109 protein-coding genes (1 of these 109 running past the window's edge) are annotated in these 115343 nt (G+C 39.1%); 41 read left to right on the forward strand and 68 right to left on the reverse strand.

From position 1 onward, the window contains the following. Nucleotides 1-516: 516 nt before the first annotated feature. Complete coding sequence (gene pssA, locus IE199_RS17320) at nucleotides 517-1371, reverse strand: CDP-diacylglycerol--serine O-phosphatidyltransferase (RefSeq protein WP_189773575.1); 855 nt, start codon at nucleotides 1369-1371, stop codon at nucleotides 517-519. A gap of 178 nt (nucleotides 1372-1549) precedes the next feature. Between pssA and IE199_RS17325 the strand changes: the two genes are divergently transcribed. Then, on the forward strand, nucleotides 1550-1987 hold the full coding sequence (locus IE199_RS17325; protein WP_189773124.1) for a DUF4124 domain-containing protein: 438 nt from the start codon (nucleotides 1550-1552) through the stop codon (nucleotides 1985-1987). Nucleotides 1988-2229: 242 nt separating this feature from the next. On the opposite strand, the gene IE199_RS17330 is transcribed toward IE199_RS17325, so the two are convergent. The 6 genes from IE199_RS17330 to rluD all read right to left on the reverse strand — a co-directional run bounded on the left by IE199_RS17330 (nucleotide 2230) and on the right by rluD (nucleotide 8877). Continuing rightward, nucleotides 2230-2925, reverse strand: coding sequence for an energy transducer TonB (locus IE199_RS17330; protein WP_189773126.1), 696 nt, complete (start codon nucleotides 2923-2925; stop codon nucleotides 2230-2232). Continuing rightward, nucleotides 2918-3487: an RNA polymerase sigma factor gene (locus IE199_RS17335; RefSeq protein ID WP_189773127.1), complete on the reverse strand. Its 570-nt coding sequence runs from the start codon at nucleotides 3485-3487 to the stop codon at nucleotides 2918-2920. Before IE199_RS17335 ends, IE199_RS17330 begins: the two co-directional genes overlap by 8 nt. A gap of 9 nt (nucleotides 3488-3496) precedes the next feature. Continuing rightward, nucleotides 3497-4105: an energy transducer TonB gene (locus IE199_RS17340; RefSeq protein ID WP_189773129.1), complete on the reverse strand. Its 609-nt coding sequence runs from the start codon at nucleotides 4103-4105 to the stop codon at nucleotides 3497-3499. Between the two features lie 324 nt (nucleotides 4106-4429). After that, entirely contained in the window at nucleotides 4430-7006 is a 2577-nt protein-coding gene (gene clpB / locus IE199_RS17345; RefSeq protein WP_189773131.1) for an ATP-dependent chaperone ClpB, read from the reverse strand. Nucleotides 7007-7160: 154 nt separating this feature from the next. Further along, nucleotides 7161-7922: a peptidoglycan editing factor PgeF gene (pgeF, locus tag IE199_RS17350; protein ID WP_189773139.1), complete on the reverse strand. Its 762-nt coding sequence runs from the start codon at nucleotides 7920-7922 to the stop codon at nucleotides 7161-7163. Next, a complete protein-coding gene (gene rluD, locus IE199_RS17355; RefSeq protein WP_189773141.1) occupies nucleotides 7903-8877 on the reverse strand; it encodes a 23S rRNA pseudouridine(1911/1915/1917) synthase RluD in 975 nt (324 codons plus the stop codon). The genes pgeF and rluD overlap by 20 nt, the downstream gene beginning before the upstream one ends. A 155-nt stretch (nucleotides 8878-9032) precedes the next feature. Here rluD and IE199_RS17360 point away from each other — a divergent pair, with 155 nt between their 5' ends. Further along, nucleotides 9033-9794 (forward strand): outer membrane protein assembly factor BamD, encoded by a 762-nt coding sequence (locus IE199_RS17360; RefSeq protein ID WP_189773577.1) that lies wholly within the window; start codon nucleotides 9033-9035, stop codon nucleotides 9792-9794. 49 nt (nucleotides 9795-9843) lie between these two features. On the opposite strand, the gene glnB is transcribed toward IE199_RS17360, so the two are convergent. After that, on the reverse strand, nucleotides 9844-10182 hold the full coding sequence (glnB, locus tag IE199_RS17365; RefSeq protein WP_189773149.1) for a nitrogen regulatory protein P-II: 339 nt from the start codon (nucleotides 10180-10182) through the stop codon (nucleotides 9844-9846). Nucleotides 10183-10330: 148 nt separating this feature from the next. On the opposite strand from glnB, the gene nadE reads away from it, so the two are divergent. From nadE to IE199_RS17380, 3 genes are all read left to right on the forward strand, one after another. Continuing rightward, nucleotides 10331-11164: an NAD(+) synthase gene (nadE, locus tag IE199_RS17370; RefSeq protein ID WP_189773157.1), complete on the forward strand. Its 834-nt coding sequence runs from the start codon at nucleotides 10331-10333 to the stop codon at nucleotides 11162-11164. A gap of 69 nt (nucleotides 11165-11233) precedes the next feature. Next, complete coding sequence (locus IE199_RS17375) at nucleotides 11234-11794, forward strand: GspH/FimT family pseudopilin (RefSeq protein WP_189773160.1); 561 nt, start codon at nucleotides 11234-11236, stop codon at nucleotides 11792-11794. 194 nt (nucleotides 11795-11988) lie between these two features. Beyond that, nucleotides 11989-12570, forward strand: coding sequence for a GspH/FimT family protein (locus IE199_RS17380; protein ID WP_189773162.1), 582 nt, complete (start codon nucleotides 11989-11991; stop codon nucleotides 12568-12570). A 195-nt stretch (nucleotides 12571-12765) separates the two neighbouring features. Here IE199_RS17380 and IE199_RS17385 read toward each other — a convergent pair whose 3' ends face one another. From IE199_RS17385 to murJ, 12 genes are all read right to left on the reverse strand, one after another. Next, entirely contained in the window at nucleotides 12766-13092 is a 327-nt protein-coding gene (locus IE199_RS17385; RefSeq protein WP_189773164.1) for a hypothetical protein, read from the reverse strand. A gap of 12 nt (nucleotides 13093-13104) precedes the next feature. Next, the gene (locus IE199_RS22100; protein WP_189773166.1) at nucleotides 13105-13509 is read right to left on the reverse strand and encodes a type IV pilin protein; all 405 of its coding nucleotides are present in this window, start codon (nucleotides 13507-13509) and stop codon (nucleotides 13105-13107) included. Further along, a complete protein-coding gene (locus IE199_RS17395; RefSeq protein ID WP_189773168.1) occupies nucleotides 13510-17046 on the reverse strand; it encodes a pilus assembly protein in 3537 nt (1178 codons plus the stop codon). Between the two features lie 19 nt (nucleotides 17047-17065). Beyond that, entirely contained in the window at nucleotides 17066-17551 is a 486-nt protein-coding gene (locus tag IE199_RS17400; RefSeq protein ID WP_229854805.1) for a pilus assembly PilX family protein, read from the reverse strand. 5 nt (nucleotides 17552-17556) lie between these two features. After that, complete coding sequence (locus IE199_RS17405; protein ID WP_189773172.1) at nucleotides 17557-18555, reverse strand: PilW family protein; 999 nt, start codon at nucleotides 18553-18555, stop codon at nucleotides 17557-17559. After that, nucleotides 18555-19100, reverse strand: coding sequence for a type IV pilus modification protein PilV (gene pilV / locus IE199_RS17410; RefSeq protein ID WP_189773174.1), 546 nt, complete (start codon nucleotides 19098-19100; stop codon nucleotides 18555-18557). The genes IE199_RS17405 and pilV overlap by 1 nt, the downstream gene beginning before the upstream one ends. 284 nt (nucleotides 19101-19384) lie before the next feature. Next, nucleotides 19385-20314 (reverse strand): 4-hydroxy-3-methylbut-2-enyl diphosphate reductase, encoded by a 930-nt coding sequence (ispH, locus tag IE199_RS17415; protein ID WP_189773580.1) that lies wholly within the window; start codon nucleotides 20312-20314, stop codon nucleotides 19385-19387. 2 nt (nucleotides 20315-20316) lie between these two features. Next, nucleotides 20317-20760: an FKBP-type peptidyl-prolyl cis-trans isomerase gene (fkpB, locus tag IE199_RS17420; RefSeq protein WP_189773176.1), complete on the reverse strand. Its 444-nt coding sequence runs from the start codon at nucleotides 20758-20760 to the stop codon at nucleotides 20317-20319. A 1-nt stretch (nucleotide 20761) separates the two neighbouring features. Then, complete coding sequence (gene lspA, locus IE199_RS17425; protein ID WP_189773178.1) at nucleotides 20762-21268, reverse strand: signal peptidase II; 507 nt, start codon at nucleotides 21266-21268, stop codon at nucleotides 20762-20764. 77 nt (nucleotides 21269-21345) lie between these two features. Beyond that, a complete protein-coding gene (gene ileS, locus IE199_RS17430; RefSeq protein WP_189773187.1) occupies nucleotides 21346-24183 on the reverse strand; it encodes an isoleucine--tRNA ligase in 2838 nt (945 codons plus the stop codon). A gap of 39 nt (nucleotides 24184-24222) precedes the next feature. Then, the gene (ribF, locus tag IE199_RS17435) at nucleotides 24223-25170 is read right to left on the reverse strand and encodes a bifunctional riboflavin kinase/FAD synthetase (RefSeq protein WP_189773194.1); all 948 of its coding nucleotides are present in this window, start codon (nucleotides 25168-25170) and stop codon (nucleotides 24223-24225) included. Between the two features lie 104 nt (nucleotides 25171-25274). Beyond that, nucleotides 25275-26864 carry a murein biosynthesis integral membrane protein MurJ gene (gene murJ, locus IE199_RS17440; protein WP_189773196.1) on the reverse strand — a complete coding sequence of 530 codons (1590 nt, stop codon included), beginning with the start codon at nucleotides 26862-26864 and terminating at the stop codon, nucleotides 25275-25277. A gap of 253 nt (nucleotides 26865-27117) precedes the next feature. Here murJ and rpsT point away from each other — a divergent pair, with 253 nt between their 5' ends. Together rpsT and IE199_RS17450 are read left to right on the forward strand one after the other, a co-directional pair. Beyond that, entirely contained in the window at nucleotides 27118-27378 is a 261-nt protein-coding gene (gene rpsT / locus IE199_RS17445; RefSeq protein ID WP_189773198.1) for a 30S ribosomal protein S20, read from the forward strand. Between the two features lie 184 nt (nucleotides 27379-27562). Beyond that, nucleotides 27563-29221 carry a dipeptidyl-peptidase 3 family protein gene (locus tag IE199_RS17450; protein ID WP_189773200.1) on the forward strand — a complete coding sequence of 553 codons (1659 nt, stop codon included), beginning with the start codon at nucleotides 27563-27565 and terminating at the stop codon, nucleotides 29219-29221. A gap of 22 nt (nucleotides 29222-29243) precedes the next feature. Here the strand turns inward: IE199_RS17450 and prsT are convergent, their stop codons facing one another. Next, on the reverse strand, nucleotides 29244-32036 hold the full coding sequence (gene prsT, locus IE199_RS17455) for an XrtA/PEP-CTERM system TPR-repeat protein PrsT (protein ID WP_189773202.1): 2793 nt from the start codon (nucleotides 32034-32036) through the stop codon (nucleotides 29244-29246). A gap of 248 nt (nucleotides 32037-32284) precedes the next feature. On the opposite strand from prsT, the gene IE199_RS17460 reads away from it, so the two are divergent. Beyond that, nucleotides 32285-33103, forward strand: coding sequence for a PEP-CTERM sorting domain-containing protein (locus tag IE199_RS17460; protein ID WP_189773210.1), 819 nt, complete (start codon nucleotides 32285-32287; stop codon nucleotides 33101-33103). A gap of 51 nt (nucleotides 33104-33154) precedes the next feature. Here the strand turns inward: IE199_RS17460 and IE199_RS17465 are convergent, their stop codons facing one another. Both IE199_RS17465 and IE199_RS17470 read right to left on the reverse strand, forming a co-directional pair. After that, nucleotides 33155-33901: a tRNA-uridine aminocarboxypropyltransferase gene (locus tag IE199_RS17465; RefSeq protein WP_189773212.1), complete on the reverse strand. Its 747-nt coding sequence runs from the start codon at nucleotides 33899-33901 to the stop codon at nucleotides 33155-33157. A gap of 104 nt (nucleotides 33902-34005) precedes the next feature. After that, nucleotides 34006-34797 carry a DUF2884 family protein gene (locus tag IE199_RS17470; RefSeq protein WP_189773215.1) on the reverse strand — a complete coding sequence of 264 codons (792 nt, stop codon included), beginning with the start codon at nucleotides 34795-34797 and terminating at the stop codon, nucleotides 34006-34008. A 284-nt stretch (nucleotides 34798-35081) separates the two neighbouring features. Between IE199_RS17470 and lepB the strand changes: the two genes are divergently transcribed. Then, on the forward strand, nucleotides 35082-35732 hold the full coding sequence (gene lepB, locus IE199_RS17475) for a signal peptidase I (protein ID WP_189773217.1): 651 nt from the start codon (nucleotides 35082-35084) through the stop codon (nucleotides 35730-35732). A 54-nt stretch (nucleotides 35733-35786) separates the two neighbouring features. Here the strand turns inward: lepB and hpf are convergent, their stop codons facing one another. Then, a complete protein-coding gene (hpf, locus tag IE199_RS17480; protein WP_189773219.1) occupies nucleotides 35787-36143 on the reverse strand; it encodes a ribosome hibernation-promoting factor, HPF/YfiA family in 357 nt (118 codons plus the stop codon). A 325-nt stretch (nucleotides 36144-36468) separates the two neighbouring features. Here hpf and IE199_RS17485 point away from each other — a divergent pair, with 325 nt between their 5' ends. Then, nucleotides 36469-37572 carry a 1-acyl-sn-glycerol-3-phosphate acyltransferase gene (locus IE199_RS17485; protein WP_189773221.1) on the forward strand — a complete coding sequence of 368 codons (1104 nt, stop codon included), beginning with the start codon at nucleotides 36469-36471 and terminating at the stop codon, nucleotides 37570-37572. Between the two features lie 17 nt (nucleotides 37573-37589). Here the strand turns inward: IE199_RS17485 and IE199_RS17490 are convergent, their stop codons facing one another. From IE199_RS17490 to IE199_RS17500, 3 genes are read right to left on the reverse strand one after another with little or no spacing between them, the layout of a single operon-like run. Next, nucleotides 37590-37910 (reverse strand): AzlD domain-containing protein, encoded by a 321-nt coding sequence (locus tag IE199_RS17490; RefSeq protein ID WP_373304824.1) that lies wholly within the window; start codon nucleotides 37908-37910, stop codon nucleotides 37590-37592. Further along, nucleotides 37907-38623 carry an AzlC family ABC transporter permease gene (locus IE199_RS17495; protein ID WP_189773223.1) on the reverse strand — a complete coding sequence of 239 codons (717 nt, stop codon included), beginning with the start codon at nucleotides 38621-38623 and terminating at the stop codon, nucleotides 37907-37909. The genes IE199_RS17490 and IE199_RS17495 overlap by 4 nt, the downstream gene beginning before the upstream one ends. 24 nt (nucleotides 38624-38647) lie before the next feature. Beyond that, nucleotides 38648-39472 carry an AraC family transcriptional regulator gene (locus IE199_RS17500; RefSeq protein ID WP_189773225.1) on the reverse strand — a complete coding sequence of 275 codons (825 nt, stop codon included), beginning with the start codon at nucleotides 39470-39472 and terminating at the stop codon, nucleotides 38648-38650. Nucleotides 39473-39605: 133 nt separating this feature from the next. Here IE199_RS17500 and IE199_RS17505 point away from each other — a divergent pair, with 133 nt between their 5' ends. Both IE199_RS17505 and IE199_RS17510 read left to right on the forward strand, forming a co-directional pair. Continuing rightward, complete coding sequence (locus IE199_RS17505; protein WP_189773227.1) at nucleotides 39606-40355, forward strand: SDR family oxidoreductase; 750 nt, start codon at nucleotides 39606-39608, stop codon at nucleotides 40353-40355. 101 nt (nucleotides 40356-40456) lie between these two features. Next, nucleotides 40457-40825 carry a ribosome recycling factor family protein gene (locus IE199_RS17510; RefSeq protein ID WP_189773229.1) on the forward strand — a complete coding sequence of 123 codons (369 nt, stop codon included), beginning with the start codon at nucleotides 40457-40459 and terminating at the stop codon, nucleotides 40823-40825. 77 nt (nucleotides 40826-40902) lie between these two features. Here IE199_RS17510 and topA read toward each other — a convergent pair whose 3' ends face one another. Continuing rightward, nucleotides 40903-43554: a type I DNA topoisomerase gene (gene topA / locus IE199_RS17515; RefSeq protein ID WP_189773231.1), complete on the reverse strand. Its 2652-nt coding sequence runs from the start codon at nucleotides 43552-43554 to the stop codon at nucleotides 40903-40905. Between the two features lie 368 nt (nucleotides 43555-43922). On the opposite strand from topA, the gene IE199_RS17520 reads away from it, so the two are divergent. Then, entirely contained in the window at nucleotides 43923-45026 is a 1104-nt protein-coding gene (locus IE199_RS17520; RefSeq protein WP_189773233.1) for an arginase family protein, read from the forward strand. Nucleotides 45027-45138: 112 nt separating this feature from the next. Continuing rightward, nucleotides 45139-46343 (forward strand): IS3 family transposase gene (locus IE199_RS17525; RefSeq protein WP_189773235.1). Its coding sequence is split into 2 segments (ribosomal slippage): nucleotides 45139-45490 and nucleotides 45490-46343, totalling 1206 coding nucleotides; the frame shifts between segments, so codons are not numbered across the junction. A gap of 41 nt (nucleotides 46344-46384) precedes the next feature. Here IE199_RS17525 and IE199_RS17530 read toward each other — a convergent pair. Beyond that, entirely contained in the window at nucleotides 46385-48727 is a 2343-nt protein-coding gene (locus IE199_RS17530) for an Ig-like domain-containing protein (RefSeq protein WP_189773237.1), read from the reverse strand. Nucleotides 48728-48899: 172 nt separating this feature from the next. On the opposite strand from IE199_RS17530, the gene IE199_RS17535 reads away from it, so the two are divergent. Further along, nucleotides 48900-50252: a dicarboxylate/amino acid:cation symporter gene (locus IE199_RS17535; RefSeq protein ID WP_189773239.1), complete on the forward strand. Its 1353-nt coding sequence runs from the start codon at nucleotides 48900-48902 to the stop codon at nucleotides 50250-50252. A gap of 77 nt (nucleotides 50253-50329) precedes the next feature. Here the strand turns inward: IE199_RS17535 and IE199_RS17540 are convergent, their stop codons facing one another. The 3 genes from IE199_RS17540 to IE199_RS17550 all read right to left on the reverse strand — a co-directional run bounded on the left by IE199_RS17540 (nucleotide 50330) and on the right by IE199_RS17550 (nucleotide 54529). Then, complete coding sequence (locus IE199_RS17540; RefSeq protein WP_189773241.1) at nucleotides 50330-50977, reverse strand: class I SAM-dependent methyltransferase; 648 nt, start codon at nucleotides 50975-50977, stop codon at nucleotides 50330-50332. A gap of 3 nt (nucleotides 50978-50980) precedes the next feature. Next, on the reverse strand, nucleotides 50981-52018 hold the full coding sequence (sohB, locus tag IE199_RS17545; protein WP_189773243.1) for a protease SohB: 1038 nt from the start codon (nucleotides 52016-52018) through the stop codon (nucleotides 50981-50983). Between the two features lie 114 nt (nucleotides 52019-52132). Continuing rightward, nucleotides 52133-54529: a VolA/Pla-1 family phospholipase gene (locus IE199_RS17550; RefSeq protein WP_189773245.1), complete on the reverse strand. Its 2397-nt coding sequence runs from the start codon at nucleotides 54527-54529 to the stop codon at nucleotides 52133-52135. 359 nt (nucleotides 54530-54888) lie between these two features. Here IE199_RS17550 and IE199_RS17555 point away from each other — a divergent pair, with 359 nt between their 5' ends. Next, nucleotides 54889-55629: a YciK family oxidoreductase gene (locus IE199_RS17555; RefSeq protein ID WP_189773247.1), complete on the forward strand. Its 741-nt coding sequence runs from the start codon at nucleotides 54889-54891 to the stop codon at nucleotides 55627-55629. A gap of 83 nt (nucleotides 55630-55712) precedes the next feature. Here IE199_RS17555 and fadD read toward each other — a convergent pair whose 3' ends face one another. The 9 genes from fadD to IE199_RS17600 all read right to left on the reverse strand — a co-directional run bounded on the left by fadD (nucleotide 55713) and on the right by IE199_RS17600 (nucleotide 64277). After that, nucleotides 55713-57368, reverse strand: coding sequence for a long-chain-fatty-acid--CoA ligase FadD (fadD, locus tag IE199_RS17560; RefSeq protein ID WP_189773249.1), 1656 nt, complete (start codon nucleotides 57366-57368; stop codon nucleotides 55713-55715). A gap of 231 nt (nucleotides 57369-57599) precedes the next feature. After that, nucleotides 57600-58460 carry an alpha/beta fold hydrolase gene (locus IE199_RS17565; RefSeq protein ID WP_189773251.1) on the reverse strand — a complete coding sequence of 287 codons (861 nt, stop codon included), beginning with the start codon at nucleotides 58458-58460 and terminating at the stop codon, nucleotides 57600-57602. Beyond that, on the reverse strand, nucleotides 58460-59035 hold the full coding sequence (locus IE199_RS17570) for a Slp family lipoprotein (protein ID WP_189773253.1): 576 nt from the start codon (nucleotides 59033-59035) through the stop codon (nucleotides 58460-58462). The genes IE199_RS17565 and IE199_RS17570 overlap by 1 nt, the downstream gene beginning before the upstream one ends. Beyond that, on the reverse strand, nucleotides 59028-59720 hold the full coding sequence (locus IE199_RS17575; RefSeq protein ID WP_268245331.1) for a M50 family metallopeptidase: 693 nt from the start codon (nucleotides 59718-59720) through the stop codon (nucleotides 59028-59030). Before IE199_RS17575 ends, IE199_RS17570 begins: the two co-directional genes overlap by 8 nt. Before the next feature lie 19 nt (nucleotides 59721-59739). Next, nucleotides 59740-60117, reverse strand: a complete 378-nt coding sequence (locus IE199_RS17580; RefSeq protein WP_189773257.1) for a hypothetical protein — start codon at nucleotides 60115-60117, stop codon at nucleotides 59740-59742. A gap of 39 nt (nucleotides 60118-60156) precedes the next feature. Further along, the gene (gene tsaB / locus IE199_RS17585; RefSeq protein ID WP_189773267.1) at nucleotides 60157-60852 is read right to left on the reverse strand and encodes a tRNA (adenosine(37)-N6)-threonylcarbamoyltransferase complex dimerization subunit type 1 TsaB; all 696 of its coding nucleotides are present in this window, start codon (nucleotides 60850-60852) and stop codon (nucleotides 60157-60159) included. A 17-nt stretch (nucleotides 60853-60869) separates the two neighbouring features. Next, the gene (gene yoaA / locus IE199_RS17590; RefSeq protein WP_189773269.1) at nucleotides 60870-62789 is read right to left on the reverse strand and encodes a DNA repair helicase YoaA; all 1920 of its coding nucleotides are present in this window, start codon (nucleotides 62787-62789) and stop codon (nucleotides 60870-60872) included. A 112-nt stretch (nucleotides 62790-62901) separates the two neighbouring features. Beyond that, entirely contained in the window at nucleotides 62902-63822 is a 921-nt protein-coding gene (locus IE199_RS17595; protein ID WP_189773271.1) for a tetratricopeptide repeat protein, read from the reverse strand. Between the two features lie 110 nt (nucleotides 63823-63932). Next, a complete protein-coding gene (locus IE199_RS17600) occupies nucleotides 63933-64277 on the reverse strand; it encodes a hypothetical protein (RefSeq protein ID WP_189773273.1) in 345 nt (114 codons plus the stop codon). A gap of 436 nt (nucleotides 64278-64713) precedes the next feature. Here IE199_RS17600 and hisG point away from each other — a divergent pair, with 436 nt between their 5' ends. The 10 genes from hisG (at nucleotide 64714) to IE199_RS17650 (ending at nucleotide 72977) form a co-directional block, all read left to right on the forward strand. Next, entirely contained in the window at nucleotides 64714-65613 is a 900-nt protein-coding gene (gene hisG, locus IE199_RS17605) for an ATP phosphoribosyltransferase (protein ID WP_189773275.1), read from the forward strand. Nucleotides 65614-65616: 3 nt separating this feature from the next. After that, nucleotides 65617-66918, forward strand: a complete 1302-nt coding sequence (gene hisD, locus IE199_RS17610; protein ID WP_373304825.1) for a histidinol dehydrogenase — start codon at nucleotides 65617-65619, stop codon at nucleotides 66916-66918. 2 nt (nucleotides 66919-66920) lie between these two features. Beyond that, nucleotides 66921-68036: a histidinol-phosphate transaminase gene (gene hisC / locus IE199_RS17615; RefSeq protein ID WP_189773277.1), complete on the forward strand. Its 1116-nt coding sequence runs from the start codon at nucleotides 66921-66923 to the stop codon at nucleotides 68034-68036. A gap of 3 nt (nucleotides 68037-68039) precedes the next feature. Beyond that, on the forward strand, nucleotides 68040-69110 hold the full coding sequence (hisB, locus tag IE199_RS17620; protein WP_189773279.1) for a bifunctional histidinol-phosphatase/imidazoleglycerol-phosphate dehydratase HisB: 1071 nt from the start codon (nucleotides 68040-68042) through the stop codon (nucleotides 69108-69110). Between the two features lie 10 nt (nucleotides 69111-69120). After that, entirely contained in the window at nucleotides 69121-69735 is a 615-nt protein-coding gene (gene hisH / locus IE199_RS17625) for an imidazole glycerol phosphate synthase subunit HisH (protein ID WP_189773281.1), read from the forward strand. Between the two features lie 4 nt (nucleotides 69736-69739). After that, nucleotides 69740-70477 (forward strand): 1-(5-phosphoribosyl)-5-[(5-phosphoribosylamino)methylideneamino]imidazole-4-carboxamide isomerase, encoded by a 738-nt coding sequence (hisA, locus tag IE199_RS17630; protein WP_189773283.1) that lies wholly within the window; start codon nucleotides 69740-69742, stop codon nucleotides 70475-70477. Beyond that, on the forward strand, nucleotides 70459-71232 hold the full coding sequence (hisF, locus tag IE199_RS17635) for an imidazole glycerol phosphate synthase subunit HisF (protein ID WP_189773286.1): 774 nt from the start codon (nucleotides 70459-70461) through the stop codon (nucleotides 71230-71232). Before hisA ends, hisF begins: the two co-directional genes overlap by 19 nt. Further along, on the forward strand, nucleotides 71229-71849 hold the full coding sequence (gene hisIE / locus IE199_RS17640; protein WP_189773288.1) for a bifunctional phosphoribosyl-AMP cyclohydrolase/phosphoribosyl-ATP diphosphatase HisIE: 621 nt from the start codon (nucleotides 71229-71231) through the stop codon (nucleotides 71847-71849). Before hisF ends, hisIE begins: the two co-directional genes overlap by 4 nt. A 284-nt stretch (nucleotides 71850-72133) precedes the next feature. Next, a complete protein-coding gene (locus IE199_RS17645; protein ID WP_189773290.1) occupies nucleotides 72134-72427 on the forward strand; it encodes a DUF6559 family protein in 294 nt (97 codons plus the stop codon). Nucleotides 72428-72518: 91 nt separating this feature from the next. Continuing rightward, on the forward strand, nucleotides 72519-72977 hold the full coding sequence (locus IE199_RS17650) for a GNAT family N-acetyltransferase (RefSeq protein ID WP_373304826.1): 459 nt from the start codon (nucleotides 72519-72521) through the stop codon (nucleotides 72975-72977). A gap of 24 nt (nucleotides 72978-73001) precedes the next feature. Here IE199_RS17650 and IE199_RS17655 read toward each other — a convergent pair whose 3' ends face one another. The 9 genes from IE199_RS17655 to recR form a co-directional block, all read right to left on the reverse strand. Continuing rightward, complete coding sequence (locus IE199_RS17655) at nucleotides 73002-73394, reverse strand: MAPEG family protein (RefSeq protein WP_189773294.1); 393 nt, start codon at nucleotides 73392-73394, stop codon at nucleotides 73002-73004. A 176-nt stretch (nucleotides 73395-73570) separates the two neighbouring features. Continuing rightward, nucleotides 73571-73810, reverse strand: coding sequence for a hypothetical protein (locus IE199_RS17660; protein WP_189773296.1), 240 nt, complete (start codon nucleotides 73808-73810; stop codon nucleotides 73571-73573). Between the two features lie 271 nt (nucleotides 73811-74081). Beyond that, nucleotides 74082-75014: an SPFH domain-containing protein gene (locus IE199_RS17665; protein WP_189773298.1), complete on the reverse strand. Its 933-nt coding sequence runs from the start codon at nucleotides 75012-75014 to the stop codon at nucleotides 74082-74084. A gap of 255 nt (nucleotides 75015-75269) precedes the next feature. Beyond that, on the reverse strand, nucleotides 75270-75914 hold the full coding sequence (adk, locus tag IE199_RS17670; protein ID WP_189773300.1) for an adenylate kinase: 645 nt from the start codon (nucleotides 75912-75914) through the stop codon (nucleotides 75270-75272). A gap of 242 nt (nucleotides 75915-76156) precedes the next feature. Further along, the gene (locus IE199_RS17675) at nucleotides 76157-77347 is read right to left on the reverse strand and encodes a putative manganese transporter (RefSeq protein WP_189773302.1); all 1191 of its coding nucleotides are present in this window, start codon (nucleotides 77345-77347) and stop codon (nucleotides 76157-76159) included. 90 nt (nucleotides 77348-77437) lie between these two features. Beyond that, nucleotides 77438-77872, reverse strand: a complete 435-nt coding sequence (locus tag IE199_RS17680) for a DUF2753 family protein (protein ID WP_189773304.1) — start codon at nucleotides 77870-77872, stop codon at nucleotides 77438-77440. A gap of 9 nt (nucleotides 77873-77881) precedes the next feature. Further along, a complete protein-coding gene (locus IE199_RS17685; RefSeq protein ID WP_189773306.1) occupies nucleotides 77882-78325 on the reverse strand; it encodes a pseudoazurin in 444 nt (147 codons plus the stop codon). Between the two features lie 168 nt (nucleotides 78326-78493). Beyond that, complete coding sequence (gene htpG / locus IE199_RS17690; RefSeq protein WP_189773308.1) at nucleotides 78494-80455, reverse strand: molecular chaperone HtpG; 1962 nt, start codon at nucleotides 80453-80455, stop codon at nucleotides 78494-78496. Nucleotides 80456-80580: 125 nt separating this feature from the next. Continuing rightward, nucleotides 80581-81183, reverse strand: coding sequence for a recombination mediator RecR (gene recR, locus IE199_RS17695; protein ID WP_189773310.1), 603 nt, complete (start codon nucleotides 81181-81183; stop codon nucleotides 80581-80583). Nucleotides 81184-81296: 113 nt separating this feature from the next. Here recR and IE199_RS17700 point away from each other — a divergent pair, with 113 nt between their 5' ends. Then, on the forward strand, nucleotides 81297-82532 hold the full coding sequence (locus IE199_RS17700; RefSeq protein WP_189773312.1) for an MFS transporter: 1236 nt from the start codon (nucleotides 81297-81299) through the stop codon (nucleotides 82530-82532). A 21-nt stretch (nucleotides 82533-82553) separates the two neighbouring features. Here IE199_RS17700 and IE199_RS17705 read toward each other — a convergent pair whose 3' ends face one another. After that, nucleotides 82554-84815: an ABC transporter substrate-binding protein gene (locus tag IE199_RS17705; protein ID WP_189773314.1), complete on the reverse strand. Its 2262-nt coding sequence runs from the start codon at nucleotides 84813-84815 to the stop codon at nucleotides 82554-82556. 101 nt (nucleotides 84816-84916) lie between these two features. Between IE199_RS17705 and def the strand changes: the two genes are divergently transcribed. The 3 genes from def (at nucleotide 84917) to malQ (ending at nucleotide 90070) form a co-directional block, all read left to right on the forward strand. Further along, nucleotides 84917-85438, forward strand: a complete 522-nt coding sequence (gene def / locus IE199_RS17710; RefSeq protein WP_189773316.1) for a peptide deformylase — start codon at nucleotides 84917-84919, stop codon at nucleotides 85436-85438. A 277-nt stretch (nucleotides 85439-85715) separates the two neighbouring features. Next, on the forward strand, nucleotides 85716-87902 hold the full coding sequence (gene glgX, locus IE199_RS17715) for a glycogen debranching protein GlgX (RefSeq protein ID WP_189773318.1): 2187 nt from the start codon (nucleotides 85716-85718) through the stop codon (nucleotides 87900-87902). After that, nucleotides 87899-90070: a 4-alpha-glucanotransferase gene (gene malQ / locus IE199_RS17720; protein ID WP_189773319.1), complete on the forward strand. Its 2172-nt coding sequence runs from the start codon at nucleotides 87899-87901 to the stop codon at nucleotides 90068-90070. Before glgX ends, malQ begins: the two co-directional genes overlap by 4 nt. Before the next feature lie 385 nt (nucleotides 90071-90455). Here malQ and IE199_RS17725 read toward each other — a convergent pair whose 3' ends face one another. From IE199_RS17725 to IE199_RS17750, 7 genes are all read right to left on the reverse strand, one after another. Next, nucleotides 90456-91094: a glutathione S-transferase family protein gene (locus IE199_RS17725; protein WP_189773321.1), complete on the reverse strand. Its 639-nt coding sequence runs from the start codon at nucleotides 91092-91094 to the stop codon at nucleotides 90456-90458. A gap of 97 nt (nucleotides 91095-91191) precedes the next feature. Further along, nucleotides 91192-91320, reverse strand: a complete 129-nt coding sequence (locus IE199_RS22105) for a hypothetical protein (RefSeq protein ID WP_268245332.1) — start codon at nucleotides 91318-91320, stop codon at nucleotides 91192-91194. Between the two features lie 65 nt (nucleotides 91321-91385). Beyond that, on the reverse strand, nucleotides 91386-91856 hold the full coding sequence (locus IE199_RS17730; protein ID WP_189773323.1) for a DoxX family protein: 471 nt from the start codon (nucleotides 91854-91856) through the stop codon (nucleotides 91386-91388). A gap of 28 nt (nucleotides 91857-91884) precedes the next feature. Beyond that, nucleotides 91885-92385, reverse strand: a complete 501-nt coding sequence (locus IE199_RS17735; RefSeq protein ID WP_229854809.1) for a DinB family protein — start codon at nucleotides 92383-92385, stop codon at nucleotides 91885-91887. Nucleotides 92386-92522: 137 nt separating this feature from the next. Beyond that, entirely contained in the window at nucleotides 92523-93140 is a 618-nt protein-coding gene (locus IE199_RS17740) for a glutathione S-transferase family protein (protein WP_189773327.1), read from the reverse strand. 1 nt (nucleotide 93141) lies between these two features. Next, the gene (locus IE199_RS17745) at nucleotides 93142-93363 is read right to left on the reverse strand and encodes a tautomerase family protein (RefSeq protein ID WP_189773329.1); all 222 of its coding nucleotides are present in this window, start codon (nucleotides 93361-93363) and stop codon (nucleotides 93142-93144) included. 9 nt (nucleotides 93364-93372) lie between these two features. Beyond that, nucleotides 93373-93747 (reverse strand): nuclear transport factor 2 family protein, encoded by a 375-nt coding sequence (locus IE199_RS17750; protein ID WP_189773331.1) that lies wholly within the window; start codon nucleotides 93745-93747, stop codon nucleotides 93373-93375. A gap of 52 nt (nucleotides 93748-93799) precedes the next feature. Here IE199_RS17750 and IE199_RS17755 point away from each other — a divergent pair, with 52 nt between their 5' ends. Next, the gene (locus IE199_RS17755; RefSeq protein WP_229854810.1) at nucleotides 93800-94723 is read left to right on the forward strand and encodes a LysR family transcriptional regulator; all 924 of its coding nucleotides are present in this window, start codon (nucleotides 93800-93802) and stop codon (nucleotides 94721-94723) included. A 175-nt stretch (nucleotides 94724-94898) separates the two neighbouring features. Further along, nucleotides 94899-96488: an EAL domain-containing protein gene (locus IE199_RS17760; RefSeq protein ID WP_189773333.1), complete on the forward strand. Its 1590-nt coding sequence runs from the start codon at nucleotides 94899-94901 to the stop codon at nucleotides 96486-96488. On the opposite strand, the gene IE199_RS17765 is transcribed toward IE199_RS17760, so the two are convergent. Then, the gene (locus tag IE199_RS17765) at nucleotides 96485-96949 is read right to left on the reverse strand and encodes a MarR family winged helix-turn-helix transcriptional regulator (protein ID WP_229854813.1); all 465 of its coding nucleotides are present in this window, start codon (nucleotides 96947-96949) and stop codon (nucleotides 96485-96487) included. The two genes, IE199_RS17760 and IE199_RS17765, sit on opposite strands and share 4 nt — an antisense overlap. Nucleotides 96950-97207: 258 nt before the next feature. Here IE199_RS17765 and IE199_RS17770 point away from each other — a divergent pair, with 258 nt between their 5' ends. From IE199_RS17770 to cspE, 3 genes are all read left to right on the forward strand, one after another. Further along, nucleotides 97208-97798 (forward strand): carboxymuconolactone decarboxylase family protein, encoded by a 591-nt coding sequence (locus IE199_RS17770; RefSeq protein WP_189773335.1) that lies wholly within the window; start codon nucleotides 97208-97210, stop codon nucleotides 97796-97798. Between the two features lie 252 nt (nucleotides 97799-98050). Then, a complete protein-coding gene (locus IE199_RS17775; RefSeq protein ID WP_189773337.1) occupies nucleotides 98051-99259 on the forward strand; it encodes an aromatic amino acid transport family protein in 1209 nt (402 codons plus the stop codon). Nucleotides 99260-99567: 308 nt separating this feature from the next. Continuing rightward, nucleotides 99568-99780, forward strand: coding sequence for a transcription antiterminator/RNA stability regulator CspE (gene cspE / locus IE199_RS17780; RefSeq protein WP_189773339.1), 213 nt, complete (start codon nucleotides 99568-99570; stop codon nucleotides 99778-99780). Nucleotides 99781-100127: 347 nt separating this feature from the next. On the opposite strand, the gene IE199_RS17785 is transcribed toward cspE, so the two are convergent. Beyond that, a complete protein-coding gene (locus IE199_RS17785) occupies nucleotides 100128-101030 on the reverse strand; it encodes a LysR family transcriptional regulator (protein ID WP_189773341.1) in 903 nt (300 codons plus the stop codon). A gap of 104 nt (nucleotides 101031-101134) precedes the next feature. Between IE199_RS17785 and IE199_RS17790 the strand changes: the two genes are divergently transcribed. After that, nucleotides 101135-102268 (forward strand): FAD-dependent oxidoreductase, encoded by a 1134-nt coding sequence (locus tag IE199_RS17790; RefSeq protein WP_189773343.1) that lies wholly within the window; start codon nucleotides 101135-101137, stop codon nucleotides 102266-102268. Between the two features lie 119 nt (nucleotides 102269-102387). Here IE199_RS17790 and IE199_RS17795 read toward each other — a convergent pair whose 3' ends face one another. The 3 genes from IE199_RS17795 to IE199_RS17805 form a co-directional block, all read right to left on the reverse strand. Further along, on the reverse strand, nucleotides 102388-102942 hold the full coding sequence (locus tag IE199_RS17795; protein ID WP_189773345.1) for a hypothetical protein: 555 nt from the start codon (nucleotides 102940-102942) through the stop codon (nucleotides 102388-102390). 153 nt (nucleotides 102943-103095) lie between these two features. After that, a complete protein-coding gene (locus IE199_RS17800) occupies nucleotides 103096-103449 on the reverse strand; it encodes a DUF5329 family protein (RefSeq protein WP_229854815.1) in 354 nt (117 codons plus the stop codon). Between the two features lie 314 nt (nucleotides 103450-103763). Next, nucleotides 103764-104678, reverse strand: a complete 915-nt coding sequence (locus tag IE199_RS17805) for an aldo/keto reductase (RefSeq protein WP_189773348.1) — start codon at nucleotides 104676-104678, stop codon at nucleotides 103764-103766. Nucleotides 104679-104896: 218 nt separating this feature from the next. Here IE199_RS17805 and IE199_RS17810 point away from each other — a divergent pair, with 218 nt between their 5' ends. From IE199_RS17810 to IE199_RS17825, 4 genes are all read left to right on the forward strand, one after another. After that, complete coding sequence (locus tag IE199_RS17810) at nucleotides 104897-105787, forward strand: prenyltransferase (protein WP_189773350.1); 891 nt, start codon at nucleotides 104897-104899, stop codon at nucleotides 105785-105787. Between the two features lie 138 nt (nucleotides 105788-105925). Continuing rightward, complete coding sequence (gene lgt, locus IE199_RS17815; RefSeq protein WP_189773353.1) at nucleotides 105926-106699, forward strand: prolipoprotein diacylglyceryl transferase; 774 nt, start codon at nucleotides 105926-105928, stop codon at nucleotides 106697-106699. Between the two features lie 199 nt (nucleotides 106700-106898). After that, nucleotides 106899-107660, forward strand: a complete 762-nt coding sequence (locus tag IE199_RS17820; protein ID WP_189773354.1) for a ribonuclease H family protein — start codon at nucleotides 106899-106901, stop codon at nucleotides 107658-107660. Nucleotides 107661-107891: 231 nt separating this feature from the next. Further along, the gene (locus IE199_RS17825) at nucleotides 107892-108869 is read left to right on the forward strand and encodes a GGDEF domain-containing protein (RefSeq protein WP_189773356.1); all 978 of its coding nucleotides are present in this window, start codon (nucleotides 107892-107894) and stop codon (nucleotides 108867-108869) included. An 88-nt stretch (nucleotides 108870-108957) separates the two neighbouring features. Here IE199_RS17825 and kdsB read toward each other — a convergent pair whose 3' ends face one another. The 5 genes from kdsB to IE199_RS17850 form a co-directional block, all read right to left on the reverse strand. Then, nucleotides 108958-109725 (reverse strand): 3-deoxy-manno-octulosonate cytidylyltransferase, encoded by a 768-nt coding sequence (gene kdsB / locus IE199_RS17830; protein WP_189773358.1) that lies wholly within the window; start codon nucleotides 109723-109725, stop codon nucleotides 108958-108960. Between the two features lie 12 nt (nucleotides 109726-109737). Further along, on the reverse strand, nucleotides 109738-109923 hold the full coding sequence (locus IE199_RS17835; protein ID WP_189773360.1) for a Trm112 family protein: 186 nt from the start codon (nucleotides 109921-109923) through the stop codon (nucleotides 109738-109740). A gap of 22 nt (nucleotides 109924-109945) precedes the next feature. Continuing rightward, nucleotides 109946-110953, reverse strand: coding sequence for a tetraacyldisaccharide 4'-kinase (gene lpxK / locus IE199_RS17840; RefSeq protein ID WP_189773362.1), 1008 nt, complete (start codon nucleotides 110951-110953; stop codon nucleotides 109946-109948). A gap of 9 nt (nucleotides 110954-110962) precedes the next feature. After that, the gene (msbA, locus tag IE199_RS17845) at nucleotides 110963-112666 is read right to left on the reverse strand and encodes a lipid A export permease/ATP-binding protein MsbA (protein WP_229854827.1); all 1704 of its coding nucleotides are present in this window, start codon (nucleotides 112664-112666) and stop codon (nucleotides 110963-110965) included. A 155-nt stretch (nucleotides 112667-112821) separates the two neighbouring features. Further along, a complete protein-coding gene (locus tag IE199_RS17850; RefSeq protein ID WP_189773365.1) occupies nucleotides 112822-115158 on the reverse strand; it encodes a DNA internalization-related competence protein ComEC/Rec2 in 2337 nt (778 codons plus the stop codon). Between the two features lie 29 nt (nucleotides 115159-115187). On the opposite strand from IE199_RS17850, the gene IE199_RS17855 reads away from it, so the two are divergent. Then, a protein-coding gene (locus IE199_RS17855) for a DUF2062 domain-containing protein (protein ID WP_189773367.1) crosses the window boundary here: on the forward strand, nucleotides 115188-115343 show its 5' end (the start). The gene runs 354 nt beyond the window's last position; 156 of the gene's 510 nt are visible here — the first part of the coding sequence; it begins with the start codon at nucleotides 115188-115190; its stop codon lies off the right edge, out of view.

Here is a 115343-nt window from a genome sequence, read left to right on the forward strand (position 1 = left end):
AAAACTTATAAAAGTAGTTTTTGCATGAACCTCACTGAGTTAGTTTTTTATAGCCTAAGCTACTGGTAAAACATCATCACTGTGAGTGCCCACACAAATTGCATGATAACTAATTGTTAAAGAACTTGAATCTTGCGATTCGACCAAACATCACATTCGTGTTTGGCGTGCGCTCTACCGTTGAGAGCGGATGCGCATTTTACGCATCTCAGTTTTGATGTCAACACTTTTCTTAAAAAACTTTATTTTATTTTTTCAAGTTTGGTTGATTGTTTTGTTAAGTATTTACTTAACTAAACTTATCAAAACTGCTTCTTGGCTTGTCCCCGAGAAGTGGATGCGCATTTTAGGGATTTTTATCTCGCCGTCAACACCTTTTTGTCACTTTTTATCAAAAGCTCAACTGGGTGTTTAAATTTAGTACAAAACAACCAATTCTTCCAAGAAAAACTCAAATAAAAACGAAAAAAGCGTGGCAAGCACGCTTTTTCTTCATAGTAACAACTCAGTTACCCATTAATCTTTATCTTTTACATCGGAGTCGACATTTTCATTAGCTTTTTTAGCATTTTCTGAGTTTGATGTTTTAAATGCTTCTTGTTTAAACTCAGCATCTTGATCATCACCAACGACATGTTCTAATTTTAACTTTTTGACACTACGGATAGTTGTTATTGGTCCAGACGCTGCATACAACACGAAAATAACGGTAAGTAATTCAGCAGGACTCGAAGCAACAATAACAAATACCAACACAATCAATAATACGACAATAAAATTGACCTTTCCTTTCCAGTCTACTTCTTTGAAGCTGTTGTATCTAAAGTTACTTACCATCAACAAACCAGTGATAATAGTAATAAGTCCCATAACAAAACCAAAATCTTGGCCAGTTATTTCATACTCAGTGCCTGCCCAGACAAGACTAGCAATCACACCTGCCGCCGCAGGACTTGCTAATCCCTGGAAATATCTTTTATCAGCCACACCTACTTGTGTATTAAAACGGGCTAAACGCAATGCTGCCCCTGCGACAAATACAAACGCAGCTAACCAACCAAACTTCCCCATTCCTGATAATGCCCAGTTATAGGCAACAAGACCTGGAGCAATACCAAAGGACACCATGTCGGCCATACTGTCATATTCAGCGCCAAACTCACTTTGAGTATTAGTCATTCTTGCTACCCGTCCATCTAAGCCATCAAATATCATAGCGATGAAGATGGCAACAGCTGCACTTTCAAAGTGACCATTCATAGAAGAAACAACAGCGAAAAAACCGGAAAAGAGCCCAGCTGTTGTTAACAAGTTAGGGAGTAAATAGATACCACGCGATGGTGTTGGTGAAGGTGATTGATTGCTTGACATACGCCTAATATAGAGATCGTCTTCTTGATTAGCTATGTAATTTATCACACATAACTTAAATTCACCTATAATTAATTAAATTTCACTTAATTCGTTTACATCAAGTATTTGTAAACGCCAAAAGCTATTGTTATAACATGGACTGCCTGTACATTTTTAAAAACAGTTTGGAAGACATATGCAAAAAACTATTGCCAGCTTGTTAACCATTTACTTTGTTACAAGTGCCGTTGCACAGAATGTTACCGTTTATCGATGGGTAGATAAAAATAACGTCGTTCATTTTAGCCAACATCAACCCAACCACAATGACTATACAGAATTATCGTTATCTGTATTTAACAAAACTAATACTAAACTTCCCAAAGACGACAAATCTCCCGCGGCTAGTGGCAATTCAAAAGGCACACAAGGTAATGTAAACACGAATTCAACCAAAGTGGATGCAACAAAATCAAAGTGTGATGAAGCAAAAGCAAATGTCGCCACATTAAAAAATCATGACAACATACAGTACACCGATGAAAACGGACAGGTGCAGGTATTAACAGAGCTTGAAAAGAAACAGCAACTTGCAATTAATGAAAAACAAGTAGAAGTGTATTGCGATATTTAGGTAGATCTCTACTTTAATATTTAACAAACCTCTGAACTGTATCAGAATTAAAGCTGAGTCACATAGATACTCAGCTTTTTTGTGTTAAGTGCCCACCCAACAAGCATTCCAACAATTTCACCAAAATGAACTACTGCTGTGATTAATTGTATGTTTTATCTAAACGCTATTTTTCAACATTTCAATACGGTTTTAATGACTAAGCTATTAAATAACTCAATGATAATATGGAGCACCTTTTATTATGGTATCTTGAATTCGAATACCACTTCATAAACGCGTTCGATATCAGCTTGCGGCGGATACACCCATTTAGCTAATGCACTTTGAGAGGCACGTCTAAACCGTTTGTCACCTTGATTTTCAACAACTGAAATATTTTTAACCCTGCCGTTTTCATCAATTTCATAACGTAACGTTACTTGACCTGTTTTATGCATTTTTATTAAGGCTTCAGGGTAATCAGGTAATATCTTATAGGTAGGCTCTACGTGATATTCGGGTTTTGTCATACTGGGCAACAGAACGGGATTCTCTAATTTCAAATTAAGTTGTGTCTCTGCTCTAGGCTTAGGTATGACTTCTGGCCTAGTCAACGGCCGGTCCATGTCAGGGTTGTTTACTTCTGGTTCTTTTGGCAACGACGACTTAACTATAGTTGGCTCATCTAACGCTTCAGCTGCAATTTCAGGTATTATCACCACTTGATGTTTAAACGCTGCTTCTACAATTTTATGATTTGGTGATTTTGCTAAATGCGTGATGATGGCGAAAATAGCGAAAGACGCCACACCTCCCATAAGTAAAATACTCAACGATTTTACCAATGAGTATTTACGCACGATTCGAGTTTCTTTAAACATTATTTTAGGTGCATCGATATTATCTTGACGTTGCTGATAAAGCTCGGCTATGTCTTTATCAAATTTACTATTCATGATTGTTTCCTAAAGCTTGTTTAAGGTGTTTACGTGCATACCTAAGTCGGCTTTTCACCGTTTCAAAAGATTCATTAGTAATTTGAGCAATCTCAGATACAGAAAATCCGTCTTGTTGGAAAATAAAGGCTTCACGCTGAAAAAACGGCAATTGTTCGAGTGCTTGATTAAATTGAACCAACCTCTCTGCGTTTTTATTTATCAATGGATTCCATTCCATCACTTCAGTTATCTCATCAAGTGACTGCCACTGCCAACGTTTCATTCGTTTCAATTCATCAAATAGTGTATTTCTCGCAATTGTATACAGCCAGCCTTTTACATTCTGATGGGTTAAAGGTAAATGCTGAAGTTTGAGCACTTTTAGCCAAGTTGTTTGCACAACATCTTCAGCCAAGGATCGATCAGACATGGAAAGTAAATAATGAAATAGAGGCTTATTAAATTGCTCAACAAGCAAACTTAAGCAAGTTTTATCACCTGTTTCAATATACTTATTGAGCAATTTTTCGGGACTAGATGATGTATTAATCCACCCTTTTATCATTGAAGGTAACTTCAAATGGTATCCTTATATTTGCTGTTGCATGTTGAAGTCTAATTGCACTGTAATCCCAGATTGTATCACAGGTTTACCATCAACAATCTTCGCTTTGTATTTCCATTTTTTTAATGCGCTTTTGGCCGCTTTATCAAACAAACGTTTGGGCTGAGAATCGATCACGCTAATATTGATAACCTCTCCTAATTCATTAATATCGAATCCCAATTTGACCCACCCTTCTATTCCGTGTTGTGACGCTTCGATAGGATATCTAGGATTTGACCTAACAATAGGGCGAGCATCATTATTTTTCATCCCAGTTCCAAGAGAAAACTCGGCTTTACCCGCTGGTATATCCATACCTATAGCGGTAAATTGAATTTCATTTTGTATTTCACTTGTTTCAACTTGCGAACGAGCCATTTTCATTTTAGGTGGCGGCTCAGGTGCCTGTATTGGCTTCCTATTTATGGTGTTTGGCTTTGATTCCTTTGGTAGTTGATATAATTCAACAACTACCGGGTCCTCATAATCAAGCCCTCGCGGTTCTTCATTTTCGATTAAGTACGCCATAAAGGCAAATAAGCCAATAGTCGTTGCACTAGCAAAGGGTAAGATCATTATGTATCTATTCATCGTGTTTCCTCAATTAAAGCTAATAAAGAGGTGTGGCCACACGGCAAACAAGTCGTTATTTATTACTTGTTTACAGATATAACGATTAGGGTTTTAAAAAGGGGTTAAATAAAATGAATATTTTTAAACTTTTTGCAAAGTAGAGGTATTTGAAGCCACACTAAAAAAAAGCTACTCAATATTATTGAGTAGCTTTTTAATTCACAATTGCAAACTAGTGACAGTTAGATAAGAATTGCCAAAAGTTATTTGACGCGCCATGTCTAACACATGTTAGCCACTAGATGGCTTTGTACTTTCTGCTATTGTTAGCAATAGTAACGTTTAAGTATTAGTAAAGACAAAGCAATTATCTTTTACATCTGCTTTAATCGACTGTCCCCTCATCGACTCACTAGCAAGTATCTTATGAGCTAAAGGATTTTCAATTGATTGTTGTATCGCTCTTTTTAACGGTCGAGCACCAAATAACGGATCAAACCCAGCTTGCGCAATTAGTGATACGGCTTCTTCGGTAACTAATAATTCAATTTCTTGATTAGCTAGTCGCTCTACTAAAGCCTTCAATTGTATATTCGCGATTTCTTTAATTTCATCGGACTTCAACGGATGAAAGACCACAGATTCGTCAATCCGGTTTATAAACTCTGGCTTAAAATATTGACCAACTTCATTCATAACTTTGGCTTTCATTTCTTCATACTGATTATCATTAGCATAAAGTTGAATAATATCTGAGCCGATATTTGAGGTCATAATTACAACGGTATTTCTAAAGTCGACCGTTCGACCTTGACCATCAGTTAAGCGGCCGTCATCTAATACCTGAAGAAGAATATTAAACACATCAGGATGCGCTTTTTCTATTTCGTCCAGCAATATAACTGAGTATGGCTTTCGGCGAACTGCCTCTGTTAAATAACCGCCTTCTTCGTAACCGACATATCCAGGAGGAGCACCCACTAATCTAGCAACAGAATGCTTCTCCATGAATTCAGACATATCAACACGAATTAAGGCGTCTTCACTATCAAATAGAAAGTTAGCAACCGCCTTGGTCAACTCGGTTTTACCGACACCTGTTGGTCCTAAAAACAAAAACGAACCGATAGGTTGATTAGGATCTGCCAACCCAGCACGAGATCGTCTAATAGCATTGGCTACAGAGCCAACAGCCTCATGTTGACCAATTACACGCTTGTGTAATTCATCTTCCATTTTTATTAACTTGTCGCGTTCTTCTTCTAACATTTTTGATACAGGAATACCTGTCGAGCGGCTCAATACATCAGCAATTTCAACATCTGTTACTTTGTTTCTTAACAAACTCATTTCCTGCATCTCTGCTTGAGACGCTAAATCAAGTTGCTTTTCCAACGATGGGATCCTGCTATATTGCAGCTCTGCCATTTTGTTTAAGTCACTGCTACGTCGAGCCTGTTCTAGTTCAATTCGAGCCTGCTCTAGTTCACCTTTGATGGTTTGAGTGCCGTGTATTGCCGCTTTTTCAGATGTCCAAATCTCATCTAGTTCATGATAATTTGCTTCAAGTTCAGATAATTGTTCGTTTATTAAGTTTAAACGCTTAACCGAGCTATCATCAGTTTCGTCTTCTAATGCTTTTTGCTCCAGTTTAAGTTGGATTATCTTCCTATCTAAACGATCTAGCTCTTCAGGTTTTGAATCCATTTGCAGCCTGATACTGGAAGCCGACTCGTCAATCAAATCAATTGCTTTGTCTGGCAACTGACGATCACTAATATAACGATGTGATAAACTTGCTGCGGCAACAATAGCAGGATCCGTAATTTCAACATTGTGATGCAACTCATAACGTTCTTTCAAACCACGTAAAATAGCAATTGTGTCTTCAACACTAGGCTCTTCTACTAAAACCTTCTGAAATCTTCGCTCTAGCGCTGCATCTTTTTCGATATATTGACGGTATTCATCTAGAGTTGTAGCACCTACACAATGTAAATCACCCCGAGCTAAGGCTGGTTTTAACATGTTACCGGCATCCATTGCGCCGTCTGTTTTACCTGCGCCAACCATTGTGTGTAATTCGTCGATAAACAAAATAACTTGGCCTTCCTCTTTAGCCAATTCATTTAATACCGCCTTTAAGCGCTCTTCAAACTCGCCTCGGTATTTTGCACCAGCGACAAGTGCGCCCATATCCAACGACAATACACGCTTGTTTTTTAAACCTTCTGGTACTTCATGATCCACAATGCGCTGTGCCAGCCCTTCTACTATCGCTGTTTTACCAACACCAGGCTGCCCAATAAGTACAGGGTTATTTTTCGTCCGTCGTTGAAGTACCTGAATGGTACGCCTAATTTCGTCATCCCTGCCAATAACAGGATCTAACTTACCTTCTGAAGCCCTTGCAGTAACATCGACAGTAAATTTATCCAGTGCTTGACGAACATCTTCAGCATTTTGGTCGTTAACTTTTTGACCACCTCGAATATGTTCAATGGCATCTTTAATACGCTGCTCAGACGCTCCTAAAGATTTTAAAATCTGCCCCAACTTGCCCTTATCTTCAATTGCTGCAAGTAAAAATACTTCTGAAGATATATATTGGTCTCCAAGCTTTTGTGCATATTTGTCACACAAATTTAGTAAGCTGCCCATTGCATTTGATAATTGAACATCGCCCCCTGTACCCGAAACCTTTGGTAACTCTGATACAGCAGCCTCTACTTGAGTCCGTATAGTATATACATCAATACCTGCACTTTTTAATAATGGAATTGTGCTGCCATTATTTTGGTTTAGCAGCGCCAGCATTAAATGCACGGGCTCAATGAACTGATTATCTTTTCCTAATGCAATAGATTGCGCATCAGAAATTGCCACTTGAAATGATTGAGTAAAGCGATCTAATCGCATAGTTAGTCTCCTATTGCCATATTACTGGTCTTACAATAACTCTAACTAAAAGTTATGGGCTTTTTGCTGAAATTCAAGCAACTAGCAAAGGAAGATTTGATTTTGATCAAAACAACTCACACATTGATAAGTTGTTTATATAAATAGAATGGAGTTAGTTGATTACTATAATGGTTGCCATACGGCCGGTGACTTTGTCTCGTCGATACGAATAATAACGTAGTTTGTTTTCAACGGTACAAGGGCTACTAATGGCAATTTTTTTAACACCTGCACGCTGCAACAGGTATGTCGCAATACCTGGCAAATCAGCTAAAAACTTATTTGAGTCTGTTTCTCGAAAAAAAGTGGCTAGTTCACCATCGACGTCTTGAAATGCTAATTTAACTTCTTCACCAACTTCAAAGCTAGTCGCACCGATACATGGACCCAACCAAGCTTCAATTTCGCTAGGTTGAGACGCCATTTTATTTAACGTATTTTCAATGATGTTCAAGCGAAGTGGACGCCATCCACCATGAATCGCTGCGATTTCATTTTCGGATGAACTTTTTAACAATATAGGTAAACAGTCTGCGGTCATAACTGCCAGCGCTAAATTTCTAGTTGAAGTTACTAGTGCATCAGCCGTTACCACTTGCTCATTGTGTTCATTGATAACGGCGACTTCATTACCGTGGACCTGATCTAACCACTGAATTTTTGTATCAGATGGAAGAAATTTAAGTAATTGACGTCGATTATTTAATACCTGCGACTCTTCATCATCAACATGTAAACCTAAATTAAAGTTTCCATAAGGCAAGATTGAAGCATTACTATCTAAAGGATTTAACCTTGTCGTTTGAAAAGCTGAAATTGCTTTACTCGACAAGGTTACAAGATCAAATGCTGAATTAGTATTCGTCTTTAGCATTTTGTTTAGTATCAGCTCTTAAAATATTGGTTAAATTAACCATATCTTCTGGTACATCGGCTGTCCAAGTCATTTGTTCACCTGTAATTGGGTGAAACAATGAAAGCATGGCTGCATGTAATGCTTGACGTCTAAAACCTCTCAGTATTGCTGCCAGCTCAGGTGTTGCATTACGAGGTGGTCTTGGTCTGCCGCCATAAACAGGGTCGCCAACCAAAGGATGAGTTATATGAGCCATGTGAACACGTATTTGATGCGTACGACCAGTTTCTAGTCTTAACCTTAATCGTGTATGTGCTCTAAATTTTTCCATCACTCGATAATGAGTTACCGAGGGGCGTCCGCCCATTGTTACCGCCATATGTGTTCGTTTACTTGGATGACGACCAATAGGCTCATCAACGATACCACCAGCTGTCATTTGTCCGTTTGCAATGGCTTCATATTCTCGGGTTATTTCTCTTGCTTGCAAAGCTTCTACTAGGTTAGTTTGCGCGGCTATTGTTTTTGCAACAACCATTAGACCCGTTGTATCTTTATCTAATCGATGAACAATACCTGCACGTGGCACGAGATCGATATTTGGACAATGATGCAACAAAGCATTTAATACAGTACCATCAGGATTTCCTGCTCCGGGGTGTACAACAAGGTCTGCTGGTTTATTGATCACCAAGATATCGTCATCTTCATAAACAATATTAAGTGGAATGTTTTGTGGTTCAAATCTTTCATCTGCTTCAATTTCTGCAGATATAGATATATTTTCGCCGCCATACATTTTTTCACGAGCTTTAGTCAGAACAACGCCATTAACGGTAACGCTGCCAGCTAATATCCACTCTTTTAGTCTTGAGCGAGAATATTCAGGGAACATTTCAGCTAATGTTTGGTCGAACCGCTTGCCTAAACAGCTTTCTGGAACAAGGTCTTGGTGTAGAATTTTTTCTGCCATGTATCTCTCTATGAATTTAGCACTGTGCAAGGATAGAATGCTAGGTTAGAATGCCTGTGTTTATTTTACCCGTTTGACATTTTAATTACATTAAGTAATTACCGCGGTTAAGTACATTTTGAATTTGAAATAATAAAGTAGTGAAATCAAAGTCTATGGACAATATGACAATTAAAACATTTTTATTTTTAACCTTATTAACACTCGTTGGTTGTTCTTCCTCTAACGAAACAGACGTGGATAAAGTTCCGGATAAATCAGCACAAGCACTGTTTGTTGATGCAAGAGAAGCTTTAGATAACGGCCTATACAAAAGAGCAATTCAAATTTTGTCGGCAATTGATTCAAGGTTTCCTTTTGGCCCAATTTCTCATCAAGTACAACTTGATTTAATTTATGCCTACTACAAAAGTAATGATGCCGAACAAGGTTTAGCATTAGCGGATCGATTTTTAAAGTTAAACCCAAATCATGCTGATGTTGATTATGTTTACTACATGCGAGCACTGATTAATTTGGCAACAGAAGCTAACCTGTTCCAAGATTTAGCAGGAATTGATCGTTCAGATCGTGATCCAAGTGCTTCTAGAAGTGCCTTTAATGACTTAAAAACTATATTGACTGATTTTCCACAAAGTAAATATGCTGCCGACTCAAGAAAACGTATGATTGAAATAAAATCTCGTTTGGCAAAATATGAGTTGGCTGTTGCCAGATTTTATATTGAACGTGAAGCTTATGCTTCCGCTGCAAACCGTGGCCGTTATATCGTACAGTATTACTCACCGAGTGAAGAAGTTGAGCAAGCATTAGAAATAATGATTGAATGCTACGATAAAATGGGGCTTGATGATTTAAAGAGTAATGCCCTGCAAGTATTGGCTGCTAACTACCCTAAAAACAGTTTAGTAAAATAAACTAACCTCCATAAAAAAGGGCATATTAATGCCCTTTTTTAATATTGTCTTAAATCGCGTCGTTGTCTTCTTCCCCAGTTCGAATCCTAATAACCCTTTCGACGTCAGTAATAAATATCTTTCCATCGCCAATTTTACCTGTTTGTGCGGTATCCATTATAGTCTGTACACAACGCTCTACATCTTCGTTTGCAACAACGATTTCCAATTTTGCTTTAGGTAAAAAGTCGACCATATACTCAGCACCACGGTATAATTCTGTATGCCCTTTTTGTCGGCCAAACCCTTTAACCTCAGACACTGTCATACCATTTACACCAATTTCACCTAACGCTTCTCTTACGTCGTCAAGTTTAAATGGTTTGATAATCGCTTCTATTTTTTTCATTGCTGTTTCCATGATTATTTTTTCACTACCCAATATTTTTACACAATTGCTTAGACTTAACAAAAACTAAGCAATTAACAGCACAATATAATTATTTTATTTGTTACACTTACCACCATTGAAACAACACCCTAATGTAGGAATATTGATGGATCCGCAAGCGATTATCGAAGAAATGAAAGTATTGCCTGAAATTGACACTGATTTTGAAATTAAACGTCGTGTTAATTTTATAAAAAATAAGTTGGTGGAATCAGGACTAAAAACCTTAGTTTTAGGTATTAGTGGTGGTGTTGACTCATCAACTTGTGGCAAATTAGCTCAACTTGCTGTTGAACAACTAAACGCTCAGCACAAAGATGAATACAAATTTATAGCTGTAAGGCTTCCTTATGGTGAACAGGCCGATGAATCTGATGCTCAATTAGCCATAGACTTTATCAATCCTTCGTTTTGCCTAATGCCAAATGTTCAACCCGGGGCTGACGGTATTCATTCAGAAATATTAACGTCTTTAAAAGGTTTTAATTTGTTAACGGCATCAGCAGAACAAATTGACTTTTCTAAGGGTAACGTCAAGGCTAGAACACGTATGGTGCTGCAATACCATATTGCGGGAATTCTTGGTGGTCTTGTACTTGGCACAGACCACTCGGCTGAAAATATTACGGGGTTCTTTACTAAATGGGGAGATGGTGCATGTGATCTAGCCCCTTTATTTGGTTTATCTAAACGTCAAGTCAGACAACTTGCGAAAGCTTTAGGTGCTCCAGATTTGCTGGTAAACAAAGTACCAACAGCAGATTTAGAAGAGTTATCACCAGGGAAAAAGGACGAAGATGCTTTAGGCATTACCTACGATGAGTTAGATGACTTTTTGGAAGGCAGGCAAGTACCAGAGCACATTCAACAGACAATTATCTCAATTTACCAAAAAACAGTTCACAAACGAAAACCAATTCCAACAATTTACGACTCATAATTTGTAGAACTTGCTTTATCGCTAAGTGTTTTCTATACCTTTAGGTTTTAGGTAATAGATATAAACAATATGAAAAAGGAAAAAGGACTTTCCTTGATTGAACTGCTAGTAACATTAGCTATTGTTGTGTGTTTAATCTCGGTTGGGATACCAAGCTTCATCGACTTTTTAGTCAGAACGAAAGTTGATAATGAAATTTATCGAGTGTCGAAACTTTTACAAGTCGCCAGAAACACCTCGATACATAGCAACTCTTATGTCACCGTCTGCCCAGTCGATACAAATACGCTGTGCCAACTGGATTGGTCTAAAACCATCATTGTATTTACTGACGCAAACAACAATAAAGTATTCGAACCTCATTTAGGCGAACAACAGCTGTCTCATAAAGACGCAACTTCACAGGGTGACAAGCTTTTGTATGCAAGGACTAGGACAGGAATAACATACGCTCCAACTGGCCACTTATCAGGCTGGGGACAAAATGGTACCTTCAAGTATTGTCCTAAAGACCATTATGACAAAGCTAGAGGCATTGTCGTCGCAACTTCTGGTCGCATTTATCAGAGTTTTCAAAATCTTTCGGGTAGAAATATCACACGCTCTAGACGAACGATATCGTGTACTTAATATGAAAAAGAAGTGTCGAGAACATGCTTAAATGTGGCTGATAACACAGTTTCAGCCACATTTATCGTCGATTAATATTATCTACTCACAATAACGCCATTGATCTTTATATGTTTCTGTTTGTATTACTCGCTTAAAAGGTAAATCATTAGTAGACTTATATTAAGTATATTTGAAGCATGGGTGCTGTAGTTATGACGCGTTGTAAGCAATTGAAACTTCAAAGGCAGTTGGTTAAAGGGATGACACTGATAGAAATCCTTATTACCTTAACTATTATTGGTTTGGCATCATTGATAGCGCTGCCGGCGTTATCAGAATTTACAGTTAAAACACGAGTTGACGCCGAAGTAATAGAATTACAACGGTTTTTAATCACCGCAAGAAATGCTGCAATTAATTCAGGAAAACAAGTTACTGTATGTCCACTTTCGAATGGCGCCTGTACCAATGGATGGAAAAACCAACTGACTATTTTTGTTAATGAAAATGACAACAATAACTACAATGCAGCTAACGAGCAGATCGTAAAAATTAAAGCTGATATATCAAGTGACGATATCATCAAATTTACAGGAGGGGCAACGCTTGTATATTCACCAACTGGCAGGCTTATAGGTGGAAATAATGTTGCATTTACCTATTGCCCCAAAAACTACAATGCACTTGCTAGAGGTGTCAATATAGCTTTATCAGGTAGAGCTTACCTTACTCAAGACACCGATAACGATGGTAAAGATGAAGATAGAAACGGCAACGAGTTAAACTGTACTTAGTCCTATCTGCTGTGAAAAGTAGCAGTAACCAATATTGTTCATACATGTAATATGATTGAAGAGAAAAGTTAAAAGCATTAAAGAACACGGTATCTATTGTTAAACGGCTCTCAATTTTTCGTAAATCATAGTCGAACTCTTGTATTATTTTATTTCAGTTAACACAAAAGGTTCGACTATTAAGTAGAGATTTGTTTACCTGATTTGTTTTTCTTCCAGCACATTTGCACGCCCATGCTTAAATGCTACGTCGTTTTTTACGCACTGAAAAACCTTATAAACCTTAGCCTTTCCTGTTACGCCAGGTGCTCTAATTTCAGTATTTGGTAATCGATTTTCTAAGGTGAGTATGAGCTCTTCACTTTTTACAGTTGATTTATAAATCACGCGTTTACCACCCATTAACTCCACATAGCATTTTGCCAACGTCTTTTCACTGACTAGTTGTTCAGATGTTTGAGCAAAAGCAAAGCTAGGGAGCAATAGCAAAGTCATTAAATACGTTAATTTAAATTTATTCATCTTTAACCCCTGTTATTTATCCCAGCAACCTGAAGATGGCGTTGTTTCACCGGCTTCATTGATCGTTAACGATGTGCAGCCAGTATCTTTTACTTGTCCATTTTTTGCTGTAGCCGTTAAAACAAATGTATCACCATTAACCGTTGCATCTATGCTGTAAAAGCCACTTTCTGTGATGTACGGATCGGCAGGTGCTCCAAGTTGTCTCATATCCGTCGTATACGCTTTGGTATCAACATAAACTTGCTCTTGCATATTAGCTAAGCGCAATAATTCCCTTTGCCCTTCCGTCCTATTGCCAGTTAAAACAAAACTTTGATAAGAGGGATAGGCAACTGCTGCAATGATGCCAATAATAGACACCACGAGCATTAACTCAATCAAGGTAAAGCCCAGATATACCTTTCTACAATACATTTATTGCACCTCTTTAACAGACAAGTTTGTACGAATAGTTTGTAAATTAAAACCGACAGGTACTATTCGACGCCCTACGATAATATTACCTTCGGGTTCATCAACCGTGTTGGCATCTCCGTCATCTTTTGGAACAACGATTAGGGTTGGCGATCCTAAAAACTGTTCAGAGATATAAACTTTGCGTTTGTCACCATCGGTTATGCCGTCTGGATTCTCAGAATCTACCCAGTTGTATTTATGAATACCCAATGCGAGATCTACCGCATAAAGCCACCCTTGACCGCCAGGTATTTCACACACTAACGTATTAGTATTTAATGAAGGTGGAATATAAGACGTTAAATAAGCAACGCCATTGATAACTGTAGCTTCCGATGTACTTTTTTCGCCTTGAGCTTTGTCAAACTCGATAAACCATCCAGATTTTTTACTCACCGCTATCTCCAACGTTTCGCGCTGTGCAGTTGATAAAGACTGAGCAAAAGGATTATCGGTAAAATCATATAAATCTGACAAAGTCAGTGTAGTTGGTGTCGCGGGTACGGATGTGGAACTAAAAGACTGTGTACGAATATAACTATCTTTAATCATAAAGAATGTATCTTGAGAGTCCTTGCCAAGCGGGTTAGATCTATCACCAGAACCCAGTAAAATAGCCTCATAGGGTTTTTCTTGGCGAGTAGCTATTGTTTCTGTATTGCCATTTACATCAGTTATCGTTGTTTCCAATGTTTCTGAAATAAATGTTCTTACAACTGTAGGCTCGCTAAAAAATCTTCTATCATCATCATTACTAGTTGCTCCACCTAATGCAGCAAGTTTAAATACAGTCCATGGTTCATCGGCGTCTTGTGGATTTGCAGCTGGCATATCAACTCGCCACAGATCCCCTCCAGTATCACCAAAATAAAGCCGATCTGCCAATCCATTGCCGTCGCTATCCAATGTTGCTATCGAAGAAGCGATACTATGTTGTCCTGAAAAACTTGTTGTTCCACCCGACGGTGACAAGCTCCACTTTAACGAACCTGATTTCGCGTCAACCAAATATACCGCTCGACCAACACCGTCAGGCTGAGCGGGGCCAGCATTATCTTTCGATGTATCATAACCACCGCCAAAGATTACAACTGGCGCTGCAGTAGATCCAGTAGTATTAATGGCAGAGTATGTCACTTTAGGTTGAGACCATGACTGCCCTAGCTCTCCAAATCCTGTGGTTGAATTATCAATATGCCAAAGCATCGTTGGCGCATCGGGTGAAGTAACATCCATCGCATAATATGAACTGCCACCTCGCCTCAAACCAAAAAAGATGTAGACCTTATCAGTACCGTTAACAATACCGTCACCATTATCATCTTTGATATAAGAAGTGATTTTTCCATCAATACCGTAGATTTTTGAAGCGCCAGAAAAGTTATCTCTAAGGCCTTTAACATTGCCAAAAAACTCTTTTGGCATAAATGCCCAAGATTCAGTTACCGTATCATTGCTTGTATTATCTTCGAACATATGTAAAACACCCGCATTAGTTCCAATGACAATACGAATACTATTACCATAATTAAGCACTAACGGTTTGGAGTGTAATGGATCTGCAAACACATCAAATCGCATGTCGGTCTTTGAGGTGTCTTTGTCCTCATCATCGACGTCTATGCCTCGATGCCAATCTATGTATTCTTTAACCTCTGCTTCTGGAACACCAAAAACAGCAGCAATCCCAGCATCGTCAGTATAAGTTGTTTTTAGCTGATCATAATCAAATGTAGTTAAAGCGCCGTTGACACCAATATCGCTTATTAGGTTTCTAGAACTTACATTACGCAGCATAGATGCTACGCCACCTTCGGCCACTTTATCACCATCTTGAGAATTTGCTGCTGACCAGAAGCTTGTTACTGACTCAGAAAAATGCCCTGTATCTTCATTTAATGCAGGCACATTACTTTGACCATACTGTTTGTCATTTTTAACCTTATATTTTTTAAGGTTACCTTGCCATCGTGGCGAATTTTGAGGTTCAAACATTGCATAGTAAACCGCGTCTAACGTTTCGGTACGGTCAAAGTTATTTGCCGCAACCGATGCCGATGTCAAACTTTCATTACTTGGCTCTAAGCGCTCAAATATCGAGGTTAAAGCGCTAGTTAATTGTGTATGATTATCCGCGTAAAAATATTGCCCGCCTCCCAATGAAGCCGTTTCTTTTAATAAATCTTCGGCTGCGGCTGCACCATCACTAAACCCGATAGTAAATGTTGTTATTTTTTGTACGCCATCAAGTGTTAAATTGATATCGTTGTTTTGCATCCAGCCAGCTAGCGCAGCAAGATAATTTCCATCGAATTTATTCCCTGAAAAGCTTACCGTGTTGCCATCAGCATCAATAGATGTAAAACCTTCAATACTGGAATCTGCACCATTATCGTAAGTTGGTACACCATCGGTAATAATAATGACATAAGCATTACTGTTACACGTTTTCATCGGGGTTTGATATTTTGAATTCGAGACTACGGACGAATCCATTGGCGGCTGGTTTCGCGTATAACCCGGTCGATTAGAATCATCATTTCCAAAATCAACATTTTTGCCTGAAAAATACAAAGATGCTTCATACAAGGTTTCACATAGAGGCGTCCACGTTTGAGGACTTAATTGATTTTGAATGATATCCAATAAAGCATTTTTATTAGCGACGTTCGATTCTTTAATACCAAACACAACTCGGCCGCCATTAGAATCGTTGGTACCATCACCATCGTTATAATTAAAGACCTGCAAGCCAAAATCTACGGACGGTGCTGATAAGATTACGCTGCTAATACTGTTTATCGCTTGATCTAATCGGCTAATTAACGTTTGATTTAACGTTTCATTGTGGTGCCATCTTAAATAGTTATCGGTATACAGAGTTACCAGTTGACCATCCCAAGTGACATTTGAATCCCCTACATTGGGTGTATGATAAATAGGGTTTCGTTTATTTCCTGCGCTATCAATAGGGTAACCTTCTGGCAAAGAAGAAATGTTTTTAGGGTTAGAGGAGGTGACATCGTCTTCACAATCAATGATTTCTATATTGGCACCATTGTTATCTGGAATTTCAATCCAAGTGCCGTTGTTCCCCTTTATTTGATATTCGCGAATTCGACCTGTATAAAAACCGTTAATCGCTAGTATATCAGCGGCAGTCTGACAACTGTTAATAGCGTCTAAGAAGCGTCGTGCCTCACTAGGGCTATCAGGAACGGGCAGAGAAGTTCCATCAACGCCACCTTTGGTGAAATATATAAACCGGTCTGATAATGAGTTCAGCCCGCCCACGGCTGGATATTCAATCGAGGGATCGTAAGGAGCAGCCACTTCATCTGTTGTACTCATGCTTCCAGAGTTATCAAGAATAATGAGTACTTGAGGCCTGCTCGAGAGTGCTTTGACAGCCTCACTTATATAGAGCTCGATATCTTCACTAAAAACTAGCGTAGATACCGTTAGAGTCATTAACAATCCTACTAATTTTTTCATACATTTCCCCAAAGGTCGTTTACTTCAGTAATTGTTGAGCCACGCCAGAATTGACTTCAACTTCACTTGAGTTTCCTCGACCATATTGTCTTGTTACTTGCACATTTAACACGTTACAAGTAAATATCTGAACAGAAGAAGCAGCTCGAGTGTGGGGGCAATCTGCTTCTAGTTTAAATTCGTTATTTGCGATATCAACGCTTGCTGTTGCACCTGATTTAGTTGCAGGTAACAAGTCAGCCTGATTGTTATTTGGAAAGTTGTTTACTGAAATCGTACGTGCAAACACATTGGTTTTTCCAGGCGCTACCTGATTATAGATAACTTCATCAATAGCACTTATCGCTGCTTGAGTTGCGACCATTTTATCTTCACTCGCACCTGACATTTTTATGTCTGAGGTTGTGTTTTGCATCAATGCTGCAACTACAGCAGTCAAAGCAATTAAAAAAACCAATGCGACGATCAACACAACGCCACGTTGCTTTGAATAGTTTCTATGCATAAAACCTACCTCGGCCATGAGTCAACTCTAGCATTAAATAAGGTAACCGTAGACGTAAATAACATTCGTCTAAAGTTATCATTTACTGCAATATCTAGATCACCTAACGAATAAGTATTGTTGTTCGTGTACTTATTGTCAGGCACTATACTCCGAGCCAACACATATATTTTTACAGAAATAATATTAGTACCCGATGCGTTATTCCAATAGCCTTGTGTCATGTTTGTAGCTGACAAGTAAGAATTAACTACGCCATCATCATCAGTATCAACACCAAACATAAAACGAATATATTCTATGCCATCTACTACAGGAGCAAATGACATTGTATTTGTTAGCCTTCCTTGCATAAGAACTGGTACATCGTAAGTCCCTTGATTTTGTTCGGTAACATAGTAGACATGATGCTGATATTCCCAGATACGGCTATTATCAATATCAGGTATCGCTGCATTGCCTGCAAAGATTTCTCCATCACTTAAATTTGTGATCAAATAATAGTTATTTGCATTCAACGCTCCAGGGGCTAAAGGATCTGATACAACGCGCTTTAACTGAAGTATGTCAGAGCCAACAAACGCTGGAGCGCTATTGGCAAAACATCCTAAAGGATTACCTGCAACGGCTGTTGTACTCCAAAGCGTTCTAAAATTACCATTTGCGAGGGGAAAAGTAGCATTATTGATGCCTTCTCCTACACAGTCATTTCCTGGAGCTGCTGGCGCAATACCATTGAGGCTGGCAAGATCAAAGGTACCAGTATAGTCTCCCCAAAAATCTTGTCGTAATAAATCATCTGAAATTAGGCTGAGTGCAAAGCGACCGTTCTCTTGTAATTCACCATAACCAGATGTTTCCTCAGTAGTTGAACGTACATCAACAAATACACTTAAAATACCTGCCACCAAAAATAACCCAAGCGCCATGGCAACCATGAGCTCAACCATGCTAAAACCTGCAAGTTTTTTTTCTTTTACTCGTTTATTCTTGACTATGTTCATCAGTTAATAAATGCCTCGACCACTACTTGTCTTCGTTTGTTTCCAGCTGTTCCACAAGCGTTTACTTTCTGTGCATCTACTGTCTCTTGCCTGCCTTGCCAGCTCACCACAACTTGAATAGCATTATTTGCATGTGCTACACATCCCCTAGCACCTATTAAGCCACCACGGTTTTGACCACCTTGAACAACATTAGCTCCAATTAGGGCCAGTTCCCACTCGTACATATCATTGGCTGCCATTTGTGCAGCGGTACATGGAGACGCGAAAGTGTTACAGCGGTTGGCAGGTAAAGCATCTAAAGCTACGCCGTAATCAGTACGAGCATATGTAGCTAATGAATCAGGATCATTGCTACGCATTCTTTCGATCATATCTTGTGCAAGCGCGGACGCCAATGAACGTTGCATAGCGTCAAAACTACTTTTTTTGACCGTTGCCTGCATCGCCATTGCACCTAAAACGCCAACAATAAGTAAAAACAAGGCCACTAGCACTTCAATAAAAGTCATGCCTTTACTTTTAGGATAATGTTTTCTGGTCAAGATGATACCCTCCCCCATGGGCTAAATAGAATTGCCGACAATGAATAATATACACGCGCGGATGCCACAGAAAAACTTAGCTTTTTCTGAACGCGAATTGTGGGGGCATATGTGTTAAATCTCACCAACGTGAACTGCATTAACCCATACCTTACATCCATATTACAACTAGCTACTTATTCATTGCCAATTTAGTAACTACTTGTTTAAGTACCTTAATAAGATAAAGCAAAGCAGCTACGATAACATGGCCGTAACTGCCCAACTTTTGACCTTTATTAAGACTAGCGCAATTCCACAGGAACCGCAAACACCGTATTCTCTTCTCGGCCAGGAAACTCTATAACCTCTTTACCGCCAAGGCTTTTTAATTTTTCTATTACTTGTTTTACCAGTACTTCAGGCGCAGAAGCCCCAGCTGTTACACCAACAGCACCCACTTGCTCAAACCACTGAGTATCAATGTTATCGGCAGTATCGATCAAATACGATGTCGTGCCAATTTTTTCAGCTAACTCACGAAGACGGTTAGAGTTAGAGCTATTCTTCGCGCCAACAACCAGTAGCAAATCAACTTCACCGGCGATTGCTCTAACAGCATCTTGTCTATTTTGGGTCGCATAGCAAATATCATCTTTTCGAGGACCTTCGATATGCGGAAACTTTAATCTTAAAGCATCGATAACGTCACTGGTATCATCTACAGATAATGTTGTTTGGCTGCAATAATATAGTTTTTCTGGGTTTTTAACTTCCAACGTTTGCACATCTTGTGGAGATTCAACAAGGTATATACCACCCTGAACACTTTCGTATTGTCCCATTGTGCCTTCAACTTCAGGATGGCCAGCATGTCCAATCAATACACACTCAATATCTTTGCGACTAGCTCGCGATACTTCCATATGTACTTTAGTCACTAGAGGGCAAGTTGCATCAAATACTTTTAAGCCACGATCTTTAGCTTCTTGTCTTACAGCCTTTGAGACACCGTGTGCACTAAAAATAACCGTGCTATCGTCAGGTACTTCATGAAGTTCGTCAACAAAAACAGCACCACGTTTTTTAAGACCATTAACTACAAACTTATTGTGAACCACTTCATGACGAACATAAATAGGTGCTTCAAAAAGGTCTAGCGCTCGATCAACTATGCTTATCGCTCGGTCAACTCCAGCACAAAAACCTCTAGGATTTGCTAATACTATTTCCATCATTACGCTCGCTCTAAAATTTCTACTACATCAATAACAAAAGTAACACTTTGACCAGCCAAAGGATGGTTAAAGTCGACGGTTACTGAGTCTCCTGATACTTCTTTAATGATACCCGGAAGTTCAATACCACCTGGTTGTGTAAAAGTTACAATACTACCAACCTTGGCCGGCGCATCAGGCGAAAACTTATTCAAATCAACATAATGAATATTATCAGGGTTTGATTCTCCAAAAGCATCTTTTGCTTCAAGGGTAAACTCTTTAGACTCACCAGCTTTTAACCCCAATAACTGCTGCTCAAACGCTGGAGAAATACTCGCATCACCCATAATTATTTTGGCGGGTTTGTTATTTACTTTCGTACTATCAGCAGCTGAGCCGTCAGCAAGCTTCATTGTAATGTGTACAATTATTTCTGAATTAGCTGAAACTACATTTGTCATATTAAACCTCTGCCGAATTTTTTTTAGCTTTTTCCTGCTGGAAAGAGTCGATAATCATTAATGCTGCACCAATAAAAATTATAGAATCAGCAATATTAAACGTTGGCCAAGCATTACCTTGCCAGTGGAAATCTAAAAAATCGATAACATAACCAAAAAGCAATCGATCTATTAGGTTTCCTAGTGCGCCACTTAACATACAAGCTAAAGCGGCACCTAACATATAATTTTCTTTAGGTGTTCTTTTTAACCACACTAAAAAAACCACACTGGCAATAATGGCTACACCGGTAAAGAACCATCGTTGCCATCCACCTTGGTCGGCTAAAAAGCTAAATGCTGCGCCGGGATTGTGAGCATATGTAATATTAAAAAATGAAAAAACTTCTATCGATTGATAAAGCTCCATGCTACCTGCAACCCAATGTTTACTCACTTGATCGATAACAAGGAATAAAAGGGTTATCCATAACCAATGTAAACTGCTACTACTTTTACTAAGACTCATTTTTTACTCTTTAAATACAGAAAGTGCCCAGTTACGTTATTTAACTGAGCACTTAATAATTTTACACCAACAAAATGCTAAGCAAACTTTCTAACTTCGCCATCACCGTCAACATTAGTGACACAACGACCACAAATATCTTTGTGCTCTTCATGCTGACCAACATCATCCGTTAAGTGCCAACAGCGCTCACATTTTGTTCCTGACGATGCTGTTACTTGTAACCATAAACCTTCAACATCAGTTGCTACTGCATCAGTAGGCGCTTGAGTAACTTCGACAACATTTGCACCTGAGGTGATCAAAACGAAGCGTAATTCGTTTTCTAATTGCAACAATTGCTTCGCCAATTCACTAGTTGCATATAAAGTAACTTCTGCCTCTAGGCCTTTACCTACAACTTTTTCTTTACGTGCAATTTCTAACGCTCTGTTAACTTCGCCACGAACCTGCAAAATCGCATTCCAATAAGCGTTGTTAAATGCCCCTGTATCTTCAAGTACATTTAATTCATCAAACCATACGTTTGTGAAGACAAATTCATCACGCTCGCCCGAAACAGGTGTTGGTAATGCCTGCCATATTTCTTGTGCCGTGAATGATAAAATTGGAGCCATCCAACGTGTCATTGCTTCGGCAATAATGTACATAGCAGTTTGACAAGAGCGGCGCGCATTACTTGAATCTTTAGCCGTGTACTGACGATCTTTAATGATATCTAAGTAGAACCCGCCTAACTCAGTTGTACAGAAGTTCATCAACTTATGAACAACGTTATGGAATTCATAATTGTCATAAGACTCGATGATTTCCTGTTGTAACTGCGCTGCTTGACCTAGTACCCAGCGGTCAAGCTCAACCATATCTTCTAACGCAACCGAGTGTTCTGCTGGAACAAAACCGTTAATATTTGCCAACAAAAATCTCGAGGTATTACGGATTCGACGATATGCATCTGCCTGACGGTTAAAGATCTCTTGCGACACTGTAATTTCTTGCGTGTAGTTAACTGAAGCTACCCACAAGCGCAAAATATCAGCACCTAATTTATTAGTAATTTCTGCTGGTTCAATAACATTGCCTAAAGATTTAGACATTTTGTGACCGTTAACATCAACTGTAAAACCATGCGTTAATACTTGCGAGTATGGTGCTTTGCCGTGCATTGCAACAGACGACATCATTGAAGACATAAACCAACCACGATGTTGATCAGAGCCTTCAAGATATAAATCGGCCGCTTTGGTAAACTCTTCACGAGCGTCAATAACAGAATAATGTGTTACACCTGAGTCAAACCATACATCTAGCGTATCAGCTACTTTGACATAAGCTTGTGCATCGTCACCAATTAATTCTTCAGCTTCTAAATCAAACCAAGCTTGGATACCTGATTTCTCTACCCTTTTGGCAACTTCTTCGATCAGTTCAACACTTCTTGGGTGTAATGCACCCGTGTCTTTATGAATAAAAAATGCAATTGGTACCCCCCAAGTACGTTGACGAGAGATACACCAATCTGGGCGACCTTCCACCATAGACTTGATGCGATCTTCACCCCACTCAGGGATCCATTCTGTTTTTGCAATTTCTTCTAACGATGCTTGGCGTAACCCTTTCTTATCCATACTAATGAACCATTGAGGAGTCGCGCGGAATATAATTGGCGTTTTATGGCGCCAGCAATGTGGATACGAGTGCTCGTAAGCATGGTGATGTAATAATGCACCTTTTTCTGCAAGCAAATCAACGATACCAGCATTGGCTTTAAAAACATGTTGACCTTCAACGATCGGTGTACCTTCAATGAAAACACCATTTGCACCTACAGGGTTGTAGATTTCTAAATCATACTTTTTACTAACGGCGAAATCGTCAACACCATGCCCACCAGCGGTATGAACACAACCTGTACCAGAGTCTGTTGTTACGTGTTCACCACAAATAACTGGCACATTAATATCGTAAAATGGGTGTTGAAGCTGAACTAAATCTAACGCCTGACCTTCACAGAAACCAAGCGCATGGTATTTTTCAATACCAAAGCGATCCATACATGAAGCGACTAAATCACTTGCAAGGATCAAACGGAATTTCTCACCTTCTTTTTCACACTGAACTAATGTGTACTCAACATTAGGGTGTACTGATACAGCGCGGTTTGCAGGTAAAGTCCAAGGAGTTGTTGTCCAAATAACAATAGAAACTTGACCTTCACCCTCATGATTTTCTGGGTGAGAGAACTTATTTGCAACTAATGTGTCAACCACATCAAATTTAACATCGATCGCAGGTGATTGCTTATCTTTGTACTCAACTTCAGCTTCAGCAAGCGCCGAACCACAATCTGTACACCAATGCACAGGTTTGAATCCCTGTTGGATGTGACCATTCTCTGCGATTTTACCCAATGCACGGATAATATTTGCTTCCGTGTCAAAGTTCATCGTTAAATAAGGATTTTCCCAATCGGCAAAAACACCTAAACGCTTAAAACTCTCACGCTGACCATCAACTTGTTTAGCTGCGTAATCACGACATTTTTGCCTAAATTCAGCCGCGCTAACTTTATGACCAGGTTTACCTACTTTCTTTTCTACCATTAATTCAATAGGTAGACCATGGCAATCCCAACCAGGTACATAAGGAGAGTCAAAATCAGATAAGGTTTTTGCTTTAACAATAATGTCTTTTAAAATTTTATTAACTGAGTGACCTAAATGTATATTGCCATTTGCGTAAGGAGGGCCGTCATGCAAAATAAACGACTTTTTACCCTTTTTTGCTGCTCGAATTTTGCCGTAAAGATCTTTGTTTGCCCAATCTTTTAACATTTCTGGTTCACGATTTGGCATATTTCCACGCATCGGAAAACTGGTATCTGGCAAATTCAGGGTATGTTTATAATCACTCATTTAATGTTTATCCGTTAATAATCTAGGCTGATAACCAGCTTATGTTATTGTTAAAGCTTCTATAAAAGCGCGAGCTTGCTCGCTATCTTTTGAAATTTGTTCAGTTAATTCAGCGAGCGAATCAAATTTTCGCTCAGGCCTGAGTTTATCAAGCAAGACGACTTCGATCGACTGCCCGTATATATTTTTATTAAAATCAAAAATGTGCACTTCTAACTGTTGTCTAATACCAAATACACTTGGCCTAGAACCAATATTAGCAACGCCATAAAAATACTGCTCTTCAATAAGTACCTTTACCACATACACACCTGATACTGGCGATACTCGTCGTTTCAAATGCACATTTGCAGTAGGAAATCCAAGTGTCCTACCTCGTTTATCGCCATGAAAAACACGCCCTATAATAGAGTATGGACGTCCTAACATGCGCTGAGCTTCTTTCAAGTTATCCTGTGAAAGCGCTTGTCTTATTGCTGTACTACTAATTCGACAATCGCTTAATTTGAAACTTGCTGTATCCGACACACCAAAACCAAATCGCTTACCTGCCTGACAAAGCATTTGGAAGTCGCCGGTACGACCTTGGCCAAATTTAAAGTCATCGCCAATGATTAAGTGATTGATATGTAATTGCTCAACCAATAAATGCTCTACAAATTGTTCAGCAGTTAAATTAGCAAAAGTTTGGTTGAAGCTAACACATAATAAGCGTTTAACACCCAATTTCTTTAATAAAGTGTACTTATCCCTCAACCGAGTCAGCCTTGCAGGCGCAGAATCAGGACGGAATAATTCCTGAGGCTGTGGTTCAAATACCATGACGATTGGCACTGCATTTAACTGCTTCGCCTTTTCGACTAAGGCCTTTATCACTCTTTGATGCCCTAGATGAACACCGTCGAAGTTACCAATAGTCAGTACACTGCCCTGCGCATCTTGCTCATTTGCCAATTCAATATTGTGAATACCACGAATCAAACGCATTGGGATAGTGAACCTGTCTCTCTTTGCTTTTGCAGCAACCTTTACGGTTTTTGCTCTAATTAAAAAATCGCCGAATTATATCTTAGTCAAGTGCAAGAATCAGCCTATTGTTGTGGATTTTTTTCAACTGAGCTTGAAACTTTAAAATCTGAAAGACGAATACCCAAAATAAGCACCATGATAAAATAGCTAACTACGCCTAAACCAATACACTTAACGAGTAGTAAAACCTTTTCTGACCAGTCTTTGAATAACCAAACATTAAACTCTGGCGACAAACTATAAACAACAAAAGCCATCACCGCTGACGCTAAGATAATTTTACAAATAAACCACTTAACACTAGTGGAAAGATGATAAACACCTTCAGCTTTTAACCCTCTATACAGCCATAAAGCATTTAAAGTTGCTGAAAATGTTGTCGCCATCGCTAAACCAACATATCCAAAAAATGGCGCTAGCATTATATTAAATGCCATATTAGCAATCATGGCTTTTATACCTATTTTAACCGGCGTTTTTGTATCTTGTCTGGCGTAGAATCCTGGTGCCAGTATTTTAATAAACATAAAGCTCACTAAGCCTGACAAATAAGCATAAAGTGCAAAAGAAACCTGCCAAACCTCTAATTGTGTAAATTCCCCTCGCATAAAAAGTACCATAATGATGGGTTGTGCAAGCACCATTAACCCAACTAACGCAGGCCACCCGAACAAATTTATGATTTTAATGCCCCAGTCAAGCGTAGCCGAAAACTCTTGAGCACTTTTTTTGGTATGTAAGCGCGCTAAACTCGGTAATATCACCGTCGCAATACCTATACCAAAAAGACCTAAAGGAAACTCTAACAAGCGGTCTGCATAATACAGAAAACTTACAGCCCCGGTATCTAACAAACTGGCAATTTGTGTATCTAGTAGTAAATTTATTTGGGTTACCGACACACCAAACAGTGCGGGCGCCATCAGCTTTCTAATTTTAGTAACGCCTTTGTCGCTCCAGCCCCACTTGGGCATCGCTAAAGCGCCCGCTTTATGGAGAAATGGAATTTGAAAGATAAATTGAACAAATCCCCCTAGAAAAACCCCCCAAGCTAATGCGTACTCTGGATTTTCGAAATAGTCACGCCCCAATATGGCCATAGAAATAATCGAAACATTGAGTAATACCGGAGTAAAAGACGATACTGCAAATTTACCATACGCGTTGAGAATAGCACCAGATAACGCAGTAAAACTAACAAACCACAAATAGGGAAAGGTAATCTTTAGCAAGTCTGAAGCGAGATCAAATTTACCACTTGTTGGATCTTGTAAGTGTTCTACGTAAAAACCAGGTCCAAAAAGCATAACGATCAAAGGGGATGCAATCATTCCAACCAAAGTCACAATAGTGACGATGACACCTAAGGTCCCAGAAACTTTCGCTATCAGCTGTCTTGTTTCATGAGTTTTATTATCAACATCATTTTGGTGGTATTCACTTAATACAGGTACAAATGATTGTGCGAATGCGCCTTCAGCAAATAAACGACGTAGAAAATTTGGAATTTTATTAGCGAAAAAAAACGCGTCTGCAGAAGCTCCTGCCCCCATAATACTTGCTATAACAACATCACGCACTAATCCCAGCACACGGGAGATTAAGGTCATTGCACTGACGATAAGGCCAGATTTTATTAATTTCTTACTCAAGGGAAACTTTTAGACAAGTACAAAACAAAGAATAATTATGGCGGTAATAAGCTACGTAAAACAAGAACTATCACGTTAATTTATTGAGAAATTATGGTAAAGTAATCGATATTGCAACTTAATTGCATAGCCTTTGAACAAATTACAGCTTTGTTTGCCATTATTGGGAAAAACATTTGACATCGCCGTTAAAAAAAGGCATATTTCGTCGCCTTAAATTTAGGCTATATTAATTTCATTTTAGGAGTTCACCTTGGCTAACTCAAAGCAAGCTAAGAAGCGCGCATTACAATCTGAAAAGCGCCGTCAACACAATGCAAGCCGCCGCTCAATGATGCGTACTTTGGTTAAAAAAGTAATCGCTGCAATTGAAGCCGGTGACAAAGAAGCAGCAACAAAAGAATTTGCTGCTGTAACACCAGTTTTAGACCGTTATGCAAGTAAAGGTTTAATTCACAAGAACAAAGCAGCTCGTAACAAGAGCCGTTTAAACGCTAAAATTAAAGCGCTTTAATTGTTCAACTGACTGCTGTTTGCAATTGTCAGGCTTATAAAGAAGGCCGTCTTCATCTGAAGACGGCTTTTTTGCTTTGTTAATCTTTTAATAACTTATACTGCAATTACCCTGAATATCACAGTTGCGCTCTCATTCATTTTTATCTAGTCTGTTGGCGGATATAAAAATGAGAACCACCATCATGAAACTTACAAAAGTAGCAACAGCTCTATTTATTTCAAGCACCCTACTAGCTGGCTGCAACCAACAAACAATTCAACACCAAGCACCAACAATAGAAATTGCTGACAATTATCAACACAAGTTAAACATATACAAAGAAGTCCCGATAACTACTGATTTGTCGCATCTTTCGAGCAATCAAAAGCAGCTTGTTTCACTACTGATAGAAGCATCTGACATTATTGACGAACTGTTTTGGCTTCAAGCTTATGGTCAAGATAAAAAATCCTTTTTATCAACAATCAATAACGACAAGTTAAAGCAGTTTGCCAGTATAAACTACGGTCCTTGGGATCGTTTAAATGGCGACACACCATTTATTAAAGGCGTAAATCATAAATCACTAGGTGCTCAATTTTATCCTAGCGATATGACAAAAGAAGAATTTGAAAAAGCTGACTTTGCAGATAAAACCGGACTTTATTCTTTGGTGCGTCGCGATAAAAATGGCGCATTGTTTGCGTTAGCTTATTCAGAAGCCTATGCAGAACAATTGCAGCGTATTGCCGCCATTTTGCGCAAAGCGTCTAAGCTCGCCGATGATAAGTCTTTTAGCGAATATTTATTGCTTCGAGCTGACGCGCTGCTCAATGATGATTTTCGACAATCCGACTTCGCTTGGATGGATATGAAAACGAATATGATTGATGTAATCATTGGCCCTATCGAAACCTACGAAGATCAATTATTTGGCTATCGTGCGGCTTTTGAGTCCTATGTTTTGATCAAAGATATGGCTTGGAGTGAAAAGTTAGCAAAATATGCCGCCTATTTACCTGAACTGCAAAAAGGACTACCTGTAAGTACTAAATACAAAAAAGAAGTACCTGGTTCAGATGCCGATCTTAATGCATACGATGTAGTGTATGTATCAGGTCACGCTAACGCAGGAGGAAAAACCATTGCTGTTAATTTACCAAATGATGAGCAAGTTCAATTGGAAAAAGGAACACGCCGTTTACAATTGAAAAACGCTATGCGTGCAAAATATGACGCTATTATGGTGCCAATTGCACAAACATTAATTATACCTGAGCAACGAAAACATCTTACTTTCAATGCCTTTTTTGCCAACACAATGTTTCACGAAGTAGCCCATGGTCTAGGTATCAAAAACACGATCAACGGTAAGGGAACTGTAAGACAGTCGCTTAAAGAACATGCATCAGCACTGGAAGAAGGTAAAGCTGATATTCTTGGTCTTTATATGGTGAGACAACTTCTAGATAAAGGAGTTATTACCGAAGGAGAATTAGCTGACTACTATACAACCTTTATGGCCGGCATCTTCCGCTCTGTGCGTTTTGGCGCAAGCTCTGCTCATGGCAAAGCCAATATGGTACGTTTTAATTACTTTGCTGAACAAGGCGCCTTTTCACGTAATGAACAGGGCTTATACTCTGTTAATATTGATGCGATGAGCAAAGCTATTGATAGCTTATCTGCAACAATACTTGAAATACAAGGAAATGGTGATTATGCGGGTGTTGACCAGCTTATGACAGAAAAGGGGTTGATTCACTCTGAATTACAACTTGATCTTGCCAAACTTGAAGCAGCAAATATTCCTGTTGATATCGTATTTAAACAAGGTAAAGCACAACTTGGTTTAAAGTAGTGGCAAAGCCACTACTTTTTTTCTAAAGAGTCTTTAGCAAATCAATCGCTTCAGTTTTTTCATTAAACTGTTGTGAAGATGAGGCAACTCGCTCCAAAAAGCGCTTCGCCTCATTTTTGCGATTTTGTCCAATTAAATTAACCGCTAAATGATACATGATTTCTGCATTATCCGATTCGATCGCTAGAGCCTCCCTAAACAGAGGTAATGCCTTTTCTAAACTTCCTTGCTTAGTATAAGCCCATGCTAAGGTGTCTTTGATAGCTACGTGATCAGGTACTGCAATATGTGATTTTTCAGCATATTCAACGGCCAAGTCAAAATTACTAGCCAAAATATAGACTTGAGCAATATTATTCATTAGCAAAGGTGTTTGCCCCTGCAATTTCATTTGCTCTTGATATAACGAAATAGCCTTATCGTATGTTTTTTCCATTACATATAGATCAGCTAAAGCCACCACCATCATCAGGCTATTAGGTGCTTTTTGATTCCACTTCTCTAGTAACCCTCTCGCTTGCGCCAGTTTGTTGTTACCTTTAAGCGCCTCAGACAAGCCAAAAGTCGCTTGTTGAGATTCTTCAATCTGTAACGAGTTTTTATAGTGTTTTTCCGCAAGATCATACTGTTTTGCCGCGAGATAAACATCACCTGTTAATTTTTCAGCTAACCCAGGCAATTTAATGTGCTTTGATAGTTCATTAACAACATCTAAAGCTTTTTCAGGCTCAGCAGTTAAATTGTAGGCTTTGATTAATGCTAAATATGCAGCAAAAAAGTTGTTATTCCATGCGATTGCTTTTTTATAGTTTAAAATGGCGCCGTTAAAATCTTGTATTGCCAACTGTGCGTTGGCAAAGTTAAGTAAAACAGGAGATTTATTTGCAACATGTTTCACTGCTAACTGGAATGCACTCATAGCTTCTTTATAATCTTTCGCCTGCATATAAGCATTTGCAAGACGTTGATGAATATTTGCATTATGGTTTTCACGGACTAAATAATCTTTAGCCAACGAAATAGCTTCATTTACATCGTTTCTGCTAATTGCAACATCAAGTAAACGATTAAGCGCTAACTCACTTTTTCTATCAATGCTATAAGCTTTATCATAGTAATTTTTCGCCTGTGAAATTTCAGATTTTTTCCAAAATGTATCACCTATTTCAACCAACAATGGCGCACTATCAGGAAATTTTGTTAACGCAGTATTTAACCGCTGGCGTGCACTAGGTAAATCGCCATTAACCATGTCCATTCTCGCTAAATGAACGACTGCTTCCACATTCGAATTATCCAACGATGCAGCTTGTTCAAAAAGTGATTTGGCTTGTTGGTGCTGTCCTTTCATCCCTAACATTACAGCCTTTCGTTGAACTAATTTTGAATCATTTGGAACTTGCTGTAAAAGTTGTTCAACATAAACCAAAGCTTGTTCGATATTGTTACTTTCTTGCATAGCAGTCATTAATAATAACAATGTTTCACTATTACCCTCTGATAACGCTAGCGACTTTTCCAGTGATGATATCGCGTTATTCACTTGGCCAATTTCCAGTTGCAACCTACCTAAATCCTGCCAAGCCAAGAAAAAATCAGGACGAGCTTGAGTTAAATCAAGAAAATATCGCTCGGCCTTTTCATATTCTTGAGTAGCCATGTAAGTTTTACCTAACATTCGCCAGACCTCTTTGTTGTCAGGGTCTAATAACCGAGCCTTTACCAGGTAGTTTTTGGCAGAAAAAGTTTCACCTAGAGCAAGAGAAACTTCAGCGTTTAAACGCAGCGCTCGCGTGTCATCATCAACGATATCAATATAATCACTAAGGGAGTCTTGCGCCTTTTCATACTCACCTCGATTAAAATGAACTAAGCCAGCTAAGTAAAAATAGAATGGATTTTCTTTCATTACTTGTTTAGGCATGCCGGACAAAACTGTGCTTAAATGATTTGCCGTCGCAGTCAGTTCTTCGTCCATGCCCAGTGCTGCAGAAACTATAGCTTTTAAATAGTTAGCGCGCGGCTCATTGGGTATTTCACCTAATATCACTTCAATATCAACAAGCGCTTGTTGATGCTTTTCCTGCTCAACTAACACGCTAGCTCTAGTTAACAGAGCTGGTAAATTTCTGGGATTTAGCTTAATTAGCGATGTAACAACTTGCTCAGCATTGGTTAAATCTCCCATTTCATGGTAAATATTTGCCTTAAGTTGTATTGCTTTTTCATTAACCGCAGAAATAGCCAGAGCCTGATTAACCTGCTCCAATGCCTGTGCAAGTTGTTCTCGCTTAATTGCAACTTGTGCTAAGCCCAGGATAGCTTCGATATTATTTGGATTTAAGCGCAAAGCTTCTCGATATTCTTCACTGGCTAGTGACGTGCTGTTTTTTTCAAACAACGCTCGCCCTTTCAACACTAAAACTTTACTTGAAAGATTATTATTACCATAAACGGGCTTAGCTAGTTTAATAACACTGTCTAATTTACTTTGTAGCAAAAGTGCTTCCAACATCAATGGCAGTACTTTTTTTTCATCAGCGTTTTTTTGTTTTGCAAACTCTAACTCAACCTCCGCACCTGCACCGTCACCTTTAGCAATGAGTATTTCTGCCATCAATAACCTTGAAGGTAAGTGACTAGGATTATTTTTAAGCGCGTTTTTTAGATGGATTACGGCAGCGTCGAAATCCTCTACATAAAAACTTTTTAAAGCATCTTCGTAGGGTTGATTTGTTAATTGCGCGGCCATTATACCGCCCGAAAGCATTATAGAGCCCACCACAATTAAACTAGGGACAAAGTGCCTTTTCATGAATATCACTTCCTAATGCAAGTAAATAAATAGTTAATTTAAAGTTATCTTATGCTATCAATGCAATTTAACTCAAGCAGAAATAAATGTGTCGATATTATTTACATTATGTGTATAATTTGTGCTAGTGATTGTGAGAAATAACAGTAATCAATTGAATAGATTAATATTTTTGATGTTGGCATTAACTGTGCTTAAAGTTGAACATAAACCAGAGTACGGTATAAAGAGCATAAAAGGTAAAAAGCATGAAGTTAGTTAAATGGATTATTACAGGAGCAAGCTTCGCATCTGCGATGTTAGTGAACGCAAGTTCAATTTCACCTACAGATTTCGCCACTCAAACAATAAGTGATAACTACATTGGTGCTGGCGCAAGCGGAGATGTCTACGGCTCTACACGTAAATACGATGTAGACAAAATGACGGTAAAACGCGAAGGCACAACAATGACCGTTGATATTTTCACCTCTTTTTGGAATGACGTGAACAGCACTATAAAATTTGGTGACTTGTTTATGGCGACAGGAAATGGAATTGATAACCCGTGGAACCCTTATGGCTCAGGAAGTTACCAAAATGATCGTTCATCTGACTCTTATCGTAATAATTCAGGAACAGACTGGAACTATGTTTACGATTTAGAGGGCAATCGCAGTAGAACTAGTGGTATAGGCCGCCTAAAATCAGGTTTTAATCGCTCAGACCTTTACACTTCTAGTGATGAGATGGGTAGCAATGGCCATCGTTATGACCAAGCAGTTAGAATTAAAGATCGTAGTCATCAAACAACTCATGACACTTCAAATTGGTCAATTGGCTCACAGGAATATTTTATAGCGGGCACGTCTTATAGAAACCTTAGACTAACATTTGATGTGGCTGGCACTGCATTAGCATCAGCACATCAAATAGCGTTTCGTTGGACGATGACATGTGCTAACGATATTATTGAAGGATTAGTTTCTGTATCGCCAGGCGATACAACAACACCAATTCCAGCTCCTCAAACTATCGCTTTAATGCTTCTTGGTTTAGCAGGCCTAAGCTTGCGAAAAAGAGCATAAAGAAAAATTAAGTAATAAAAAAGCGACCTAAGGTCGCTTTTTTATTACTCGCTACCTACTCGGTAAGTTTGACAAGAATGCTTGATACCTCTGTTCAACATCAGGGTTGGCGAGATTAGTTTGACACACGCTTTTCTGATAGCGATAGCTAAAAAGTTCTGACCACAGTAACAAATGCATTGAAGGTAAATGGTCATTATTTAATTGCAACAACAAACTAGCGACTTCTGCCGTTGATAATTGTCCTTCTTTACTCGCCTTTCGAAGAAAATATTCTGACTTAAAAGATAACGCTTCCAGTGTATCATTACTCAACGAAATCACAGGCATGTTAGTCAGATAAGGACTTTTGCGAAACATCTTCTTCGCTTCTTGCCAACTGCCATCAAGCATGACAAACAAAGGAGTTTTGCTTGTCGATAAACTATCCAATTCTTTAACAACAGGCCTGTTATCAAATATATACTCCTCGGGAAAGACTACATACGGCTGATATCGTTCATCTTTTAAAGTCTGTAATAATTTGTTGTCAACGGTCGTTCTAGACCATAAATACGCTTCAGTATCAGGAATAACGTCAGCAATAAGTCTCCCAGTATTACTTGGCTTTAATACTTCGATGTCATGCATCAGTAGCACAAACTTGCATTTGCTACCTGTTTGCACCCTTATATCACAAATACAATTATCCATCGCCAACTGGCAATATTGGCAGCGATTAACTTTACAACCTCTGGCTCTAAAGGGTTTAGTCGATTGAGATTTTCGTTTGAAATACAACTGATGAACGGCGTGCATTGAGGTAACTAAGTGATAATTTTTTAATATTTTAATCGATTCACAAATAAAAAAAAGGCATGAAACCATGCCTTAGAAGTTACAGAGAAAAAATATAAAATTATCTAAGCTTTTTTATGTGATGATTTATCAACTACAATTACATTTACCTGTGGCATCTCTTCAATATTCGATTTCAATTTTTCTTCTAGTTGATCAATTTCATATACAGAGTGGCATAAACGTTCACCTTGGGCTTCAATTAGCTCACCTCGTTGCTCCATTTGAGCTTCAATTTGCGAACCAAAGTCTTCCATTTTTGCTTCAAAGGCATCCATATCGCCTGAGAATAGCATTTGTTGCCCTACCGCTACTAACAAAGTACCCATTGAATTTTTTACCGTGTCTTGCACCATATCACTAATTTTTTGGCCAAACTCTTCTGTAAAAAAGTCATCTTGCAAATTGCCATTTTCGTCAATTGTAAAATCATTAACATCAAACTGGCTATTTACGTCATTTCTTATTTCCGTTAACTGGCGAGTTAAGTTGACCGATATGTCGTTACCTTCTCCTAAAATTTCGGAGAAAGCCAAATTTACACCTTCAGCAGCAAGATCGATTGCATCGATAGCTATGCGTTTCGCTTCAGTCGGTACAACCCGAAGTTTAGTTGAATATTCATTTACAAGTTTTTCTTGATTTGAATCTAACGAAATTGTTTTACCATCAACGATTAGTGTTTGATTATCAATGATTTGATATAACGGCTTGTTATTTTTAGTGAAGGTGATCACGTTTTGTTTGATAGAAATACCCGCGTTTAAATCAACATCACACGAGTTAGAAGAAAAGTGTACATCGTGCGCTACTGCACTTCCTGACAATAAAATAGCACTGGCAATTAAAGTTTTCATAAACAGTATTCCTATGAATGTTTTTGTTAAACATGCTATACAAACCTAATGCCAGAATGTATCACATTGAATTTATTAACTTTTAATTAGAAAACCATTAAATACAACTGGTTAAATTAACCAATTAATTGCATTATCGCTAAATATTAGTTTACTTGGCTAAATCTAAAAATTTGCAAATAAAAACCAGCCATATTGATAGGATAAAAAATAAAAAACTTAATATCGTAATAAATTTTCAAAGCCATGTACTAACAATCATACATATTGTAAGGAGGTTAGCGATGCGATTAAACATGAAAAAGATGTGGCGAGAAAATAAGTCGTTTATTATTTTTATTGCTCTAATGCTGGTATTTAGAAGTGCTGTTGCAGACTGGAACGATGTACCTACAGGCTCTATGAAGCCAACCATTGTTGAGGGCGACCGTATATACGTAGACAAATTAGCGTACGATATTAACATACCTTTTGTTGGTTATTCCGTTTATAAACTTAACGATCCTAAAACTAACGACATCATTATATTTAATTCAATAAAAGCAGATAAGCGCTTGGTCAAGCGTGTTATTGGTGTGCCGGGCGACATAGTTTCACTTAAGAACAATAAACTTGTAATCAATGGTAAAGCAGTTACTTATCATGACGAAGTCAATAAACAAGGTGTTAGCATTTTAACTGAATTATTATCAACAAACGGACATAGAATCCAAGTTACTGAGAATCAAGCACCATATAGTAGCTTTCCTTCGGTAAAGGTGCCGGAGAATCACTATCTAGTTTTAGGTGACAATAGAGACAACAGCGCAGATTCTAGAGTTATAGGATTTGTTCCGCGAAATGAAATAATAGGCCGCACAAATAAAGTCATTTTATCTTTAGATTATGAAAATTATTTTTTACCAAGGCTTAACAGGTTTTTTAAAGACATATAAAAGAAAAGGATTTTAAAAAGGCCTACTTAGTTTAAGTAGGCCTTCTTTTACGTATTAACTAAAGTTAGTTTCTTGTACCTTTTCATAGGCAATATCGGGGGCCGTTGAAAAAGGCTTTTCGTGCAATTTTGCTTTGAGTTGTCCTTTACGGTGTTTTAAAGCAGCATCTAATTTTTTACCTGCCGCTGCTATCGCAGGATACATAACTTCTTCGTTCGCAGACACAGATACCGCAGTGCCTTCATAGTTTGTTGTCAATTCAACGTAATGTTTGCCATGCGCTTTAGTGATGATGGCGTCAATCGATATAATGGTTGGGAAATGGGTAGCAATCTTTGCAAACTTTTCTTCAATATGTTCTTTTACAGAAGCAGTAACTTCAACATGGTGACCAGAAACATTTATCTTCATAGCATATCCTTTTTCGTTGTTACTCATATATGAATTTAGGGCTTAAAAATAAAAAGGCAAGTGAAATAAACTAAAAACTTGCGTTAAATCACCAAATGAATAATCCCCCCTCACTTTCTGTACACTATTCAGTCACACACTGTTTTTTAAAAGCGTATTAGACTTGAGCAAAGATCTTATTTATTAAAACCTCATTACGCTTTTAGCAACTAGACTTAGAAAATGGCCTGTTTATAGCAATTTTTTTCTAAGACTGTTACGTAACTAGTAGATTCTTAGGTATAATTCTGCCGATTTTTTAATAGTAAACCCGAGAATTATTTTCATGTTTGATGACATTCGCCCGTATCAAGATACCGAAGTTCAGCAAATTGCCGAATCTTTGCTTAATGAGCGCGAGTTTTTGAATTCAGTTGCTGCCATTTCTTTACCAACAATGTATAAATTTTGGCCTGGTGGAGCTCGTTATATCGTGAAAAAGTCGATGACAGCAAAGGCAGCAAAACTACAAACAATCAAAAGTATTCAGTTATTGGTGTCTGGCTATTTAACAAAACTAATTAAAACAACCATTACAGAACTTACATACTCAGGTATTGAACACCTTGATAAAAACAAACCCACGTTATTTATCAGTAATCATCGAGATATTGTGTTAGATGTTGCGCTGATTAACCATGTCCTTCATGAGAATGGCATGGAAACGGTAGAGGCTGCTGTAGGTGACAACCTTTTAAGCAAACGTTGGGTGGAAGATTTAATGCGTTTAAATAAAAGTTTTATTGTTAAACGCAGCGAAAAAAACAAACGTGCTATGTTGATGGCGTCAAAACAGCTCTCTGCATACATTCATCATAGCTTGGTAGAAAAGCAACATAACATTTGGATCGCGCAAAAAGAAGGTCGAGCTAAGGATGGAGTCGATAAAACTAACGCCGCTCTTATTTCAATGTTATTACTTAACAAGCCGAAAGAAACCCCAATTTCACAGTATCTTTCGACATTAAATATTGTCCCTGTCGCTATTTCTTATGAATTTGATCCTTGTGATCAAGATAAAGCAAGAGAGCTTGCGCAAAAGGCGGTATCTGGTCACTATCAAAAAGAAGAACATGAAGATCTAAAAAGTATCACTTTAGGTCTAATGGGGCAAAAAGGTCGAGTCAACCTCACGTTTTGCCCGCCATTGACTGGTGAGTTTAATGACAGTAAAGAAATTGCCGAATCTATAGATCAACAAATCATCGCTAACTATAAGCTTTACCCTAGCAATAACAATGCATATGAATATTTACAAGCTGGTGATAACAAATTGATTCAGATATTTTCTGAGCGCACACAAACATTAACTGACGAACAACGTCATTGGTTACTTACCATGTATGCTAACCCCGTTATTTCCAAAAAGCAGCTTCAGCAACTGAGATAAGACTTATCCTTCTCGTTTTATGGCGTGATGAATTGTGTTAACAAATAAAACGTCACGCCGCTGATCAACAACGTAGCATAAACACTTTTTGTTCGATATGCCACACCAATTGCTAAAATACCTGCGATAAAATAAGGATTTGAGAGTGACGTTAGTGAGCTCTCTTTTTCTAAAAATATTATTGGTGCCCAAATTGCCGTTAGAACAGCCGGCGCACTAAAACTTAGAAAAGTAACCATTTTACCTTTAATTACTATAGGTAATTTGGGGTGTAGCATTAAGTAGCGACTACTAAAAGTGATACAAGCCATTAATAATATTATGGTAATTGTCATCATTTGCCCCTACCTTCAACTATACGGTTGCTTTTTCGACAAACAATAAACCCCGCTAGCATCGCACACAAGGATGCACCAACAAGCACAAACGGTAATTCATATAACGTCATTAATACAGAAAGCAGTGCAGACACAACTACAGCCGTTAAAGTAGCCATACTTTTGATTGATGGAATAACTAAAGCGATAAATGTAACCGCTATGGCAAAATCCAAACCAAGGTTTGTTAAATTGGGTAAAACACTACCAGCATATACTCCTAGCACATTCCATACGAGCCAAAAAAAGTAAAAGCTCCCACCAGCTGCAAGGCCATATATGAAACGCTGATGATGTTGAAATGCTTTTTTACTGGAGGATAACGCAAACAGTTCATCAGTCAGTAAAAACCCTATTAAATAACGTTGTTTTGAATTTAAGTTTTGTACTTTATTTCTCAATGATAAACCATATAGAAAGTGTCTTGAGCTAATAATAAAAGTTGTAATTAAAATAGATGCAATTGACGCATTACCAGCGATAAGCTCTATAGACACCAACTGCACAGCCCCCGCAAAAACGAGAAGCGGCATGAGTATAGCTTCTAGTTCTGACATTCCCCGCTGTATTGCTAATGATCCACACAATATCCCCCATGGCAGCACCGCCAAGTTAAAAGGCAGCATATCAATAATGCCCTTTAACAAATATTTTCTATTTTTCTTGTTTATCATTTGTTTAGTCCAGAAGGCATAATTCTAGCCATTAACTGCTTTTGCGTATTGGCCTGGGGTTAAACCAATGACACGCTTAAAATGTCGGTGTAAGTGGCTTTGATCAAAAAAGCCTAATTGATTTGAAACATTGAGAACACTTACTCCTCGCTTAAGGAGATTTTGTGCTTGCGCCACCTTAAACTGTATAAAGTACGCATGAGGAGACAGACCATATTTTTGTTGAAACTGACGAGCAAGGTGAAACTGACTTAATCCAACATAATCTGCTAGCTGTTTTAGTGTGACATTTTCTTCAACATTGCCACGAAGAAATTCTCTAGCTTTTAATAATTTGTCAAATTCTAAGCGCTGAAATTCAATTGCCTCTTTTTTATGACTTCCATGTCGAATCATCAATTGAGATAACACCAAGTTAATTTCTTGTTCTCGTAAAAGCTGTTGTGATTCGTTCTCAAGAATGAAAAATAAACGGCGTAGAGCATTAGCCATAGTAGGGTCATAAACTACAGCATCAGCAAAATAAGGAGCAAATTGCCCTTGCCAACCAATATCACTAGCCAACTGGCCAAACTGTTCAGGTGTTGGGTAAATGGCTTTGTATGTCCAGCCTACTCCATTTGCAGCCTGACCTGTGTGAATATCATCAGCATTGACAAAGATAATGCTATTCTCCGGTGCAAAATGCTCAGCACCACTGCGAAAAAAACGCTGACCACCACTTCCAATGACACTAATGGTGTAGGTTTGGTGGTAGTGTTTCTTAAAGTTTTTACGTCCAAAACTGGCATTGATAACCTCAATACCACCCAACTCTTGATGAAAACCTACTTTTACTGTTTCCCGCATAGACAGATCGCTCTTTAATAATGCTTCTAGCATAATGTATAAAAGACTAAACATGAAAGCCTTGTACAAAATTGCTCTTTATGAAAACTCTATGATAGAGTCAATACTCTAATAAAACCACAGGACGGATATCATGCATCACCCCATTGCTTTAGTGACAGGTGCTGGCCGCGGCATAGGCGCAGCTACAGCAGAACTTTTAGCTGCTCAAGGTGACTTTGTCATCGTAAACTATGTCAAAGACGACAAAAGTGCTAATGATGTAGTAAAAAAGATTCAAGCAAAGGGAGGCAATGCTGTAGCCATACAGGCTGACGTATCAATAGAAGCACAAGTGATGTCATTATTTCAACATATAGACGCCCTACCCGGTCAACTCAAAAAGTTAGTAAACAATGCAGGTATTTTATTCGCTCAATCTCCTGTAGTTGAACTAACCGCAGACAGGATTAATCAAGTGCTTTCTACCAATGTCACAAGCTATTTTTTATGCTGTAAGGAAGCAATTAAACGCATGTCTACAAATTTTGGTGGCTCTGGTGGCGCAATCGTCAATGTATCTTCTGCCGCATCAAGATTAGGCGCTCCTAACGAATATGTGGATTATGCCGCCAGTAAAGGCGCAATAGACACCCTCACTAAAGGCTTATCTCTAGAGGTTGCAGCGCAAAACATACGCGTAAATGGCGTACGTCCTGGGTTAATTTATACCGATATCCACCGAGATGGCGGTGAGCCTGATCGTGTTGATAGATTAGCGTCAAGCTTACCTATGCAGCGTGGAGGACAACCTATTGAGGTTGCACAAGCAATTACGTGGTTACTGTCTGATAACGCTTCTTATATTACTGGAAGTCATTTAGAGCTTGCCGGCGGACGTTAACAACTTTTAGTCATTTATTTGAACTTGGATAAACACCCAACTACAATGGCGGTTTGTATTTTATTCACACATTTATTTAGCTAACAATTACTTCAGTTCGTATGAAAACAACGACAATTATTTTGCCATCCTTTTTAAGACGCGTATTGCGAGCTTATGCTTTAAAAGCTGAAATACGTCAAGCTGGCTGTGAACTTCAGCGTATTGGTCGTTCTCGAAACTGGCGTTTAATTGGTAACACTGAACAGTTCTATCAAATTATTGAATTCATTGATAATGCTAATGAAGACTCTTGGCTGTGGTTGTCTAAGAAGTTAAAACAAGAAAGTGAAAAACTCAGCCATGACCATTTACTGTTTATTGCAAAAAAGAACTCAGGTATCACGATTAATGAATTGATGGCAAAAACAGATTGTACCGTTGCTGAGGCACGCAGAGTCATTGATGAATTAGAATGGTTAGACGAATAGTAAAAGCTTAATAACAACATGGCCCCTTTTTTCACAGAGGCCTTTTAATAAAAAAGCACTCAAAGAGTGCTTTTTTATTATTTCTTAGCCGCCTTTTTCTTAGGCGCAGGTTTTTTAGCTTCGGATTCGACCCATTTACCATCTTGGTATAAAGCGGTCCAGCCAGTTGCTTTTCCGTCTACTTCCGTCATCACGTATTGTGACTTGGTTTTACGGCTAAATCTGACTATCGCCAAGTTACCGGCAGGATCTTGCTCAGGTGCATCAGCCAAATAATAGAACTTCGGTGATATACGATCTCTAAAGCGCTTTAATTCAGCTACCTTAGGTGCTCTTGTCTCACGAGAGCGAGGGAAAGTACTTGCGGCAAGGAAGATACCTGCAGCACCATCACGCAGTACAAAGTGTGCCTCAGACTTTTCACAAGGCAACTCAGGTAATTGCACAGGATCTTCTTTTGGCGGCGCAGCTTCACCATTAGCCAATAACTTACGAGTATTTTTACATTCACTATTTGTACAATCAAAATACTTACCAAAGCGACCGTTTTTCAGTTCCATATCGGCATTACAGCGGTCACACTCAAGTACTGGGCCATCATAGCCTTTGATTTTGAATGTACCTTTTTCCAATTCGAAGCCGTCACAAACAGGATTATTACCACACACATGTAATTTGCGCGTTTCATCAATTAAATAGCTGTCCATTGCGGTTTGGCATTTTGGACAACGGTGCATAGCTCGTAATGCGTCAGTTTCTTGATCTTCGCTTAATACACTAACCGCCTCTTCGCCAGGCGTTAAATTCATTGTCGTCGTGCAACGCTCTTTTGGAGGCAGCGCATAGCCCGAGCAGCCAAGGAAAACACCTGTTGATGCTGTTCGTATGCCCATTTTACGGCCACACGTAGGACAGTCTATATCAGTTAAAACTGGCTCATTTGAAGGCATACCACCTTCTTCTGCAGGTTTATCTGCCAAAGACAACTGCTCTGTAAAGTTTTGATAAAAGGCATTTAGTACATCTTTCCAAGGAAGTTTACCTTCTGCAATTTCATCTAACTCTTTTTCCATTTCCGCGGTGAAGTTGTAACTCATTAAGTTTTTAAAACTTTCAGACAAACTATCTGTAACAATTTCACCCATTTTCTCTGCATAAAAGCGTTTTTTATCCAGCTTTACGTAACCACGATCTTGAATCGTAGAAATAATAGATGCGTAAGTTGAAGGACGACCAATAGAACGTTTTTCTAATTCTTTAACCAAAGACGCTTCGCCATATCGGGCAGGTGGTTTGGTAAAGTGCTGGCTAGGTTCAACGTTATTAAGTGTTAATACATCACCTACAGATAAGTCAGGTAAATGTGTATCTTTGTCACCTTTTGATAGTTGTGGATGAACTCTTGTCCAACCATCAAACTGCATTACTCGGCCTTTTGCTTTTAAAGCATAATCATCTGCACTTACAGTAATAGTACTAACTGTGTATCGTGCAGCCGTCATTTGACAGGCAACAAATTGACGCCAAATTAGCTCATAAAGCTTTTTACAATCGGCATCTACACCTTCAAGAAAAGCCGCTTCTAGTTTTACGTTTGACGGTCTGATTGCCTCATGCGCCTCTTGTGCATTCGCTTTACTACCATATTGACGAGACTTCTCTGGTAAATAATTATCACCAAAGTTTTCACTTACGTAATTACGGCACATGTTGATAGCATCAGCGCTCAAGTTAGTTGAGTCGGTACGCATATAAGTAATATGACCGGCTTCATATAAACGTTGCGCTAAGCTCATTGTGCGTTTTACGCCAAAGCCTAGTTTAGTACTAGCAGCTTGTTGCAGTGTCGATGTAATAAAAGGTGCAGAAGGTAAACTTTTAGAAGGTTTATCTTCTCGATTCGATACATGATATGCCGCTTTTTCAAGCACAGCAACAGCAGACATAGCTTGCTGTTCATTAACGGCTTTAAAAGGTTTACCGCCATGGTGAGTAACCGCAAGTGACAGTTCTTCATTAGTAGTTGCCTTGGTATGGGCATCAATTTCCCAATACTCTTCTGGGTTAAACGCTTTAATTTCACGTTCTTTTTCTACCACTAGCTTGACGGCCACGGATTGCACACGCCCAGCTGAAAGGCCCCTTGCAACTTTTTTCCACAACAATGGGCTTACCATAAAGCCAACGACGCGGTCTAGAAAACGACGAGCTTGCTGTGCGTTTACTCCTGGCATACTTAAAATGCTTGGCGATGAAAATGCTTGTTGAATGGCATTTTCAGTAATTTCATTAAACACTACACGTTTAAATTTGCTGTCATCGCCACCGATAATTTCTTTTAAATGCCAAGCAATGGCCTCTCCCTCTCTATCCAAATCGGTTGCGAGATAGATAGTGTCAGCATTGGCCGCTAATTTTTTTAGTTCACTAACAACTTTTTCTTTGCCCGGCAAAATTTGATAGTCAGCTTTCCAATCTTTATCTGGATCTATCCCCATACGATTGACTAAGGCTTGGCGATCTCTTTGTGCTTTATACTTCGCTTTTTGCTCAGGTGACATTTTACGCACTTCAGCAGGCGATTTAGTCGCAGCTTTTTTACCTGTGCTCCCCGTAGGTAAATCGCGCACATGGCCAACACTCGACTTAACGATAAAGTTTTTACCAAGGTATTTGTTAATTGTCTTTGCTTTTGCTGGGGATTCGACAATTACCAGAGATTTCGACATAGACTTATTTGATCCTACTTTGACCAGTTAACGGCACTGGTTTTTCTTTTATGCTAGCTAATGATATTTTCTTGTTCGATTAAAAACTCACGTTGAAATCGTAATTTAGCAAAGCTAATTACATAGTAAATTTAACCATTACTATTAGATATATCTGCAAATAAGCAAGCTGACAAGCAAATATTTTTTAAATTAACCTCTAGAGTTGAATGCTTTATAATGAACAAATCACTAATTTTGCGCGTAATGATAGTAGAGTTTTAACTGAATGATAAGAGTTATTACACTAATTTTTAAATATGCGCAAAATGACAAACTAACAAATTTCTAACATGTTAGTGAATAAAAATAGGATTAAGAGAATTAATATGACAACGCAAGCCGCCTTTTTAGAACGAGTAAAACAAAGCTTATGTCCTCCTGGAAATGGAGTTTTTACAGTAAATACAGCCAAAGAAAGAAAAGAGCAGTTACATCAAAGTTTATACGGTCAAACTAACGACATTGAAAACCTGTGGGCAGATAGCTTAGATAAACTAGCAGCTGGTAGTAAAGCCGTTATGTTAGGTGTAGCATCTGATTGCGGTGGCGGCATTTTGAGAGGGGCAAATTGGGGGCCACTATTTGTAAGATCAACCTTGTTAAAAAACCACCCATCGCTAAGCCATTTTGACTTAGGTGATGTGCGTGTTATTCCTCATTTATTACATGACAAATATCTTAACGACCAAACTATCGCCAACTGTCGCAAAGCCCTTTATCAGAATGAAGCATCGGACCTAGCCGTCAGCCCACTGACGATTACCGAAGATGTGTTACATGACTTTTATGCAACATACCCAGATAAAGGGGTATTTGGTATCGGCGGTGATCACTCTATTAGCTATGCATTAACCAAACCTTATTTACAAGCTAAGAAAGCTCAAGGTAAACGCGCTGCTATTATACATTTTGACGCGCATACTGACTTATTAGTGGAACGTTTAGGCATAGACTTATGCTTTGGTTCTTGGTGCACCCATATCTTAGAAGATTTGAATGATCCTAGTCATTTAATTCAAATTGGTATTCGTTCTAGCGGCAAGCCAAAAGCCCATTGGGAGGGAACGTTTGGGGTAAAACAACATTGGGCACATGAAGTGCTAGAGCGTGGTGTAGATGCAATAATTGAAGACATCCTAAGCCAACTGCATGAGCAGCAAATAGACGAACTTTATGTTAGTTTTGATATAGATGCATTAGATGACAGTTTTGCTGCCGCTACTGGAACACCAGAGCCTGATGGCATGACTCCTGAACAAGCATTAAAGATTTTGCAAAAATTATCCGAGCAATTTCCTATCACTGGCGCCGATATGATGGAAATAGCACCTTTTACTGACAGTACAGGCAAAGGCGCAGAAAGTTCGGAAAAAACGTTAAAAATTGGTGCTGAAATCTCAGCATTTTTAATTGAGCAAATGTGTAAATAATCTAACTTACGATTAATAATAAAAAAGGCGCGGTATGCGCCTTTTTTAATTACGTATCTTGACCCGTCCTAAATAAGGTTGACACTTTCCCACCATTAAATTGGAGAGTGTTATGAAATCAATCACTAAACGAACTCAAAAAGATTACTCAATCGCTTTTAAATTAGGTGTAGTTGTACAAGTTGAAAAAGGTGAACTTACCTATAAACAAGCACAAGATAAATATGGTATTCAAGGTTGTTCCACAGTTTTAGTTTGGCTTCGCAAGCATGGTCGACTAGATTGGTCTAAAGGAACTCCTACTTTCTTAACGCGAGGTTTTGCCATGAGTCAGACCAAGTTACCCCAAACACCTGAGCAACGTATTAAAGAATTAGAGCAACAATTAGCAGATAGTCAGCTTAAAGCACAGTTTTTTGAAGCGGTCGTCAGTGTATTAGAAACTGACTACGGAGTACGTATTACAAAAAAGCAAAAAGAACAGTTATCCAGAAAAAAGCGATAGAGACTCTCACTGTCACTAAGGCATGCACTTTTCTAGGTATCTCACGGCAAGCATATTACAAGCAATGTATTGTTCAGGCTAAGCGTAATGCCCAAGAGCAACGCGTGTTAGACTTTGTGGTGAACGAGCGAAGGTATCAACCTAGAATTGGCACGAGGAAGCTTCAACACTTGATGAGCCAAACTGCGTTATTTATTGGCCGAGATACGTTATTTACGTTGTTACGAACGCATCGACTACTTGTGCGTGCTAAGCGTGCTTTTCATCGCACTACCCACAGTCTACATCGTTTTTATAAGCACCCGAACCTCATCAAGGAAGGGATAACACTTACTCGACCTGAACAGTTGTGGGTTGCAGACATTACGTACTTACCAACAAGTAGTGGTGATAGTTACCTGAGTCTTGTTACTGATGCCTATTCGAGAAAGATAGTAGGTTTCCACCTTGCCGATAACCTAAAAGCAAAAGGTGTTAAACAGGCTTTTATGAATGCACTTAATACGCGTAAGAGTAAAGATAAACTTATCCATCATTCAGACCGTGGTATTCAATATTGCTCACGTGAATACCAAGCACTGCATGATAAATACCATGTCTGTTGCTCAATGACGGACGGTTATGATTGTTATCAAAATGCCTTAGCTGAACGCATGAACGGCATATTGAAACAGGAATACCTGTTACACAAGCCATGTACGTTGAAAGAGGCAAGGAAAATGGTGAAAGAGTCTATTGCCATTTATAATAAACGAAGACCTCATATGGCTTTAAAATACAAAACGCCCGATGAAATTCATCAGGCGTTTTAGAAAATAAGTGTCAACCTATATCAGGACAACACATCTTCTAATTATTGCCAACCATTACATGAGTTGTGTTCACCAAATGGTCCACTCATACCAATACTCGCCGTTGGAGGTGAGATATCCTCTGAATTAATATCCTGAGCCGAGTTAGGTAATGTATAAGTTGTTTTAGCAATGCTTTCTGTTCCGCCTACTTTACCCGATACTATAAGATTAATATCTACCCAGCCGCCAAAGCTTTGTGCATAAACAAGCTCTATAACTACTTTGCCTTCGTTATCAGTAACCGCCTCAACTTGCGTGGTATTGTCATTTTCTACACTCACTGTAGCTAATGAAGATATCACATTTCCTGGCGTAAGGGTTCCGCTATTATTTGTATCTTCACCAGGATCTAAAATGCCATTTAAATTAATATCTTCATTTAAACAACGAGTTGGTGGTTGTGAAGTTAAATAAAGCGCCGTATCTCTGTTATGTTCATCAGGCGTATGAGTACCAATTTCTCCAGCAGTAACCCAGCGAATAAATTCGTCTCCATCATAAAGCGGTAGCCATCTGCCCTTATAATATGCATCAGGTACACTAGATACCGTCAGCTTTTGGTTTTTTACAGGATTAGAGTCAGCATCCGTAACAAAAGCAACAAAGCGCTTAGTATAGCTGGTCTCATTATCTTCAATTTCGTTACCTGTACCAATTGCTATAAAGAGCTCTCGATCTGCAACTGTAAGGTTTACTGTGTCTATAATTGACGGCTGGTCTTTAACCGTTGCCGTAATAGTTATATTGTTTTGCGCAGAACCTGTACTTGACTTAAAAACTGTTGAAGCACTCCCCTTACTGTCTGTTATCGCTTCTGCAGGAGAAATCTGTCCTCCCGTAGTATCACTTAAACTAAATACAATCGTTTTGTTTTTCACCAAGTTACCATTAGGGTCTCGAGCAACTACAGAAATAGTCGAAGTTTGACCATCAGGACCAATTGAGTTAGGCGACGCTTGAGCTATTAGTCGGTCAACAGTTTCGGCAACAAATTCAAACGCTAGCTGATTAGAGAGTTGTATATTTCCATCAGAACCTGTGAAGGTAACAATTGCCTTACCAGCATCGTTTGAGGTAAGCGTAGTTGAAACTTGCCCATTATTTATGACACCGCTAGATGAAGACAAGGTTCCTCTCGTTGTCGAAAAATCGACTCGAGTACCATTAGCAACAGGTGTACCTGAGCGGTTCCATGATAAAGTAACAGTTGCTGTGTCTGATAGCAGTACATCTGGTGGTGTTACATTGCCATTTGAAGGATTAACGGCAACGCCGTCACCATTGTTAAAACCAGTAAAGACAAAGGAGTCTGCCTGAACAGAAATAGCTTTACTCGCAGTTGCTCCCATCGCACTTGCAATGATGGTATTTGTACCTCCGGTCACCCCAGTGACTTGAATAAATGCCTGTCCTTCTTCATTAGTTGTCACAGTTGAAGGAAACGACAGGTTCGCAGCGCCAGTAGCAGGGTCATTCGCTAGGGATAATGACACCTGTGCACCGTAAACTCCTTCGCTATCTGAATCTAACACATTAATAATATAAGTAGAGTCATCGTTAAACGCCAAGCTAGACGAGCCAGAAAACTGAACAGTAGTTCCTACGACAAATATATTAATTTCATCAGAAATTGAGCCATTACTTGCTGTGACGGTAATCGTTCTATTCTTGGGATTATTTTGTGTACTTAAGATCGCGGTAGCTTGACCTTTGTCGTTTGTTATAGAGCTAGGAACTTCATTATCATCTTTAGAAATTAATAATTCCCCTGAATCGGAGCTAAATGAAATATCTGCACCAGGGATTAAAATATTTTTATTGTTTTTTGCAATAACGGTTAGGGCAATTTCTTGGGCACCACTTGACGCTAATTGAAGAGTATTGGCGAAGATTGCAATTTCATCAATTTGCGGACCTACTATAACATTACCATCGCCAGCACTATTAAACGCTAAAGTTTCTGAGCTTTCGCCCGTATCTGTAGTGGCCACAATTGTCCCACCATCAGCTTTATTTCCAGCCAATAATGTTACAACAGCTTTGCCAGCCGAATCTGTAGCGACTGAACTAATACCTTTGTCAAAAATAGCAATATCTGATTTATCCAAAGTAAAAGTAACAAGCTTAGTAGCAACAGGAACTCCTCCTTGGGTAACTATAGCGGTCACCTCCAAAGGATTGCCATTAGAAACTTTTGAGTCTGACAAGGACAAATTAATTTTAATTGGTTCTGGAGTTGGATCAGGAGTTGTCCCGCCATCACTGAGGCCGCCACCTCCTCCGCCACAACCAATTAGCACCATGCAACACACGATATAAAAGACGGATCTAACAAGTGCCATATTTAGCATCTCCCTGATGATCTTATTTTAAGTAACAGCTTAATAGTAACTGAAAAAAAACAAAAAGGTCACTAACTTAATAAAAAAAGCAACACTAGATAGGTTTTTAAACTCCCCATTTACTGGTACCCTTACGCCAGACACTATATTTATAACTAAAATAATTAGTATTATGACAAAAGAAAAGCAACCCTTAGGGCTCACCGCCCGCATCGTAATTGGTATGATATCGGGCATCTTAGTTGGCCTGTTATTTAAAGCTATTATGGGGGAGTCTGGTGATTATGTTATACCACTTGGTTTCTCAGAAGCTTCCATTTCATTAAAAGCCATATTTGTTGAAGGCATTTTTGAAGTAATTGGCCAAATATTTATCGCCAGTTTAAAAATGTTAGTTGTACCCTTAGTTTTTGTTTCACTTATTTGTGGCACTTGTTCTTTGCAAGATACAACAAAGTTAGGTCGAATCGGCGGTAAAGCTATCGGTTTATACTTGATAACAACAGCCATTGCCATCAGCTTTGCAATGGGAATGGCGTTTCTGTTCACGCCAGGTGAGAGTGAAGGTATTGTTTTGACGACAACAAGCACCTTTGAAGCTAAAGAAGCCCCAACGTTAGCACAAGTTTTTATTCAAATGTTCCCAAGTAACCCGTTTGCCGCTTTTGCGCAAGGCAACATGTTACAAGTCATTGTATTTGCCTTGTTGTTTGGTATCGCAATTGCTCTATCAGGTGAAGCGGGCAATCGAATTGCCTCCTTGTTTGAAGATTTAAATGTTGTAGTAATGCGCCTGGTTACTATTTTAATGAACCTAGCCCCTTATGGCGTATTTTGTTTACTTGCCAAATTATTTTCTACAATGGATTTTGATATATTCCGCAACATTCTATATTACTTTTTTGTGGTATTGGGTTCATTAATTCTACATGCAGTAATCACCTATCCACTACTATTTAAAGGGTTCACAGGTTTAAACCCTTTAACTTTCCTTACAAAAATGCGTGACGCGATGTTATTTGCATTTTCTACGTCAAGCAGTAACGCAACTATCCCAGTTACGATGGAAACCGCCACCAAAAAACTTGGCGCAAACAACTCTATAGCGTCGTTTACGGTTCCTCTTGGTGCAACGATCAATATGGACGGTACTGCCATCATGCAGGGTGTTGCTACGGTGTTCATTGCGCAAGTATTTAACGTTGACTTAACGTTTACCGATTTCTTACTTGTTATTTTAACAGCAACTTTAGCATCCATAGGTACAGCTGGTGTTCCAGGTGTGGGTTTGATTATGTTAGCCATGGTACTTGAACAAGTTGGCCTTCCTGTAGAAGGCATAGCGCTAATTATTGGTGTTGACCGTTTGCTAGATATGACTAGAACCGCTGTTAATGTTACCGGTGATTGTATGGTCACAACGATTGTTGCTAAGTCAGAAGGTCAATTAGACACCACAACGTTTAATGATAAAGATGCTGGCAAGAAAATAGAAAACATAGACTTTCATCATTTGAAATCTTAATAGGTACTGAGCTTAAAACTCAGCAATAAAAAAGGTGCCATTGGCACCTTTTTTATTGCTGCTTGCATCGAGATAGTCTATTTCTGAATTAGGTAAAGCGCTTCTTTTAAGTTACCTACTGCCATTTTACGTTGAGCAAACTGATTATTGGATAGCTTGTGCTCTGCAATCTTTTCTACCGAAAACGATGAAAATAACTGCTGAATATCGTCGTCGGTTATGGAAAATGGCGGTCCTTGCCAGTCATCATCATTAAACGCTACGGCAATTAAAAACAATTTAGTTTTTGTATCAATAAACTGTTTTAAATGATTCACATAATCAAGCTGCATTTGTTTTGGTAAGGCGACAAGAGCTGCTCGGTCATAAACCACATCAAAGTCGCCCAACTTTTCGGGAGTTAACTTAAAAAAGTCCCCTTGCCATAATTCAATATTTTCATGTTGAAAAAGTGCATGTTCACCATTCAACTTAGTAGAAAATTTGTAGCCTTTTTCGGTAAAAAAATCACAACAGGCAATTTCGCTTAGTTCACTACCTACAACGTTTCCAAATGCTGAAAACCACACAATATCGTCTGATTTACCGCAAAGTGGGATAAATGTTTTTATTGGCTGCGCAGGCAGCTTCTCCTTGATGACAGAAGTTAACCAAGGGTGAAAACTGAGCTGATGAAAAGCAATATGCTTTTTCTGCCAACATTGCAGCCAAAAATCTTTTTCCATAATTTAACTTGGGAAAATACGATTATTTTGCCAAAGTTTACTGACTAGGTTATCAATAGAAAGCGATGCTGCTTTTGACAACTTTTCTGCCAAACCTTTCTTTGTAGCGTAATGAATGCCGATAACTCTTCTTTCCTTAGTCGCCTGACAAATGTAGTCGTCACTTGTTTGAATTTCGTCAACAAGGCCCACTTTAATGGCATTGCTACCAGACCAAGTTTCACCAGTGGCAACTTTTTCGATATTTAAAACAGGTCTATGTTCATGAACATGGTCTTTAAACAAGTCGTGCATTTCTTCTAATTCTTCGATAAATTTTTCACGACCTTTATCTGTATTTTCACCAAACATGGTTAAAGTACGCTTGTATTCACCAGCAGTGAGCTGCTCAAACTCTATATCATTCTTCTTTAACACTTTGTGAAAATTTGGAATTTGCGCTATTACACCAATGGAGCCGATAATCGAAAAAGGCGCTGCGATAATTTTGTTTGCAACACAGGCCATCATATAACCGCCACTTGCAGCCACTTTGTCTACTGACACTGTTAATGGGATGTTTGCTCGTTTTAATCGCTCTAATTGAGAAGCGGCTAAGCCATAGGCGTGTGCCATTCCCCCACCACTTTCCAGCTTAACTAACACTTCGTCTTGCTCTGTTGCCACCATTAAAATTGCGGTAACTTCTTCTCTTAATGCTGAAACTTCTTTTGCGTCAATACTACCTTTAAAGTCGATAACATACAGCTTGGGCTCTTTGGTTGTTGACGTTTCGGCTTCTTTTTCTGCTTTAGCTTTTTCCTTCGCGGCTTTTTTATCTGCTTTCTCTTTCTCCTTGAGTTCTTCTTTACTCAATAGGTGATGGATTATCTCATCCTCTACATCTTTAAGCTGCTCCGAAATATCGGTAACTTCCATTTCCCCTTTTTTACCGCTTTGTTTCATCGCCGAAGCGGCAATAATGGCAACTATGCCAGCAAACGCTAAAACAAAGGTCACAGTTTTAGCTAAAAAAAGTCCGTACTCGTATAAAAATTCCAAGTGTTGCTCCAATCAAACTTATCAATACAATTGCTATTATTATGGGGGCAAAAGCCCTAAAAAAAACCCCCGCAAAATAGCGAGGGCTTTTAAACATCAATTTATCAATTCAAACTAATGTATAACTTCTGTATCTGTTACCTTAATCATTTGGCCTTTAGATAACAAGAAGCTGGCGAATTGCTGTTGCATCTCTTGAGTTGCTCTTGCGCTCTTTTCTGCATCAGGTGAAACCGCATTTGGTCTCGGGTCAAGTATTGTTCCATGGTGACCATTAACAAACCTTACAGCACCTGAGCCTTCAGATGTTGAACTCACAGCTGGAAGCCCTAATAATGCAATAGCAGGCTCTGTTCCACCTAACGGTGTTTGCGGGGCAGTATTAGTAACTACTTGATCAGAAAGATTACTCATGCCGTCACCTACAATCTCAAACAACAAGGTTGGTGTTTGTGTCGCAGCAAGCGTTTGCACATAGTTCACTGGATCCCCTGAATCCGTTACTGTTTGTGCAATCAAGGTAAACTGTGCAAATACTCCATCTAACTCAGCTCGTTGAGCTGGCGTTAACATGTTTTGATAAAAGTCATCATATGTCGCACTTAACTCTGCTTGAGTATAATCCCCTTGAGGATACAGTTGTGCGATTAAGCCTTGAAATGCCTCTGACGATTTTAACGTTAAATTTGATTTAGCTAAGCTAGCAAAAGCAGGTGACTCCATACCAAAGTTAGCTAACATTAAGCCCGGCATTGCCAAAGTGTTAGTAGTAAACCTAAACTTGTGATCAATTGCAGGATTTAACGGTGTATTGGCAAGTGTTACAGCATTAATACCGTAAATAGCACCAAGTGAATGGCCTAAAAAGTGTACTTCATTACTATTAATGTTCACTGGGTTACCGTCAGCATCAACACCTTGAAGATCATTTAAACCTAAGCGTAAACCAACAATATCAATAGCACTTTGACGTGTATTATCGCGCATGGTCAGCATGCTACCTAAATTTACATAGTGCAGTGTACTTACCGTTGTTGCATTGATTTCATCAACACCATCACCGTTTAAATCAAAGCCACGAGACCCATGTAATGGGTAGTCAATCGCTACAGAGGCAAATCCGTTAACAGACAATAAACCCGCTAAATTTAACATCACCTCTTTTTGTGACGTTATACCATGTTGCAATACCACAACTGGCCAGCCACCTTCAGGTTCAGCGATAGGGTCAAGTCCCATACCAGCTCTAACTGCATTCACCCAAGTTAAATCAGGTGTAGTCATTTGTACTTCAACTGGCAACATCGCATTCATTTTAGGTACAGGGTTAAACTTTGTTAAGTTTCGTTCTGTATCAATACCTAAATTTCTTAGACCTGGTGCAGGTAAGTTACTTGCTTGTGAAATCGCCATACATTGAGCATCAATTTCATCTTTAGGCTGGGCAGGAATTGCAGCAGGATTTTGCGCGGCTAAACCAGCTAACATAGCACCCGAATCACATAATCCTGTCCACCAAGTGTTAACTGGAGCTGTTGGATTTGCAGCTGTAGGCACCCCTAGATAATAAGGTAATGTAACAGAGCCTTTTAAGTAGTTAGCAGTACTAAAATATGGAATAGCTTCTGCAGGAATTTTACCCGTCAATGCATCGGCAACAGACATACCTGTATCAACAACAGCAATACTTGGTGACGGCTGACTTGCCATTAAGTTTTTCACGGTATACAACACATCAACGGTAGATTGAGTGGTCATAGCCATAGTGTAAATTATGTCGTCTGAATCCACACCAGCAGAAACAACTGCTTTTTCATAGCTATTAATTGTTGCTTGTAATGCTTTTTGAGAGTCTGTACCTAGTGGTTTTGTGTTAATGTCTTGGCGCACCAAGTTATAGGTAGTAGAGCCCGCTAACGCATTGCCATCACTATCAGATAAAGCATTGGTTAATGCAAATAAATATGTAGTTTTACCTTTTAATGGCTTAGTTGGAATAAAGGCAACGGCATCACCTTTCTTTTGCGTCACAAAATCTTGACCAAATGTTAACTCAGTCACAATTTTACAAGCCATTCCTCGTGTAACTGTGGCACAGTCGGCATCTGATGTGTCACCACCCATAATAGCTTCAAATACTCTAACTGAGCCCGGAGTTTTAGCACTAGCTTCGTCTAGTGTTCTCCCTTCTGGAAACTTTATATTGATCAAAAATGGATTAGATGTAGACCATCCGTCTAAAGCACTTGCAGCAACAAATGGATCAGAACCATCTGTTGGATCTTCAACAGGAATTTCTAACGTACCGTCTTTGGTACCAGAAAAGATCAAATCATTAGGCACTGATAAGCCACTAATGCCCGAAGCGGGATCGAATACCACTCTAGCTGGCTCAACGGCAATAGGACCGGTTTGGTTGGCTTCTTTTTGAACATCTTTGACAGTTTCACTATCACAAGCGGTTAATCCCAAACTGCTGGCAATAGCAATACTAAGAACTAGCTTTTTCATTATTTCTCCCCATTCACTAGAGCGTGTTAACTTTCGTGTTTGTTGTTCTAGCTGTTTGTTTGGCCGTATTTACGGCAATACCCGCAATACTTAATAGCTTTAGAAGCAAGCAAAAACAGGGCAGGAATGTCAAACAAACGCTCTAATCTTTTATTCTTATAGGTTTTACTTGTTTACATCATGTAAATTTCAACAAGTTAGACCAGTTAAACTTAACTCAAGAATCCGCTTTTCGCTAGCGCTTTTTTCATAAAAGAACAATATTTAACAAAATAAAGCGCCACCGAATAAGTTTTACTCGTCAATAACCAACACACACAGTAAAATGCCGCCATAAATTTTCCAACTGGCAATTCACCATGTTTGAATACGATTTAAAAGACAATAGTTTAACAGATAAAGTCATTCTAGTAACAGGTGCTGGTAGCGGTATTGGCCGACAAGCTGCTCTAACGTATGCTCGATTAGGTGCAACAGTCATTTTACTCGGCAAAACAGTAGCAAAGCTAGAAAGTGTTTATGACGAAATTGTGCAAGCTGGCTACCCTGAGCCCGCCATTATTCCTTTGGATCTGAAAGGCGCAACGCAGCAAAACTATATAGATATGTCTAATACTATCGCCCAGCAGTTTGGTAAGTTAGACGGTGCCTTACTCAATGCCTCTATGTTAGGTGAATTAACGCCTTATACCAACATTCATCAGCAAATTTGGGACGATATCATTAAAGTCAACGTAACCGCACAGCACCTTTTGGCGCAAGCACTCATTCCAACGATGTTAAAAGCGCCAACAGCGTCTTTAGTGTTTACCTCTTCAGGTGTAGGCAATAAAGGTCGAGCATTTTGGGGCGCATACAGCGTGTCTAAATTTGCTACTGAAGGCCTAATGGAAGTCATTGCAGATGAATATGAAGACTCTTCTCTAAGAGTTAACGCTATCAACCCAGGCGCGACAGCAACACCAATGAGAGCAAGGGCTTATCCTGGAGAAGACCAGTCAACTATCGCTTGTGCAGAAGATATCATGCCGCTGTATGTTTATTTGATGGCTGATGATAGCCTTAAAACCAACGGGCAAGTAATCAAAGCTCAAGGTTAAATTAATATACCTATTGGTTTGGTAAAAAAGCCAAGCAAATATTGCTTGGCTTTTTCTTATTTTCTGTCCGCAAATTGTGGTTTTTAACGAAGCTCTCTGCGTAATATTTTGCCCACATTGGTTTTTGGTAACTCATCCCTAAATTCAATATGCTTAGGAACTTTATAGTTAGTTAAACCACTTCGGCAGTGTTTTATAATATCGTCTTTAGTGAGTGATTTATCTTTTAAAACCACAAACAACTTAACTTCTTCACCGCTATTTTCATTTGGAATACCAACCGCTGCAGCTTCCAATATGCCGTCATGCGATACGGCAACTTCTTCTATTTCATTTGGAAAAACGTTAAACCCAGATACAATGATCATATCTTTTTTGCGGTCAACAATTCTGAAATAGCCGACTTCATCCATAGTGGCGATATCACCTGTAGCTAACCAGCCATCTTTAAGGATTTCATCAGTCGCTTCCTGACGATTAAAGTACCCTTTCATTACCTGTGGTCCATAAACCCACATTTCACCGGCTTCACCAACATCAGCTTCACTGCCGTCATCTTTAACAATTTTAATATCGGTAGAAGGTGCCGGTAAACCAATGCTGCCATTGTAATGCGCTTGGTTATAGGGAGATAAAGTGACTAAAGGTGCACACTCTGTTAGACCATAACCTTCAAGTAAACGCGTTTTAGTGACAGACTCCCATTTTTCCGCCACCGGACGCTGCACCGCCATACCGCCACCAAGAGAAACCTTTAAATAACTAAAATCTAGATCAGCAAAACCAGGTGTATTGAGTAAACCATTAAACAGGGTATTTACCCCTGTTATCGCGGTAAATTGGTATTTAGAAAGTTCTTTCACAAACCCAGGCATATCTCGAGGGTTTGTGATCAATAAATTTGTGCCGCCCAAAGTAATGAAGGTAAGGCAATTAGCAGTTAAAGCAAAGATATGATAAAGCGGCAACGCGGTTACCACTAACTCTTTACCTTCTTCAAGTTGCGGTTTAATTACAGCCTTTGCTTGTTCTAGGTTCGCTACCATATTTCTATGGGTTAACATTGCCCCTTTTGAAACACCAGTAGTTCCACCGGTATATTGCAAAAATGCAAGGTCATCACCAGATAATAACACTGGTGTATAAGGCATTGACCTACCATTATTAATCACAGTGTTAAATCGAATGGTGTTGTGCAATTTAAAAGCTGGCACCATCTTCTTTACGTATTTTACAACTAGGTTGACAATCGCACCTTTGACGGTTCCGAGACGATCCCCCAATGAAGTTAAAATCACGTGCTCGACAGGTGTTTTATCAATGACCTTTTCAAGCGTATGCGCAAAGTTCTCAATGATTAACATGCCTTTTGCACCAGAGTCTTTTAATTGGTGCTCCAACTCACGAGCAGTATAAAGCGGGTTAACATTAACCACCGTTAAACCTGCTAGCAAAGCACCAAATAAAGCAACGGGGTACTGCAAGCAATTCGGTACCATAATGGCAAACTTATCACCTTTTTTTAACCCTAACTCTTGTTGACAATAAGCTGCAAACGCTTTGGCCTGAGTTTCTAGTTCCGCATAGGTAATTTCCGCCCCCATGCTGATAAATGCAGCTCGATTGGCATAAATCCCTACATATTTATCGAACATTTCCACCAGAGAAGCGTATTTATCTGGGTTTATTTCGTGAGGGACACCTGGCGGGTAACTTTTTTCAAGCCATACTTTTTGCACTGCGCTTCTCCTATGTGATTTGCAACATTAACTCTAGCTTTAAATTTGGATTATTCTACGACTATCTCATTTATTGATTAATTTTTATTGAGATGCAAGCTAGGTTTTTAAAACACTTGTTTGAATCGACAAGTTTTACTTTATTACTGGTCTAATGTCTATAATTTTTCAATTTTTTACAACAACTGATGAATATTTTATCAATCACGCAACATTAGGCCACTTCCTTGTTTACGCCTGTTTTTCATCCGTTAGATGAACAAACTGCTTTATTAAAGTAGCTGTTTTATCCGCTTGTTCCATATGGACATGATGACCACCCGATAGTTGATGAATCGCGATGTCTTTATATTTAGGTAAAAACAACTCCATTGCATTTTTTACCATTTTTAAGCCTTTATCACCGTATATAAGTTGAACCGGCACATTTATATCGTTAACGAGTTGCATCGCTTGGTCTAGCGTTAATCGATAAGGAGAAACATTTCTTAATCGACTATCAGCCCGCCAAGTATAGCCACCTTCAACGGCGACAATGCCTCGTTGACATAAAAGTGCTGCACTTGGTTGATTTAGATCTGAAACTATCATTCTAGCTTGAATAGCAGAGTCAATCGTTTTATGAACCGGCTTTTTTTTATCAAGTAATTTAACTCGACTTAACATTCCTTCACGTAATTGTTCGGTTGTTTTGTTTGCCTCAGCAACGATAAAACCAATTGAGTCTATTAGTGTCAATGATTTAACTTTTTCTGGAAACGCTGCTGCAAACGCACAAGCTATCATGCCGCCCATAGAATGAGCGACAATATGCAACTGTTGCCACCCTTGTTCTGCATATAAACTTAACAGATCGTATACGTAATCATAAAAATGGTAATGGGCATCTTGCCCGCGATGTGATGAATGGCCGTGACCCGGCCAATCAATCGCAACCACATGTTGATCATTTAAATGCTCAAAAACAGGAATAAAACTAGCGGCATTATCTAACCAGCCATGCAGAAATAAAATAGGAGAATCCCCTGCTCCTTTCTCTATGCCAGTTAAACTAAACCCGTCTCTTTTTGAAACAAACTCACGGTCTAACATTAGTTACTTTTTTTAACTGGTTTGACATTTGAGCGAACTTTTGTTCGATAAGGAGAGTAATAATATGGGCGATGATAATACCAAAGTGACGGTGTATACCACTGAGGGTAATGAGTTACGCGCACATCTACTTGTTTAATTTCTTTCCATAAATGCACATAGTTGGCATTTAGCACAGGATATTGGTATTCATGCTCACCAATTTTTCCAGATTCTTCACCTTTAACAGTACCTACAGCGGTAATACTTCTACCCTTTTTATATACCATAGGATCAAGCAAGCCTTGATAATAAACTCTAAATCGTCCTTTAGTTTCATCTTGTACATTAGGTCGAGCTGATGATTTTAAGTCAAAGTGCACCACTTCAATCATGGTATTGTCTTTGTAATTTTTAATATCGGCGATTACACCGCCCCAACGCGCCTGTTGCCCAACAGTGGCCTCACCATTACCTTTTACATCCGTAAAGTTGGTAAGTACCGCACCTTCACTAATCTGCAATTTATCTGGTACGTGAACACAACCTGTGGCCATTAAAGCAACGGTTACTAGTGCAGAAAACTTTTTAAACATGCGAACCTCCAAATGTAGAACTTTTATTTTGTCGCGCAAGAAAATATAAACTTATCATACCTATAATAAACCAAATTACGACCCAAATAATTTCAGGAATAAATGTTATTTGTGCCAATGTTGCACCATCACCTAACGCTCTTCCATCTAACAAATATAACGGGCTTTTTACACTGTTCAGTAATACAACGACACTTATAAATTGAGTAATCCAAGGGAGATAAAATGAATGGCTAAATTTAAGTTTTAATAGCAAAATCCCGATCAAACTCATGATGATGAAGATCGTTAGAGGATCCCTGCTCCACAATAACAAGCTAATTGCCATAAGCAGTGTTAGAACGATAGTCACAATGGTTGCACTATATTTTTGGTAACCACTAAGTTTATAGAGTATTAACCCCCATAAACTCGCACCGGTATAGCCCATAAAAGCAGTCAAAAATTGACTGCCACCTCTGGTGGTACATAAACCCGCACCATTAAAATACAGTTTAATACTGACAATCTCACCGCCACTTACCACGGCCGCAATACCATGACTTATCTCATGGAAATAAGTTTCAAACCACTTAAAAGGAACAGAAATAAAAGGAATTTCCATAAACAGCGCCGCAGTTATGACCAACAGCCAAAAGCGATATTTTTCGTGGAATTGAATTGAAGAGTTAGTGCTCTTTACCATTTATAAATAAAACAAGGGACTAAGCATAAAGATCAACACCAAACGCTTGTGAGATTGAATCGCGTTGTTGTTGGTCGTTTACTGATTGATACGCTGCAACAGCTGTTTGGTTTTGCTGAGAAGGTTGATCGTACTGAGCATTAGTAGAAAAGCTATTATTGTCGTTAGTTCGTGATTGTGCTGACAGTCGCTGCTGCTCTTGCTCAACAAGTGCAATGGCCTGTTCATCAACATCAAAACGCTCAGCATTTTGTTCATTTTGCTGACGTTGTTGAGCTTGCTGTTCTTGCTCACGAACAAGTAATTGCTCACCCTGTCGATTGACCCGAGTTTGGGTATCAACATTAAGCGCAGGATTTACCTGCGGAGTATAAGCGGTATTACTTGCTACTTGCATAAGATAAAAGGTAACAAATTTTCACCAATTCGCCAACCGTTATTCACGTCCAGGAAGTTTTTTCCAAGAAACCGTATCCCGTACATAAACAGGTTGAGCTTGTTCTGCTGACACAGCATTTCCTTGTTTAAACTCTGATTCCGCTATTGGTAACATCATACGAGCGTCAGGGAAAGACACGTCAATATGACTTGAATTATCGACAAGATCAAAAAGAGCCTCTTGGTAAGCTTGCCAACCAGAGCCGACACCGTAATCAAAGCCCGTTTGCTCGCTTAAAAACGCTTTTGCATTTGCTGGAGCAATAACAGTTTCTTGGGTGACCGGTTGCATTAAACCATCTTTTAATGAAAACGCTGCTAAGTAGATTTCTGACATACGGGCGTCAATTGCCGCAATAACATAGTCTTGCTGATGCTCTTGAAAAGCTTGTTGTGCCATAGCTTGTAATGTGGAAATGCCAACAACCTTTAAGTCGGCAGAAAATGCTAAACCTTGTGCTACACCAATACCAATTCTTACACCAGTAAAACTACCCGGTCCCCTACCAAAGGCTAAACCATCTAACTGATTTAACGTACAGTTAGCTTCTTTTAATACCTCATCAATCATAGGTAATAATAAGGTACTGTGTGACTGCGGACACAATTCAAATCGGTGATAAATCTTGCCCTGCCATTGCAGAGCAACTGAACATGCTTCTGTTGAAGCATCAATTGCAATGATATTTAACATAGTTATTTAATTACGACTCAATGTTGATGCAGGTTTTCTAAGAATAATCGACCAGCTTCTATATTTCGGCTTCGGCGCATATCGGGCAAACTTTTCAAAAATACTTGCCCATAAGGCCTATTCACTAACCTATCGTCACATATTACCATGACACCTTGATCAGTTACATCACGAATTAATCGGCCAACCCCTTGTTTTAAAGCAATGACCGCTTGTGGCAATTGAATTTCATAAAACGGATCTTTACCTTGACGTTTTACATCTTCACTTCTAGCTTGCAACATAGGATCATCTGGTGAAGCAAAAGGCAGCTTATCAATAATAACGCAGGTTAATTTATTGCCTCTAACGTCTATTCCTTCCCAAAAACTTGCGGTTGCCAACAATACTGCATCAGGGTTGTTGGTGAACTCCTGCAAAATTTTACTTTTACTCATTTGCCCTTGAACCAGCAGCGGATTGTCAATGGTATCCGCTAAAATATCGGCCACTTGGTTTAACATGCGATAACTGGTAAACAACATGAAGCACGCCCCTTTACTGGCAGCAATAAGAGGTTTAGCAACATTAGCAAGTGCTTGTGCTCTTTCTGCTTTATGCGCTTCGGGCAAGTATCTCGGTACAATTAATTGTGACTGCTGTAAGTAGTCAAACGGGCTATCGACCAAAAGTGTTGCCGCACTTTCTATGCCCAACTGTTGGGTAAAATGATTAAAGCCTCCGTCAACGGCAATAGTAGCGGAGGTGAAGATCCACCCAGCGTTTGACTGCTCGATGTAATGCTGGAACTTGTCAGCCACACTCAATGGCGTAAGGTGCAGTACAACATGTCTGCGCGTTGTTTCATACCAATAACTAACACCAAATTGTTCGACATTAGCCATTATGTCGTATTGCGCCAAAATGCTAACGGCTCGTTCAAAGCAGTGATCAATCGCTTCGTTGCGCGATACACATAATTTCACCACTTGATAAACAAAGTCTAAATCTGTTTTTAAATTTTCAAAACAACGTTTAATTCGAGGTAACGAAATCATTTCACGCCAATTTCCGCGTTCGGGGTCATGATTAAACAACAAACGAAATTCTTGCGCCGTTTTTTGTAGCTTCTCTGCCGCTTTTCCTAATTGCTTAACATCGGTGAGACTTGTGTGATAAAGCTGAATAAGATCAGAGCATAATTCTAGTATTTGCCTCGTTGAAAAGGCTTGACCAAAATACTCACTGGCAATGTCTGGAATTTGATGTGCTTCGTCAAATACAACTACATCAGCTTGTGGGATAAGTTCACCAAAACCAGTATCTTTTAGCGCCATATCAGCAAAAAACAAATGGTGATTAACCACGACTACATCCGCATCAATTGCTTTTTTTCTTGCATGAACAAGATAACAGTCGTCAATGTGAGGACAATCTCGAGCTAAACAGTTATCTACAGTACTAGTAACATAAGGAAATATCGCAGAGTCTTCAGGTACATCAACTAATTCACCGATATCACCTGAATGTGTTTGTGTGCTCCATTGTTTGACTTTGACATAATCTGCCAACGTTTGAGCGTCTAATTGTCCACGCTCGTTTTGATACAGCTCCAGCCGGTAAATACACAAATAATTGGCCCGGCCTTTAAGTAATGCCATTTGTGCATTAGTAGCCATGGCTTGTTTTAACAGCGGAATATCTTTATGAAAAAGTTGTTCCTGTAAGTTCTTTGTTCCAGTTGAAACAATAACTTTTTTTTCTGACAACAAAGCAGGAATAAGGTAAGCGAAGGTTTTCCCCGTTCCTGTACCTGCTTCCACCACTAACGAGGTTTGGTTTTCTATGGCTAACTCAACTTCAAGTGCCATATCAATTTGTGGTTGTCTAGGTAAATAGCCAGAAAGCACTTTGGCGAGAATACCTTGCTCAGAAAAAGCAAGTTCAACAGGAGTCATAAAAAACCAAAAAATAAAATGATGGCTAATTATAAAGTGCTTAAGATTATTTTAAAGAGATACAAGGTCCATTAATATAAAATAGATAACTTCAGAAAAGTACACACTTTCCTTAATCAAGTTTTACATTATAACGACCATTTCTCACTTGAATATTGACACCATAATCAAATAATTGTTGATAAAAATCATAAACATTGCAGCTATCTACTTGTTCACAAACAATTGCATATTTATGAATCGCCGCTTCGTTACTTTGTAATGCCGCTTTATTAAACCAATAAAGTGCCTGCGTTTTATCTTTGTCAGTGCCTATGCCACTCAAATATAGTTCAGCTAATAATATTTGTGCTCGGTCAAAGTCTAAGTTCGCAGACTTTTCTAATAAAATAAACGCCTTGTTTTCTGCTAACTCATCGTACTCTAAATCAAGATAAGCCTGGGCACTTTCAAACTCCCTAAGTCCTCTGGTGTTTGGATCCATTCTCTCAATCGATTTTTCAGGAGAAATAAAGTTACCATATAATCTGCCACTTTCTGGACGTTCAATCAGGTAAACAGCACCAGAATTTACCCACTGAACTAGCGTATTTTTATTAAAATTCAAACGGGCTTTTTGAAAATAGTCGTCATACCTTAATTGACCATACCTAATGCTGTTAACTGCGGCATTTTGGAATTCAAATAATAGTTCACTATAGCGCATAGTTACCACATCCCCAGTGATATCAATCACTTTTGCTACTCGGAAATTTTGTTTAGATCTAAGATTCTCGCCGATTAATCGATAGTCTAAAAAGTAGATATCATCAATTTCAGGGTGATGAGCATATAAAAGGCTATTGTCATGTACTGTTTGCAATTTTTCTTGGGCGTTATAAAGCCAAGAAAAAACCAATACGAGAAATGCCGCTAAAATGAAAAAAATTTTAAAGAGAGGTTTACCTACAAAGGTCAGAAATATGTTAGCAGGTTGTTTAGACTCGAGGTTATCGGTAAATTTGTTGCCGCCTTTTGACCTACCGTTTACCATAAAATTTTCCCTATCTTTGATTATCCCTTTCAATCAATATACTAAGAAGTTCGTAGTAAAAGCAAATTAGCCGCTAACTTATTTTCTTTCTGAGGAATTTCAAAACCTCTTTACACATAGATATCTAGATGCTCAGTTTCATCGTCATCTTTATCTTTTGCCTGTGTCTTTTTAGGTTGAGTAATGTCTTGTTTATGTAAAATAGCAGGTTCTTCAGGAACAATATCAAGATCCAGCTCTTGATCATTTAACTGTTGCTGATTTTTACCTTGGTTTTGTTTTTGATGTGATTGCCCTTGCTCACTAATTTTGTAACGGGCATATTCATCCAATTGGCCACTTTCTTCATCAATTTCACGAGTAGCCGCATCCTTGGTTAAGGATTTAACCCTTAGTTTTTCAGGCTTTATTGGCGTAGTACGAACTTTTGTCAGTACTGTCGTGAAGATGTCCATCAAAAATCCTTATGAATTCAGTTGTATATACCTATCGACCTATTAATAAAAAACTTTATATCCTTAGACCACAATGTCATAAAATTTATTCAATTTAAAGCTTGCTCATTAAGCAATTTGCCTTTAAGGTAAAAAGCAATGACGTATTGTGCCATTTGTTAAGGCACACAAAATTAAGTACACAGAGATTAATACAAATGATTTTAAACCTGACTGCAATTCATCATCACCATCACACGAATTAGCCGATCAGGTTTATTCGCTGAGAGGCTATTGGCTCTTTCAGCGGAATAAAGAAAAGTAGTTACTTGAACCCCCGAAAGAGTCTGTCTCTCTCGGGGGTTTTCTCGTTTTTGGGGCTTACGAATTGTATATACAGGGCTAAAAACTACTTTTTCAACCAAGATAACTTATTAAATAATTTAGGAAATAAACCATGACTACAGAAACACGATTACGTATCGCAATGCAAAAGTCAGGGCGGTTAAGTGACGATACTCAAGCGTTACTTAAACGTTGTGGCTTAACTATTAATGTTGCAGACAGGCGTTTATTAGCACACGTAGCTAATATGCCAATCGACATTATGCGTGTTAGAAGTTCAGATATTCCTGGCTTAGTTATGGACGGTGTATGCGACTTAGGTATTGTTGGCGATAACACCTTAGAAGAAGCCTCACTTAAGCGCAAACTGATGGGTGATAAGTTTGAATATGTTAAAACTACACCACTTAACTTTGGTGGTTGTCGTTTATCTATTGCCATGCCCGAAGAATTTAATTATTCAAGTGTAGATGATTTAAACGGTTTACGATTTGCCACTACCTACCCTCAATTATTAAAACGCTGGGCAGATGAAAAAGGCATCAATGTTGAATTTTGTTTACTTAAAGGTTCGGTCGAAGTCGCGCCACGTGTTGGACTTGCTGATGGTATTTGCGATCTAGTATCAACAGGTGCAACGTTAGAGGCTAATGGATTAGTGGAAGTAGAAGAAGTCTTCCGCTCTAAAGCGTCACTCATTCAAACAGCATCTCCATTAACTGCTGAAAAACAGGCGATATTAGATACCCTGTTGCCTCGTATCATGGGCGTAATGAAAGCAAAAGAAAGCAAGTACATTATGCTACACGCGCCAAAAGACAAAATTGCGCAAGTTAGTGCTTTAATGCCAGGTAAAGAAACACCAACAGTTTTACCTCTAGCTGGCCGAGAAGATCTGGTAGCTGTGCACGTTGTCGCCACAGAAACATTTTTCTGGGAAACTATGGAAAGCTTAAAAGCGCTAGGTTGCAATTCTATTCTTGTCATGCCAATTGAAAAAATGATGGGGTAACCTGTGACTATTAGCATCATTAATTGGTCAGCACTTAACAAACAAGAGCAAACAAACGCGCTTTCGCGTCCTGCTCTTGCAGAAAGTGACCTATTGGCAACGCAAGTTGAAAACATTATCAATGAAGTAAAAACCAAAGGTGATAAAGCGCTATATGACTTAACATCACGATTTGACCAAGTAGAATTAACAAGATTAAAGGTTAGTGAAAATGAAGTTGACCAAGCGATAGCTTCATTGTCGCCTTCTAGAATGGCCGCTATTGAACAAGCGTATGGCCAAATTAAACGTTTTCACCAAGCACAACAGCCTCAAGATATTACCGTTGAAACTAGCCCAGGTGTAGTTTGCACGTTAAAAACTGAAGCGATTGAAAGTGTCGGTTTGTATATCCCTGCTGGCAGTGCTCCGCTTCCCTCAACGGTACTTATGTTGGGTGTTCCAGCACAATTAGCTGGTTGTACACGTAAAGTGTTGGTCAGCCCTCCAAATAAACAAGGTAAACTCGCACCAGAAGTATTAGCTGCGGCAAAGCTTTGTCAGATTGATGAAATATATGCCGTAGGTGGTGCGCAGGCTTGCGCTGCTCTTGCGTATGGCACAGAGACTATTGCCTCAGTGAATAAAATTTTTGGTCCGGGGAATAAGTTTGTGACAGAAGCTAAAACGCAACTTTCTCAGCAAGTGCCTGGTTTTGCCATCGATATGCCAGCAGGCCCTTCAGAAGTACTGGTGATTGCTGATAACCAAGCAAATCCTGCGTTTGTCGCCGCTGATTTGTTATCTCAAGCGGAACACGGTGCTGATAGCCAAGTTATTTTACTATCTGACAGTGCCTCACTAATTGACGAAGTTAATCGTGAACTGAAAGAACAAGTAACGACACTATCACGCAAAGATATTGCAGTTGCCGCATTGGCAAATAGCCGCTTAATACTTACTGACTCAATTGAACAAGCCTGCGCTATCTCGAATCATTATGCTCCGGAGCATTTAATCGTTCAAACAGACAATGCAGAGCAGCTTTTAACACAGCTTAGAAATGCAGGTTCTATTTTTCTCGGCGCATATACGCCTGAGTCAGCGGGCGACTATGCTAGTGGTACCAACCATGTTTTGCCAACCTACGGGTATTCGAAAGTGGTATCAAGCTTATCATTAGCGGATTTTTCACGCCGTTTTACTGTGCAACAAATTAGCCAGCAAGGTTTAGCCAATATCGCAGATTGCATCAAAGAACTAACTGATGCTGAAGGTTTAGATGCTCACAAGCGAGCGGTTACCATTCGATTAGAGGAAGCATAATCATGACAAGTGCAACAAAACTAGCTCGCCAAGAGCTGATCGACATGGTGCCCTATCAATCAGCACGACGTTTACAAGCAGGAAACGGTGAGTTCAATTCAAAGATTTGGCTTAATGCTAACGAGGCACCTGGTAATGGAGAGTATTCGGTAAATAGCGACTGCATTAACCGCTACCCAGATTTTCAGCCGAGCAACTTGATCCAAGCTTACAGCAACTATTCAGGTATATCACCTGACAACCTATTAGCTACCCGTGGTGCAGATGAAGGAATAGAGCTGATTATCCGAACCTTTTGCCGAGCATATCAAGACAGTATTTTAATTTGCCCGCCAACTTACGGCATGTATGCAATTAGTGCAGAAAACCATGGTGCTGAGGTAATAAAAGTGCCGTTAGTTGAACAGCAGCTAGACTTGGCAACACTTGAGAGCAAAGTTGGTCAAACAAAAGTAGTTTTTCTGTGTTCACCAGGTAATCCAACCGGTAATTTACTAAACAAGCAAGATATTCAAGCCACAATCGAAATGTTTGCCGACAGCGCCATCGTTGTGGTGGACGAAGCTTATATCGAATTTTCACCAGAGGCGACGACAGCAACATGGTTAAGTAAATACGATAACCTCATTGTACTAAGAACATTATCAAAAGCATTTGCACTCGCAGGTTTGCGCTGCGGTTTTACCTTGGCCAATAAAGCAATTATTGAGCTGTTAAGCAAAATTATTGCACCTTACCCAATTGCTGCTCCGGTGGCAGAAATTGCCAGTCGCGCGCTCAATGCTAACGGTCTAGAGCAAATGCAACATCGTGCTGAACAAACCCAGCAGCTTGCAAGCTCTTTGGCACTATGGCTAAACAAACAAACTTGGTGCAGCCAAGTATTTCCAACTCAAGCCAATTTTGTCTTGTTTCGGTGTCAGGATGAACAAAGTAAAACGTTTATTTTTGATTGCCTGATGGCCAATAACATTTTGATCCGTGATCAATCCAAACAGACACAACTAGAGTGCTGCCTACGTATCAGCATAGGTAGTGAGCAAGAGTTAAATCAATTAAAACAAACGCTAATAATGAGTTTTCAAACTCAAGAAAACCAACTGAAGGTAGTAGAGTAAATCATGTCACAACAAAATATTTTATTTATCGACCGCGACGGCACTTTGATTGAAGAGCCTATTACAGACAAGCAAGTCGACAGTTTAGAAAAGCTAGTATTTGAGCCATACGTTGTGCCTGTGTTGTTATCTTTACAGAAAAAAGGCTTTCGATTGGTTATGGTCTCTAATCAAGATGGTTTAGGCACTGACAGCTATCCGCAAGCCGACTTTGACCTGCCCCACAATAAAATGATGGAGCTTTTTAGTTCTCAAGGTGTGGTATTTGACGACGTATTAATCTGTCCACACTTTGATCATGAAAACTGTAGTTGTCGAAAGCCCAATTTAGGTTTAGTCAAAGATTACCTGCAACAGGGTAAAGTTAACTTTGCTAACTCTTACGTGATTGGTGATCGACAAACGGATATTCAGCTTGCTGAAAATATGGGCATTAAAGGCTTACGTTATGACAGGAATTCTCTTAACTGGCAAGACATCGCCGAGTTACTACTAACTCAGCCACGAGTGGCCAAAGTGGTACGCACCACCAAGGAAACTGACATCAGTGTGGCGGTAAATTTAGATAAAGTGGGTGAGGTTAATATTAATACCGGCCTGGGCTTTTTTGATCACATGTTAGAACAGATCGCAACACACGGCGGTTTTTCAATGACGGTGGCCGTTGATGGAGATTATCACATTGACGAACACCACAGCGTTGAAGATACCGCGTTAGCTTTAGGTCAAACCTTAAAACAGGCATTAGGTGATAAACGTGGTATAGGTCGTTTTGGTTTTGTATTACCTATGGATGAGTGTCGCGCCGAGTGTGCTATCGACCTTTCTGGTCGCCCTTGGCTAGAATTTGACGCTAAGTTTACTGACAACAACGTGGGCAAAATGTCGACGCAAATGGTATCTCACTTTTTTCGCTCACTAGCCGACGCCATGGCCATCACTTTGCACTTATCAACGTCAGAGGGTAATTGCCACCACCAAGTAGAAAGCTTGTTTAAGGTATTTGGCCGAGCACTTCGTCAAGCCATTGCCGTTAATGGTGATGTGTTACCAAGTTCAAAAGGCACACTGTAGCGAGTTACCCATGAGTAATGTAAATTCTAATATCGTCATAGTTGATACCGGCTGTGCCAACCTAGCTTCAGTACAATTTGCGGTAAACAAACTAGGGTATGAGGCGTTAGTGAGCGATGATAAATCTCTTATCGCAAGTGCTGACAAAGTTATCTTACCCGGTGTTGGCAGTGCTAAACATGCAATGGACAATATTAACTCCAAGGGGTTAGTGACAACATTACAGCAGTTGACTCAGCCAACCTTAGGTTTTTGTTTAGGCATGCAATTAATGGCTAGCTCATCGGCAGAAAGTAATACAGAAGAAAATGTTGCATGTTTAGGGCTTATTCCAACAGAAGTAACGCCGTTAAAAGCAGGTAACTTACGTTTACCTCACATGGGCTGGAATACCTTAGCATCGGTCAGTGATCATCCAGTGTTTGCTGGTATTAAGCCCGGTGACTATTTTTACTTTGTCCATAGTTTTGCGGCACCAATCAGTGATTATACTGTCGCAAGTTGTGATTACGGCAGTGAATTTTCCGCCGCAATTGCAAAAGACAACTTTATTGGCTGCCAATTTCACCCCGAGCGTTCAAGTAAACTCGGTAGCAGAATTATCCAGAATTTTTTAGAGATGTAACACCATGATGATCCCAGCAATAGACCTGATAAATGGCCAAGTGGTTCGTTTATATCAAGGTGATTATGAACAAAAAACACAATATCAATTTAGCCCTCAAGAGCGGCAACAAGCGTATTTTGAAGCCGGCGCCAAAGTGATGCACTTTGTCGATTTAGATGGCGCAAAAGATAGCAATAAGCGTCAGCTCGCCACATTAAAAACTGTAGTTTCTCACCCAGAAATGATCATACAAGTTGGTGGTGGCGTGCGCTGTGAACGAGACGTAATAGAGTTACTTGAACTTGGTGCCGATCGTGTGGTTATTGGCAGTTTGGCAATAAAACAACCAGAATTAGTTGCTCATTGGCTAGACAAATATGGCAGTGAAAAAATTGTTCTAGCGCTTGATATTAAAATCGATAAAAACGGCAAAAAAACGCTACCAACTCACGGCTGGATAAAAGACAGCGGCGTGGTTTTGGAAGATTTGTTAGCCATGTATCAAAACGCGGGTATAAAACATGTGTTATGTACTGATATTAGTAAAGATGGCACCTTAGCTGGCACTAACGTATCGCTTTATCAAGAACTTACTACTGCCTACCCTGATATCGCCTGGCAGGCCTCAGGCGGCATTGGTTCACTGGATGATATTAAGGCTTTGATCCCAACTGGTGTTAGTGGTGTTATTTTAGGTCGTTCATTATTAGAGGGTAAGTTCACCTTAGAGGAGGCAATTGCATGTTGGCCAAACGCATAATTCCTTGTTTAGACGTGCGCGATGGTAAAGTCGTAAAAGGTGTGCAATTTCGTAACCATGAAATTATTGGTGATATTGTGCCATTAGCGCAGCAATACGCTGAAGCGGGTGCTGATGAGTTGGTTTTTTACGATATTACGGCTAGCTCTGATGCTAGAGTGGTGGATAAAAGTTGGGTAAGTCGTATTGCACAGGTTATCGATATTCCTTTTTGCGTCGCAGGTGGTATCAAAACAGAACAAGATGCACAGCAAATATTAAAAATGGGCGCAGACAAAATTAGCATTAACTCCCCTGCTCTCGCTGACCCTGATCTTATTACTCGTTTAGCCGATAAATTTGGTCAGCAGTGTATTGTCGTAGGTATTGATAGTTTTTATCACAAAGAGCATCATCAATATCAGGTATATCAATTTACCGGTGATGAACATAAAACCCAAAAAACCACATGGACAACCTTTGACTGGATTGAAGAAGTACAAAAGCGTGGCGCAGGTGAAATTGTCCTTAATTGTATGAACCAAGATGGCGTTAGAAATGGTTATGATATTGAGCAATTAATTAAGGCAAGAGCGGTTTGCAATGTGCCTCTTATCGCGTCTGGTGGTGCTGGTGAAATAGCGCACTTTAGCGATGTATTTCAACAAGCCGACGTTGATGGCGCACTAGCGGCTAGTGTCTTTCACAAAGGCATCATCGACATGAACGATTTAAAACAAACACTGATACAGGCTGGAGTGAGCATTAGACCATGATCATTAATGAAAACAATGTTGAACAATTAGCGTGGCTAAAAATGGATAACCTGATCCCTGCAATCATTCAGCATCACAAAACCGGCGCCGTATTGATGCAAGGCTACATGTCTCAAGAAGCACTCTATGCCACCTTAACATCTGGAAATGCCACCTTTTTTAGTCGCTCTAAACAAGCGTTGTGGGTTAAAGGTGAAACGTCTGGCAATTATTTAAAAGTAAAACAAATACTCACAGACTGTGACAAAGACAGTTTATTACTCTCGTGTGAGCCAATTGGCCCTAGCTGTCACTTGGGTACTGAATCTTGTTTTCCAGAGCAACAACTGACAACACAAAACTTCTTAAGTCAACTTGAACAAGTTATTGCCACAAGGCAGCAAAATGCTCCAGATAACAGCTACACAGCGCAATTGTTTGCCAAAGGCACCACCAAAATTGCACAAAAAGTGGGCGAAGAAGGCGTTGAGGTTGCTCTTGCCGCAGTTGCAGAAACCAAGCAAGATCTATTAGGTGAATGTGCTGATTTGTTTTATCACACCTTAGTGTTACTTAGAGATAAAAACATTGAACTGTCGGAAGTTATGGATGTATTACAAAAACGCCACAACAAATAATTGATTACTGTAAAGAGAGTAAACCATACTCTCTCTTTACACTTATACCAATTGAAATAAATATTATATCGCGTGTAAGTCATTTGCCATTGAGCATGTAAGCGTATTCATTACCGCTTTGCAGTTTACAAAAATAAAAAACTAGACTTATCAATAATTAATCAAATTAGACATTTGTAAAATAAATATACTGGTCTGATAAGTGTTGATCATCTTAAATTAGCCCTGTAGTATAGCGCTCCGCAATCACACGGATTATTTATTCAACAGCTAAGGAATAGCTTATGTTTAAGTACTGGTCTATAAAAAAGTATGGCAGTAAATTATTGCCACAGCTTGAAAAACACTACGGTGAAAATACGTTTTACACCGCCTCACAAATTCGTACTATCGTCTACAAAAAAGATTTTAACCCTAGCTATTTGCCTCTGGGCTATATCTTATTCCTTGATCCTGCAAGGCTAGACGGTGTTTTGGCCAAAGAGTTTCCTGAGGTCAAAGTAAATGAATACAAAAAAGAGATATTAACTTTCTTAGAAGAGAAAAGTTACAACGGCTTTTTATTAACACTTCAGTAAAAGCCGTAAAAGTAAATCGATGATGCATTGTGCCTCTTACCTGAGTTTGGGTATTATTAAACTTTGTTTTTAGGAGTGCACAATGAATCAGATTGATTGGCGATTAAAACGCTTTGATGAACTAGATATTAATGAACTTTATGACGCGCTAAAGCTGCGAGTTGACGTATTTGTTGTTGAACAAACCTGTTATTACCCTGAGTTAGATAATCTCGACCGCGACCCTAATACACTACATTTATTGGCATACCAACAAGACAAACTTATTGCCTACCTTCGCATACTGCCCAATGGAACAAGTTATACTGACTACCCAGCAATTGGACGAGTTGTTATCGAACATTCCGCCAGAGGTACAGGGTTAGGTCACCGGCTAATGAAGCGTGCTTTAACCGCTTGCCAAAGCCACTTTCCCAATTTGGGAGTAAAAATATCAGCACAAGAGCACTTAGAAAGTTTTTATAATCATCATGGCTTTCTACGTTGTTCTGACATGTATTTAGAAGATGGTATCCCTCACATTAGCATGGTGAAAAGTCAGCTTGAATAAAATAAAAGTTAAAGGCTATTGCCTTTAACTCATTATAAATAAACGTATATTTTCAAGGCCTAATATCACCAGTGTTGCAAAGCTTGAAATCATGCCCCAGAACCTGAACTTTGTTGGTCCCTGAGATTTAGTAATTCCAATACCATGCAAAACGCGACCAATAAAAAATGCTGCTCCCACACCGTGCAACAACACCTGGTGGCTGCCATTTAATTCAGCACTCGCTAATAGTAATAATGCGATAGGGGTATATTCAGCAAAATTACCATGCACTCGAATTGCTTGCGCCAATTCTGCATGACCACCATCACCAATACCAGTTTGATATTTGTATCTCAGTTTGATAATACGATAAGCCAAAATCACGTAGAGAATAGCCAGAAGACCTAAATAAAATCCAGTAATAGATAAGTTCACACTCAACCTTTTTACATTAACGACATTTAGGTTTAGTTTAGCGGTTATTTTACCAAGTCAAAGAGGTTATTTATGTCATTTTTCATTGAATAACTGACACTTGGTAAAAAAACACAACAAAATTAAACAATCTGTTTTTATTTTGTCGTATTGATTGACTAGGATATGCGAGTTTTTTACTCAAGTAGAGGCTTTTGAGAAGGAGCAAATAAATAATAAAGTAAAGCCCCGATATTAATCACAGGCATCACACCTAACATTCTTGCATACCTTAGGTTTTTGCCTTTTGCTCTTGCGATTATTAAACAAGGGAAAGCAAAGATAATTATTTGTAGGGGGATAAGCACATACAGCACATGTAACTCACCTGTTCTAAGCATTTCAAACAGATCGGCTAGTTGATTAAAAATTTCCATAAAAATCCCTTTAACTATTAAATTACAAGATCGGAAGCTACTAAAACATCAGTAATACCAATTCAATTAACTATTTCCAAAAATAAACATCCTATTCCTAGTGTTAAACCATAGCACCTGTACAATTAGTAAACAAGAATGAAAAATGTAACAGCCTTTGACATTTTGACCTGTCTGCAAGTTATACCATTTAGCTTAAATGCATATATACAAAAAGGCCCATCTTTGAGGATGGGCCTTTATCAGTTAATTACCGTGTTATTTTTGTTAATTACTTCTCTTTCATGTTCCAAAGTATACCTTGGTCACTTCCCATCACAGTTGTCGGCAATTTACCATCCCACTGTTGGGCTTTAACATACTCAACTAACACTTTACTTGCTTTAATTGCTTCTGCTTTTTTCTGTATCGCTTCCGCTTCTGCCATGCCTTTTAGTTTTATCGCCTCGGCTTCAGCTTTCGCTTCTGTAATAATCGCATATGCTGAGCCATCGGCACGAGCCTTTTCAGCATCACGTTTAGCTTCAGCAGTGTTTACTTCACGTTGTGCTTCCAGTTTTTGACGCTCTAATCGATGCTCTTCAGCTGCTGCTAAGTTCTTTTCCGTTTGTTTGGTTTCAATACTTTGCAAATATTTAGGTGGAAGTACCAAGTTTTCAATTTGCACGCTGTCGAGTTTCACCGGAAAATCTGTCATTTCGGCCAATAAGGTTTCTTCTATCTTTTGAATAACCTGGCCTCGGTTTTGAACAATTTGCTCTGCTTTAAAACGTGCTAAAGCATCTTTGGTTGCCGAGCGTAAACGTGGATCTAAAATACGATTTTCAAACTGATCTAAACCACCGTAGTTTTTATAAAGCTCAAAAGCTTCTGAGCGGATTACTGTCCAGTTTACTGAAACTTCTGCAGTTACTGGCATTTGTTCATGAGTTGATGCCTTTAATGATTCAGTATTTTTACGGGTACGAATTTCTAATTCTTCAACCGTATCAGCAAAAGGCACTTTAGTGTGTAGTCCTGGATTTTCTTGCGCTGTCGCTTCACCAAACCGTTTAACTATACCAACATGACCTTCATCAATGGTATAAAACGTCATCCACGCACCTATGACTAGTGCAGTACCAATTAGGCCCTTAGTCATGTGTTTAGCCAGCTTAGTAGTTTCTAACGTTGTAGGCTGAGATGATTGTCCACTTTTTAGCATAATAATACTCCTTAATAAGCTATGCGACTTTGACATAATATGTCATTGGTTTTTTACAAGTCAAGCAAACTTTTGCCCATTAGTCTTGGCAGTCACTATATTTATTACAGCTAGCATAAGATTAAATTACTTTAATTTTAAATGAGTTAACTTGATATGAGCTTGTGATGAAATAACGTTTTTTATTTTATTAATACATAAAATAAAAAGGCTTACCGAAGTAAGCCTTTAAAATACAAATAACTTTATAACGTGTTAAGCAAGTTTTTCCGCAAGGATAGCGCTAACTTGATCAACAGGCTGCGTGCCATCGATTGTAATATAACTACATGCACCAGCTTGTGCTTCAGTTTTGTAGTAATCAACTAATGGCTTGGTTTGCTCGTGGTAAATACCTAAGCGTTTACGCACTGTCGCTTCTTCGTCATCAGGACGAACAACAAGCTCTTCACCTGTTTCATCATCTTTGCCTTCAACCTTTGGTGGGTTGTAAACAATATGATAAACACGACCAGAACCAGGGTGAACACGACGGCCAGCCATACGCTCAACAATCACTTCATCTGGAACATCAAACTCAATTACGCTGTCAACATCAACACCGTTTTCCTTCATTGCGTCAGCTTGAGGAATTGTGCGAGGAAAGCCATCGAGCAAGAAGCCTTTTTGACAGTCATCTTGCGCAATACGCTCTTTAACCAAACCGATGATTAAATCATCTGAAACCAGTTGACCTGCATCCATCACTTCTTTGGCTTTTTTACCTAGTTCAGTACCTGCTTTAATAGCAGCACGTAACATATCGCCAGTAGAAATTTGAGGAATGCCATATTTGGCCATTAAAAATTGTGCCTGTGTGCCTTTACCAGCACCCGGTGCACCTAACAAAATAATGCGCATAGCACTTTGCCCTATCTGTTAAATATACTCATTTGGCAGTTAAACTCGACATCAGGTGTCATAATTAAACCGCCAAATGAGTAGAAGTAATCGGTTTAATTAAAGTGCAACACTATACATTTTCAGCGTTGAGCAAACAAGCCTCAATTCGCCACATGGTTCATTAATCAGCCACTTTTGCACCAATTTTCGACTAATGTCTATAGAGCAATTGCAATTTCACGCCTTTGCCACAACTTATTTTACACTTCAAAAATAAAATAGTATCCGTACGCAACAACAAATGCCGGTATAGATGAATACAAGGTTGCCATTATTGCTACTTTAGGTGATAACGCAATAGCGGGAAACAAGGCATCGCCGTCATTACTAATGGCATTACCAATTTGAGCTGAAAGTGGAATTGCTCCTGACAAATATAGAGTTGTCGTGATAATTTGCGGTCCACAACCAGGGATCATACCGATCACAACACCGATAAAAGGTAATAAACTGGGTATAGCAGTAAACACTTGTGTTAAATCTAGTTTGGTATAAAAAACTAATAGTTCAAACATTAAAAATGCAATTACCACCCAACTAGTTATAAAGTTGGTATCTAATGCAACACGTTGAAATGTTTTACTATGTGTTGATTTCTTATCCTCTGCCACTATTGATTCGAAATCTTTCACTTCTGTTGTGGTTGCCCATAAAACAATGAACACAAGAACAATGAGAGCACCGAGCACTTGAATGGTGTTATCAGAGATAAAAAACCAAGTTTCTACATCCTGTTGAGCGGCCATAAATAAGCCTACAACAGCTCCAGGAATAACAAGCCATTGCCATAAAAGTCCTTGAGATTTAATACGTTTTGATTGTTTTGGAAACCAACGACGACAAGCGGTATGCTCTTTTGAGCAATCTAGAGCGGGTTTTAAAAAGTCTTGCCCATGTATACGATCAACGATTAACCCTGAAATAATGCCAACACTAAAGGATAATATAATCACGAACAATCCTGTTTCGGGTTGTGCTGCCAGTAATAAAAAAGCCGCATCTCCCATCGTTGCCGTTAGTACCGCGACAATTGCGCCAAAACTCATAGAGCCTGAAACGAATTGAGTGATAACAATAATTGCACCTCCACAACCAGGAATTACGCCCATAAAACTGGCCAATACAATTTTCCATGGACCCGTTGGAGCAAAGCTTTTTTGTCGTGCAATTAAAGACACTCGATGAGCCACTAAATGATAAACAATCAGCGTTAGAGCAACAAACACAGCAACTTGCCAAAATGCATCTGACATTACTCTGAGTGTTAGCTCTCTGGTATCTGGCAAGGCCAAAAATACCAAGAGCAGCACAGGTACAATCAACCGTCGATAACAGGGTAGCAACTCATTCAATTGAATAAAGGCTAGTCGAGTGTGCGTTAAAAAAGCCATTATTTACCCAGTTATTGCACAACGTAAATCAGCAACAAGCAAACATTGACGATACTGCTTTAGTTTATTTATGTTCCCCATAATAAAAGGCTAATGTAACGTTGTATTTAAGTCATTTAACATAGACTGTAAACGCGTCAGTTCGTTTAAGCAGTTGTCACAAATAGGATGTTTTTTCGAAAATGCCAATATAGGTTTTAACGTGATAGATAAGGCTTTAATGGCGATTAACTTCACGTCTTCACAAGATTGCTCGTTGTCTGCGAGATTGACTAAGTACTCATGTGGTAATTTTAAATACCGTAAGGCAACGTCCATTTCTCCTTGCGCTTCAAACAAAGCCGATAAGTTATGACAAGTACAGATCCACGCCATCAAAATATCGCTTGAATACGGCTGATGTTTGTATGCATCAGCTAATAACTCATAGGCTTCAGTATAATAAAACTCTGCCTGCAACCAACGACCATCGTGAAAACATTCGTTGCCATTATTTAATAAAGATTGCCATTGTTGATGTTCCATAAAGCGTCCTTACTTTACTTGTGCAAGATATTGCTCAACACGTTCTTGATTCATAACAACACCAGACTTTATTTGTTGCCACTTATTTTTTACTTGCTCGAGGTTGTTTGGCGCACCAACTTGAATCACTCCTAACATACCTAGAGCAAAATGAGGTGTACATTTATATAGATAAACGCCCTCTGCAGAAAACGTTATTGTGACCTCAGTGCCCATGGCGGAGTTAAAGGCAGTAGCATTATTTGGTAATGCAATAGATTCAGCATTATGCGTTGCATCAGACGGAATAAAAGTGATGGTATCTCCCTTGTCGATTTTGATAAAGCCAGGCGACATCATCATAGACTGACCACCATCAGCCATAGTTAGCAATTTAACTTGATGATTTTTAGCAAAAACCGCCGAAGAGAAAACAAAAGAAATAGCGAAAATAAATAGGTTTTTAACGTTCATGATTAACTCCATACAAACAGCAACCAAATAATAATCATTACCATTTAGATTATCAATAAAGAATTTTATTTATTTTTCACCGTTTTGATTTAAAACAATCCCTTGCACCGAATACAAACAAAAAAGGCGCCGAAGCGCCTTTTGCATTATGAAATATATAAACGAATTTTACTTCGTTAAACTCATCATCAACTTGTTCAACTTAGTAACAAATGATGCTGGATCTTTTAGGCTACCACGCTCAGCCAGTGTTGCTTGCTCAAACAATACTTCAACCCATTGGTTAAACTTGTCATCGTCTGCTTCATCAGCAACGTGTTTAACTAAGTCATGTTCTGCGTTGATTTCAAAAATTGGCTTAATTTCTGGTACTTCTTGACCCACTTGCGCCATTAATTTTTGCATCTGAATGCTCATGTCGTCATCAGCAGTAACGATTACCGCTGGTGAATCAGTTAAACGGTGAGAAATTTTCACCTCTTTGACCTTATCACCAAGCGCTTCTTTCATACGCGCGGTCACAGAATCAAATTCTTTTTCCAGTTTTTCTTGCGCTTCTTTTGTCTCTTCATCGTCAAGCTTGCTCAGATCTACGCCACCACGAGCAACAGACTGTAACGTTTTACCGTCAAATTCTGTTAAATGGCTCACTAACCACTCATCAATGCGATCTGACATCAATAACACTTCAATGCCTTTCTTGCGGAACACTTCAAGGTGTGGACTATTTTTAGCCGCTTCAAAGCTGTCAGCTACCACATAATAAATCTTGTCTTGACCTTCCTTCATACGTTCAACATATTCAGGTAAAGAAACGTTCTGCGTGCTGTTATCTTCATGGGTAGAGGCAAAACGCAACAACTTACCAATTTGCTCTTTGTTAGCAAAATCTTCTGCTGGGCCTTCTTTTAACACTTGACCAAATTCATTCCAGAATGACTGATACTGCTCTTTATCTTTAGTGCCCAATTTTTCAAGCATCTTAAGCACACGCTTTGTACACCCTTTACGAATGGCCTGTGTTACTTTGTTATCTTGTAAAATTTCACGCGACACGTTTAACGGTAGGTCATTAGAGTCAAGTAAACCTTTAACGAAGCGTAAATATGTTGGCATAAATTGTTCAGCGTCATCCATAATAAATACGCGCTGGACGTAGAGCTTTAAGCCATGTTGCTTTTCACGGTTGTATAAATCAAATGGCGCTTTGCTAGGAATGTAAAGCAATGATGTATATTCAGTCTTACCTTCTACCTTGTTGTGTTCCCAAAGTAATGGGTCAGCAAAATCGTGTGATACGTGTTTATAAAACTCTTTATATTCATCTTCTGAAACATCAGCTTTTTCACGTGTCCACAATGCGGTCGCTTTATTTACGGGTTCCCATTGAGCAGGCACTGCATCACGAGCTTCAACAGCTGGCGTCACTACATTGCCATCTTCATCTTTTACTTCGTCTTGTGCTTCAATCGCAGGAATTTCTTGCGACAACATTTCAACAGATACTGAAATGTGATCTGAGTATTTAGTAACAATTGAACGTAAGCGCCAGTCATCCAAGAACTCTTTTTCATCTTCTTTTAAATGTAAAATGATATCTGTTCCGCGATTGGCTTTTTCGATTTTTCGAGTGGTAAATTGACCTTCACCTTCACTTTGCCATTCAACTGCTTCACTAGCAGCAACACCTGCGGCACGTGAACGTACGGTAACTTTGTCAGCTACGATAAATGCTGAATAAAAACCAACACCAAACTGGCCAATGAGTTGTGAATCAGATGCTTGATCACCTGATAATTTTGAAAAGAACTCTGCTGTACCTGATTTTGCAATAGTACCTAAATGTTCAATAATTTGCTCGTGTGTCATACCAATACCATTATCAGAGATGGTAACGGTATTATTGTCTCTATCAGCACTTACACGAACACGTAAATTCGCATCACCTTCGTAAAGATCAGCATTTTTTAATGCTTCAAAACGCAATTTGTCAGATGCATCAGCCGCATTTGAGACCAATTCACGCAAGAAAATTTCTTTGTTGCTGTATAGTGAGTGAATCATCAATTGAAGTAATTTAGATACTTCTGTTTGAAAACCATGAACTTCTGGTTGACCTGTCTCAGACATCTGAGCCATCTCCTATTTATCTATCTTTACCAATTTATACAATGAGGCCTTCCGATAAGGGCTAGACCTCCAGATAAAGCAGATATGGGGATAGTAAAAATGAATTCAAGTAAAAAATTGAGTTATCAAAGATAGTTTTTTCGACCGCTAAATGCGTGAGATAAAGTATTTCCGTCTACGTATTCAAGTTCACCACCAACCGGCACACCGTGTGCAATTCGTGAAATATTAATATTATGTTGTTTTGCTAACTCGGCAATATAGTGAGCAGTGGCCTCCCCTTCAACGGTTGGGTTAGTAGCCAAAATCAGCTCATTAAAGTGACCATTCGCCAAGCGATTGGCTAATACATCTAAATGCAATTCTTCAGGTCCGATACCATCAATAGGTGACAGATGACCCATTAGAATAAAATAAACACCGTTAAATTCGCCTGTCTGCTCAATGGCAATCACATCAGCAGGTGACTCGACAACACATAACTGGCCGTTTTCTTGTCGTTTGGGGCTAGCACAAATGTCGCAAATATCTTGTTCAGTAAAATTTCGACAAGAGTGACAATGATCAACTTGCTCCATCGCCAGCGCCAATGACTCTGCTAACTTTTTACCGCCAACACGATTTCGTTCTAACAGTTGAAACGCCATACGTTGTGCAGATTTTGCCCCAACGCCAGGTAGACATTTCAACGACTGAATTAATTCTTGAACTAAAGGACTAAACTTCATACGGTTACATCTTAACTTAATTGTTGGTTAGTCTACCTGAATAACTGGGCAAATTTAACCAAACTTTTTAGACTATCAAACTCTTTAAATAAATTAATCAGGACGCCGCTGACATGTTGTCAAATATTGCGCTCACTCTCATGTTACTGCTAGTAGCAACTTTTTGTGTGCGACGCTTCTCATCATTACCCAACAATGTACTTTTGTTATTTTTGTTGCAACCACTTGTGATGGCTGCATCGCCTGTCATTGTTTTCATCGGCGGTATTTTATCAACCCAATTAACACCTGATAACTCGCTAGCAACACTTCCGGTTACCATTATGATTTTAGGTGTTGCCAGTGCAGCTATTCCGGCAGCAATGTTGGCAAAAAAGCTCGGTCGAAAACAAGCAACATTTATCGGATTTTCTATTGGACTGGTTGGCAATGTTACGGCCATGTTGGCAACACAAATCGCAAGTTTTTCGCTTTTTTGTCTTGCCGCCTTTTTACTTGGCGCATGTACCGCATTTATTCAACAATTGAGATTTGCTGCGATAGAAAGTACTGAAAAAGAAAGCCAAATTCCAAATGTATTGTCCCTATTAATGTTAAGCGGTATTTTTTCTGCATTTTTAGGGCCTGAAATTGCCGTTGCAGCTAAAGACTGGATTGATTCGCCTTATGGATATACAGGCTCATTTACTTTAATTGCAGTGCTCAATGTGATTGCCATGATTATTTTATCTCGCTTTAAAAATCCAAACATAGCAAACGCAACACAAATGGAAGGTGGCCGTCCACTGCTCACTATCGTAAAACAACCCATTTTTATCATTGCATTGACCAGCGCCGCGATTGGTTTTGCCCTAATGAGCTATTTAATGACAGCAACACCACTGAGTATGCATCAGTTGCATGGTCACAGCCTTCACGATACTAAATGGGTGATTCAAACACATATTGCAGCTATGTTTTTACCTTCATTAATTACCGGCTGGTTAATCAATAAAATTGGTTTAAAACACATATTTTTTCTAGGGACCTTGTTATACGCAATTGTTGCTGTGGTTGCCTTTTCAGGTGAGCAAGTCATCCACTACTGGTGGGCGTTGTTATTGTTAGGCGTTGGCTGGAACTTTTTGTTTTTAACTGGAACAACCTTATTGCCTAAAAGCTACAGTGCAAATGAAAGGCACAAAGTTCAAGCGTTAAATGACTTTGTTATTTTCAGTTGCCAAGGCTTAGCGTCATTGATGGCAGGCTGGGTGCTTTTTCAAAGTAATTGGACTGGCGTGGTAAGTTCTAGCTTACCATTTATTGCGATTTTATTTATCACCAGCATATGGTTTTATCGACGCAAATAGTTTTGTGGCGATAAGTTTCCCCTACTGATTAGCAAAATAGTGGCAAAGCAGTTTATTGAGTTCACTTATTTCAATGGGCTTTGCCACACACTCGTTAAATCCCACTTCTTTGTATAAAAGAATGTCTTCTCGCATGACATTGGCTGTTAGTGCAATAATAGGAACAGATTTATCCGTCACACGAATATGTTTACATGCACTAACGCCGTCTAGTACGGGCATTTGAATGTCCATCAAGATTAAATCTGGCTGGCATTCATTATACATTTCAATTCCTTGCGCACCATTGTGTGCGACAAATAACTCACCGCCGGAATCTTTTAACATCTTTTGCACTATGGTTTGGTTTATGCGGTTATCTTCGACAATCAGAATTTTCTTATTCACTAAACTGGGTAAATCAACCACACTAATATTTTCTGGCAAGCTCTCTGTACTAGTTAGCGGTAAGGTGACTTTAAAGCGAGAGCCTTTTCCTTCTGAACTTTGTGCTTCAATTTGTCCATCCATCAGCGTAACTAGTGAATAAGTAATAGCCATACCTAACCCTGTGCCACCAAATTTTCGTGTAATGGAGCTATCAGCTTGTTCAAAGCGCTGATAAAGTTTTGCCAGCATTTCTGACGACATACCAATACCGCTGTCTTCGACGATAAATTCAATCGACGATTGCTCTGATGTTGTATTTGAATAGACGGCTAATTGAACAAAACCTGCTTCGGTAAATTTAATACCATTCGACAGTAGGTTTAACAACACTTGTTTAATTCTAGCCATATCGCCTATCCAATAGTCGTGCGTATGCTCTTTAAGTACTTCTATCGAAATCCCTTTTTTTTGAGCTTCAAACGCTACATCGGCAACAACATTGTCAATACACTGATTCAAACTAAAAGGCCGCTGTTCGATATGCAACTTACCGGCATCTATTTTTGAAAAATCTAATATGTCATTAATGACAGCCAGTAAACTTTTTCCTGAAGTAATGGCTTGATCGATGAGATCAATGCAATCTTCTGGCATATCTGCTTGTTTTATCAGCTGTAGTGAACCATAAATGCCATTGAGTGGCGTCCGTATTTCATGGCTCATGTTAGCTACAAACTCCCCTTTAGCTTTATTAGCAACCTCAGCTTTGATTTTCGCCTGAGTTAGCGCCTGGTTTTTTTCGGCAATTTGTTCAATTTTTTCAGCCAATGATGCATTTGAGGTTTGTAATGCCTGAGTTTTACTTTTTACTAAAGAGCTCAAACGTAAATTGAAAACATACAATATCAAAAGCGCCAGTAATAATACTGCGGATGCTACTAGCGATACGATAAAGTAACGATTTAACTGACTTTCTTCCAGCTGATTAATATCAAAAACCAAACCATCAATTTCGGCATTAGCAGGAGCCATATTAAGATCTTTATAAACTTTAGCTATTTGATTAAATCGTTCTTTATAAATAGTACCAATGGGCATAACGCGAGATTTAATCAAAGGCGCCGTATGTTTAGCTTCATATTCTAAGTGTTGTTTCGTATGACGCCCGGCATATTTGGTCAGGATAAGGTTAATTGTCGCTTCAGGATTTAATAAGGCATATCGCCAGCCTTTAATACTGGCTTCAACAAAGGCTTTTACGCGTTCAGGATGTTGTTCGACATAATCTTGTCGAGTGAATATAAGATCACCATAAAAATCAACACCATAATTTACAGGATCTATGATATTAATTTCTACACCTTGTGAACTAAACCAATAGGGTTGATTAGTTAAATAGACGCTTATGGCATCTGTTTTACCATCAAGTAAATCTTGATTATTAAAAGAGTGTTCAACCTGAGTAAAATCAGTTGGTGCAATGCCTTGCCTTTTAAACATTGCCGTTAATACAGCCCCGTCTACACCACGTTGATACATCACAGATTTACCAATTAAATCTTCAGGTCGTCGAATATTACTTGATGCAAGTGTGGCTAACACTAGTGGGCTATTTTGAAAAATAGCGGCCAGCGCTACCACCGGTTTACCTTTCAAGCGATTTAACACAATACTTGAATCTGAAATACCAAAAGTGGCGTCACCAGCTAATACTTGGTCTACCGGGCTTTGATTGATATCACGCTCTCGAATTTCAACGTTAAAACCCGCCTCATCATAAAAGCCCTTTTCCTGTGCCATGTAGAAGCCTGCAAATTGAAATTGATGTAGCCATTTTAATTGCAGTACCACTTCTTCTTTGGCATGTGCAGTAATAGACAAGCAGCACAGACAAAAAATTAACAAGTATTTCATTCAATTAACCGTTTTAAAGAGTTACTTAAATAATAGAACAACTTGAATGAATTTCTCACTTTAGGGCAAAATCAAGAAAATATTTTTATCAGACCAATAATATGACGTCTAAAATCGCGCAATTAGGGCACCCAATACTCAAGACCAAGGCAAAGTCTGTAAGCTTTCCTTTAACCAAAGAAGATAAAAATGATATTGCACATTTGTTAACTCAAGTAGCACAATCAAAGGGCGTTGGCATTGCTGCAACACAGCTTTATATCAACAAACGCATCTTTATCATGTGCTCTAAGCCTAACGAACGATATCCTGATGCACCAGATATGGAGCCGTTGGTTTTAATTAACCCTGAAATAGTGGCAATGAGAGGAGAGCCCATTAAAGGCTGGGAAGGATGTTTGAGCGTGCCAGCTATTCGTGGTTTAGTGCCAAGATCCCCAACTATTGACGTGCAGTTTTTTGACATCGCAGGTGAATGTCACCACATTACCTATTACGGCTTTTTAGCAAGAATATTTCAGCATGAATTAGATCATTTAGAAGGTAAAACCTTTGTTGATCGAGTAGAAAGCACCGCTGATTTAATGAGTGAAACCGAGTGGTATCGTCAGCACGTAAATTAAGAAAACTTCTCCAGATAAGGGCATCTACAGTACTGCCCTTCAAATGTATCTAAATTTCACTATTAGCGTTCAATTCCTTCAACGCGTCTAAAAAATTTTATCCTTTTTTAATATCACTAAACTGACTTACATCAACTAGACTTTGAGTCAAACTGTTTTAACGATACAACCACAAAAATGCAAAGTAATTAATGTATCGTCTTAAAAGATGTGAGCGATTCAATAAATCAATCTGCAAACCTTTAGCGAAAGTCATTAAAATTGAAGGATCAAAAGTATGCTTTCACAAGCTGTCGTACAAAATTACACTGTTTCGCCCGGACGCCCTTATCCTTTGGGAGCAACATTTAACGGCAAAGGCACTAACTTTGCTGTTTTTTCAGCTAACGCAGAAAAAATCGAGCTTTGCTTATTTGACGCTAAAGGCGAATTAGAAGTTGCTCGCATTAGCTTGCCCGAATTTACTGACGATATTTGGCACGGTTATATTGAAGGTTTACAGCCTGGTGCTCTATACGGCTATCGTGCCCATGGACCATTTGAGCCACATAATGGCCACCGTTTCAATCCATTTAAATTATTGTTAGATCCTTATGCAAAAAAGCTTAAAGGTAGCTTTATTACCAGCGACACACACCTTAGTTATGACACTAGCAGCCAACAACAAGACCTAACATTAGATTACCGTGATAATGCACAATACTTACCCAAATGCGTGGTCATAAATCAACAAACTATTTGTAATTCGTATCCAAAAGTTAGACGGCGAGACACCATCATTTATGAGCTACATGTACGTGGTTTTAGTAAAGCTCAAGAAAATATTGAACCTTCAATGAGAGGAACTTTTCAAGCCCTTGCCTGCGACAATAATATTGATTACCTCAAAACTCTTGGTGTCACTACGATTGAATTAATGCCCGTTCAGCAATTTGTCAGCGAAGACTTTGTCTTAAACAAAGGACTCAGTAATTATTGGGGTTACAACTCAATCGCATTTTTTGTACCTCATCAAGCCTACCAATTTTCATCTGAGCTAGATGAATTTAGGCAAATGGTTGAACGATTTCACCAAGCTGGCATTGAAGTGCTGTTAGACGTGGTATTTAATCATACTGCTGAAGGTGGTCATTTAGGACCAACATACAGTTTTAAAGGCCTAGATAATGCAAGTTATTATCGGTTAGATAACAATGACAAGCGGTATTACCTTAATTATTCAGGCTGTGGCAACACCATCAATATAGAACATCCAAGGGTTTTACAGTTAATCATGGATGCATTACGGTATTGGGTTTTGCACATGGGAGTTGATGGATTCAGGTTTGACTTAGCGCCTATTTTAGGCAGACAAGTGACTCATTTTTCACAAAACAGCGCATTTTTCACCGCCGTAAAGCAAGATCCAGTACTAAACCAAATTAAATTGATTGCAGAGCCTTGGGATATTGGCGAGCAAGGTTATCAGCTAGGACGTTTTCCCAAACATTGGATGGAGTGGAACGATAGATTCAGAGATACCTGTCGCCGCTTCTGGCGGGGTGATGACGGTATAGCACCAGAGTTTGCCCGTCGTTTGCACGGCTCTGCTGACTTATTCGAACAACGTGGGCGACGCCCAAGTGCGAGTATTAACTTTATCACCTCTCATGACGGTTTCACCTTACACGACCTTGTTAGTTTTGAGCAAAAACACAACTTGGCTAATGGTGAACAAAATCATGATGGTCATAACGGCAATTATTCAGCAAATTTTGGCGCAGAGGGTGAAACTGACGACATCAACATTCTAGAGCTGCGCAGCAGACAAAAACGTAATTTATTAACGACATTAATGATTGCCCAAGGTACACCTATGCTGTTGTCAGGCGATGAAATGGGTAATAGTCAACAAGGTAATAACAACGCTTATTGTCAGGACAATAACATTTCATGGCTTGAATGGTCTAATGCAGATCAACATCAAATTAGTTTTGTGCAACGCCTTATTGCGCTTCGAAAAGCACATCCTTTGCTCAACCGAACTCATTATCAACATGGCTTTAAAGTATCGCCTACCACTGGGCTACCAGACATTAGCTGGTACAACTGTCACGGCGGCTTAATGGTAGAACACGACTGGCATAACAGTGCAATAAAATGCTTTGCCATGTTACTTGCACAAACCGAGCCGTCAGATGTTCAAAAAACTAGCCAGCACGATGATGCCTTGCTGATTATCTTTAATGCCCATAACAAACACATAGAGTTTCAGTTACCTTCACTAACAGGCAGATGGCATGTATTAATTGATACCGTGCAAAATACCCTTGAAGATACATCAGACGATGCAACCTTTACCAGCTCTCACTATGCAGTGTCACCACATAGCTGTGTTGTTTTGAGTTACTCTCATCAACCATCGCTTGGTGATATTTTTTCATCACAACAAGCAACACTTGCTGTTAAGAGAAACACACCATGAGTTTAATAGAAAAACTCGCTGATCTTGTTGGCTTTCACCGCAGTTATACAGATAGTTTTGGTACACTAGTCAAAGCGAATGAACAAGCAAGACATAATTTGCTACAAGCCATGGGGTATGACTTATCGTCTGATGAAACCATTCAAGCGGCTATTATAGAATTAGAACAACAAGCTTGGTGTAAATTATTGCCTAGTTGTGTCATAGCAAAAGCAGAAGAAAGTAATCATCCAGTAGCGCTAAATCTCCCTAGTTCAACCTATGTTTTTAAGTGGCAAGTTATTACGGAAGATGGCCAAGTATTGAATAAAGTCATCGAGTTATCGCATCTAAAACAACAAGCTTCAAAAACTATCCATGGTGTGAGTTATCAACGATTTGTTGTTGAACTGCCAAAGTTACCCCTTGGTTATCATCAACTTACGGTGTATGCAGATGATAAAAGTGATAGTTGCACCCTCATTTGTGCACCTAAAACCTGTTATTTACCCCAAGAGGCAAGTGCAAAAAAAATGTGGGGGTACGCAGCGCAGTTATATTCATTAAAAAGTGAAACTAATTGGGGTATGGGCGATTTTGGCGATTTGCTCACCTTAATTGAACAATCTGCTCAACAACACGCTTCAATCATAGGTTTAAACCCATTGCACCCGTTGTTTTACAGTAATCCCGCTCATCGTAGCCCGTATTCACCAACTAGTCGCTGTTTTTTAAATACCCTGTATATAAATATTGAGCAAATTCCTAATTACCGCAGCTGTGACGAGGCGCAAAAACGAATAAACGCTGCTGACTTTAAAACTAGAATAGAGCAAGCCAAACACGCAGAGTTAATTGACTACCCTCTCGTTGCTCAACTTAAATTTGAAATCATTGAGCTCTTGTATCAAGACTTTATCAATTATCACACTTCAGGTGAGCTAGCTAATGAGTTTAACCAGTTTAAGGTGGCTGGTGGTGAAGATTTACTAAAGCTCGCTACTTATGAAACCCTTTATGAGCATTTTAGAAAAAAAGATTTTCACGCCTATGGTTGGACTGCTTGGCCAACAAACTATCAAGATCCTACTTCAACTGAAGTAGAAGAGTTTCAGCAACAACACACTAATCGCATTGATTATTTTTGCTTTATTCAGTGGCTGGCACATCGTCAGTTGAGTCATGCAGCGTCGCTAACAAAAGCTCTTGAAATGCCTGTCGGTTTATATTTAGATTTAGCCGTTGGATGTGATGGCTCAGGTGTAGACGTTTGGTCTGATAGAGAAGTATTTGTCGCCGGGGCTTCTGTTGGCGCCCCTCCCGATGCCATGAATGTAATGGGACAAGATTGGGGGCTTACTCCGATCAATCCTGTCGCATTGCAGCAACAAGGATATATGCCGTTAGCCAAAGCATTACGTAGCAATATGCAATATGCCGGAGCTCTGCGTATTGATCACATATTGGGGTTAATGCGCCAATATTGGGTGGCGCCCGGTATGCCCGCTGATCAAGGGGTATATATTAGTTTTCCTTTTGACGATATTTTACGAGTGATCGCACTGGAATCACGCCGTAATAACTGTGTTGTTATTGGTGAAGATTTGGGCACAGTACCAGATGGGTTTGGTGAAATCATGGCCGCAGCAGGTTTACTATCGTACAAAGTGATGTATTTTGAAAAATGGGATTCAGGTTTTTTTAAGCGCCCTGAGCTCTACCCTGCACAATCGATGGTGACTGTTTCGACTCATGACTTACCCACATTAACAAGTTGGTGGACAGGCAGGGATCTTAATTGGCGTCGTACACTCAATTTATATCCAACTGATGAAATGGCACAAGCGGAACAAAATGCACGTATAAAAGAACGCGAGCTTTTAGTTGCCGCTTTGCAAGATATGCAAGTACTAACATCGCAAGATGATCTTTTACAAGAACCACCACATATGAGCCGAGCTTTGACAATAGCAACGCAAAAGTTTTTAGCGCAAGCCAATAGTCATATTTTACTCATTCCCTTAGAAGATGCACTTGAAGTTGCCGAACAAGTAAATATTCCAGGTACCGTTGATGAACATCCAAACTGGCAGCAAAAATTACCCGTTAATATTGAGTTGTTCAACAAGATAGATTCGGTTAAAGAATTAGTCACCGCTATGCAACAAATGCGTCCGAGAAATGATTAGGCATGACGTTTATTGCTGTTATCAACGTTTAAATTTTTGCGTATGTAGGTATTAAAGTGTAGCTATGTCTTGTCCCCTGAAAAACAACGCGATACTTTCAGCCGGCTTGCTCTGAACATGACCAAACCATCAAACAATGGCTGCCTAATTCATATCAGGCAGCTTAAATTTTTTGAAATATTTAACCTCAGGTTTGTATAAGAAATAGTGCTAAATCAAAGAAAACAATAAGTTAGCAGTCTCTTATTTTTCTAGGTCGATATTTTTGTCTGAATTCAAGGCATTTTGAAGCAGGAATAGCTAGCTATTTCGCTTCAAAATAACGAAGGAGTCAGTAAAAGTAGCGCCTAGAAATGCATTGCTTATGCGAAGCTGAGGTTATTTATTATTGATAGTCAGCCAATGACAGCCCTTCTTTGTCACAAACACTGACTACTGCGTGGTCTTTAGCCATGTGCTTTAAATATCGTCCCAAGTGTTCAAATGCTAAAGGTGGTTTGGCAAATTCATCTGACCACACTGCCAACATAAATAAGTAGTAGTCACAAACACTTATTTGCTCCCCTAACAAATAGGTTTTATTTGCTAATTCAGCATCCAGAGTTGACAGCATATTGGTAATTCGTTGCTCTTGTTTTTTTGCTATAGCTTGAGCTTGTCGCTCATTATCACAGTGTTTTTCTGGATAAAAATACAACATTAACTCTGCTTGCAATGTATTAGATAAATATAAAATCCATTGAAAAAACTTCGCTCTTTCACTTGAGTGTATCACGGGAATAAGTTGGCTATCAGCATTGTTTTCAGCAAGATATATGCAAATAGCTGCGCTTTCAGATAACACAAGGTCGCCATCAACTAAGGTAGGAATTTTTCCTTGAGGATTTAGCGCCAAATAAGCGTCTGATTTTTGCTCGTCAGCTTTTCTGTCAATCAATAGTAATTCATATTCAATTTGCAAAGCATCTAAAACAAAGTGAGGCGCCATACTGGCGTTAAGTGGGTAGTAATATAGCTGGTACAACGTTATCCCCTATACTTTTAACTTGAAATTGTATGTTGATTAGTTTTTTATAATTAATGCGAAGGTAAATTTGCAATTACCATATACAAATCTGGCGCTAGTAAAGCGCCAGAATAATTGCAGGAACAACGGTAATAATTGAAGCAATACTCACCCAAGATGACTGCCAATCAGCTTGTTCTTGTGCAGATAAATTACCCCACCAGTTTAAAATATATTGTTTCACTAGTTACTCCTTTTGGCTAAATTCTAACGTTCAGTCTCGAGCCTAACTACTTTATTACATTTAATTTATTTTATTTTTTCTATAGGCTTAACACACATAAAGTATGCCCATGAAATTAAAACAATTTGTAGTGGTAATCTAATTAATAAATAAACTGGTCCCCATTGATGGCCTCCTAGCCCAATACTATTAAATGCGGCATAGATATTGGCGGGAAAAAAAACAACAAACACTACTATGGCCATTTTCGCGGCCAAAATACGGTATTGTGGCAGAAATAATCCAATGGCTATGACTAACTCTATTACACCTGTTACATAAACTAATGCCAACCTAAATGGCACCCAAGCAGGCAGCATATCAATCATTCCTTGGGTTTTGACAAAATGCCCCATTGCAAAAAATAAAAATGCCAAACCCAATCCCCATGCGGCAAATTTTTGGCGACTAAAGTCTTCATTTTTATGCTTCCCTACAATAAACGCTATTACTAATGGCGAACTAAGAAGAAACAATATAATCAGTGGCGTAATCATGTTGAACTACCTTATTTAGTTAAATTTATCACAATTTTTTAGACATTCTTCGATGAGGTTCAATTTGGTGTAAATAGCGAGTAAATGTATCTTTAGGTCGTTCTAAATCATTTGACGCTAATACTCTTGAAGCCATTCCACGATGGTTGCTGCCATGCATCAGTAAGTGCAACAGCACTTCTGGAACTGACATGCTACCGTTGTCACCATCAACAAATTGAAACGATACCCTTTGATGCTGTATTTCTGGTGTTAAATGTTTAGCAAATTCTATTAACCAATCATCACACTCCAGCATAAAGGCTCTAAGTTCATCTATGGTAGGGGTATTTAAGGTATTATCAGCTTGATAAAGTTCAGGCGTATCTGAAAGTCGACTGATAAAAAGACTATCAACGACAGACGTATGGTTTAATATTCGCAGGAAAAAGGTTTTGTCTTTTTCATTAAGTAAATCAAGTTGTGGCCCCTCAATATCTAATAGCGCTTTGTTTGCTGCCTTTTTATATTTAAATGCACTTACAAACATCAAATACTCCTATTACACAAAACAGGAGTATAATGTTTGGGACATAACATTTATATGAACAAAGTGTAACAATATTATTTAGTTAACACTCATTTAGAAACACAAAATCCGTTCCGTGTTTCTAAAAAATAAGACTATTATGCGCCTTGCGGAATGGCATGGCTTGCACCTTCTTGCTCAAATGCTTCAACAAATACGTCGTGTTTACTGACTTCATTTACTAAGCGTTTAACATTGTCCCCTAGTTTGATTGGGTAATCAGGGAAAAAATTGCCCCAGTTAACATAGATAGCCAGCAAATAGTCAATCACTGATACTTTATATCCCAAGATATAAGGACGCTGTTCTAGTCGTTGTTCAACAATTTGCCAAGTTGATGAGATTTGATTGGCTAACGTTGCCATATATTCGGCCTTTGCTTCACCCTCTGCCATCAAACGATTGGCTGTAAATAATTGGCTATAAGCTGGATGTAACGTTGCATAGTTAAACATTAACCACTGCTTAAATTCTGCAGGGTCACCAAACTCGCTATGAGCGACATTAGCCTGTTCTAACAGATGTAATACAATGGCCGCACCTTCATAAATAACTTTTTCTCCATTGATCAGTGCAGGAACATTATTAGTTGGCACTAATGTTTTGTAATTTGGTAATTCATCTCTATGAACAACTTCAGCAGGAATATTTAAGGTTTTCATCAAAATATTGATACCGGTTGAACAGGTGCCTGGTAACGAAACTAAGGTATACATATTATTCTCCTAACGATGATTGATTGTGTTGTTGTCGGTATTGCGTTACCGGAAGCCCAGCAACGCCCCAGTTGTCCATGAAAACTTCTTCTATTACTACAAATGTTGTTGCTGGGTCTTTATCAAGTACTCGCGACAACATGTCGGTGGTTTCATGAATTAACATAGCTTTTTGTTCTGCGCTGACGCCTTCGTCAGTCACTTGAATTTTTACGTAGGGCATAATGCTTCCTTATGTGTTGATTTCGGTGTAGTGAAAAACTTTGCTAATGATCTGCCAGCGACCATCAATTTTTAACAAACTTAAAAAATCGGTAAATGAGCGCGGTAAAATTTGGCATTGCACCTTGGCTAAAGCCGTTGATTCTCCAACAAGGTCAATGACAATAATTTTATCTTTACGCTCTTGGCCTAAGCTGGCGGGAGAAGTTCGCTGGCGAACATTGTTAAAATATTGCTGCATCGACAAATGCAATAACTCTCCACCTGTCGTGCACGAATAATAGGCATTTGGGTGAAACACCTTGGCAAGTTTTGCAGCGTCTGCTTGATACAGCCCATCAAAATACTCAGCTAACAATGCCTCTATTTGTTGGTTGTCAGTCATCATCATTCCTTGTTTAAATCTAATTGTCCCTAGTTTACTTAACGGCTAGTTGTTGATAAATTCGCAAAAAACACACAATGAATCTGCAAAAATGCACAGCTGGGACGATTTTAGATATTTTGCGGCAGTTGCCGATACTGGTAGCTTTTCAAAGGCCGCCAATTTGTTAGGGGTAAACCACTCGACCGTTTCAAGGCGGATTCAAGCATTAGAAGCTTCACATGGAGTTAGACTGTTCGAGCGAACAAACGCAGGTTATCGTTTAACGGAAGCTGGCGTCTCAATTTATGACATAACACAAAAGCTTGCAGAAGAAGCAAACAAGGCATCACGTATTTTACAAGGGCAAGATGCAAGGCTTGAAGGTACGATCAATTTAACTATGCCTAATGACATTTTTATGTTTTTAATGGCTAATCCATTGGCAAAGTTTTCACAGCTTCACCCTAATATCTCCTTTAACTTATTGTTAAGTAAAGGTTTGAGAAATATGGCTAACCGTGAAGCCGATCTAGCAATTAGAGTAACGGCAACGCCACCAGATTATCTTATCGGAACTAAAATCGTTCATTTACAACACGGCCTATATGCCAACAAAGATCTTGTCATAAAAGAGATAACACCAATTATCACTTGGGGTAGTGAACAAGGTGTGCCAATCTGGGCTTTGCAACACTGTAAAAATCCACGTGTAGTAATGAAAGTAGACGATCTATTTGGCATGCATCAAGCCGTAAAAGCGGGGTTGGGTATTGCTCGAATTCCTTGTTTTATCGCCGACATAGTGAAGGATGCCGACGTGATAAGAATGCCTGTGCGTATGCCACCGTCCGATTTTGCAGTATGGGTGCTACACCATCAAGATTTAAGGCGTTCAGCAAAAGTAAACCAGTGTAGAAGTTACATTAAAGAGGTGCTATTGCAGCACAAGGCTTATTTTTTAGGTGAGATGTCAGAAAACGTCTTTAGCCCTTAAGCTATCATCAACAATAGCCATGTTGCTAGGTGTAAACATTTGTAACTTTCAATGCCAAGCGGGCATCATGTAATAAAACTGTAATATTAGTATTTTAGTATCACCACTCCCCACCATCATTGATAAATGCTCTTTAAATTCAACGTACTAATTATAAAAGCAAAAGGTTTAAGACGTGCCTACACTGCGCTATAAAATAAAAGCTTCATTGGTTGCCACACTGGGAACACTCATTACTATTGCCCTTATTTACCCCGAAGAAATTGCCACTAAAAAAAGCATCGCACGATCGCAAATACAAACAGAATTTAATTGGTTAAAAAGAGACTTTAACCAACAACTTAAGCAACTATCAGAATTTTTCGATCAACATCAAACATTAGAGGCTGGCTGCACTGAAAGTACGTTACTGGCACTACGAAAAGGCCACTTTCAAATTCCTAATGTGGCAGAGTTTGGCATAGTTAATCCCGATGGTGATTTAGTTTGTACCAGTTGGGGTGAAGTAGATAACAATAAGGATATTAGTGGTCCTAAACCAATTAACCCCGGAAAACTACGATTTTTTGGCCCAGCACATACCAGTTTAATTGGTGAAGCCGCCCTAGTGATCGCCAAAACAAGAGCGGATTTTTATGAAATTAACGCACTCATGCCGCAATCAATTTTAAACGGCCATTTAAAGGAATTAGATAGCCGGTACACTTTTGCCGCCATTGTGCATACCAATACAGGTGTTCCTCTTTCGATAGTTGGTAAATATTCTTTGCCAGTAAATCAGCAGCTATTCCCGCTAAAAACCTTTATCGCTCAAGATGGCAGTACTTTTGATGATTTAAGTAAACAGTTTCTAATTGCAGAGCCTTTGAGTAATTTACCCAGTTTGTCGATGATGATCGCCATTAAACATGACGAACTTTATAAAGACAGCTATTCACCTTCTGCCATCAACATCTTGTTGTTTGCCGCGTGTTTTGCCGGTTTATTTTTTCTGACTAAAAGTTATCAAGAATTGTATCGCAGTCGAAAAAGTAAATTACTTCATGCCATGCAAACCGGACAGTTTATCAATCACTATCAACTAATTTGGGATAGCAACCAGCAGAAATATGTCGGTATGGAAACGTTAGCCAGACAAGTCCACCCAGTTGAAGGCTTGTTGTCACCAGATAGATTCCTGCCAGAAATAGAACAAAACAACTTAAACATACCACTAACTTGCGCTGTTTTAGACAATCTATATGCCGATTTTAGTCACTCGCCATTAAAGCTAAATGAGATAAAAATAAACATCAATATTACGGGTGAACATTTAAAAGATACCGAATTTCATGACAAAGTGATTCAGTTAAAATCACTCATTCCCAATTTAGTATTAGAGTTGACAGAAACTGAATTAGTGGAATTAGATGATAGCACTGTGATAAACGCAATCGACAAATTTAAGGCACATAAGATTTTATTGGCCATTGATGATTTTGGTACAGGTTACGCAGGACTGCAGTATTTACGCCAACTGCCATTTGATATTTTAAAAATAGACCGCAGCTTTATATCGGCCATAGGTACAGAATCGCATTTGAGCAAAATGCTTGATGCGTTAATCGATTTAGCAAAAAAACTTAATTTAGATATTGTCGCAGAAGGTGTGGAAACAAAAATTCAGGCTCAGTATTTAGAAAGTAAAGGCGTGCATTTGCATCAGGGCTGGCTTTATCATAAAGCCAGTCCTATCAACCAGTTGCCCCCACTTAGGGCAAACTAACTCTTACTCTTTTTATGCCAGCGGATTAATTCTTTTTGATCGGCTGGCGCTTCATTACCCGCTGCGATTAACTCAACAGCTTGCTCTGCCAGTAACTGCTCAGCCTTATTTTCGATGCGTTCTAACATGTCATAAAAAGCGTAAATTTCATCTTGTGATAGCACACTTTCCAATTGTTCACTGCGCTGATTTAGCGCCTGAGTAACCCCTTTATAAAGTGCTAAACCTTGTTCATTTAATACCAGATTTTTAACATTTTTCTTAAATGCGTCAGGTTGTGATTCAATCAATCCAAGCGTCTTTAACTTTTTAACGGCTCTACTGACGGTATAAGAATCAAGCCTTGACTGATAGGCAATATCAGCTGACTTAATTGGCATATAAGAGCCAATATTTAAGAGAACACGTAGCTCTCTTGGCTCTAGGTCAGATAAATTTCTGATTTTCCAATCTCGATTCAACGCCAGTAAGTTACTGACGACAGCAACACGAAATGGTAAATGGCCACTGAGATCTAAAGGTTCTTTATGTTCAGTAGTTAACTGAAAAGCAAGGCGACGTGCTGAGTTTTTAATAAGTCATATCCTATCAACAACTAATGGCAAAACTTTACCACTTCCGGTCGAAAAATTCATAACAAAAATTAATTTATGTTGCATATGCAATATAATACATATATGTTAATGGGTAATATTTCACCAAACAAAAGGGAACCTGTTATGCCTTTAGTTAATCCACTGGCTACCGATACCAATGAAGAAGTTGCAGAATTAGCAAAGTTTTTTAACGAAACGTTAGGTTTTTGCCCCAATAGCGTTTTAACCATGCAACGACGCCCTGCTATTGCCACAGCGTTTATTAATTTAAATAAAGCAGTCATGGCAAACGAAGGCCGTGTCACGTCAGAACAAAAACGGTTAATTGGTTATCTAACCAGCGCTAATACCGGCTGTCGTTATTGCGAAGCTCACACTATTTTGGCGGCAGAACGTTATGGTGGAACAGCTGAACGTTTAGACAATATTTGGTCTTTTAGAGAAAGCGACTTATATACCAACGCAGAAAAAGCGGCTTTTGAATTTGCTTTAGCGGCCTCAAGTGTTCCTAATGCCGTTGATGAGCCTATTGCGCAAGCACTCCATGAATACTGGGATGAAGGTGAAATTGTCGAAATCTTAGGTGTAATTGCCTTATTTGGTTATTTAAATCGCTGGAACGACTCAATGGGCACAACAATGGAAGATGGCGCAGTTGATGCAGGTCAACGGCTTTTAAATAATACTAGTTGGCAACGCGGTAAACATATTTAACTTGCCACCACGAACTTCAATTAAAGCTGTGTTTTAATCTTTGCACAGCTTTAATCTTCTATGTTCACAGACCCCGTAACTACCGTTAGCTCACTGCCAAGAGTTAAAGTGTAAATCAATTGCTACATATTAAATGCCTACTGATTAAAAATTGATTTCCTTTTTCTCCCATTACCCGATATGTTATCCAGCTCACTGCTCACCATAACGATTTAACTACATAGAGCAGGTTTTCAACTAGAGCTAAGAAACATGTTAAAAAACAAAACCATTGGCAGCACCCTGATTATTGCCGGTACAACTATCGGTGCGGGAATGCTTGCTTTGCCTATAGCCTCTGCGGGATTAGGGTTTACTACTGCAATCATTGTACTACTGCTCGCGTGGTGTTTGATGACCTACACAGCACTATTAATGCTGGAAGTTCACCAACACGCAGACACCTCTGCAACACTCAATACACTGGCTAAATCACTGCTAGGGAAAAAAGGGCAAGTTGTCGCTAATTTCTCCATGATATTTTTGTTTTACGCCTTATGTGCTGCATATATTGCTGGTGGCGGATCGCAACTTCAGATAAAACTTTCACAGTGGTTTTCTGCTGATATTCCACCGCAATTAGGTGCAATTGCTTTTGCAATTGTATTTGGCTCAATCATTACCTTAGGTACCAGCACGGTTGATAAGGTCAACAGGATATTATTCACGGTTAAAATTTTAGTTTTGTTAACCATGTTTTTTATGTTAACGCCATTTGTTCGCGGTCAACACTTGTTAGAAATGCCACTCGAACAAGGCTTTATACTCTCGGCATTACCGGTAATATTTACTTCGTTTGGTTTTCATGGCTCAATTCCTTCCATTGTAAAATATGTAGGTATTGATATTAAATCATTGCGCCGAGTGATGATTATCGGCGCCTCTTTACCATTGGTTATTTATTTATTTTGGCAATTGCTTAGTCAAGGTATCATGGCCCAAGACCAACTTATGGCTAGTGGTGGCTTAGGTGGTTTTATCAGCTCAGTGTCAGAGAAACTGAACCAACCCAATATTAGCCAAGCCGTTGCTATTTTTGCCGACCTTGCTTTAGCCACTTCATTTTTAGGCGTTAGTTTAGGTTTATTTGACTTTTTCAGTGACGCATTAAAAAAAGGCGACGGAAAAAGTGATCGCGTTAAAACCGCAACAATTACCTTTCTACCGCCATTATGTTTTGCCTTATTCTACCCACAGGGTTTTATTACCGCGTTGGGCTATGCTGCTATTGCCTTAGTGATACTTGCCGTATTTTTACCTGTCGCTATGGTATGGAAACAGAGAAAACACCGTCAATACACCCAAGATTGCTACCAGGTAAAAGGTGGTAATCTGGGTTTAATGTCAGCAACCTGTGCGGGTGTTGCCATTATTACAGCCCAGTGTTTACAAATGTTTGGGGTTATTCCTGCCGTAGGTTAATCTTGCATGTGAAAGAAGCGAGCACCAATCAATGCTTGCTTCTATGTGCAAATCGAAGGCTATACGATCGAATAGCCCAACAAAAAATAAATTAAGTATACTTTGTGAACAAACTAACGTATCATGCTTGGGCTTTAGAAATTTAAAGCTTTATCTATTATCGCACTTTGCGTTTCTTTTTCTTCTTTTATTAATCCTTAAGTTGAACTTGTTTAAACATTTGCTTTATTGGTTAATGTTTTACATGTTTTGTCTAATGCACTTTTGGTGTTTTTCCACCGTTTTTTAATTAATAAAAGGTTTTACATATGTCTGATCCAGTAAATGGTATCGTAAAGTGGTTCAATGAAGATAAAGGTTTTGGTTTTTTAACACCAAGCAATGGTGGAAAGGACGTTTTTGTTCACTTCCGTTCAATTGTTTCTGGTGGTTACAAATCACTATCTGAAGGTCAAGAAGTTCAATTCACTATTGAGCAGGGTCCAAAAGGACCACAAGCTGCAAGCGTAATAGCCATCTAACTTCTTCTAAATCCTAAGGCTAGTGCCAACTAGCCTTTTTATACCGTAATACTCCCCTCTGAATTAACCCTCAGCAGTAGTTTTACTGTTTTCCCCTAATACATTTAAAAGTTCAAACAAAATGACTCAACTATTTAATGGCATAAGCGTTGATATTCGCCCGCCGATTTCTTCAATATCAGTAAACAAACTCCGTCTTGTTCTTAAAGACAGCGAAAAATTAACAAGTTTTAATTTTGAAAGTACAACAGAACTAAAAAGCTTCATAAGGTGGTTAGTCGTTATTTAACACGGACATCAAATAAAACTAACGTCATTTAAAGCTATGTCACCAGATGTTAACATTCTTACATATCGGCGGTGTGGTTCAGCTGTGCCAAATAGCAATAAAAATATTTCAGTAATGCCTTTACCTTCGCAAGTGGATATTTTCGCCCCGAATACAAAGCGTGTAACACTAAATCCTCAGGTTGTTCAGGCAGTTTAACTTGTACTAAAGCGCCGTCGTTAATTTCTGCCTGACATGCGTGCAAAGGCAAGATAGCAAAGCCTAGCCCCTTTAAGGCAGCTGCTTTAGCTACATGTCCACTATTAACGCGATAATTAGCATGTACCTGCAAGGTTTGACCGTGTTTAAATCGCCAAGGCATACCTTGTAATACAGATAAACTCGTAATACACGGCGATTTGCTCAATTCTTCCAATGTTGATGGCATAGCGTGTCTGTCTAAACATTTAGGAGACACCACGATACAACTTGGCCAACGCATAATTTCTTTTGCTACCCAACCTGAATCTTCAAGTGGGCCACGACTAAATCGTAGCACCAAATCAAAACCTTCTAACATGCCTTGAGTGGGATTTAGCTGAGTATCACAGCTAAGCCTAATTTTTGGATGTGCAAGACAAAAATCTGCAATTATTTCAGCAAAAATAGGTATATCTGGCATGATGACTTTTAAATGCCCGTCTAATGAACCCCCTTGAACAGATATTTCTTCCACTACATCATTCATCGCAACGGTTAGAGGTGTTATGCGTTCATAGAGTTGCTTGCCAGCAACCGTAGGAGTCATTTTTCGGGTTGTCCGTTCCAACAAACGCAAGTTCATTTGCTGCTCTAACAGGGCAACATGCCGACTGACATTAGAACTAGGCAGCTGCAACTTTTCAGCGGCTTTTTTAAAACTTAGCTGCTCATAAACATGCTGAAAGCTAATTAACCACTGAAACTCAATATTTTCCACCATGATTATCTCAATATTTGGGATTAACAAAGCCAAAATAGCATATTTATCTCATAAATTGACCCTGTAAAAATAGCTGTAATATTTATATATCAGGAAAAAAAAACATGAGTCAGTTAAAAGATATTGCCATCATTGGCGCAGGTGTTGCTGGGCTTGCACTAGCAATTTTTGCTAGAAAACAAGGAATAACAGTCACTATTTATGAACGTAATCAAGAGATATCAACTATCGGCGCGGGCATTACACTATGGCCTAATGCCATATTTGTGATAAAGCAATTAGGTGTATTAGCGACCATTGAAGAGCTGTCAGGTAAACCTGAATTTATACGTCAGTTTGATCAATTTTTTACCATGCAGGGCGAATTAGATATCAAAGAAATCAATGAACATTGCCAATTACCAAGTTTAACTATATTGCGCCGCGACTTAATGAAAGTTTTGGCTGAGCGAGCTAATGCATTAGGGGCAGAATTTAAATTTGATCATCAGATTGAGCAGCATGATATTGATGGTTTGATGCAAACACATGATTTAGTTATTGGTTGTGACGGACGAATGAAATCAGCTTCACGAGACAAATTATTTGAAAATAAACCTCTCCCTGTTTATCAAGGGTTTATTAATATTATTGGTATAAGTCAGTTGGCAAACGAACAACTCGACCACGCCATTGAAGATTACCGCGGCCAACAACAAAGGTTTGGTATAGTGCCAATAAAGTCAGGTTTGTGTTATTGGGCCGCCGCTTGGCCAGCAAGTTTAGATAAAAAGCGCCCAGTAGATGATTGGTACCACGAAATGCACCAGCGTTTTCAACATTGGCCAAATCAAGTCAAACAGGTGTTATCTAGTTATAACATTAACTCTCTCAACCGAATATTTGTTCACGATATTGATCCTTTGCCCTATTGGCATAAAAGTAACTTGATCGTTATTGGTGATGCCGCACATGCCCCTTTACCAACTTCTGGACAAGGGGCGTGCCAAGCGCTTGAAGATGCATGGCACCTCATGCAAACCCTAACAACAGACGCGTTATTAGATGATCAGCTGACAAGTTTTTACCAGCAACGCATAGCTAAGGTAACTGCTGCGCAAATGGCAGGGAGAAGTGTCGCTAAACACATATTTTCAACAACCGAGCAACCGTCGGTCAGTTTTTCTAATATCTCGGCCGAGCAATTAAGTTCGTTATGGATGCAAGGTTTAGTATCCAAGCCAGAAGTTAATAGGTAGTTAAGTTCAACTGTTTTAACTCATACCAGCAAGCGCTCTCGGCATCAATTGCTGGTAAAAATGCAATATTCCTTAATTGATTTTACTGTTCAAACAAAAGGTAGATTTAGGCACGATACCTAATTTACCTTCTGTACATAGTAATCAGCGAGGGATATAGACGAGTGACGTGTTTCAGCTGTTGTACCTAAGTTTACGCCAGTAGGTTTGCCAAAATAAAGTTTCTCGGTGGCCAAGTAAACTAGCGTGTAAGTCACCTCAGGCATAGTATCTTCAGAACTAAAAATATAAGTCTCATTTAGCTTGTAAGCGTCAATGCTTTCATCAGTTGTCACTTTGCCTTTTACTTCCAAATTGATGATATTGAGTGTATCAAACAGCATGGTTTTGCAAATGGTGTCTTCTGGATGAAAAAACTCAGTTTTAAAGGTAGCTTGTAAAGAGGAGTCAATACGAACACTCGATCTAACGTTCCAAATGGAATCATCATCGATAGCTGCAAATTTATTATATTTAGAGCACTCTGTTTGCCATGATGAGCCTGATAAACTGGTAACGATTCCTTGGCCTGATTTTCCTCCACCGTCAGCTGAAGAACCGCTTGAACTACCAGAGCCACCACAAGATATAAGCAACATAAGTGCAAACAAGAAAGTTACCGATTTATACATCATAATTGCTCCATGTATTAGCGAAAAAATAGTCCATTTATAGACGATAGTGTGTTTAAAAATATATAGATACACATTAAACAGTTAACTCAATGGTATCTTTGACTTAGTTATCTTTCAATCGTTAACATTGTCAGAATGATGGCGCATTCAAACCTACTTATTCTTCTGATCACGATACCTGATAAGCTCTTTTAATAACCAGTCTTTACTCTTAGTAACGGGCTGCCCCGAACAGTGCACTAAATAGTATCGACCTGATATTTTACTTTTGGTCGCCGCATATTTAATAAAATCTTCTGCAGTATTAATGTCGTCTAAAAAGTATTGATACTTTTTATTAATATGCTCAACAGCTTGTGCACCACTATAAACTTGACCATTGCGCTCGTATTGGCAGTTGGTACTTTTAACATAAACAAGCAAATGATTAATTTCGCTTTGATTATCTGCATAACATGATAGAGATAAAGTCAGCAGCATGGCATATACGACATTATTTAAATTCAATCTAATCCCTCTAATAAAGAATAACTTAGCAGCGGTTGTTGTATATGCCAGATTTAACTTAACTTAAGTAATACAACATTTGATTCCTGACAAAGTAGCTAACCTCAAGTTTGTTTAAGAAATAGTGCTAAATCAAAGAAAACAATAAGTTAGCAGTTCCTTATATTTCTAGGTCGATATTTTTGTCTGAATTCAAGGCATTTTGCAGCAGGAATAGCTAGCTATTTCGCTTCAAAATAACGCAGAATTCAGTAAAAATAGCACCTAGAAACGCATTGCTTATGCGAAGCTGAGGTTAAGACAGCGCAGATAAACTAAGGTACTGACTCACCGTTGCGTGCTTCAAATAAGCGATACCAATCTTCCCGACTGTATTCTAGTGACAATGCCGTTTTAGCAGCTTCAATACGCGCTGGTGTTGTTGAGCCAATAATAGGAAAAATGTTAGCTGGATGTTTTAACAACCAAGCTAGGATCACTTGCCATGGTTCACATTGATAACGCTGACTTTGCTGACTCAGTTCATCTGCGATTCGATGCTCATCATCTGTAGAAAATGTATTTCCCCAAGCCGGATAGGCAACACCACCTAATGGGCACCAAGCAATGGGTGAAATATTATGTTGCTGGCATTGATCTAGCGTGCCATCTAATAAAGTTGAAACATTATGTATGTTAATTTCCACTTGGTTAGCGATTATCGCTTGTGAAGACACAGCTCGAAGCGCTTCAACTTGTGACGGTAAGAAGTTACTGACACCAAAATGTTCTACTTTGCCTGCCGCTTTTAACAGAGCAAATGTTTCAGCAACTTCATGAATGTTCATCAAAAAATCAGGTCGATGTAGCATGAACATATCTAGTTTTTCAATGCCTAAACGTTTAAGAGAACCATCCACTGAATCGAGTATATATTGTTTACTAAAGTCATACCGTGTTGGCGCGTATTCGTCACCTTTTCTAGGTCTGATCCCACCTTTAGACGTGATGATCAGTTTATCTCGTAAATGAGGCGACTCTTTTAACACTTCCCCAAATAAACGTTCACTCTCACCACCGCCATAAATATCAGCGTGATCGAAGTGGTTGTAACCTGCGTCTACGGCTGACAATATCGCCTTTTTGCCTTTGGCTCGGTCTAATTCACTATTATCGCCTGCAATACGCATGCAACCGTAAATAAGCTTTGAAGAATATAATGCGGTATCAGAGATATTGTCGAATTTCATACGAGTGTTAATCCTAATTTTTTTAAAAAATGACGCTATTTAAAAGAGCTAACTATGCAGCTATTTAAGCAAAACCCAATTAAAAACACTTTCGGCATTAAACCATACAAACCTTAAATACACCTAAGTATTGGCAGAAAAAATTGTTTTTAATCAAGGCTAAAATTTAATGATTGTATTACTCTTGACCAATAACCATACAACATTAAAAAACAGCAATGGACCTGATCAAAGCACTACCATCTGCGAGACCACCATTTTTATTATTATCACCACTTTGTGTCGCTTTAGGTTTAGCACTTAGCTACCAAACCAGCGGTGCTATTAATATGTGGCTAGCATTTTTAACACTACTTGGTGCAATAACGGCTGCAGTAGCAGTCAATACTATTAACGAATATCAAGACTTTACCAGTGGTTTAGATTTAACTACAGATAAAACACCATTTAGTGGCGGCAGTGGCCTATTGGTTGAACAACCCGATCTAAAACATAGCGTTAAACTGTTAGCAATCGCTTCTACCGCTATCACTATCGTTATTGGTTGTTTCCTTTTATGGTTTAGTAGCTGGTTGTTGTTTCCTGTTGGCTTAGTGGGGATGATTATCATCATGACTTACACCCGCTGGTTAAATAAAGCGCCAATTTTATGTTACTTAGCACCTGGTGTTGGCTTTGCCATACTGATGGTAATGGGCACCGTTTTAGTTCAAAACCAAGCAATTGTATTGACACAAATGCTTATTGCTAGCATCCCTGCGATCGCTATCAGTAATTTGCTCTTGGTTAATCAATTCCCAGACAAAGAAGCCGATGCCGCCATCGGGCGTAATCATGTGCTAATTTTTTATGGTTATGAAAAAGCGTCTTTACTCTATTTGTTTACTTCCCTGTTTAACTGCCTGTTATTGGCATGGTTAATCTACAGTGAGGTATTAAGCTACTGGTCACTGTTAGTATTTATTCCGTTGTTGCTGCCATTTATCGTTTTTCGTGGCTTAGCGTTATATGCAAAGCAACTGGCAAAATATCCCCAATATATGGCACTCAACGTCATTGCTACTTTGGTTAGCACTTTGTTACTTACTTTGTCCTTAATCGCATCTTAGGCCATTAACCCAGCATTAATCATGCGTTGTTTGGCCAAGGCAATGGTTTATTACATAATTTAGGGTATTTAAGCTGCCATTTACCACATGGCCTGATATATTAGCGCTCATTATTTCTAGCAGTTACAAGGAATCTTTGTGGAGCATTTTGTTTGGAACGCTGATCCGGTCCTGATCTCAATTGGCCCCTTAACCATCCATTGGTATGGCGCATTATTTGCCAGTGCAATTTTTGCTGGTTTGTATTACATGAAATGGATTTATAATCAGGAAGGCAAAGATCCCGAGCAGCTCGACACCCTATTAATGTATGTCGTCGTTGGCATTATTTTAGGCGCTCGATTAGGCCACTGCCTATTTTACGAACCAGAGTTTTACCTGAGCAATCCGCTGAAAATACTCGCTATTTGGGAAGGTGGTTTAGCCAGTCATGGTGGCGGCTTGGGCGCAATTATAGGTGCATGGTTATACTGTAAACGCCATCAGGTCAAAATAATGTGGTTGCTAGACCGCTTAGGTATTGCAACGGCAGTGTTTGGTATATTTGTTCGCTGCGCTAACTTCGTAAACTCTGAAATTCTTGGACATCCAACGGATGCGGCAACCGGCATTGTTTTTGCCCGAATAGATAATATTGCCAGACACCCAGCACAACTCTACGAAGCGGTTTCTTATTTGTTAATCGCGCTTGTGCTTACTTGGGTCTATAGAACGACTCATGCGAAAGATAAAACGGGTTTCTTGTTTGGTTTATTTTTAGTACTGACGTTCACCGCACGTTTTATTATCGAGTTTTACAAAGAAAAACAAGCAGCTTATACACTTGATATAGCACTGAACACAGGGCAATTATTAAGTATTCCATTTTTACTGATCGGGCTATTTTTAGTTGCCAAGGCGAAAGCTAAATAGCTTTAATGATTTATGCGACAAAAAGTTATAACGTTGTTTCTTTTTGTCGCATACCCTTTTTATTCTTTGATACATTGAACAGCCACTAAACTTTTCTTGGATTCAATAAGTCAATCTTTAGCTTTTTGTCAGATGCCTCTTGGTAATTGGCAAACGAATCGTTAAGATCGCCCTATTACACAAAATTACCCCGTAAAACATGACAAAAAAATATTATGTCGTCTGGAAAGGCGCAAAAACAGGCGTTTTTGATAACTGGCCAGAAGTACAACAACTCACTTCGGGCCGAGCCGATGCACAATATATGGGCTTCCCAACAAAACAAGAAGCTGAAGAAGCATTTAAAGCGCCATACTCTAAAGCACTGGCAAGGCGTTCACTGTCTAAATCACCACAAAGCAAAAGCACTACGGTAACTCCTCAGTACGGCAATAAAGTTAATGCTGATGTACAAATTTTCAGCGACGGGGCTTGTTCACCAAATCCCGGCAAATCGGGTACTGGCATTGCGGTGTATCAACAGACGAAACTCACTGAGCTTTGGTATGGACTTTACGATGCCAATGGCACAAATAATACCGCAGAGCTATTGGGTATTCTTGAATCTTTAAAAATGGCTAAGTTTTACTTGGCTAAGCAAAAGTCGGTTGAAATTTTAAGTGATTCTAAGTACTCCATTGACAGTGTTACCCAATGGGCAGCAGGATGGCAGCGTCGAGGCTGGAAAAAAGCCAATGGTGAGGAAATCAAAAACCCAGACATTATCAAAGCCTGTTACGAGCTTTATTTGTCAATGAAAAGCCAAATTACTATTACCTATGTAAAAGGCCACGCTAATATTGAAGGCAATGAATTAGCAGACCGAATGGCGGTTTATGCACGTATGCAGCAGGAAACATCTTTCAAACAATTTACTAGCACAATCAATATTAAAGAAATTTTAGCAATGCCGTCCGGCTAACCCTGGGCGCTAGATTTTTGCATATTGACACAAAGTAAAATAAAGATTACCGTAAAAATATCCACAATTTAACTATGGCCATTTTATTTGCTTAGTTTCAGCTAAAGCAGTAAAACCCTTGTTGCATACATTTAGAATAAAAAATTCTGCAACGTCCTTTTATAGTGGCTAACGTAACCGAAATAAGTCGTACGGTTCAAAATTAAATATTGAGTGCAAGAGAATTGTTTTATGGCGGAGTGTTTAATCCCTACCAAGCAATGGATCTCAGGACACGACAAGGACGACTTATTATTACCTACTTGGCAAAGATTAGTTAATTTAATGGCAGAGCTTTGTGATACGCCTGCTGGTTTTATCGTACAAGCAGGCAATGACAAATATAAAGTGATTATTGCCAACCAATCAGTTGAAAACCCCTACCAAGCGGAAGCAACCATAGATGCAGATGTTAATATTTTTTGCAAAAAAGTGGTTGAACATGATTGTTTATTATACGTAGGTAACGCGACAGAGTGTGCTATCTGGCAAGATAACCCAGAAGTCAGTCAAGATGGCTTCAATACCTATTTGGGCTACCCGCTGCATTGGCCCGATGGTTCAGTATTTGGAACCATATGTGTAATGGACTTCAGAAAAACCCAATATGGCGATAAATATCATACCCTTGTTGAACACTTCCGCGATATGGCTGAACGTGAACTAGAACTATTAAATAAAAACATTTTGCTCGAAAGTGTTGCCTTTCATGACCATTTAACCACACTGGTCAATCGAAAAGGTTTTTTCTTTGCCGCCGAGCAGCTATTAAAGTCGGCCAAAAGAACACAAGCAGCAATTTGTATCTGTTATTTTGACATCGACAACCTCAAACCCATTAATGACAACTACGGCCATCAAGCTGGCGATCTCGTGTTAAAAACCTTTGCTGAAAGCCTAAAACACTCGTTTCGAGAAGTTGATATTGTCTCTCGGTTTGGTGGAGATGAGTTTGTTGTGATGTGCCAAGAAAGCAACCAAACCTTTATGCCAAATATGATTGAGCGATTAAGACAGCGAATTGCAACGCAAAGTTTTCAACCGACGATATCTTTTAGCTGTGGCTATACTTCTATCGCTATAGACGACGTTAATGATATGGGGCTAGATTATTTAATAAAACTTGCAGACGATGAGATGTACAAAGAAAAAGGCAAGAAAAAGCAATAAGTATTTTTAAACATTATGAACGCCAATTGAGTTAATGCCCAAGTTTAACTTGGGCAAATAAACAGGGCTATTGAGTTAGTAGCTGCTATTAACTCAAAGTCGCAGCAAACTTAATTGCTTTAGCCAGATCTTCAGGCGTATCAACACCTTCAACGGCAGAACGTTCTTTTGCTACGGCGACATGAATTTTTTCACCTTGCCATAACACTCGCAATTGCTCTAACGACTCAATTTGTTCCAAGGCACTTGTTGGCCATTGAACATAATCTTGGATAAAACTCGCGCGATAAGCGTAAATGCCAATGTGGCGTAGATAGAAGTCACCGATCGCATTTATCTCTTTTGCACCCAAAAAGCGTTCTCTATCGTAGGGGATCGTGGCGCGACTAAAATACAATGCGTAGCCGTCTTTATCCATTAACACTTTTACCGCATTGGGGTTAAGTGCTTCTTCAACCTCTTCGATATTTACTGCTAATGTTGCCATTTGTGCTTTATTTTGTTGAGCGAGGTTTTGAGCAACTTGCGCGATATTCTCTGGTGGAATAAAAGGCTCATCACCTTGCACATTAACAATCACTTGCTCTGGTTTAAAGCCATACTTTTCGACCACCTCAGCCAAGCGCTCCGTGCCCGATTGGTGGTTAGCGCTAGTCATACACACCTCACCACCAAAACCTCTTACAGCTTCAGCAACTTTATCATTATCAGTTGCAACAATAACCTGCTTTGCTCCACTGGCCTTGGCTTTTTCAACCACCCACTGGATCATAGGTTTACCATGAATATCTGCTAGTGGTTTACCAGGTAGGCGTGTTGATTCATAACGGGCGGGAATAATGACAACAAATGACATAATAATGCTCTTTTAAGTTCTTTCTTCTTCTGAAATGCGACGTGCTTCACTCTCTAGTAAAACAGGAATATCGTTTTTGATCTCGTACGCTAAACGGTCAAAATTACACCATAATTCTTTTTGTTCTTGTTTGTAATCCAACTTACCTTTACATACTGGGCAAGCCAAAATTTCCATTAATTTTCTATCAAATGCCATAGTTTTTCTCACTTATCACAAACTATCGTAAGCTTAGCAAACTCTCGATTAAAGCGTTTTCATCTTGTTGATTAAATTGTGCATTAACAGGTAGATACCACCAATTTGCTTTAGTAAAACCTGCACATTTAACCGCGTCTTTTTCTGTCATTAGCAATGGTGTATCGTCCATCACCCAATGAAAATCTTGTTCTGTGTAATCTTTATGATCAACAAAGCCCTGCGTTTTTAACAAACTAAAATTTAACTTTTCTAGCGTAGTAAAAAAACGTGCTGGGTCACCAATACCTGCGCAAGCCTGAATTTCGGGAAATTGCTGAATAAAATCAGCAACCGATACTTGTCGACCACTGCCCACATTGACAACATGGCTCGCCATTAGGTGCATACGCTTTATTTGCTGACTTTCAACTAAATCCCCTTCACCATTCACCACAATGTGGTCAACACTCTTTAGCCGAAAGGTCGTCTCTCTTAGTGGTCCAGCAGGGATCAATAAACCATTACCAAACTGACGTTTACCATCAACCACTAAAATTTCTACATCTCGTTTCATGCGGTAATGCTGTAAACCATCGTCACTGAGCACCACTTGCACACCTTGCTGTTTCAGTAGTTCAATCGCCGCAATGCGATCAGGACCAACCGCTACAGGAACTCGTGCTCTTAGGTACAGCATTTTAGGTTCATCACCTACCCATTGGGCACTGCTATCGTCACTCACTAAAAAAGGATAATAAGGTGCGCTTCCGCCATAACCTCTGCTTATCACGCCAACGTTAATATCACGCTTTTTCAGTTGTTCGATTAACCATAGCGTTAATGGCGTTTTACCATTTCCACCTACACCAATATTGCCAATAACCACAACGGGAACGCCACAGCTAATGCTGCGTTTCAAACCTATATGGTAAGCCAGTTTACGCAATAAGCTAACAAGCCAAAATAACATGCTAAATGGTAATAATACCGGTACCAATAGCCATTTGGCTTGATGTCCATTAAACCAAACTTTTTCAATTAATCGCATAGGTTACGATTACCCAAACTGAAATTTGTGCAACTGCGCGTAGGCACCGTCTTGCGCCAATAAGCTATGATGATCACCGGACTCAATAATTTTGCCTTGTTCCATGACAATAATTTTATCGGCATTTTCTATCGTCGATAATCGGTGAGCTATCACAATTGAGGTACGATTTTGCTGCAGTGTGTTTAACGCTTCCTGAATATGACGCTCTGATTCTGTATCTAACGCACTTGTTGCTTCATCTAGAATCAAAAACGGTGCATCACACAATAACGCACGTGCAATCGCTACCCTTTGCCTTTGCCCTCCTGAAAGCAGCGCCCCATTGTCGCCAATATTTGTATCTAATCCTTCAGACAACTGTTCAGCAAATTCTATAACATGAGCTTTAGTTGCCGCTTCGATGATCTGTTCACGGCTGGCGTCAGGTTTTCCATAAGCAATATTATTGGCTAAGCTATCGTTAAATAACACCACTTGTTGGGATACATAGGCAAACTGTTTACGTAAATCTTGTAACTTGTAATCGGTAATATCATGGTCATCAATCATCACCTTACCTTTGCTTGCCTGATAAAAGCGCAAAAGCAAAGCACTCGCGGTGGATTTACCACTGCCGGAACGACCAACTAAGGCAACAGTTTCACCAGGCTGTGCAGAAAAATTTAAGTCAGTTAATGCTAATTTTTCATCACCAGGGTAAAGAAAATCAACATGTTCAAATGCTAATTTACCTTTGGCACGAGCCAGTGGAGTATTACCGGTATCTTTTTCTTTGTCTTCATCAAGTAAAGAAAAAATGCTGTAACACGCTGCCATGCCCTTTTGAAATTCGCTGTTAACGTTAGTTAGCAACTTAAGCGGCCTAAGTAACATGGTCATATAGGTAACAACACCCATAAAAACACCGGCTGTTAAACCTTCAACTACACCATCTAACGATGCTATATACAAAACAAACGCCAGCGCAAAAGAGGCAATGATTTGAATAATGGGCACACTTGCAGATTTAGTTGCCACCATTTTCATACGTTGCTGACGGTTATTTTTATTTATTTTTTCAAAGCGTTGATTTTCTCGCTCCTGACCATCAAAGGTAAGAACTACCTTGTGACCGTTAAATGTTTGTTCCGCTGCTCTGGTCACTTCCCCCATAGCATCTTGAATGTTTTTACTGACCTTACGAAAACGACGAGACACGACTGTCACTATGACCGCGATGATAGGGGTAATAATTAAGAAAATTGACGCTAACTGCCAACTTTTCCAAAACATTAAGGCTAATAAACCTATAACAAATGCGCCTTGCTGAACCAAAGTTAACAAAGATTTACTGGTTGCCTGCAACACTTGTTCGGTATCAAAGGTCAATTTTGAAATTAGGGTACCGGTTGAAGTTTTATCGTGATAGGCGACAGGCATAGCCATGACATGTTGGAAAATATTTTGTCGTAAATCAGATACCACATTATTACCAACCCAAGCCAAACAGTAGTTGCTTAAGAAATGAAAAATGCCACGAAAAATAAAACAAACAATAACAAACAGCGGCGCCCATTTCATAAATTCAGGGTTGTTACCGTTTAAACCCTCATCGATTAAATCTGGCAGTTTTGATAAAAAATAAACATCAATCGCGGCGTAGCCCAACATACAAATGATGGCGAAAATGCCCGCTTTTTTATATAGCTTGGCATAACTCATTAAACGCATAAAAGTTTGCCAAGTGTTGTCTTGATTTACATTTTGCGTCGATTCGTCATTGTGCTCGGTGCTTAACGACATTCACTACCCGTTTTCTCTATCTCAATTAGCTGGGCATTTTAGCCTTTATTGCTCAGTCAACCAAGCGCAGATTTTGCAATCTGTTAATTTGCAAACCAAAACGGCCAGATATCTTGTTTATACGTGGTGATTTTCATTTCACCTTGTGTAAACGACACTGAGATCATGCCTTGTTCAGCGGTATTTAGCGTTGGCACCTGTAGCCGCTGATACCTGTCTTTGACTTGTTGACTCGGCATACGCCAACGATTGAGATAACCCGCACTAAAAATTGCAACTTCAGGTGCAACTGTATGAATAAAAGCAAGAGAGGATGAACTTTTAGAACCATGATGAGGCGCTAACATCACATCTGACTTTAATAATTCCGGCACATGATTCACCAAATCCTGTTCAATTCGAGAAGATATATCACCCGTGAGTAAAATACTACGCACGCCATCGCTGACTTTGATAACGCAAGAGTCATCGTTATGATCTGCCCTTTCTTTCTTGGGATGTAACACCTTTAAGTTCAGCATTTGCCATTGAAACACATCGCCCTCAAGACACGCTTTTCCCGTTTCTAGCTCATTTGATATTTTATTTACGATGGGAACATGCTCTGTAAGTACATCAACGCCACCAGCATGGTCATTATCGTCATGACTGATAATTAATAAATCGATTTCATTAAAGCCGTGATAGCGCATATAAGGTAAAATCACCGCTTCAGCCACAGAAAAGCCACTAGGGTAAGAAGCAGCCGTATCATAAAGCAGTAATTTGTTGTTTGCTCTAATCGCTATGGCAAGCCCTTGTCCAACATCTAACACATCAAGATACCAGTTGTCTTTTTGAATACTTGCCGAGTTAAGCTGTGAAATTTTTAGAGAAAAAGCTATTAAAAAACAGATAACCACCGCCTTTTTGATTGGTAGATGTGTGACAAAGAACACCACGGCAAGCAAGATGAGCAAAGACAACAAAAGCCAAGCATCATGATGTATTTTCCATTGCCCCCAGGAAAAGTCACTCAACCATGACAAATACCACCAAACGATATCTATAGTCACTTGTGACAGCGCTAAAAACACGTCGGCTAAAGGTTGAAATATCCAAGTAAAAATCAAAGCAAGCAATACTAATGGTACAACAACAAAGCTTAACCAAGGCACTGCCACTAAATTGGCAAAAACGGCAACCAAAGACACTTGGTAAAACAAACTTGCGGTAATAGGTAATAGCACCAAAATTAAATACACCTGAAATACCGACAAATGTTTAAAGTAATTAACACATTTCACAGCTAGTGAGCTGCTTTCGATAGGTTTTGCTGGCAAACGCCACAAGTATAAAAAGATCAAACTCACCGCACCAAACGACAACCAAAAGCTAACGCTGAATAAACTGAACGGCGCTACAAGAATAATTAACGATAGACTGATCAACAATAAACGAGACTTACTCAGCGATAACGAAAGCAACTTGGCTAAGATAAATACCGACAACATAATTAATGCACGGATAGTTGGTGTAGAAAATCCAGCTAAATAAGCATAAAAAAGTGTTATTAAAAACACACCAAACAACACCAAGTGCTGAACATTGAACTGCAATAACGTATCTTGATGTTTTGTTGGCAGCAGGCGTTTAATCGGTAACACTTTAAAGAGCAACATTAACCATGCATAGCCTGCAAGTGCTACTAAACCTAAATGCAACCCCGAGATCGCCATCAGATGGTTAGTCGCAGTATGAGTTAACACTTGCCATTGTTTATCCGATAACTGACTTTTTTCACCAAAGGTTAACGCCAAAACGATGGCTGAACTGTTTTCTTCAGGCAATAGTTGGCTAAATTTTTGATAGAGCTGTTCTCGCCAAGTGACACCCTTGTTAATGAGTTGATTGACCGCTTTATTTTTAACAAATCCAGTCGCATGTATGTGTTGTTGTTTTAACCAAGTTAAATAGTTAAACCCGCCGGGATTTGCAAATCCATGGGCAGGTTTGATTTTCATGGTCAACAGCCACAACTGCCCTTGTTTTGGAACAATAGATGGCTCTAACCAAGTTACCCGAATACGTATTGGCTTTTTCAGTGCTTTATTATCTAACGAACTAATATCAGCAATAAAACTCACTCTATCGTTTTTGATAGCAGCAATAGATGTAATTTCTGCGACAGCTTGCTGATACTTTTGATTGACGCTATTTTTATCAAGACCATTATTTTGCCATACCGTGTGATAACTTGCGCCATGCCACAATAACCATGCACAACCACAAAACAGCGCCGACAACCATTTTGTTTTGCTAATAAAAAAACACAGCAGACTTAAAACGGTAAAAAAAGCAACATAAAATAAACTTGGCGTTAGTGGCAAAAACAGCGACAATAACGCCCCTAAACTGAATGATATTAACCACCGATCCATAGTGAATTAATTTTCCTAATTAAAAGTCCATGCCAAAAAAAACCATTAAAAAATTGATGCCAGACCATCAAAAAATAAAGTCTAACAAGCATTTACAAATTTTTGGCGACTTGCTGCACAACGGTAATTTATGGCATTTAAACCGACGATCTGTCGCCAAAGCATTTGCCGTAGGCTTATTTTTT

The organism is Thalassotalea marina (genome assembly GCF_014656435.1).
GTDB classification, from domain to species: Bacteria; Pseudomonadota; Gammaproteobacteria; order Enterobacterales; family Alteromonadaceae; genus Thalassotalea_C; species Thalassotalea_C marina.

Bases quoted from the DNA above. Each gene is read 5' to 3' on its own strand.
- pssA (WP_189773575.1), bottom strand. From the start codon at position 1,371: ATGTCAAGCAATCAATCACCTTCACCAACACCATCGCGTGGTATCTAT.
- IE199_RS17325 (WP_189773124.1), top strand. From the start codon at position 1,550: ATGCAAAAAACTATTGCCAGCTTGTTAACCATTTACTTTGTTACAAGT.
- IE199_RS17330 (WP_189773126.1), bottom strand. From the start codon at position 2,925: ATGAATAGTAAATTTGATAAAGACATAGCCGAGCTTTATCAGCAACGT.
- IE199_RS17340 (WP_189773129.1), bottom strand. From the start codon at position 4,105: ATGAATAGATACATAATGATCTTACCCTTTGCTAGTGCAACGACTATT.
- clpB (WP_189773131.1), bottom strand. From the start codon at position 7,006: ATGCGATTAGATCGCTTTACTCAATCATTTCAAGTGGCAATTTCTGAT.
- pgeF (WP_189773139.1), bottom strand. From the start codon at position 7,922: ATGCTAAAGACGAATACTAATTCAGCATTTGATCTTGTAACCTTGTCG.
- rluD (WP_189773141.1), bottom strand. From the start codon at position 8,877: ATGGCAGAAAAAATTCTACACCAAGACCTTGTTCCAGAAAGCTGTTTA.
- IE199_RS17360 (WP_189773577.1), top strand. From the start codon at position 9,033: ATGGACAATATGACAATTAAAACATTTTTATTTTTAACCTTATTAACA.
- glnB (WP_189773149.1), bottom strand. From the start codon at position 10,182: ATGAAAAAAATAGAAGCGATTATCAAACCATTTAAACTTGACGACGTA.
- nadE (WP_189773157.1), top strand. From the start codon at position 10,331: ATGGATCCGCAAGCGATTATCGAAGAAATGAAAGTATTGCCTGAAATT.
- IE199_RS17375 (WP_189773160.1), top strand. From the start codon at position 11,234: ATGAAAAAGGAAAAAGGACTTTCCTTGATTGAACTGCTAGTAACATTA.
- IE199_RS17380 (WP_189773162.1), top strand. From the start codon at position 11,989: ATGACGCGTTGTAAGCAATTGAAACTTCAAAGGCAGTTGGTTAAAGGG.
- IE199_RS17385 (WP_189773164.1), bottom strand. From the start codon at position 13,092: ATGAATAAATTTAAATTAACGTATTTAATGACTTTGCTATTGCTCCCT.
- IE199_RS22100 (WP_189773166.1), bottom strand. From the start codon at position 13,509: ATGTATTGTAGAAAGGTATATCTGGGCTTTACCTTGATTGAGTTAATG.
- IE199_RS17395 (WP_189773168.1), bottom strand. From the start codon at position 17,046: ATGAAAAAATTAGTAGGATTGTTAATGACTCTAACGGTATCTACGCTA.
- IE199_RS17400 (WP_229854805.1), bottom strand. From the start codon at position 17,551: ATGCATAGAAACTATTCAAAGCAACGTGGCGTTGTGTTGATCGTCGCA.
- IE199_RS17405 (WP_189773172.1), bottom strand. From the start codon at position 18,555: ATGAACATAGTCAAGAATAAACGAGTAAAAGAAAAAAAACTTGCAGGT.
- ispH (WP_189773580.1), bottom strand. From the start codon at position 20,314: ATGGAAATAGTATTAGCAAATCCTAGAGGTTTTTGTGCTGGAGTTGAC.
- fkpB (WP_189773176.1), bottom strand. From the start codon at position 20,760: ATGACAAATGTAGTTTCAGCTAATTCAGAAATAATTGTACACATTACA.
- lspA (WP_189773178.1), bottom strand. From the start codon at position 21,268: ATGAGTCTTAGTAAAAGTAGTAGCAGTTTACATTGGTTATGGATAACC.
- ileS (WP_189773187.1), bottom strand. From the start codon at position 24,183: ATGAGTGATTATAAACATACCCTGAATTTGCCAGATACCAGTTTTCCG.
- ribF (WP_189773194.1), bottom strand. From the start codon at position 25,170: ATGCGTTTGATTCGTGGTATTCACAATATTGAATTGGCAAATGAGCAA.
- IE199_RS17450 (WP_189773200.1), top strand. From the start codon at position 27,563: ATGAAACTTACAAAAGTAGCAACAGCTCTATTTATTTCAAGCACCCTA.
- prsT (WP_189773202.1), bottom strand. From the start codon at position 32,036: ATGAAAAGGCACTTTGTCCCTAGTTTAATTGTGGTGGGCTCTATAATG.
- IE199_RS17460 (WP_189773210.1), top strand. From the start codon at position 32,285: ATGAAGTTAGTTAAATGGATTATTACAGGAGCAAGCTTCGCATCTGCG.
- IE199_RS17465 (WP_189773212.1), bottom strand. From the start codon at position 33,901: ATGCACGCCGTTCATCAGTTGTATTTCAAACGAAAATCTCAATCGACT.
- IE199_RS17470 (WP_189773215.1), bottom strand. From the start codon at position 34,797: ATGAAAACTTTAATTGCCAGTGCTATTTTATTGTCAGGAAGTGCAGTA.
- lepB (WP_189773217.1), top strand. From the start codon at position 35,082: ATGCGATTAAACATGAAAAAGATGTGGCGAGAAAATAAGTCGTTTATT.
- hpf (WP_189773219.1), bottom strand. From the start codon at position 36,143: ATGAAGATAAATGTTTCTGGTCACCATGTTGAAGTTACTGCTTCTGTA.
- IE199_RS17485 (WP_189773221.1), top strand. From the start codon at position 36,469: ATGTTTGATGACATTCGCCCGTATCAAGATACCGAAGTTCAGCAAATT.
- IE199_RS17490 (WP_373304824.1), bottom strand. From the start codon at position 37,910: ATGATGACAATTACCATAATATTATTAATGGCTTGTATCACTTTTAGT.
- IE199_RS17495 (WP_189773223.1), bottom strand. From the start codon at position 38,623: ATGATAAACAAGAAAAATAGAAAATATTTGTTAAAGGGCATTATTGAT.
- IE199_RS17500 (WP_189773225.1), bottom strand. From the start codon at position 39,472: ATGCGGGAAACAGTAAAAGTAGGTTTTCATCAAGAGTTGGGTGGTATT.
- IE199_RS17505 (WP_189773227.1), top strand. From the start codon at position 39,606: ATGCATCACCCCATTGCTTTAGTGACAGGTGCTGGCCGCGGCATAGGC.
- IE199_RS17510 (WP_189773229.1), top strand. From the start codon at position 40,457: ATGAAAACAACGACAATTATTTTGCCATCCTTTTTAAGACGCGTATTG.
- topA (WP_189773231.1), bottom strand. From the start codon at position 43,554: ATGTCGAAATCTCTGGTAATTGTCGAATCCCCAGCAAAAGCAAAGACA.
- IE199_RS17520 (WP_189773233.1), top strand. From the start codon at position 43,923: ATGACAACGCAAGCCGCCTTTTTAGAACGAGTAAAACAAAGCTTATGT.
- IE199_RS17530 (WP_189773237.1), bottom strand. From the start codon at position 48,727: ATGGCACTTGTTAGATCCGTCTTTTATATCGTGTGTTGCATGGTGCTA.
- IE199_RS17535 (WP_189773239.1), top strand. From the start codon at position 48,900: ATGACAAAAGAAAAGCAACCCTTAGGGCTCACCGCCCGCATCGTAATT.
- IE199_RS17540 (WP_189773241.1), bottom strand. From the start codon at position 50,977: ATGGAAAAAGATTTTTGGCTGCAATGTTGGCAGAAAAAGCATATTGCT.
- IE199_RS17550 (WP_189773245.1), bottom strand. From the start codon at position 54,529: ATGAAAAAGCTAGTTCTTAGTATTGCTATTGCCAGCAGTTTGGGATTA.
- IE199_RS17555 (WP_189773247.1), top strand. From the start codon at position 54,889: ATGTTTGAATACGATTTAAAAGACAATAGTTTAACAGATAAAGTCATT.
- IE199_RS17565 (WP_189773251.1), bottom strand. From the start codon at position 58,460: ATGTTAGACCGTGAGTTTGTTTCAAAAAGAGACGGGTTTAGTTTAACT.
- IE199_RS17570 (WP_189773253.1), bottom strand. From the start codon at position 59,035: ATGTTTAAAAAGTTTTCTGCACTAGTAACCGTTGCTTTAATGGCCACA.
- IE199_RS17575 (WP_268245331.1), bottom strand. From the start codon at position 59,720: ATGGTAAAGAGCACTAACTCTTCAATTCAATTCCACGAAAAATATCGC.
- IE199_RS17580 (WP_189773257.1), bottom strand. From the start codon at position 60,117: ATGCAAGTAGCAAGTAATACCGCTTATACTCCGCAGGTAAATCCTGCG.
- tsaB (WP_189773267.1), bottom strand. From the start codon at position 60,852: ATGTTAAATATCATTGCAATTGATGCTTCAACAGAAGCATGTTCAGTT.
- yoaA (WP_189773269.1), bottom strand. From the start codon at position 62,789: ATGACTCCTGTTGAACTTGCTTTTTCTGAGCAAGGTATTCTCGCCAAA.
- IE199_RS17595 (WP_189773271.1), bottom strand. From the start codon at position 63,822: ATGGTAAACGGTAGGTCAAAAGGCGGCAACAAATTTACCGATAACCTC.
- IE199_RS17600 (WP_189773273.1), bottom strand. From the start codon at position 64,277: ATGGACATCTTCACGACAGTACTGACAAAAGTTCGTACTACGCCAATA.
- hisG (WP_189773275.1), top strand. From the start codon at position 64,714: ATGACTACAGAAACACGATTACGTATCGCAATGCAAAAGTCAGGGCGG.
- hisC (WP_189773277.1), top strand. From the start codon at position 66,921: ATGACAAGTGCAACAAAACTAGCTCGCCAAGAGCTGATCGACATGGTG.
- hisB (WP_189773279.1), top strand. From the start codon at position 68,040: ATGTCACAACAAAATATTTTATTTATCGACCGCGACGGCACTTTGATT.
- hisH (WP_189773281.1), top strand. From the start codon at position 69,121: ATGAGTAATGTAAATTCTAATATCGTCATAGTTGATACCGGCTGTGCC.
- hisA (WP_189773283.1), top strand. From the start codon at position 69,740: ATGATGATCCCAGCAATAGACCTGATAAATGGCCAAGTGGTTCGTTTA.
- hisF (WP_189773286.1), top strand. From the start codon at position 70,459: ATGTTGGCCAAACGCATAATTCCTTGTTTAGACGTGCGCGATGGTAAA.
- hisIE (WP_189773288.1), top strand. From the start codon at position 71,229: ATGATCATTAATGAAAACAATGTTGAACAATTAGCGTGGCTAAAAATG.
- IE199_RS17645 (WP_189773290.1), top strand. From the start codon at position 72,134: ATGTTTAAGTACTGGTCTATAAAAAAGTATGGCAGTAAATTATTGCCA.
- IE199_RS17660 (WP_189773296.1), bottom strand. From the start codon at position 73,810: ATGGAAATTTTTAATCAACTAGCCGATCTGTTTGAAATGCTTAGAACA.
- IE199_RS17665 (WP_189773298.1), bottom strand. From the start codon at position 75,014: ATGCTAAAAAGTGGACAATCATCTCAGCCTACAACGTTAGAAACTACT.
- adk (WP_189773300.1), bottom strand. From the start codon at position 75,914: ATGCGCATTATTTTGTTAGGTGCACCGGGTGCTGGTAAAGGCACACAG.
- IE199_RS17675 (WP_189773302.1), bottom strand. From the start codon at position 77,347: ATGGCTTTTTTAACGCACACTCGACTAGCCTTTATTCAATTGAATGAG.
- IE199_RS17680 (WP_189773304.1), bottom strand. From the start codon at position 77,872: ATGGAACATCAACAATGGCAATCTTTATTAAATAATGGCAACGAATGT.
- IE199_RS17685 (WP_189773306.1), bottom strand. From the start codon at position 78,325: ATGAACGTTAAAAACCTATTTATTTTCGCTATTTCTTTTGTTTTCTCT.
- htpG (WP_189773308.1), bottom strand. From the start codon at position 80,455: ATGTCTGAGACAGGTCAACCAGAAGTTCATGGTTTTCAAACAGAAGTA.
- recR (WP_189773310.1), bottom strand. From the start codon at position 81,183: ATGAAGTTTAGTCCTTTAGTTCAAGAATTAATTCAGTCGTTGAAATGT.
- IE199_RS17700 (WP_189773312.1), top strand. From the start codon at position 81,297: ATGTTGTCAAATATTGCGCTCACTCTCATGTTACTGCTAGTAGCAACT.
- IE199_RS17705 (WP_189773314.1), bottom strand. From the start codon at position 84,815: ATGAAATACTTGTTAATTTTTTGTCTGTGCTGCTTGTCTATTACTGCA.
- def (WP_189773316.1), top strand. From the start codon at position 84,917: ATGACGTCTAAAATCGCGCAATTAGGGCACCCAATACTCAAGACCAAG.
- glgX (WP_189773318.1), top strand. From the start codon at position 85,716: ATGCTTTCACAAGCTGTCGTACAAAATTACACTGTTTCGCCCGGACGC.
- malQ (WP_189773319.1), top strand. From the start codon at position 87,899: ATGAGTTTAATAGAAAAACTCGCTGATCTTGTTGGCTTTCACCGCAGT.
- IE199_RS17730 (WP_189773323.1), bottom strand. From the start codon at position 91,856: ATGATTACGCCACTGATTATATTGTTTCTTCTTAGTTCGCCATTAGTA.
- IE199_RS17735 (WP_229854809.1), bottom strand. From the start codon at position 92,385: ATGTTTGTAAGTGCATTTAAATATAAAAAGGCAGCAAACAAAGCGCTA.
- IE199_RS17740 (WP_189773327.1), bottom strand. From the start codon at position 93,140: ATGTATACCTTAGTTTCGTTACCAGGCACCTGTTCAACCGGTATCAAT.
- IE199_RS17745 (WP_189773329.1), bottom strand. From the start codon at position 93,363: ATGCCCTACGTAAAAATTCAAGTGACTGACGAAGGCGTCAGCGCAGAA.
- IE199_RS17750 (WP_189773331.1), bottom strand. From the start codon at position 93,747: ATGACTGACAACCAACAAATAGAGGCATTGTTAGCTGAGTATTTTGAT.
- IE199_RS17770 (WP_189773335.1), top strand. From the start codon at position 97,208: ATGCCTTTAGTTAATCCACTGGCTACCGATACCAATGAAGAAGTTGCA.
- IE199_RS17775 (WP_189773337.1), top strand. From the start codon at position 98,051: ATGTTAAAAAACAAAACCATTGGCAGCACCCTGATTATTGCCGGTACA.
- cspE (WP_189773339.1), top strand. From the start codon at position 99,568: ATGTCTGATCCAGTAAATGGTATCGTAAAGTGGTTCAATGAAGATAAA.
- IE199_RS17785 (WP_189773341.1), bottom strand. From the start codon at position 101,030: ATGGTGGAAAATATTGAGTTTCAGTGGTTAATTAGCTTTCAGCATGTT.
- IE199_RS17790 (WP_189773343.1), top strand. From the start codon at position 101,135: ATGAGTCAGTTAAAAGATATTGCCATCATTGGCGCAGGTGTTGCTGGG.
- IE199_RS17795 (WP_189773345.1), bottom strand. From the start codon at position 102,942: ATGATGTATAAATCGGTAACTTTCTTGTTTGCACTTATGTTGCTTATA.
- IE199_RS17805 (WP_189773348.1), bottom strand. From the start codon at position 104,678: ATGAAATTCGACAATATCTCTGATACCGCATTATATTCTTCAAAGCTT.
- IE199_RS17810 (WP_189773350.1), top strand. From the start codon at position 104,897: ATGGACCTGATCAAAGCACTACCATCTGCGAGACCACCATTTTTATTA.
- IE199_RS17820 (WP_189773354.1), top strand. From the start codon at position 106,899: ATGACAAAAAAATATTATGTCGTCTGGAAAGGCGCAAAAACAGGCGTT.
- IE199_RS17825 (WP_189773356.1), top strand. From the start codon at position 107,892: ATGGCGGAGTGTTTAATCCCTACCAAGCAATGGATCTCAGGACACGAC.
- kdsB (WP_189773358.1), bottom strand. From the start codon at position 109,725: ATGTCATTTGTTGTCATTATTCCCGCCCGTTATGAATCAACACGCCTA.
- IE199_RS17835 (WP_189773360.1), bottom strand. From the start codon at position 109,923: ATGGCATTTGATAGAAAATTAATGGAAATTTTGGCTTGCCCAGTATGT.
- lpxK (WP_189773362.1), bottom strand. From the start codon at position 110,953: ATGCGATTAATTGAAAAAGTTTGGTTTAATGGACATCAAGCCAAATGG.
- msbA (WP_229854827.1), bottom strand. From the start codon at position 112,666: ATGCGTTTAATGAGTTATGCCAAGCTATATAAAAAAGCGGGCATTTTC.
- IE199_RS17850 (WP_189773365.1), bottom strand. From the start codon at position 115,158: ATGGATCGGTGGTTAATATCATTCAGTTTAGGGGCGTTATTGTCGCTG.